Source organism: Pseudomonas tehranensis (genome assembly GCF_014268615.1).
GTDB classification, from domain to species: domain Bacteria; phylum Pseudomonadota; class Gammaproteobacteria; order Pseudomonadales; family Pseudomonadaceae; genus Aquipseudomonas; species Aquipseudomonas tehranensis.
In genome coordinates this window covers 1-105,233 of sequence record NZ_JABWQV010000003.1, presented here as the reverse complement: position 1 = coordinate 105,233, position 105,233 = coordinate 1, and the positions used below count along the sequence as shown (strand labels likewise).

Here is a 105,233-nt window from a genome sequence, read left to right as displayed (position 1 = left end):
ACGCCCTTACGAGCGGGGGATTTTAAGTCCTTAGTGGAAATCAATCAGGCCGTGGAGTGCAATAGATTTTCTGGTCCGCAATTAACCTAAAATCATTGCTATATCAGCCAATGTTTCCGCATCCCCTAAAATGATTGCGGACCGGAAATTACGTCAATTGCATCCCGAAACAGCCTGAATTTTATTAGCCATCTGGCCATTCCTTTATGCCGATCTTGCATAAATCACCACCCTCCTGCGGCGTTCTGCCGACCGAACACCCTTACCCCGAACTGCTACGCTTATTTCTCCGAAGTAGGAGTCGCCAATGCAGAATCTCGACCTGCTCCCATCATTGCTTTCGAAGATCAACGAAAACCAGCGTGCCCTGGAAGCAGCCATCATGGAGCTGACCAATTGGGCGGACAGGCAGGGATCGAATCAGGTGGCCGCCAATGTGCGCGGAGCCTTGGCGACCCTGGACCTAAACGAAGAATTCATCAAAATGAGCCTGGCAGTAATGATGTCATCTGACTGAAAGGCCGCAGCTCGTCGCCCAGCCCTCGCCCGAATCATCGCCCCTCGATTACTGTACATCCAAACAGTATTCAGCAAGCGAACCCCAACCATGAACTTCGAACAGGCGAAAGCGCTAAGGCTCAAGCATTGGCGAGACACCCTCGATGACCACGATTTTCGGATGCAGTCTCCAGAGAGACACAGGTCCACGCTACATGAGATATCAGCCCGACTGGCGGAAGAAGGCCTGATCGACCAGCTAGACCAGTTCGACATGGACGAGATGGCGAACGCTGCCTATTGGCTGGCCGTGGAGGAGTTGCAGGCATGTCCTGTCCTCTACCGTCCGTCCTACGGCTATGACGTGGTGCCGAAAGGCGGCGGCCCTAGGTTTGGGAAAGTCTTTCATTCCATTTTGACGCTCGACAACAATCGGGGAAACAAACTTCAACCCTACGACGGCAAGGTATGCCGGGACGGGACGGGCTTAGTGCTGAAGTTCAGCTACGCCAATACCACCGGTCGCATCGATGGGCTAACCCTTACCCTGGATGACGGTCGGCAATTCGATCTGGTTGCGACAGAGCGGATGGTCGAGGGCGTGGTGTACCCGGTCACAGAGGACCCAGATGTGTACCGCTGGATGCTAGATGTGGTCCAGGTGGCTATGGAGAACAAGCACTTTTCAATTATGGAAAAGGTCAGGCCGTTTTTTGAGATGGCAAAGTTCCTTCCGTGCTCGGCATGCCAGGACCACTTTGGTAAGCGGGACGACTGTGCGGCTTGCGGTGGACTCGGCTTCGCGCCGAAGCCTAAACCGCCCAGCTACACTCTAAAGCCGGAGGAATGAACATGTGCGGACGACTCTCCCAGTACACGGGCATTCACGACTTCGTGGCGGCGCTGAGCATGCCGAATGCCCTGGTCAATTCCGCCGGCGACCTGCCGCTGGAGAAGTACAACGGCGCGCCGTCGCAGCAGCTCGCCCTCTTCCACCAGGAAGGCGACATGCTGCATGCCGACCTGGTCCGCTGGGGCTGGCGACCACACTGGGCCAAGGACCGCGCCGCACCAATCAATGCCCGGGTCGAGAAAGTCGCCCATGGCCCATTCTACCGGGCGATCTGGCCGAACCGCGCTATCACGCCGATCAATAACTGGTTCGAGTGGGTCGATGAGGGTGGGCCAAAGAAACAGCCCTACCTGATCCGCAGGCGGGATCATGCCCCCATATTCTGCGCGGCCATCGGCCAGTACCCCACCGGTGACCATGAGCCAGATGAGCACGACGGCTTCGTGATCATCACCGTCGACAGCCAGGGCGGCATGGTCGACATCCACGACCGCCGCCCGGTGGTGCTGGATGCATACCTTGCCCGGGAGTGGCTGGACCCAGCCACGCCAAAGGAGCGCGCCGAGCAGATCGTTCTGCAGCAGGGGGAGCCGGCCGAGGCTTTCGAGTGGTTCAAGGTCGATCGAGCGGTAGGCAATGTGCGGAACCAAGGGCCTGAGCTGATCCGCCCTATCGCTGATTCACTTCTCTGACATATGCCTGACACGCTCTCAGCGCGATAAGCCCCCGGTCTCCGTCGTCGGTGATGGCGACAATTCGTTGAGCATGCGCCGGGTCAAGTTGGGCTCGACGGGCTCCATGAACCACGCCGACGGCGCCGGCGGCGGCAGACACTCCGTTGCAACTGGCTGGATCCTCGGCAAGGAGGACTGACAGCCGCAAATCAGAAGTGGCAAGGCGATCGCGCAGGCGAGCCTGATTGGTTTGAGCATCGCTCAGTTCCTTGTGGTGGGTTTGGTCGTTGGCGGTCAGCCGCTGTTCCAGGGCTAGACGCTTGCCCTGCTCCGCCTGAACCTGGGCTGAGGCCGCGCTGCCGATTTTGTCCAGGTCGGACTGGTGTAGGCCGGCCTGTTCCGCCAACTGCTTGCCGTAGCGCCAGCCCTGAACCTTCCATGTCGCGCTCATGGCCAGGATCAGCGCCACCGCCACACCGGCGATCAGCAGCTTCAGCGTGGCGGGATTCATGGGACGTCCTTGAAGAAGATGTGGTTGCCCAGGCGGAAGGTCTCGGTTGCGTCCTTCGCCCAGGCCGGCGGCTTCGGCATGGTAGTGGCGTAGTAGTGGGTCGCGCCTTTGGTGATGTCGGGCTCCTGGCCGGAGATCACTAGGTCCGCCGCCCGCTGGGTCTGGGCGAACTGCTTCGGCGGGATAGGCTTTGCGCCGCTGAGGTAGGGATAGTTCGGGTCATTCTTGTTCCAGCAACTGAACTGGTACGGCTTCAGGCAGACGCCGGCGTAGCCTTCACCCCACCAGGACTTGGCCTTGCCATCGTTCACACGGTTGCGGATCACGCAGGCCACGGCGACCTGGCCGGCGAAACTCTCACCACGAGCTTCCCCCCACAGCGTGCGCGCGAGGATGTCGCGATCCCTTTCGGCTACGTTCATAAACTTTTCTCCAGGCAAAAAAATCCCGCTCGATAGCGGGTTGCTGTGTTGGGTGAGCGCTAGATGGCTTCTGCCGCAAGGCTCTCTGGCATTGGCGGTTGCTCAACATCTGGCATATTGAGTCGAACATCGATCCAGCTGTTGAGCGGAACATCCATCGGTGCGCCTGGACCTGGGATCATTTCCCCGTCGTCAGAGAGCGTCCAGCGCTGCTTGAACAGCTTTATTGTGACCGTACCGTCTGCGGCCTCTTCACTGATGCTCATCCCCAAGGTACGACCCCCATCTGGCGAGCAAGGGTCCTGTGTACGCCATCCTTCCAACGCCAGGCCCAGGGCGCCGGTGATGCGATACTCACCGACGGAGATACGCTGCACGTTCACACCCCGCGCCTCGTCATTCGCCACACCCCACTCCCCAGCGGCCTCGAAAGTCTGCTCCAGCAAGTCGCCGCGCTGACTTCCCGAGACACTGGCAATACGGACGATGGGCGAAGCTGCGGACAGCGCCCCCCCCGATCCTCGAGTGGTATTCGCCGTGTGGTAAATCTCATTCCAGGAACTCCAGCCGGATGCGCCGGTGATGCGACGAAAACCGATTTTGTCCGCGGCATAGTCGACAGCGAGCTGCGTTCCGTAGTTGCCATTGGCATCGTTGACCATTGCCACATTGAATAGCGATCCGAAGTTACTGAATGTGGGGCGACCTACGGTGCTGCTGATGTATCGATAAATGCCAGTCTGAGAAATCAAAGCACCGCTGATGTCCGCAGTGGAGGGAATACCCGTGGTGAAACTGGCACCAAGACCAAACGCCCCCACTAACGTTACGTTGCCTGCGGCGGTACCGGTATTTGCCGTAGCGGCAGTTCCCAAGCCCAGCCCTGTACGCGCGGTCGCTTGTGTTGTTCCACCCGTCCCCCCTCTTGTCACCGGTACTACGCTGTCCAAGGCGACAGCTCCAAGGCCAAGCCCTGCTCGCGCATCAGCTTGCGTTGTGCCTCCGGTACCGCCCTTGCTGACCGGCAGAACGTCGTAGTTGCCCGTCGTCTTGAGAGCAGCGAGCTGGGCGCCATAGGTCGTGACAATAGATCGCAAGGCATCAGCCGAATCCTTCACGTAACCCTGCATCGGCGCCAGTGCGTAACTTCCACCAGACGCTGTCGAACCAAGGTATGGCGGGTCGATTGACAAAGCGGTATTGCTGGCCACGTTGGTGACCTCGTACCACCGACCATCTGGCCCGCGGAAAGCATCGCCAACCCGGCAGTTCACGATAAACGCAGTGCCTGAACCGGTGACTGTGTTGGAATTCAGGGTGACGGAGACCGTCCCCGATTTATACCAGGGCATAGAAAGTTATCCTTTAGAGTTTTGCGAATACTGCGGGAAGAAAGAATGCGAACGGGTTTCCGGGCCCAACTGTCAGTGCATACAGATTTCCCCCGGAAAAATCCCACCAGCAATATAAGACCCTATTAAATGGCGAGTCGTTAAGCATTGGCATGCTGAATGTGTTTATCAGCATGTACTCACCAGCAGGAAAGTTGAAATCCACTCGATAATAATTTCGTGGCGTTCCTTGGGATGTGGTATCGGTTTTTACATATGTCCAATTCTGGAAAGAGCGCGTGAACCTCGCGTAAGGCGTGCCGCTGTCGAATAGCATCTTTGAATTACCATCCCAAATGCGCATTCCGTAATCCGCCAACGCCGTGGCTGCGAATCCACACGCAAAATAAGCCCCATTGGGCTGCAGCGTGTTCTCGTCATAGGCGCGGACATAGAAGCCGGTCCACGCACCTGGCGATCCGATGACATGCATCAGACACAGCCCGGCAATACCGGTGCTCCCTGCCGGCCGGATAAAAACAAGCGGAGGCTCCTGACTAGTGATTGTTCGAGGAAAAGTCGTAACCGACCCAAGCCCAGACTCTTGTGTCGGCTGGTAGGTCCCTTTTGCCAGAACGACGAGCCGCGTAAACTCGGAATCAACTGTCACGACATTACTGTCGTTTGTGAACTCTAGTCCGAATGACATCAGGAGAACCTTATTACAATTAGTCGCATTGTCGAACTGGTCGTGCTGCTGTATTGCTCCCTGCCTCGAATGTAGCTATAGACTCGAACCGCGCCGTTGATAACTTCAGTCTCCAACTGCATATCGACGCTAACGTTATAGTTCCCAATCGGCACGACAAACGCCGCGCTATTGGCTGGCGTGATCCCGGGGACTGATATTGTTTGGAAGTTAGCTGAGTTAGTTCCAGTAACAACCCCGCTATAAACAACTCGCATCGTGAACGACGATGGATCGAGAGTTACGTTTCCATTTTCGTCTCGGATCTCCAGCCCATAAGTCATGCTGAGAGGTCTCCAAGCTGCACCCGCTTGACGCCGTTCTGGTCATAGACCTTGATGGCGCGGTTTGTCATGGTGAGTCGTCCGCCGCCCGGGGCTGGGCCATTGAATTCAAGGTTTCCGGCCTTATCCAGCCGCCAGCCCTGCACGCCGGCAACATAGTTGTCCGACTGCAAGGCTTGGCCGATCTTCAGCATCGTGATGCTGCCGTCCTGGATGAAGGCCGAGTTCATGAACACCTGGCCGCCCTGGACCGCAAACGGAACCGAGACGGCTCCGCCGGCGATGGTATTGACGATGGCGAACCGGTCAGCGCTCACCAGGAACTGGCTTTGCAGGCCGGCCGGGCCGTTCTCGATGCCCAAGGCAACGCCTGCAGTGATGTATTGCCCAGTTCCTGAGTTGTACTGCATCTTCACGGACCAGTTCGCGTTCACTTTCCCGTTCACGTCATTGATGATCGACGTGTTCTGTTGGATGGCGGTTTGTTGAGAGCCAACGGTGGTGCTGAGCTGGCTGATCTGTTGCGCGGTTGCTGACTGGTTTGTCGCTACCACCTCCTCCAGCGTGGTCAGATTCGCAGAGTTCTCGGCTATCTGTGCGTCGAAGGTCGTCAATTGACGCGCCGTAGCTTCGTTCTCGCTTGCCCGGACGCTGGTCTCCTGGGCAATAGCCGCCGTGCTGGTCCAGCCTTTAATGGCGTCGGCCAGCTCTCCTTCCCCGTTGTCGTCGCGATATGACGCCCGCAACGCTTCGAATGCCTTGGCCTGAGCGGTCACAACGCCGTCGATCTCGGAAATATCCGTGATGTTGGTCGCCACCTGCTGCGCCAGGCCGTTGGCCGTCTCTACCGACTGACCCACGTCGAGCCAGTAGGTGATGTTCGGCGGTGCAGTGTTGATAGGCACCGGCCCTTTGGCCTGGTACAGCCGCTGGCCCTGACGAACGATGTCGTTTTTGACATAGGTCTTGGCCGGGTCATAAAGCAGGATGTCGTCGAGCGCATCGATCTGGGCCTGGAGGCCTGGGATCTTCTCGATTTCAGTCAGAAGGTCCTCGCCGAGTTCCGTTTCGGTGATTTGCCCCTTGATCAGGTCCAGGATCGGACCGGCATTTGAACTGGCCTGGCCCAGCACGCCGTTGCCGACTGGATACCATGGGCCGATGTTCCCGGTTCGGTCCACCAGGCGCGCCCAGAAAAAGAACGTGGTCCCGGCCAGCAGGCTTTGCAGGCTGTAGTCGCTCTGGGGATAAGCCAGGTCGGCCAGCTTGGTGGCGTTCGCCAGCACGTTCGTCGGTCCATACCAGATCTCGGTGCGCTGGGTGTCCTCGGCGCCAGCAGGAAAGCCCCACTTGAGGCCAATGCCGAACAGCAGCGAGGCTGTCGTCAGGAACGACACCGCCGGTGGCAAGCCCTCCTTGCCCTTGAGATCCGTCAGCACGGAGTTACGCCAGATCGACGAGATGTCGAAGGCACTCACCGCGCGGACGCGGGCCACGTAGGCTCCCGCGTAAATGCCCACTACGTCTACGTTGGTCGAGCCGGTGCGCTGGACCTTGATCCAGTTCCCGCTGTCTTTGCGCCATTCAATGTCATAGGCCACAGCTCCTTCCACGGCGGGCCAACTGATTGTCATGGTGGCCACCGCCAGCCCCTGAACAACAGAAGAGGTCGACGCGACTGTGACACTCGCAGGCGCGGGCACAACGGTGATAGGGATCATGCTGATTGGCCGCTCTTCCAGGCGGGCGCCTGTGTCGATGTGGGCAAACTTGCTCGGTTCGTACTGCAGAGCGCTTATTTCGAAGTCGCCCTCGGTGGTGCGCCTGGTCCGCAGCACGCGATAGAGCGGAATCGCCAGGTCATCGGCATCAAGCGCCCACTGATGCTGTGCCCGCGGCGCCTCGCTGTAGGCGACGGTAACGGTCACGGCGCGGCCGGCAACGCTCTGCACGGTGCGCCCTTCGGCGCGTCCGCCTGGCAGGTTGATAATCAGCCGATCGCCCGCCTTTGCTAGGGTGTCGCGGTCCAGGGTTACAACGCGACCGGCCACAGCCGAAATGCGCCCACCAATCTCCCGTCCAGCCAGCAGCGAGTCAGCCACTGGGATGATGTGGCCCGGGAGCGGGATCACGCCTTCCATGCCGGTCTTGAAGGTGACAGTGCGGTCCAGGTTGTTGCTCAGGATCGCCCACTTGCCCCGGCGCTGGGCCTCGGATGCGCGAGTGCAACCAATGGCGCTCAGCTCGGTTGGCCGGTCCCCGTAGCGGCGCTGGAGGTCCAGGTCCGAAAACGGAATGACATCGGTGTCGTAGTTGTTCGCCGGGTTGTCATAGCTGACCAGCGCCCGGGTGTAGCGGGTCTTAGCCGAGGCGCTGCCGTAGGAGAATTTCCCGTCGATGACGTTCGCCCGGGTGAAGACATAGTCGAAGTCCTGGGCGCGCGGCATGTCGGCCTGCATGATGAGCTGGCCCTGGGCCCAATAGGTCATCCCGCGGTAGATGCCGGAGATATCCCGCAGCAGAGTCCAGGCGTCGGCCTTGCCCTGCAGGTTCATGTCACAGAGGAAGCGCGGCTCGGTACCGCCCAGGCCATCGGGCACCAACTGGTCGCAGTACTGGGCGATCCGGTACAGCTCCCACTTGTCGACCATGAACGTCTTGATGCGCTTGCCCAGGCCGAAACGATCCTCGATGCAGATGCCGTAGGTGATCCACGCAGGGTTGTTGGTCCAGGCCAGCTTCATGCTGCCGTCCCAGGTGCCGGTGTAGGTGCGGCTGATCGGGTCGTAGTTGCTCGGCACCTGCCATTTCCGGGCCTTGCACCTCACGGTGACGGCCGGAATGTTGGTGAACTGCTCGGCGTCGAACTCGATGTACAGCAGCGCGGTGTTCGGATACCGAAGCTTGGCGTCAATCACCTCAGTGAAGCCAGCGATCAGCATGGTGTCTGCGATCTTGTTGCTGTTCTGGTTGGCTGTCAGACGGCGCACGCGGATCTGCCAGCCGGTGGTTGCCTCGGGCAGGTCAACACGCTTCGAGCGCTCATACCGGGTGGTGGTCTTGCCATCCACGGCATCGGTCAGGACTTGCTGATAGGCACCGCCGTCAGTTGCCACATCAATGGCGTACTCGATCCGGTAGCCGCCAATGTTGCCCTGGTCGTCCTGGCGCTGGAGCGCGGGCCAGGCAAAGCGGACGCGCACGGCAGACAGTTGGATGTTCGTGACAGAGCGAACCCAGGCCGCATCGCTGCGAAGCTCGATGTTCAGCGAGGTCTCGTTCTCTACCGACGGAATCCCCGGGATGTAAGTCTGATCAACCGATCCGGAGCGCCAATCCCACTTCACGTTCGGGAAGTTGATGTTGCCGCTGGCGTCGTTGATGGGGGTATTGTCCAGGTAGATGTTCGCTGCGGTGGGCGTCTCTTCGAACTCACCCTCGCCGACAGCAATGAGGATTTTCGCCACGTTGGTCGAGCGTAGGCTGTCGCTGGCTTCCGTCGGGGATTTCGGCTTGCTGCTACCGCCCTTCTCCCCGCGGATTTCGATGTTCTGTGCTGCGCCCATGCTTTCCTCCAGGCAAAAAAAACCGCCTCATGGGCGGCCTGCGTACTGCGGTAGGGTTACGCTTTGTCTTCGGCGTTGATCGATGCGGAAATGATCATCCCGCCCCACCGGCGTTCGCCGATACAGATCGGCACGGGGTTGCCGCTCGCCGTGGTGTTCTTGGCGCTGCCGAAGGCGTAGGACGGAGCATTCTCGGGGCCGGCGCTTTGCTTGAGTCCAGAGGCCTGGGGGCTGAGCATTTGGATGACGCCGCCGGCGACGAGGCCCACGCCAAGTTGCACGGCCCACGTCTGCCCGAAGTAGGAGCCGGCAACGATCAGCACAGCACCGATAATCGTCTGGAGCAGACCGGCACGCTTGCTGCCTGACACAACCGGGACGATGCGAATCTCTTGCGCGCCGCCCAGGGCAAAATCCTTCTCGGCCACGTTCTTCCGGTTCCGGAAGATCGCGAAGCGCATTCCCTTTCGTTCAAGGTCCCTAATCGCCGCCTCAAAGCCCTCCAAGGTGCACTTGAGCGCCTTGAAGGCCTCGCCCACGGACTTGCTGCCAAGCTCACGATAGTGAACCCGGCCAAAGAGCTTGATAAGCGGGCCAGAAAGAAGAATAACGGTCATGGCTGGGTTGTTGCTGAGTGTGGCTGCCAAGGCTTTTCTCCGGACGTAAAAAAACCGCCCGGAGGCGGCTTCTTGTCATTGCATGGTGGGTGATAGGTCCATGCTCATCGATGAGTCTATGGATATCCTGAATTTCTTGGTGTTGCCGCCCTTGATGGTGGTTTCCCGTTCTTTCAGGCCGCTCCCGCAGGATGATGCCGAGACAATGTGTTCACCTGGAGTAACGCGGAATTTCGCAGTCTCGCCGGTACCGATTTCTGCCGCCCGGCGGCCGTCGATGCTCACCGTCGTGTTGCAGCCGCCTCCGACAAAGCCCTTGTCCCGAGTAACAACGAGTGTCGAATCACCCTGCGTCGGGGATTGGAACGCAAACAACCTGGACGATGGGACTGGGTCGGCTTCACTGGAAGGAACTGGAGAGGTTGCGCACGCCGCCAGCAGGGCCAGGCTTAGCGCCAACATAAAAGTCTTAATCATCACTATTCTCACTGAAACTGCTCAAAAACATATCGATTATTCGAAGGCTTTGGCTTCGAGTAGGCCTCCTGCCAGTCGCGAGCATAGGATGGGAATCGCTCTATTGAGGCGATTTTCCAGCCATCTGTCGATTTTCCTCTTTCCAGCGTGTACCGATAACGCTCGCCAGCCTCTTTGGCTTTTCTGTCAGATTCATCCATCTCAGAGCCGGGCTCTGGCGGCTCGATATTCCTGATAACAGCACTGACGACTGCTCGCGTATCGGACTCGACATCCACCTTGGCAATCTTCCTCTCATAGGAATGTGTCACCGAGCAGTCAGTGCGAAAATGGAGCGAGTCCGCAGCGAGATCCCTTAGCTTTTCGTCCTTTGGGCTGCTCATCTTCATGTATTCGGTGCAGATCTCACGATCTAGTTGGATTCCCGCATCCTTTACAGCCCACCACGATTTCACCGCTGCATCTGGTGAATTTGCCGCGATAACAATCCCCTCAACATCCTTTGTCGCTTTTGCTAAGCCGTCTGGCTTGCTTTCATCCAGACAGCCTGCCAGGGACATTGCCAAAATCGCGCCTACGAACAATCTCATGGGGTCACTCCTGTGGAAGATGGCCACAAGATATCAGAAATGAGAAAGCCCAGCGGGTGGGCTGGGCCGGCATTCAATCTCTGGAAACTACTTGAAGCTGGACGGAATCACAGGCACCTCTACGACCTTCCCGTCCACCATCCGGAAGGAAATCACGCGGCTAGCTCCGCTCATTCCGTTCGCATGGCTCCATATCCACATCTGACCGTCAGCCCGGGAAACCACAGAGTACGGAGGCCCCATGATTTGAGTAACCTCGTCCTCGGTCATTCCGACCTTGACCTTCCTGGCATCATCATACGAAAAGTTAGTCCCGGCGCAGCCTGCAAGCACAAGCGCCAGTATGGCAGTGACGACGAAGTTGATAATCCTCATGGCTATTCCTCATCCCTAAAGAGCCGACTGTACCACCGCTTTCCGCCTGTACGAATCCCCAGTAACGCCTAGTGCTGATGAATAGTAGCCTTGTGATCTCACAGCAAAAGGAAACGTGAGATGGCAAAAACTCCTGTAATGACACCAGAGGTATCTCAGCTACTGGAAACAGCAATCAGCGAGCGATATCCGGATCTAAAGCACTTGCATCGGAGCGTTGAGATCTCATCGAAAAATCCGTGGGCCGGAACCATCAGATTCCATAGCGAACAAAGCTCATCCCCCGCCGTCTTCGAATTCGAGCCAGTAGGCAAAGATGGAAAACCAAGCCTTTACATTGTGAGGGACTGGAACGACTAACTGGCGAGCCATTCAATGGATTTCCCAGTCCTTTGCCTGCAAGCCCAAGGACTGGGATTGCGCCAATTTCGGCGCGTTTATGACCTGGAGGTCAATGTGAAAGAAGGACAAACCATCTTCCCCTACATCATCGTCACCTCGAAAGAAGACTGCATCCCCGTAGCGATCAAATTCGCATACAAAGATGTTGAGGTGGGGTGCGGTGTCATTACGTTTCTTTCAGAGTCGAGCTTTCAAACCATTTCGGACGAGCTGAAGGCCGTAGGCCCAGGGTATGCCTTAATACTAGCCGACAACCTTAACTACTTTGGTGACGGTAACTTCTCCAGAACGTTCCACCACATCAACTGATCTTGTGGCGACTGCCGGTAAAAAGAAGCCTGCCGCCAACAACTTCGATTTTACCGCCTTCGGAAAGATTGTACGGGCCGCTGAGCAAATACTCGGCGCGCCCATCTTGAACATCAACCTCTACCGGCTCGCGGTTTGGCTTGCTCCCCAGCATTGATCGCCAAGCGATTACCGGGCTGAACTGATCATTCTTCTGCATACACTCTCCTGCGACCTTGCCGCGTCACGTTGGTTGTTTTGCGTCTTTGTGCCTGAGGATCAGGCGCGTCCTGTCATGCCAAGGGCCGCCGTAGACGATAATTTCGCTCGGGCGGCCGTACAAATGGTGAAGCAGGAACGGCCCAGGCCCGAAGGTTTCAGCGTCTTCACCGGGCAGCGCCGGATTAGCGGCGAGGAAAATCCCTGCGTGGTTCGGGTGAACCGTCCGGCCCACCTCCATCACGACCATGTCGCCGCGCTGCGGCTGGTCGACGCGGTAGAAGCCGGCATCCTCGTAGTTCGTCTCGTACAGGCTGGCGTTATCCTTGCTCTCCCACCAGCCGTCGGAACGCTTGAATGCTTCGAACTCAAGCCCCCACTCGCGCTTGTACCAATCGGCGCAGACCTGCCAGCAGTCCCAGGCGCCGTGGACGAATGGCCGCTTCAGCAGCGGCGTCTCGCCGGTGGGCACCACCGTTCTGAGGTCTCCCTCGGGCCAACTGAGTATGTGCCAGGGCATGGCCGTGGCTTCGCACATCGCCAGGTCGCGCGGCGATGGCCGGCTGGTGGCGTCCGGGTGCGAATGAATGATGCCGATGATCTCGCCCAGGTCTTCAGCCGCGGCGTATTCCTCCGGATCGATGCTGAACTCCTCGCTCGGCTCGGCCGCGATGTTCTTGCATGGGAAGTACTGCTGCTTTCGACCCAGGGCCAGAAGAAGCCCGCAGCACTCGGCCGGATAGGTCTCTGCCGCGTGCGCCTGGATCGCGGTCAAGATGTGTTTGCGCATGGTCAGCTCCGGGCGATCAGGGAAACGGCAGGGAATCCACCGAAGGGCAAGGCGTTCCCCTCGCCAAAGCGCGGGATGCAGCCCCGGCCCAGCGTGGCGTCACATTCGTCCAGCTCCGGGTTGTCGGTGACGACCCCGTCCTTCGTCACGTAGGGCCCGGTGTAGCCGCAGTTCGGCCCACGGTAGCCGCCGGTCAGGCACCAATGGCAAAGTGTCGTAGCCTGGCGGCCGATGGACTCCCCGCCCACGTCGCCCGGGCTGGCAAGCTCCCAGGTGACCGTCTCCCCGTCCTCGTTCGTCTTCTGGTCGATGTACCAGACTTCGATCGTCTCCTGGGTCGGGTCTGACTGGGGATTGCCGCCGGGGAAGTTCTCGGCGTCCAGGTACGTGCCCAGCGTGTGCCGCATGGTCAGCTTGAACTCGAGCAGGTCCTCGAAGGCTAGGCACAAGGCTGTGATGCGGCCATTGACGTTACCCACCGACAACGTTGGTCTGACCGCCGTGCCGTCGCCGTTGGATTCGATGCCGTCAAGCTGCATCGGCCAGGCGCCGTACTCGTTGCCCTGCCAGTAGATCGGCTTCGCCGGCAGTTCATCGGCTGCGGCGCCGGCGGCGATCAACTCGGCCTCGGTGTGCGGGATAGCGTGCCCATGGAAGCGCAGGATGTCCGCACCGTAGTCGGAGCCGTCCAATTCGAAGAGCAGCACTTCGCTGCCAGGTTCGAGAACCTGGATGTCACTGATCAGCGGCATGATTGCCCCTTATGGTTGGAAGGCCCGGTTGAATGTGGCCGTGAGCTTGAAGACTCCGCCCCCAACAGGGGTGGGAGTAGGATTCACGCAGGAAAAGAGGCCAAGCTGACCCAGCGGCGTGGTCCAGAGGAAAGCCTTGGCGCCGGCATGGCGGTCGAGAAAGTCCATGATCTCCTGCACCCTGGCGCGTGACCCGGTGTAGGTAATCGGATAGGAGTCTTCCTTGTTGTTCGGCCCGTCGCCGGCGACCTGCTTGTAGCCGTCGCCGAACTGCGCGGTGCGCACCCGATAGGTGATCTCGGGTGCGTCTCCATGCTGGGTGGGCCAGGTGAACGTTTCGATAGCCATCAGCCCCTCCCGTTGATAACGCGCCAGATGGCGCCGCCTGGCTGCAGGCCCCTGGAGATAGCCGTTTCAGCTTCGACCTTGGCTGCCTGTTGGATGCCCTTGCCCAGTTGCGTGGTGTCTTCCGTGGTGGTCGTGCCGCCGTCACCGGTGGTCTGCACGGAAACTGCCACTGGGAAGTTGTAAACGTTCTCACCGCCACTGCCGCCACCACTGATTGCCCGGACACCCAACTGACCTCCAGCCGTGCGGGTCAGCGGCATGATCGCCTCCTCCCCCGCCTCCCCCATCACGCCAATACCTCCGCCGGCCATGCCGAACGCTGTCGGCTTGCTGACGATGGAGTTGGTGAAGGCAGCACCATTGGCGAACATCTGTACGCCGCCCGACCAGGCGCCGCCCTTGGCCTGAATGCTGCCCGGGGTGAAGCCTGATAGGTCGCCGGAGTACCCGGCCTGGGTTGAGCCGGCCGATGACGTGCCGCCGAAGTAAGAGCCCGCGGCCGACGCAGCCAGACCGAACAAAGCACTGAGCCCTTCGGATGCCGCAGTCCTTGTCGCAATTCGCGCCATATCCGCGAGAATCGACTTGGTGAAATCCGCAAACGACAGCTTCCCGGTCATGGCGAAGTTGACGATCGCATCCTCCATTGAGCTGAAGGCGTTGGTGAACAGGCGTTTGGTCTGCCCGGCCACGTCCCGCGCAGATTCCAGGTAGTTCTGCCATGCCGACGATGCTCCGGCACTCCAGCTACCCTGGGCAGCAGTCATGTCGTCATAGTTGGCCTGGACGGTGTCGTGCAGATCCTGCTGCGTGGCTTTCAGTGCATTGAGCTTCTGCGTGTACTCGTCGAGGCTCATGCCTCGCGAGCCGTCGCCGTACTGATTTGCCAGTTCCAGGCGCTGCTGGTTGACGCGGTCGTCGATGCCGTTCTGCTGGTCCGTCAGCCCACGCTGGCGATCACCTTGGCCGAGACCAGATGCAGCACGAATACCCTGCTGGCGAAGCGTTTCCACTTGCCGCTGTAGCGCCCCGGTGTATGTGCTGACTGCCAGGGTCTGCTTGCGCAGCCGGCCTTCCTCATTGGTTGCAATGATCGAGAGCTGGCTGTCCGTTTCCTGCTGGGCCTTGACCATCGCGAAGCGTGCATCGCTGATCTTCTGGTCGATCTGGATGATCTGCGAGGCAGTCGTTCCCTTTTTGGTCTTCGCCGCCTCCAATGCTGAGATTTCCGCCTCGTAACCCTGGGCAACCTCAACCGCTTCCTGCTTCAGCAGACTGACCCGCTGTTCGGTGTAGCTCGCCTGACTTATGACCCCGGCGCGCTGCGAAGCCTCCAGCTCCTTGTCGGCGTTTTTGTAATAGGCCAGGGTTTCGGCCAGGATGTTTTTCGCGTTGTTGAATCCGGTCAGGTCGACGCTGCCCGCGGCTCCCTTCGGGTCCTTAAACTTGGCGTTGATGTTGGAAATATTCTTGTCGATTGCCGCCTGGTCGAGTCGGGCGTCCTTGGGGTCAACCTTGCGGATATCGTCGAGTTGCTTCTTGTAATCCTTGATCGCGTCCGCGCGCTTCTGCTCATTGGTCAGTGACGACTTCGTGAGCGCGTCGATTTTCGCCATGGCGGACACGGCGCTCATCTGTGCCTTGGCCTGTTCGCCCTGCCACTTTGCGATGTCAGCCTCGGCCGCCTGCTGATCCTCCAGCATGTTCAACCGATTCGTGTAGAGATCGATCATCTCCTGCTTGTTCTGGAACAGACCAACATTGCCGGACTGAGCGCCGGCCAGGTCTCGCCGGGCCTGCTCAATATCAGCACCGATGTCTTGGCGGCCCAGATTCTTCAGGCGATCAGCCGCCCGGGCAACTTCGTTGTATCCCTTCTCCCAGAAGCTCAGGTTTTCGAGGATCTTTGGCGTGCGCTCGTTGATGGCGTCGGCATATTGCTCGGTCGCGAGCTTCACAGCGCCAGCATGGTCACCCTGCTCTTCCAGAGCGGCGATCTGCGAGTAGACCGAAGCCGTCAGGTAGTGATACTGCTCGTTAAGCGCGGCGGAGGCCTTGACTGGGTCATCTGCCAGCTTTTTGAACTCTGCGACAGTGTCACCGACAGCCTTGCCCGTGGCTTCCTGCATCGAAATGGCGGCCTGGGCGATGCCTACGAAACTTTCGCCAGCGATCTTGCCGCTGCCAGCCAATGAGGCCAGAACATCGGCAGCCGCACCGGTTGTGCCAATGGTGGCGCTCACCTGCCGAGCCATGTCGCCAAGTTGCCCGGCACTCACGCCTGCATAGTTGCCGGTCAGGGTCAGTGATTTGTTGAAGTCGTCCTGCTCTTTACCACCCTTGTAAAAGGCAACTCCAAGCGCGCCGACGGCTGCCGTTGCCAGTGCGATAGGAGCAAGGATCGCGAGCAGTCCGGCAGCAGAAGCGCCCGCGCCTGCCCCCAACTGAGCTACGGCACGCACACCGCTACCCCAGTCTCCCGACGACAGAGCGTTGCCGAGCTGGACGACGTTCTCCTGAGCCTGGCGTGAACCGAGCCGCAGTTTGTCGAATCCGTTGGAGGTCTTTTCGAGCTTCGCGTAATCCTTATCGATTTTCCCGAGTGATGCGTTGTACTGGTCTTGGCTGATTCGGCCGGCGTCCAGGTGCTTACCCAGATCCTCAACTTGTTTATCCAGCTTCGCCACGGCGGCGCGGGCCGGGTCGATAGCGCCGAGCAAACTGTTGAGCGCCTTCTGCTCATCCATGGTGGATTTGGCAAGGGCGACCTGTTGCTTGTCGAGCTGGGCGGTGATCTTGGTGAACTCAGCCTCGCCATAGGCGCCGGTCTTGGTCAGCTTGGCGAGAGCGTCCCGCTGCTTCGCCAGGTCCTGGGTGGTTTTGGCGCCGGTGGACAGCGACTTCTCCAGGGCCTGCATTTCATTCATCAGCGAAACGGCGGACTGCTCGGCCCGACCGCCAGCCTTCGCCATTTCATCCAGACTAGTTTTCGCCTGAATCGCATCGGCCGAGTCGATCTTGACGCCGAGTTCTGCAATGTTCATCGACTCACCTTGAATAAGTGCCCGTTGTTACGGGCGGTTGTCACGCATGTCAGCCATAACCGCGATAGCTTCCGATTCCATCACGCGGAGATCCTGAAAAACTGTCTGCCGCTGGTTCGCCGGCACTCCAACCAGGCGCATCACACTGGGGAGCACGCCGTAATCAAGGCCGGTCGCGCCGCACGCGCCGGTGCGCCATTGAGTGCCCATGGCGTCCATGACGAGGAACGAATACCAGGCGTCCGGCCAGACCTCGAACGTCTCGTCATAGTCTTCAGGGGAGAATCCGAATACCGCTAGTTGTTCGGCGGTAGCGGCTGGCTCGTAGAGCGCCCGGGCGGCGGCCGTCAGTTTCCCAGGCGGGCCTTGCCGAAGGCATCGCTGTAGGCCTTTACCACCGCATCCGAAACACCGATGCAGCTCTTCACCAGGGCGGTGATGGATTCGTCGTTGAGCTTGTCGCTGAAACCCCAGGCAACAACCAAAGCCCGGATCTGATCAACACCTTGCTCGACTTCTGCTTCGGTGATCTGCGAAATGGTGGGCTCAGTGCCCTTGAAGCTCTCGTTGAGGGCTTCGGCTTTCGCGCTCCAGGCGTCGAACAGTTCTGCCAGGGCGGTTCGATCTCGGTACTGGAACGTGAACGGCACCATGACTGGCTTGCCGCCCACCTGGGGAATAGCTACATCAACCGTGAAGGTCGGCTTTGGCGCGATAGAGAACTTTGCCATAAGGCCTCCTTAGGCGTTGTAGCGCATTGGTCGGGACGCGAACGACAGAGTGATGGTCCGGGTCATGATGTTGTTCCGGCTCAGCGTAGGGGTCGCGGTGATCGACACATACGCGTAGTAGAGAATGGTCGAGCCGGACGGGAGATTTGCGCGAATCAGCCGCGGTTCCTTGTCTTCGTCCGCAGCCTCAACGACCGCTACGAATGCCTGGGTGGGGTCGTCTGCAACCGGCAGCGTCATGCTGCTGGCCGATTTGGTGGTCGGGAGTTGACGGTCGTCGTCATCCTCCAGGAAGCCGTAGGTCAGGAATTGCTGGTCGCCACCATTTGCCGCCGGCTCAGTGATCTGAGCGATCTGGGTCCAGCCAGAAGCGGAACGGACAGAGCCGGCGCCCGAACCTGCTGGGAAACTCTTGACGTTGGTAGTGTTGATCCCTTCCGCGGCGAAGTCGCCGACGTCGGAGTCAATGACCCGAGCCGGACGGCCGTTGAGTTTCGCCCAGCCCGAGTCAACGACGATGATGTCGCCATCGGCCAGACCGTGGGCCGCCGCCGTCAACACGGCCGGATTTGTGTTGGTGATCGCTGTGAAAGGCGTTGCGACACTCATCACGCTCGCGATTTCAAAAGTAGTGCCGTTGGGAATAGAAACGCTCATGGGTTTTCCTCTGTGCAGAAATGACAAAACCCGCTCGATGGCGGGTTTCGGGGTTGCCCAACGGGCGGATTAAGTCGTGTCGGCTCGGTACTGGAAGGACACCGGCAAAGTGAAGGCTGTGTCCTCGGTCTGCTCAGGGCCTGGCTCGACCGGAGTCATAATCAGGGCTGTGATCCCGTCGCGAACAAGCCGATCATTCAGCGGGTACAGCGCAGCGAGCTCATCAGCAATCGTCTCTGCGCCGGCGGGACCATTACCGGTCGGCGTCACGATGGTGATTTGAAACAGCCCGGTGTAGAGCCGATGCGCGCCGGCCAGGTCGTTGCTGTCGGTCCCGGCGGGAAGCAGGAACGCCCTCAGGTACGTTTCACCGTTGTTTGGGGTAAATGGCACGTTCTGGTAGGCGACGCGCAGCGTCGGCGTTCGAGCGGATGCCCAGGCCTTCAGGCGCGATTCCAGCAACGCGCGGATTATCTTGTGGCTCATACCTGATTGTTCCTGATGGCCTCCAGCACGATCTGCTGGAAGCGGGCCACGGTGATACGGACCATGCCGCCCGGGGCTTGGGTCGAATGCCCGAACTCAAGCGGGATCGCGTACGGCAGATTGTTCACAATGAAGGCTGTCTGCCCCGCCTTGAACTCAATCGCACCATTGACCAGTCGGGCCATGGTGGCCTCGCCTGTCGGGTCCGGTTGAATTCGAAAACTGTTATCCGGTGAGCCAATCGAGAAATTCCAGTTTCCGCGGAATCGCCCGCCCACATAGTCCTTGCCGGCGACCAGTCCGTTCACGTTGAAGTTCTGGTCGCGCTCGGCCTTTGTCAGGGGCTTGGCATATTTGACGCCGCGCTTCAGCTTTCCAGCCTTGGTGAAGTTGCTGTCGGTCAGATTGATGACGGTGTTTCGAACGGCAACCTTGAAATCATAGTCATCAGCCGCCTGAGTATTGGCCTGCCGATGAGCGACGTTCGCCGCCCAGATTTCCGGGTTGCCGACCGGTGACATACGGATAACGCTGCTACCGATCTCGATGATGATCTCTCGCAGACTGGCATCGATGGCTTCGGTTGCTTGCTGGGCGAATTCCGCCAGGCTCAGGGCGAAGCTGCCGGACTGGCCTGTTCCGCGATTTGCCATATCAAACCCTCAACTGAACGGTCCAGGTTGCACCCGCGGGATCCTGGCTAACGTTCAGGGCTCGCTTGCCACCGATGACATCGCCAATTTCAGGCGTCGCCACGGTGGCGGTCGGAACGCCAAGCAGCGTGATGAATAATTCGTTCTGCAGGATGGTGAGCTTCTGGTCGGTCGTCTGGATCAACGTCCCGTCGATTTCCTTGCTGAGGTAGCTGCCGAAAATGCCACGCCCTGCATAGTTTGTGATGACTTCAGGGATGGTTCCGGTTTCAGGGTCATATTCGCCCTGGACTTTCCGAACCCCGACTACAGGCTTCACGGCATCGGCCAGGCCATCCGGGTCGTCAAACGCCTCGGCCAGTTCCGACTGGATCTCTTCGCGCATCCCCATGGTTAGATCCTTTTCAGCATCATCACGCCTGAGCGCTTGATCCAAGGCGCCAGAAGCGCCAGGGCGAAGTTCACGCCCGCCGACTGATCGGTAGAGCCGGCCACGTAGGTTTTGCTGACCGAGGTGCCAGACTGAGCCGATACCGTCTTGCTTTGCACTTCCTTCTGCGTGGACGTGTACAACTTGCCCGCCGCCGCCTCTTTCGCGACCTGAGCGCCAGCAAGCTTGATGGCTTCGGGGGTCGGATCGGCAACAGGTCGATTAATCTTGGCCGTGAGCCAGGCATTGGCCATGGTCACAGCAAGGACCGGATCACCGGTGCCGGCCCAGCCAGGACCCAGCAGGGTGTCAACCTCGGCAACGGTGATGAAATCGGTCATGTGCTTGCCCTTATTCCTTAGGCACCAAGGCCTGCAGGTCTTCTTTCAGCGCGGTGGACTCGAAGGCGATGCCCTTGCTGGTGAGCCACTCTTTCAACTCCGGGACCTTCATTTTCAGAGGGTCAGTTTCAGGCGGAACCTGCTCAGCCCTCAACGCTTCCGCGATTTCCTCGGGAGTGCTGCGCGAGGCATAGCCTTCGGGAGGATAGGCGCTCGCCTTGTAGCCGGCGGCGATGAACTCGGCGACCGTTGGGCTGTCTTCACGCAAGAGGGGGGCCTTGCCGTCAGTTACGATGATCCCGGCGCGCTTGTAAGCCTCGATGATGTTCGGCTTGTCACCATCAACCACCACCTCCTTGGCCCCACCAATGACGCCGAAGAACTGGTCGAGCAGGCGATAACAGACCCCGGACTCGTTGCCCGGCTTGTCGGTGTAGATAATCTTCATGACTCTCTCCAGATCGGCCAGGGCGCAATCAAGCGCCCCGCCGAGGCTGAGTTACGGGGTAACGGTGCCGCTGATCACGGCGGCGAAAGGGACCTGCTTGCGGTCGAAGACGCGCTCCCAGTTGGCTGCGGCCGCGTACTGGGTCGCGGTCGGGCTGAGGTTGCGATTCTCGCTGCCTTTCCAGCTAAAGCCAGCAGGCTGCAAGATCATGGTCTTACGCTCCCACAGGACCTCGGCGCCACCACCGTTACCGCCGGAAGGCTTCCGCTCCAGTTCAACAGGGTTTGCCGGATTTCCCTCGCCGTAGCCGAAGGCGCCTTGACCGAAGAACACGGACAGGTACTGACCGGGACCGTAAACCAGGCTGTCATCCATGAACACCGGCTTGCCCAGATAGGTCGCCAGGATGATCTTGCCATCGGAATCACGCAGGTACTCGATGAGGTCCTGCTTGACCATCTGGTTCATCACTACCGAATGAACGCCGATGGCCGAGAACACGTCAGCAGCATCACCAGAAGTGAACGCAGCGTCCTGGAACGCACCGGCGCTGATGGTCGCACCGGCATCAACCACCATGTCACCTGCGTCGTTGGCGATGTTCGAGGCGATGATGCCGCGAGCCGCGCCCAGCAGGTAACGCTGCCAGCGGCGAGTCCAGTAGGTGCCGAAGCGATTGCGAATGTGCTGCATCGGCTCGGTACGCGCCAGCTCCGTGGTCAAGTCAGCAACGCCGTAGCCTTTGTTGAGGTACAGCGTGCGCGCACGCATGCTGCCCTGCTCGGCCTTGCCGACTTCGCCCAGGTCGTCTGGATCATCGTTCGAGATGTTCGGCTCTTCGTCTGCGTCGAGATCCTGCCAATAGGCAATCTCGGCAGTACCCTGGCCGTTCGATGCGATGGCATCCAGTTCGGGAGATTTAACAATGATGCCGGATTCGAAAACGGCGGTCTTTTCTGGCGAATTAACCGGCGCCAGATCGGCGTAATAGTCGCTGACGAAGATGTCAGCAAGTTGCGTGGTGGCCATGGATTAGGTTCCTTGAGTGGCTTTGAGTCGCTTGTATGCTTCGGGGTTGTCTCGGGCCAGCGCGGCGCGCTCTTGCTCGGTGTGCTCCCCCCACTTTTTGGTAGCCTTGCCACCGTTGTCACCGGTCTGCCCGGTACCCTGAGCCCTTGGCCAGAGGTGTGTTGCTGTTTCACGCAGCGACTCCGCCCATTCGAGCGGCGACAAAGGCGTTTTGCCGTCCTTGCCGTAGATGACCTCGCCATCACGGTCAGTGGCGATCGCCTCGCCGTCTTCACTGAGTTTGAAAGTGCCCCGGGCGCGCAGGATGATGTCCTCTGCGGCCTCGGGGAGCGCTCCGGCCTTGATGGCGGCTGCGCGGATGGAATCGGCCAAGACTTTGTCGCTGTACTTGGCGGCGAAGGCCTCGGCCTTATCGGCACGCTCTTTCTGAGCGGCCAACTGCTTGTCGTAGTCGGTGCGCAGGCGCTCGGTGCGACGGGTGATGACCTCGTCGAGCTTGCCTTCCGCGATCAGCTTGGTCTCTTCATCCTGGCCGACCTTGTTCAGCAAGCCCTTCACCGCATCGATGTCCAGGCCTTCGAACTGGGTTTTGAAGCCTTCCAGCTCCGTTTTGGTCGTTTTGAGCGAGCCAAGCAGCTCGGTGTTTTTGTTCTTGAGGCCTTGTGTCGCTGCTTCCACTGCGGCAGCAATGGCGGTTTTGACTGCTGGGTCTTCAAGATCAATCTGGTTTTCGTCTGCCACTTGGTGCACCCCTTGGGTTTGGTCGGCCCGCTTTGCGGGCATAAAAAAACCGCCCATTGGGCGGCTTGGTGTGAATTCTGTGTTTTATCGGACTATCGAAAGCCCGCGCATCACCAGGTAATCGGCAAACTGCGTCCTGCTCGGTGCATACGGTGGAGGTCGAAGCATGGCGCCAGGGTTGCCGCGCAGCAATGCCACGCGCTCCCCGTCTTTCTCGGTGCCGAAGGCAGGCTCAGGAATGCCGAACCCGTTATCCGCTGCGTACAGCTCTACTGCCAGCCGGAGTTGACCCCATTCAATTTCGAACGGGACAAACGTTTCAGACAGAATTTCCATTCCAACCCTGCACTGCCGCCGGGGCCAGGCCATCGCCTGCGCGTCTCGCGTCTTGGCGCCCTTCCATTCCATGGCGTTCATGTCGGCAGCAGCACGCAACAGCAAGGCCTTCTGCTCGTTTTCAGTAGCAGGAAGCGGGAAGCCATAGTAATTGCGGTAGAAGACCAGCTTCTCCAACGGCACAAAGCTGTTTGCGTCCGGTCTTCCTGTTCCATCTTCGACGATGACAAGCATAGGTAGGCTCAGCTTGATTAAGCGCCGAGTGTAACGCCTGCTCGGGTGAACATGTCAGGCTCGAGTTCCTTGAGTTGAGCCAGGGTCAGCGGCTTGAATGACTTGTCGAGCTGCAGTTTGGCGAACTTTTCCGGCGTCAGGCCGCCGTTGCGAAACAACTTGCCGCGTACCGGCCCCAAGGCATGATCCTGAAAGCTCGCTGGTTGCGTTGCCAGCCACTCGTAATAGTTCAGGCTTGCGTCGACCTGGGCCCCGCCGTGGTCGCCAACCGAGGCGCGCGTGGCATCCTTGGCGAACATCTCCGAAATCCGGGTTGTCGGTACCGTCGTCGACCGGCAGTTGATATGCGCCGGCGGCAGCGGTCCTTTGCCAAGATCGAAGCGCATGCCATCCAGGCCCTTGCATTGCTGCGAGGTCTTGCGGTCCAGCGTCGACACCCAGCGATAACCCAGCACCACGTCCCTATTCGCCTTAAGTGTCTCCATCCGTGCGGTGGTGGCCACGTGCTGGATCGCCGTTTGCACCACGGCGGCCGCATTGCGATTGCTCACTGCGAGAATGCCGTCGGTGAAGTTCTGCGCCGCGGTACCGCGAATCGCCTGGATGATTTGGGCGTTCGTCTGACCTTGGCCGAAGCCCAAGCGGATGGTGTTCGTCACCCGCATCGTTTCGGTTCTGGTCCAGCCACTCAAGAAGCTCTTCAGCAGCTTGCCGCCGTTTACCCCCTTCACCTGCAAAGGGTAAGAGAACACCGCAGCGCGGATCGCCGTATTTGTCGGGACCACGGCATCAATCGACAGCGCATTGCTCAGGCTATTGGCCTCGAAGGTCGCCTCATACAGCGCGATATCAACCAGATCTGCCTGCACCAGATTGCTGTAGGCCTTGTAGATCTCCAACAGCTTGCCATCCACCCGGGACAGGAACTGCTCAAGTCGGTCTCGGCTGTAGGTGGTCAGCTCCTTGCGGGTCAGTTGCTCGCGCACCAGCTTGTCGATCTGGCGCAGGTACTTCTCGAACTTCTTGACCTCGCCGGCCTTAAGCCGCTCGATCATCACCGAGTGACGTGTCGTCTGCTCCAGTAGCTGGCTGTCCGCCTGCATCAAGCTTGTCGTCGGCATCGTCTTTGTCCAAGTTGATGCCGGCCGATTCGCGCTCGTCGCTGATCAGTTCGGCCTCTTCGTCGTATGGGCGTTCCGGCAGCTTGCCGGTGGTGAGGTACTGCCAGTAGGTGTCGGCGCTGATTGTCCCCGCCATGACGCCCTTGTGCAGTTCGGCCAAGACCTGGGCATCAACTTCAGGCATCACGAATTCAGGCTTCACCTTGAACGTGATCTGATCCGGGTCGTAACCCGTCCACTCGGCGGCGTACCGCAATGCCTGCTCCACCGCTTCTGCCACCGTGATGACAATGCTGTGCAGCGTGGCGTGCTGGTCGTTCTGGCGAGTTTTACGAGCCTCCCCTGACTCAGTGCCGCCCACGTCCATGACCTTGGCGCCAGCTTCAAGAGCGGCGTTCTTCTGGTCGTCCATGGCCGTGCGAACAGCTTCAATGCCAGCCCCCTGGAACTCCAGATAGCCGCACTTGCCATTCGGGCCGAGATCCCACGCTGCCGATGGACCGGTCACGCTCAGCTCTACCGAGTCATCAAGCCCAGAAACCCAAGGTTGTGGGTGACTGGTCTGATGCAGCGCGGTGAAGTAGTCAGCGCTGAGTTGGTAGGACTTCAGGGCGGCCCGCGCCATCGTCAGCAGCGGCACCTCGTCCACTTCAGGCGAGTTGTCGGTCGAGCCGCAGTAGATCACCGGCAAGTAATACAGACCTTTGATCAGCCGGGCATCAGCACCAGTGGTGCCAAGCGGTCTCAGCTCCTCGATAACCGCGCCGTCTTCCCCCAGCACTTCGCTGTGGCAGACGTTGTCGATCATCTTGAAGACGCGGTAGACCATCTTGCTGTCGTGGTCGTACTCATCCTCCTTGTTGTCGCGGAACTCTCGAAACACGGAAAGGATCAGGTCCTGCCGGCCGCCCTGGCTGCCCACCTTCCAGTTGATGGCGTTGCGAGTGGCATAGGTCGAGAAATACGGCTCGCCACCCTCATCAATATTGACTACCAGCGGCACCCGGCCATGGGAAATAGCCTGGCGAACCATTCGAAAGAACAGTTGCTTGAGGCCGAAGCCGTCAGATGTGGCGTTTTCCTCCAGCCCCTGCATGCCAGATGGAAGCTTGATCTCGGGAATCAACCGCGATACCAGTCCCATCATCGAACGCAACGCATCGCGGACCCAGTGTTCGTACTGAGCCCTGGCCGTGTAGTTCTCGTAGAGATACTTGTTGCCCACGCCGTCGAGCTTTTCAGCTTCGGTCATGCCGCTGGGCTTAGGCAAGTTGCGCTCGTTACGCTTGACGGCGCACTCGCCCTCGAGCGCATCGTCCATCATTTTCCACTCGGCGATGTGCGCGTCGTAGTCGGGGTTTGTCGATTGCACTGGCATCAGGCCAAGCCTCCAATTCGGCGTGTTCCGCCTGTGCGTGTCTTGATCGGGTAGCGCTTGGCAATGAAGTAGCCGGGCGCATCCACCAGGTGGTCATATCCGGCCTTCTTGTCGGGCTCGCCCTTATCCGTGTAGATCTGGCGTTCCAGGCACTGCGTGTATTTCGGACACTGGTCGACGTTGACCAAGTAGCGATGCTCGCCGTATGTGTTGGCGAACATTGCGCACATGGCGTTGACCCGGTCCTTCACCGCGGGGTTTGTCGTGTCCACGATAACGGTGAAGCCGGCCTTCTTCAGTAGTGACAGGTCCGACTCGCTTGCGCTCTTGCTGCTGGTGTTCTGGCCGCTGGCGTCCGGGTAGATCGCAATGCTGTGATCAGGAAACCGAAGCTTGATCTTCTCGATCATCTCGGGCGTGTCGCGCACCTCCGAGAACTCGCTGAGCGCCAGGGGCAGATCGTCACGAATGACGTGCACCACGGCCGCCATCTTCATAACGTTGAAGTCCATGCCGATGTGTAGCGCCTCACCGCGCTTAATCGTCTCGCTGGTGCGGTTCGCCTCACGGTTGAACGTGTAGTAGACGACGCCCTGGTAGTTCTCAAAGCTGCCCTCATACTCTTGCCGGAACGTCCGGGGATCCATCTTGCGACGGGCAGCCTCGATTTCTTCCGGCGGAACGTTGCCACCATCGAGTGAGGTGTAAAGCCAGCTACGGTGGTCAGGCTCATGTCCTGGCTTACCGTCTTGAAACGTGTCGTAGCAGTGGTTGAATCCTTTTGGTGTGCCAATGCGCAGTGCATGACCGCCCTTTCGAACCTCGCCGTTCGGGAGCGTGTAGGTGCAGGTCGACAGCATCGGCCGGATGACTTCTTCCCAAGCGGCGTATTTGCAGTCGGCCCATTCGTCCACAAGGATGAAGAACAGACCTGAACCTCGCAGATCGTCGTAGTTCTCCAGACCGACACACCGGAGTAAGTGACCGCTCTTCAGCGTGATCAACATGTCCGTTTCGTTCGGCTTGGTCGCCAGCCAAGATTTCGGGATGGCCTGTTTCAGCCTGCGCCAGAAAACCCGACGGGCCTGCTTCTGCGTCGGCGCGGCGTACCAGATTTCATCCTCGACGCTGACGTTCCAGGCAGCAGCGAGCTTTGCGGCCCGGCGCATCTCAGCCTTGCCGAGGAAAGTCTTACCGAACCGGCGACCGCACACCGCATCGCGAAAGCGCGCCTCAGGCTGGAAGCCCCAGCAATAAATGTTCGCCTGCTTTGGCGTCAGTGCGACCAGCCCATCAGAGGTACGGGCTGGTAGGGACATCTTCGTCAGGCCTCAACACATATTCAGCGGCAGGTTCGGCACCCGCCTCTGATCCGGGGGGTTTGATTGGTTCAAGGCGGCGATTCACGAAGACGTCACCCACCTCCTTGGCGGCCTGCTCCAGCAGCTGGGCAGTCAGCGCCATGTTCTTCATGTTCTCGGCTTTCTCAGCCATGCGCCCAAGCGTGCGGAGGCGAAACGCACGGTTGGCAATCGGTATGTCCGCGGTCTCTTCGCGGAAACGCTTTCGGGCAGCATGGAATAGCTCTACCCACTTCGCGCCAAGCCCCTGCCCTGCATACTTAGTCGGGTCGTGCGATTCACACTGCTGACGACTGATCTCTATGCCGAATTCCGTCTTGACCGCTGCCACCACCTGAGATGGCGTATCAAAGCAGGCAAGTGCCTGAACAATGAAGGCTTTGACCTCGCTTCGTAGTACTGCCATATGGGGTTCATCCGTCAAAACCTGTCACAGAATCAGGCCAACTTGAGCAGACAGGTTCCGCAGGCCCTCGATATTTTCAGTTTCCCCACCTCAGCAGGTTTGTTTGCAGCGTCCACCAACGCTTGAACGTCAGGGCTTGCACCGTAGCGGCGGACGACACCGACGAACTCTTCAACGTCGTGTCCGCGCATCTCAAGCTTGGGCAAGCCTTCCTGGGTGAACTTGGGTGCGCCGTACTGATCCTTCGCCTGGGCGATGTGGTACAGCTCATGTTCAACCAGCGCACAGAAGTCGGCATCGCTGCATTGGGCACAGTAGTCAGCAGCCAGGGTGATGATGTAGGCCGGCACATCGCCGAACCAATCGCGCATTTGTTGCTCCATCCGGGCCTTCTGCCAACCTCCAGCGCGGAACGCTACCTGCTCGGCCTGGCCCAGGACTGTGCGGCCCTGCTTTTCGAATGCTGACGATGCCCACATGACCCGCACGTCGGCGTCGATCAGGTGAGCATGGTCTGGGTTGTGGATGCTACCGGTATTGGCAAGGATCTCGACTTGGAGCCATTCCCACACTTCGGGGGCGGGCGCCAAGCGGATGCCCATGTCGGTTAGCTCGGACAGTACAAGTAGTGACGCAGGAGGCATAGGCCTGTGCATTTGGAGTGCGTCCTGTGATCAAGCCACGCGAGCGCTAGAAACTACACGCAGTTGAGTGGCGGGCGTGATGCCAGAGTGCTTCAATCGAGCCGCACTTTAAAAAAGGAGATGTGCAATGGAGTTTCTTAAACCGCTCAGTATCTTTTCGCTGGGCTTTTACTCGGCAATCGGCGTAGCTGCGTTAATCGCCCTGTACTTTCTATTCTACGGAGCCCGCTGTGTAGATTCGTGGATGAAGCGCCAGCCAATGCCAACAGATCGTGTATGGGCCTATGTCGTCATTGCGGCACTTTTGGGGCTGTGCATCGGAAGCTTCGTACAGGGGTTTGCCGAAATTCATGCCGAATGTACAGCCTACGGTCAACCAGTGGGGCCGTGCATCTTAAAACGAATCAGTCCCTAGGATGTAACAGCCATCCGACTGGAAAGGCGCGTTCGATTGCCTCCCAGTCGGGTTGCTTCGTCATATCGAATCCCTAGCCTACTTCTTCATCGGCGACGTAATAGCCTTGGTCCGTAGCGATTGCATAAAGAGCGGACAGGGCCACCGTTACAACTCCATTGTCACGCTCGTTTGCCGAAATCGCTCGCATGCTGAAAATTGGATCAGCACCATCATCACTCACAACCTTGCCCTCACCCGATATTCGAACTGCCCACACCGGCTGGAATATGGCCTCCCCACCGGCTGCCGTGACAAGCTTCTCGAAGACATATCGAAGACCGATGTAACCGCCGCTCAAATAAACAACCGATACCGCCCGAGCCTCGCCAAACGGGGTGCTTACACGAAGCGTGATCCCGTCACTCCCTATTGCGGCAGATGTCCCCCACTGCTCTGTAGGAACCTCGCTATTGAGTAGTTCGTTGAGGCTTTTGCTCAAAGACGCTGCAAACGACTTCATCTGCCCGGCATGGAAAGCCGCATTCCTTGTCAAATCGAACTGAGTAGTTTGGATCGCTTCGAAACTCATACCAACCTCCTTTTAAATGAGGTTCGAGTATGCCCGGGCACCTGAGGCAGCGTCTCCCTACCAAGGTCTATGTAGGCGCCCAGGTAACCAAGATGTGCGTTCGTGGTAGGCAGCCAGAACTACGGGCTGCACTCATCTGCGGCACACCTACCTTCCCCCGGCATCCAGCAGCACATCAATCAACTGCTGCTCGGCCAGCTTCGCAACGCCATAGAGATTACTTGAGCCTGGTCAAGCCTTTTAGGAATAGGGTTGATATGGTTACGCTTTGGGCGTATGCAGTTACTCGCGGCGCCACATCCCTCCAACTTAACCGAGAGCCACCACATGCAAGAAAGCAACACGCAGATTGATCAGCAAAAGCTAACAAACTGTATTGCCAATTACTTTGCCGCCAGAATCGTGCTCAATGAACCGCGCCGCGCATCTAGCAATGAGCTTGACACCGCAAAGAAAACGCTCAAATTGACCCACGATAATCTTGTTTTCTTGGATTTTCTTCCGGATGAGTCCTTCTTCAAGGAGCTTTCGGAAGGAATGGATCGCCACCTAGAGATCATTAACGGCCAAGATGGCTGCATGCCTTTCAGCGACCGCGAGCGCTGCTTCACAGTACCAGGCTCAATCATCCAGTTTGTTCTCAGCAACTTTTACTCGACGTGGTTCCATAACTTGAACCGCGCCTGATGCCAACCCTGCAACAAATAACCGCGTTCGTGAGATTGGGCGAACGCTGAGCTACATTGTCTGGGAAGCGAATTAGACGAACGGGTCGGCTGGCTTGGCAATCGAGCGAACGAACCACATGAAGCCTTGTTGCAGGTTGGTCTTGGCCAGCGCCAGCAACCGAGGATCAACGCCTTCAATCTGTCCGATCTGCTTGAACAACTCTCCGGTGTCAGCCTCCAGAGCCTTGATCGAGTTCATGCCGTCGATTTCAGACTGAGTCAGGTCGCGGTAGCCGGTGATCTTCTTGTGCTGGTTATCCATGTTGCTCTCCTCGTCGCGTGTCGCGACACAATTTGCTGACTCGCGAAACGTGTCGCGAATTATTTGGTTCGGCGCTCGATCCCGCCCGGGGCCTTGTCACAGCCCATGCAGTGCTCGCAGTTCATATGCCGACAGAGCCAGCCCTTCACCCTCTGCCAGTACGTGACCATGAACAAGTGGCGGACACCGGCCAGAGCCAGGGCAATGTGCAGTGTCAAACCGGCAACGGTCGGCCCGAACAGAAAGCTGTTGTGCCCAGTGGTGACCACGTAGGCGCTGATGGCGATGGTCGAGTAGATCAGCTTACCAAGGATGCCGTCCCTTACTTTTCCACTCACCACGCACCAGAACGCCCACAAGGCAATGAAGCCGCAGGCGATGGAGTTGATCAGTTCGAGATTCATGGTGGATTGCCTCCCCCGAACCGCTGGCGGATGAATGCCCAGAGGTCAGCGGCTTTGATAGCCCGGGTGATTGCTGCAATGAGCGATCCGCCGAATGTTCCCAGGAGGAAACCGACACCGGCAACACTGCGCGGCTCGACCACACCGAAGTAAGAGCTGACCAGGCCTGTCAGGTAATGGGCACAGACCGCGCCGGAGAAAATGAAGATGGCCCAGGCCTTTCGGTCCACCAGGTCATCGCGGTGCCAGAAGCTGGCGGCAATCGCGCCAATCAGTCCGGCTAGTGCCCAGTCGAGCTTTTCGAACAGGCGATGAAGTAATTCCATGCGCTCGACTCCGACTGTGCATGATTGAATAAAAGGGCCGGTGTGAGCGGCCAAATGCTGGGGAGCAGCGGCGAATAGGTTAGCTCCAGCAGCACTCCCAGCTCAGAGCGAAGGGTGTGGCGGGGCTGAAAACAAAAAAGCCCCGCACAAGGCGAGGCTTTCATAAATCCTGTTGCCCTGCTTTGGCATCAGTAGTGCGGATCAATTTTATTGGAAACTATCCAACCAATGACCGCGCCAATTACTGTCCAGACTACATCGGCAAGGAAAAGCGCCTTTTGCGGAGGCACTTTCATAGCTTGCTCGAAAAGCAGTTTCGGCATCTCAGGATTGAAAATGGCATGGTAACCATGCGGAAAGAATGCCCAAAGCACCAGCAGAGCTAGCAGGGCCGCGATCCACTTACCGTCAGAGTAATTGCGCTTGTACCCTGCCAGGAGTGCAAAGGTTAAAACCCCGGCAATGATCCCGGTCATCGGAAACTGCGCGCCAAGCGCGCTGATCTGGTCAGCAATTCCACTAAGACTCATAAAGCCCCTCTATTTCAAACAACGGAAACAGAGGCTAATACTTTTCACCTGGCACAAAAAAGCCCGGCAGAACCCGGGCTTTCTTTAACGGTGTGCAGTTTCGCGTTACTTGTGCACTATGGGAAAAGTACGCGCAAAACCCCGTCATGTCAATATGATTATGCCGCCTCTTGATCTTTTTCCGAGTGAATCACCTGCCATAGTGGTTGCTGAGCCTGAATATCCACTTCCTTTATCACTTCTTTCAGGGATTCCCACAGGTCGAGCCAGTCACGCGTCCAGTTCTTCGGGTCGATGGTGACGCCGAAGAAGCTGTCCATCTCGGCAGCAACCCGCGCCGGTCCCCACTCGGCAGATCCGGCCACCTCCCCCTTGTACGATTGCAGGGCCAGGGTCACTAGGTACTGCGCTTTCACGCGCTTGGCCGATGTCAGGTCTGGCAGCGCGGCCTTGGCGGTGATCAGCAGTACCGCGTTCAGCAGGTGCTTCATGTTCATTGCCGGGTGATACAGGTAGTGCCCGAACTGCTGTACCTGGAACGGCAGTGTGTCGATGGCGCGCAACACCTTACCGATGGTGGCCAGGTGAGCGGCACGGGCAGTTGACCGGCCAGCAGGCGTGCGCCGCGTCTCGCTGATGCTGATCTTCTGGCGAACAACCTGGATGCGCTCCTCCTTGTCCTCCCCCAGCGCCGCGAACACCGCCTCGGCGCGGCGCATGCGCTGCCCCTTCTTGATCGGTGCCGACTGCGCCTTGTCGATAGCTACAGCGCTGATCGACGCGTTCGATTCGTGCTGAGCCTCTGTCCATACCTGACGTGCGTTGATCAGTTTCATGCTGCCTGCTCCTTCTTGAGTTCTCTGGTCTTGGCCCGGTATTCGGCCTTGATGGCCTTCAGATCGTCGGTGGTGTACTTGCGCACGCTCTGGTCAGATTCCAGGGCGTCGACCGCCTCCTGACCAATGCGCGCTATCAGGCCGATCCCGTAATCCACGGCATTGCCGGAGAGGAACCGGTTGTCCTGTTTGCTTTGGGCGTGGCAGTTGCGCTCGTCGAAGCGCAGGTGCGGCGCTGAGCCGACGCTGCGGTAGTGACCGGCATCTACCGCGTTACCGCTCCAGTCCAATGGCTTGCCGCTGGATATGCACAGGTAGCCGGCGGCCTGGTCCCTGGCGCGGATGTATGCGTTGAAGGCTTGCTGAGCCTCGCGCATGTGGTCACCGCGGGTCTTCAGCTTCTCCTTGCGGACCTTGATCTCCCAGCGCTCGACCTGGGCCAGGGACTTGCGGGCTTTCTCCTGGTTCGTTTTGTTGGTGGCGGCATCCAGAAGCGCGCACGCTGGGCTGCATACACGTTGTCCCAAACGCTGCGGGACGAATGAGGCCCTGCATGATTCAAGGCGGCATTTCTTCGGGCGGGGCTGCTTGGCTGGAAGGCTCACGCCGCCACCTCGCTCAGCAGGTCGGAGAACACCACGGCCTGGCCGATGAAGTAAGCCGCCATGCGGTCGGTGTACTGGATGCCCTGGGCGCGATTAAAAAGGCTGGTCACCGGGAATCCGTCAGGCCCGAACAGCTTGTGCTCGCCCATCAGGGCCAGCTTCTCCTCGTAGGGCAGATGGCGCATGACCCGGTACCAGGCCGCTTGGAAACCGGAATCCTCGTTGAGCAGGATCTGGACGCCGAAGTGGAGTTTGCAGTAACGGCGGGCGTCGGCCGGGTCGCCGATCTGGGTCATTTCGGAAATCCGCTTGTACATCGCGAACCACAGTGCGTTCTGGTCGAGCGTGCGGTCCTTGCCCGGGCGCAGGGAGACCACCACGAACTTCTTGTCGCGGTACATCGTGTTCAGTTTGGTGATGGCCTCGGATAGCTTGGCCTGACAGTTGACGGAGATTTTATCGGTCATGGTTGCACCCTCCGAAGGCCCGCAGCATTCACCCAGCGACGAACGTGCAGCTCGCAGCCACTTGTAAGGCAGACGCCATTTGCCATGCCAAGATGCGTTTTCGGCGTCCCGCAGCCACAATTGCATTTCGGCTTTCGGCCCGGACGCTTTGGCCGCAGCTCCATGTACCGGATGTGCTCGGCAAGTCCGCCAACCCGCCCCCAGCCAGATATTCCGCCGCGCATTGCAGCAGAACGAGCCGCTGGCGAAAGCTGATTCATGTCGGTCATGACTGCTCTCCCTGGCCCATGGCGGCGTCGATAGCTGAGTCCAGTCGATCACCAAACGGGCAGTCATATCCAAGCTTGATGGACTCCTTTGGATAGGTTGCGACAGCCATTTCAGAAATTGCCCAGTTCTGTTCGCGCAGCCACCGATAACGGTCGGCATCCTTGCGAAGCGTCTCGTTTTCGGCAAGCAGCTCTAGGGCCACCTCCTCCACGGTCTTCTCCCCGAGGAATTCACCCAGCGCCTCAGCGTTCAGCTTCCACTCCCCACAGTCGGCCTTCCAGGCGGCGACCTCAGCCCACAGCAGCTTCTGAAGTTTTTGTTTGTCGATGATCATTGCACCGGCCTCTTCTCTTCCAGTTCCTGGGCCTGCCGGATAAGCAGCGCCCGGCGATCCGCCAACTCGTTGGCCGCTTCGATCCGCATTTCTGTTTTCCTTTCGGCACTGGCCTTCCGCATTTCCAGCATCGAGCTCTTCACGTTCTCAAGTTTTTCGCGAAGCGCTGGAGCTGGACGAGCTACCGTTCCCGTGAGCAGCCCGGCAATGGCACGGCCGTCTTCACTGATCGGTTCCACGCTCAGGTCTGCCAAGTACTTCTGCCCGTGTTCGAGGGGGATGCGCTTCAACTCCATTGCCTTGGTGACAGCCTGGATGCGGCTGTTGGCGTCGAAACCCACGGAGACATGCCAGTTGACCGGTTTGGTTTCTTCCCGGGCCTGGGCGACGAAACGTTCGTAAGCGCTGATGAACGCCATCCGGGCACCGACTCTGTCGCCGGCGTCGAGGACAGGTTTCGCTGCAGCCAGGGCCAGCTGGATTTCGTCAGTCAGCACCACGGTTTCGAATTCATCGTTCGTGGTCATCGCGATGGCCCAGGCCTCGTCCTTGCCGGGCCGACTGTCGCTGGCCTGGACGCGCTGCAGGATGTCAGCCATAGCAAGCCTGCCTTTCACCTCGAAGCGGCACGCCTTCAGCGCGGCTTTGACGACAGGAACCGAGTAAGCGCAAAGGTCTTCGGCCATGATCGCCGCTGTACCAGGGTTCATCTCTTGGCCCATTGCCTCGGCCGTCGCGCAAATAGCGGCAGCCAGTCCGGCCACCTGCTGATCGTTCATTTCAGAGGTATTCATTGCGCTCCCCCGCTTGGCGCTTGGCCAAGACCATTTGCGCAGCCTGCTCGGCAGCGGAGACGTTCGCCTCGGTGCGCTCCATCTGGCGGGCTGTTGTTCCGTTGATGCGTTGACCGGTCACCCACTGGGTGTGGTAGCTCTCGGCGTTGGCCAGCAGCTCGTTGAGGCTGTGGCATTTGCGAAGGACTGCTGCATCGCTGGTTTTCAGGAAATTGGCGGCGACGTGATGGGCAACGTCGGCGCCGAGGCGGTCAACCAGCAGCGCCATCTGCTTCCCAGTCTTGGCGTTCCACACCGGCCAGGCGTTGTAGCGCTTGCGGTAGGCCATGGCGTAGTTGGCCCAGACTTTGAAGGTCTTGCAGGCCTGATCCTTCGGCCCCGGCATGTCGGCGGGAATCTCGACTCGTGGTTGCTGTTGAACGAATGGCACGACCTGTCCCGTCACGACCTTGGCGGTAGCCTGGGGCGTAATTGGTTCAATGACCGGTTCCATGACTGGTTCAAGAGAGTTACTGATTCTGGGTGCAACTGCTGCACCACCCCCTAGTGCAGGAGATTCACCAGGGGATGAACCTGCTGCACTACCCTGGTGAATCTGCTGCACTACCCCTGGTGCAGGAGGTGCACCACCATCGAGGGTGAGGAAGTAAACGTTTGACGAATTTCCTTTGGGGCCACCCTTCCGGATTTCCTTACGCAGCAGTCCCGCCTCACACAGGGCGGTGATGTGGTTCATGACAGAGCGCTTGCTGATCTCACACTGGTCGGCGATGTGCTGATAGGACGGCCAGCACTCGCCTACGTCGCTGGCGTTGTCGGCCAGCTTGATTAGCACCAACTTGCGCAATGGATTGCCGACGCGAAGTTTCATCGCGGCGACCATAAGGCCCATGCTCATATCAAGCCTTCCCGACCTTTGCGGCCAATTCAAGGAAACGATCGACGTACCAGTGAGGCTGCGTCTCGCGTGGGCATTGAGGGCTGGTGAGGTTCTTGCCGTACTGGAGTCCCTTTTCAGTCACGGACCAGAAGTCACGCATCTCACCTTTGGAGTCTTTGCGTTGGAGCTGCTTCAGCAACCCCTTAGCTTCGAGAGCGCGATTGAACGCCGAAGGTGATATGCGAATGTCGTTGTCTTTCAACAGGGCAGTAGCGGACTTCGTGGGCATCGACGAGCCGCCAGCAGCATCTGGGGCGGCATCGACCGCGTAGCCCGGGAGGAACTTTGCGTTGAGACCGTTATTGGAGGCGATCTGGGCGAGCATCATCACCTGGCTCGACGGGGCCGGCTTCAGTAGGCGCGTGAAGCACTCCAGGATGGCCAGCTCACCGACGACCTTGGTGCCATTCAGCAGAACCTGATTGCGGGCGCCCTGCTGCTGTTCCAGCTCCCGCCACCGGCGGATAACCTTCATCCGCATTGGCGCGCTGTATCCGGTGAGCAAGCAGTCGGTGTGTTCGCGGTCGAGCAGGTACTGGACCTGCTCACGGTTGCGGCCGTCCAAATAGATGTCCTCAAATTTGAGGGGATCGACTTTCAGCTCTTTCAGCATCGCCACGATGTCGCGCTTCACGTTGTCGTGGCGCTTACCGGTGACGTTGGCGATTTCACGGGAGGACATTGTGGTGCGCGACACGTTTTCAGAATCACGGAAACGTGTCGCGACATTGGTTGGGGTATTGATATGTGGCTGGGTTTGCATATAATCGGCCTCACAAAGTGTTATCGAATTAGCCACCCTCGACCGGTGGCTTTTTTGTGCCTCGGTTTCAGGTCCGCTTAACTGATAGTGCGAACCCACTGGGCACCGATCCGCGCATGCGCGGAAAAAATTAAGCGATAGATTTCAAATTTGGCCGGGGCGACGCGAGCAACTGCTCAGCCTTGCGCCCCAACTCCCCCGCCTTCGCTTCAACCTGGCGGCACTGCATGGCGAAAGCTGGCAAGTGCCGAAGGTCTTGTTCACACATCACCTGGTCATCAAACACTTCGCTGCCGGTATCGATGACGTCGCCCAGCGCGCGGATCAGCGCACCGAAGCTCTTGTTTGCGCACTGGTCGCTGTTCATCTGGCGGGCGCCGGTCAAGCCGTGGCGGCCGGCCAACTCATTCACGCAGTGGTCGCGGAATTCAGGCTCAAGAGCGTTGACCCATGACTCTTCCAGCCAGGACGGCATTTCCTGATCCCCGGACAACCAGCGCTGAACACGCTTGAGCCAGCGGCCGGTCGCCTTCACGAACTCAGCTACGTCGTTCTGGGTGGTCAGCGCCGCGAAGTCGGGAACTTCTTTAGCGAGGGCTTTTTCGGGACACGACAGGTAAAGCTCGCGGCTCAGTGCCTGAGCGAAGTCGTCTTGGCTGAGGCTGGTGCGCGCGATCTGGTTTGCTGCATGGGCGACCAGCACCTGATCACGGGTTTGTACGTTGTGTCTGGAACTGGACGTTTGCATGGGGACTGCCCTCTTTTAATCTGGCTTCAATGGAGCGGCGGACAGGGATGTCAGGCGGCGCCGCGTAGGACTTTGTGTGCAAGGTCGAGAAGATCCGGGCGCAGACCCGCGATGGTGATCTCGCCACCTGATGCGTCCTGAAGGCGGTCTGCCAGGTCAGCCGAAGCTTTTCGGTGCCCGCCTGCCAGCTGCCACAGGTGCCCTACCGTCGTCTTGGCAGCGGCAGCCACTGACTGGCGCCGTTCGTTTGAAGCGCTGGCGAGCCAGTCACGCAGATGGTCATTCATGGAATTCTCCTTACATATGGAGTGAATTTAGCTCAGGGCTAATTTCAGAGCAAGGAAATAATTTAGCTATGAGCACATTTAGCAATGAGCTAAACGCTGGCATTCTTGCGCGCATGGATATTTATGAAATTCGTAAACGCAACCTGGTGAAGCTGATAGGCAACCAGAGAAAGGGAGCTTGCGCGGAGCGCTGGGGGATGGCTCCTGCGCATCTCAGCCAGATCCTCTCCGACAAGACAGCCAAGAACCTTGGCGACGACGTAGCTCGCCGAATCGAAAGCGTCGAAGGATTGCCTAGGGGATGGTTTGATTCCGTACCTTTGAGCGATGCAATCGCTGTCACCGAATTGAACGGATTCGAGCCAGCAACGGAGGGGGTGAAGGGAAGTGCCGTTTTATCTGCTGCTGACCTCGTTAAGCAGATGCTTGCAAAGCAGGGTAGCGGCTTGTCGGATCAGGCTCGCCACCGATTGTTGGCAGCGGCTGAAGCAGACGATGGCGGCGGCACGATCGAATTAGACTACTACCGCCCAGGCGTGGTGGGTGATGAGGTATGGATCGCGCACTACGACGTCCGGGCGGCGATGGGTGGCGGACAGATCCCGCACGACTATCCTGAAATGCTCCAGGACATCCGGGTGAGCCCCCAGCACCTGCGCGAGATGGGCGTCGAGTTCAAAGAGCACTTCCACCTCAAGATGGTGACGGGCTGGGGCCAGTCCATGGCGCCGACAATCAAGCACCGCGACCCGTTGCTCGTTGACATCAGCATTCGGGAGTTCGTTGGGGATGGGATCTACATGTTCACCTGGGACGGACACCTGTACATCAAGCGGCTCCAGTGGATCGGTGATGATCAGATTAAGATGCTTTCCGATAACGAGAGGCATCCCCCGCAGACGATTAGGGCTGATGAGACCTTCATCCAGGCGCGTGTGCTGCTCGCTTGGAATGCGCATTTGGTTTGACCATCAGAGCTGAAGGTGTGCAAGTCACCCGGTTCAGTGCTTGCAGTGAGTGCCGGGTGAGCGAAGAACGCTACGCCAAATAATCAGAAACGAATGGATTCAAAAAATGGCGAAACCTGATTTCCCTCCGTTGCTACCACCAGGGATGCATCCTCTTTCTCTGCAGGAATTGCATGATCTCGCTGTTGGTCCATTTGGTGCTGATGTAAAGCGTGCTGAGCTTTTTCAAAAGCTTAAGGTATGGGCTGAAGCGGTTCGGGCTGCCGGGATCAGCGGCCAACTTTGGCTAGACGGCTCTTTCCTCACGGAAAAAGCTGAGCCAGGGGATATAGATTGCATACTGTGGAATCCCCGGTGGGTTGACGACGCTTACAACACTCCAGAAACACATGCCCTTCTGAATCGTCTGTTTGACCATGCCCACGCTGAAGCGATGTATGGCCTAGACTTCTACTTGGAAACGCCTACGCCTGATCAGATATTTCATCGCGAGGCTTACTGGCGGGGTATCCTTGGTTTTTGTCATGACCGGACAACGGCCAAAGGATTTGCGGAGATCACATTATGAGCAGCACCTTTCTGCGTGATCACGCCAAGACGTTGCAAAGTTTCGCTGATGAAACTCAAAGCCGTGCCCAAAACAATCCTGACGATTTTTTGTTGCAATTAGCCGCCAAAAACCAAGCGGCCGCCGCCCGTTCAATGACCCAACGCGTAGCGCTTTCAGAAGCGAACGAGATGGGCGAGTTGCTTGACGTGCGTTTGATTGGTCCGAAAGCGAATGGCAGCATCCCTCTCGATTCTTTCTTAGAAACCATAGGTCCGCTGGCTAAATCATGGAAGCTTGCCGCTCACCGTCTTCGCTATGGACGCGATGCTGTACGGGGCGCCGCGGCGGATGTCGTCAGCGCCTTGAATTTCAAGTTGGCCGGACTGGCCCCTGGATCTACACACGTCTTCATCACCGGAAATGCAGCCCCTGATTTAACGGGTGATAGCCTTCTTCAGGCGACACTAGATCAGACGTTTCGGCTGTTGAACTCAGAGCAAGGCGAGTTTTACGATGCGGTCGATGCTATTGGTGGGAAATCAGCGCATCAGTTGGGGGAGTTCATGCGTGGACTCGACAAGGCTGGACTGGCCGTTGAGTTTTCATGGAAATCTGCGCACGGGCTGCGGTGCTGGAAAGGTCGTCCGGATGAGATCACTCGTGTAAGAGCCCTGCTCGATACCGTAAACGAGCCTGAAAAATACACTGAGGTCATCGAGGGCAACGTCGCGGGCATCACTGATACGGGGAGACTAGCGCTCAGAACAGTTGAGGGGAAAATTCTAATCCGCTTCCCTCTGAAAATCACTGAGCAGGTGCAGAAACTCAAAATAGCCTCACACGCTAGGCTCACCGTAGAAACTTCCAAGTATTGGGATTCTGTGGAGAAAAAAGACGTTTATAAGAGGCACTTGATATCAGTTGAATGATTGAATATACGAAGCCCGGCTTGATACCGGGCTTTTTTTTGCCTGTCAGAAAGGCGCCGGCTCCTCCGCCCTTTCGATAACCTCTACCGGCCGATTTTCCTCGGGGCACGCCTCCCACCTCAGCGTCACCGATTCATCGTCGTTGAACGTTATGTCTATGCCATCCGTCTCGGATAGAACACCTATCACCTCCTCCCATTCTCGATCCCCGTCGCTGTCCAGGCGGTGGATCGTCACCCAGCGCTGAATCTGCGCGACCGGGTGATTGATCATATTGGAGACCCTCAATCCCAGCCTTTCGATTCCACTCACCCCCCGCCCTGCTGCGGTCTCGTACTGATTTGCTTCCTTCATCGCCACCTCCAATGCTGTATATTTATCCAGTATTACAAAGCATAGCGTAGTGCTAAACGACAGGTAAAGATCAGTGTTTGATAGACTTGGGGGTCTACAGACAGGGAGGCGGAAATGAAAATTGGGTTGGCTTGCACAGTAATGGTCTGTGCTATTGCTGGTTCCGCATTGGGCGGACAATTAACTGAAAAGGTGGACAGGTTCAAAGGGACGAAGACCCTGTCTTGGGAATCGTTCCGAGATCAGGATCGCGGCTATTCATTCAACGTTTACGCTCACTTCTCAACGGCGGCAGCCGACTCTGCCCCGTATGGCTACTACAGTCTTCTCGTTCCCCCACGAGGAACAGAATCCTTCGCCGCATGTCACCAGAATCACTGGTTGGTGGACGGTATCCCGGCTCCGGAATTAGAGGCTGCATACAGCACGCCAGGGCAAGCTCAAATATTCCGCTCCACCTTAACCAGGCAGACCCTAGAAAAGATATCCAGAGCAAAAACCGTCGAGTTCAAGATCTGCAATACGGAAGGCTCCGTAAGCGCCAGCGATCTTGACGGCCTACGACAGCTCCTTGATGCAACCAATTAAAGCCGTCCCGGAAAAGGAGCCCGCCCCACCGCGGGCTTTTTTACGTCCAGCTAAAAAAATTTAGCTGTCAGCTATTGACCAATGTTTAGCTTGAGGCTAAATTAATCTCAACGCCAAGCAACAAGGCGCCAGGGCCTCAACAGCCCGTCCGCTCTTTAACAGCTCAGGATCCTCGCCATCGACTACCCCGGGTTTCATCCGGTAAGTGCGAGCAACAAATAGTCGATGCCATGCCAGCTCTGGAACTGGCCGTGCTCACCAGATGTGAGTACGCGAAACCACGCAAGCCACCCGATGTGACGCCAGATGCGGCAGCGGGCAGCGAGAGGACTCCGGCGATGCGCGTGGTGGAGAACGGAATTTTTCACTGATGCACCTGGGCGACCGGGTGCATTGGGAAAACAACCGGAGATACAACATGCCGAAATTCATTCTCGACTACATCCGGCTCTGCCGGGAATGCAGTCACGACATCAGCACGATCGGCAACATGCGCAGCATTGTGATCCCAACACTGCAGCGTGAAGCGACAGCAATTCGCGGTGCGGTGAGAGAGTTCGCCGGCGCCTTCCCTGAGCTTGAGCAAGACGCCGAGCTTCTAGAGTCAGCCATTCGTGCCGGGCTCCAGCGCTGCACCCTACAGCCAGCACAGCAAGAGCTTTTCGCAGCATGAAGATTTCGCTGGCTGGCCTTGGCAACAGGGCCAGACGGGAAATCAACCGCCCAGTAGGGCACAACAGCAGGTGACAGGAATGGATATCAAGACCCTTGAGGCGCTGGGCGTGAGCGCAACTGACCTTACCGATCGTATCGTGGATCAAGCAGTGCATGCCCTCCTCTATTCCACCAGTTACGGGGACGACGACGAGGAAAGCACGCAAGCGTCCCGTTTCAAGCAGCAGATCGAAAAGCGCGTGAAGGATGCGGTCGACCAGAAGATCGACGCGATGTTCGCTGAGCACGTTCTACCGCGCGTTGGCGAGATCATCGAATCCGCCGACATGCGCAAAACCAGTAACTACGGCGAGCCGAAGGGCGAACCGATGACCTTCAAAGAGTACATCGCCAGTCGCGCTGAGGTGTACATGAGCGAGAAGGTCGACTACCACGGCCAGTCGAAGGATGAGTCGAAAGACACCTACAACTGGCGCGAAACCGGTCCACGCCTCACCGTTCTGATGAAGCTCTACATCAAGGACACCCTTGAGAAAAGCGCGAAGTCGGCAATCAGCGACGTGAACAAGGTCATCGCCAAAAACATTGAGCAGGCCGCCAAGGACGCGATTACGTCCTGCGCAGCTTCACTCAAGGTTACGGCGACCATCTAGCAGCCAGAACCGAGCAACAAACAGATGGCCCCCTGCTGTTTCAGGTCGGCCATCTGGCTTTACAAATGCCTCTCAAACCCCGGGAGGTATTTGAAAGCCAACGAAACGGAGTAACACCATGACTCGCGCAGAATTTGAAGACAAAGAAGGTATCGCCATCGCCGCGATGCTCGGGCTTCTTGCTCGCTCAACCCCTGCTTCACCCGAAGAAATCGCCACTGCCGCTTTCGACTATTCCGCGGCGATGGTGGCTGAGCGACAAAAACGTCTCGGTGATAAGCCAGGGTTCAACGACTGATTTCACTGGCTGGCCTTGGCGACAGGGCCAGACGGGAAAAGAATCCAGAGCGGGGATCAAGCCGCCTCCGCCACGACCGTCGGACAATACGGTCTTTGTGGGCACTCCAAAGCAGTGTTCGGACAGCCGGGAAAGACTGGCCCGATCCTCTCTATGAGAGCGCATCGGAAGTCACACGGTACCGCGAAAGCGCCAGCCGGCATCCGGGAGAAAGGGGCCGATCAGCTAACAGGGTGATCCGCCGCGCGAGCAAGGCATTGACCCCGGCTATGTGTGACTTCCGATGCGGACGAAACTGCGGCCTATAACCGCCCACCTGCATCACCGCAACACGCAGATGAATGCCCGGGCTGGCGGGCAAGTGTAAGACCTGAGGGATCGCGGGAATCGTGGCCGGCAGAGTGAGTAAGCGCCCAGATGGCCACGGCGAGTCCAAGAATAAGCGGCTGAAACCTTCGCCCCGGTGAAACTCCGGTGTCACTAAGGCTGCTAATAGTCATGCCGGGATCAGCTCCGGCCATCTGCATCAACGCGGGGTAGCTTGCGCGCAATCAAGCCAGCCAAAAGCGCCACGGCGGTTAAAGCCCGCGCCGGAAACGTAACCGGCACCTATAGAGAACGGCGAGCGCCCGCCAAGATGCCAACGGCGCGCACAGGAGGAGATACCGCCATGAAGCGTTAACCAGCCGTTGCCGAGCAACAGCCTACCCGGCCGCTACAGTGTCGGGCGCTTGGGACGACGAGAGAATATCGGCCCCGGAGAGCGCGCCTTGTCAGCGCCCCGAAGCGGGCATAGCCCACTGGATCTGCTGGTGACATCAGCGCCGGACAAGTAACCGGCATCCCCTCCCCCGACCAATCCCGCATGCACATGACACCGCGCCCAACGGCAACCAGCGGAAGGATCGTGTGCAGCCGGAATTTGTTGGATCAACCAGATGGAGAGAGTCATGAGCGAGCAACGAGCTCCTTATCCACGGTCGGCAGACAACGCTGATCAGATGAACCTGCCAGAGGGCAAGACCTGCGGCGACTGCGTTCATTGCAAGCGCTGCACCGCGATGTTCGGCCACATCCCTGCGGATGAGTCTTGCGACTGGAGCCCTTCGCGCTTTCGTGAGGCTGTTCCGGCCACCGCCTAACCCCAAACACTGGAGGCGACCATGGCAACCAGCTATGCAGACAGTGCCCAGGCCAGGGCATGGGATCGACACTTCGACGAAATGGGCCGTCCGCGCCCAACCCACAAAGACCTCTTTCACGATTACGACGCCTTGCAGGCCCAGGCCAAACTGACGGCCGAGCAGCGCGCTTTTGAAGCCGCTCACAGAAAGGAAATGGCGATTCGCATAAACGCGGCCGTGGATCAGATCGCTGAATTTTGGGGCCTGGAGGTAAAGAAATCGTGAACGCTCACTCTATTGCGACGCATCGGATTGAGGTTGAGCTGTCTGCAATCCCTACCTCATTACTTCCTTCACTAACCGCAGACAGAGCGCGTATGGCGGCAATTCTGGCGGAAGAGCTTTCTGCGATCACCACCAGCGAGCGTGACTCCTATCTCAAGCAAATTCGCGCCGCTGAGTTGTCCAGGTACGTCGAGCTTTTACCAAGGGCTGCGGCATGAGCCCTCACATCCTGATCGACGAGGCGCTGGAAAGCCTGGAGCACCCCGACAGCCCACCAGGTGCCGGAAAGGTTGTGCTGCACATGATCACCAAAATGATGGAAGGCAGCGCCATCACAGTTGAAGAGTTCAACCACTACTGCAAGCGCCTCCTGAAACTTACCAGGCAGCGCACGGAGGCGTTATGAGTACTGCACCGGTTAAAACGCTGCTGGATGAGCAGCTCGAAGAGATTGAGCGCAGCCTTGCGATAGTAGGCGCTGGCGTTCCGCGTGATCTGCCTGTTGCCGTGCTCCCGCCCAAGCTGGTAGCGGCCATCAAGTCGGGGCGTATCGCAGTGAGGGCCAGACAATGAAGTGCCTCTACTGGATCCTCGGCGCCTCCATCCTCATGACCATGCTCGCCTACACCCTGGTCAGCGAAAGGTCGGCATCCTGCAGCGTACCGCAACTGTCCCAGGTGCTGAGGTGACTGCCCGTCAGCGGGCCCGGCGCTGGCTGATCTGGCGCGGGTCGTTCTCAGCCATCACCTTCTGCACTCTCATGATGCTGCTCAGCGCCCTCGCCGATCGCATCACCCAATAAACAACACCACCACAAGCTGCGCTCGGCGCAGCAAGGAATCGTCATGTCCGCAAAAACCAAACAAGCCGCCGTATTGACCGACCTGGAAGCGAGTGAAACCGGCGACACAAAGAATGCTGTTGCTCCTGCAGTTGCCGTCACCGATATCGCCGAGTATCGGCCACATGAAGAACAGATTGTCCGTCTGGAAACGACCTACGCGAACCTGGTTGTCGACTGCTCTACCAGTGAAGGCCTGGCGAATGCGAAGGAGGTTCGCGTTGATATTCGCGATGTCCGCTATGCCCTGGCCAATACCACGAAAACGGCGCTGATTCCCTATCAGCAGGCGGTTAAGGACGCCCAGGCTCGCGTCAACCAAGTGAAGGAATTCGGTGAAGCGCTGAAGGATCGCGTGCTGGCGATCGAGGCGCCTGTTGACGAAGCAATCAAGGCCGAAGAAAAGCGCGCCGCTGACGCCAAGGCCGAACGCGAGCGTGTCGAGGCTGAGCGTGTCGAAGCCATCCGGGCAAAGATTACCCGATTCGGTTCAGTCGCTGCTGCATATGCAAGCCGAAGCGCTGCCGACGTCGAAAACGTCCTGAAAAATGTCAAGGAGTCGGTGATCCTGCCCGAGGAGTATGCCGAGTTCGAGGCCGAGGCCACCATCGCTCGCGACAACGCTATTGAGCAGCTTGAGACCCTCCACAAGGCTGCAGTTGATCGAGAAGATGCCGCCGCCAAGCTCGCCGCCCAGCAAAAAGAACTGGATGAACTGCGCGAGAAGCAACGTATTGCTGACGCCGAAGCCGAGGAATTGCGCAAGCAGCGCGCCGAGGAAGACCGCCTGCGCTTAAAAAAACAGCAGGATGAACTCGACCAGCAGCGCCGCGATATGGAAGCGCAGCAACGTCAACAGCGCGAGCGCGACGCACAGTATCAGCGTGACCAAGAAGAACTGGCTCGCCTGCGCGCACAGGCTGCTGCACCTGCAACAGTCGCAGAAGTCGTCGCGACTCCAGTAGCAGTCCAAACAGCACCAGCGGCTGTGACAGAAGCTGACCCCGCTCCCCTGGAAGACGTGCCTGCTGACTCGAACATGCCGAGTGCCAGCGAAGTGGTCGAGGTCGTGGCCATGGCCTTCTGCGTCACCAATGACGAGGCTTCGGCCTGGCTGCGCACCCTGTCGTTCTAAAGAACCTGAAATCACCCCGGAGGCCGACCACAGTCGTCGGCTATGGAGTAGCAATGAACGCATCTACCCAGCTGTCCGCAATTTCAACGGATTTTGCCAGCCCGACTGCGCTGATCCTCAACCGCGAAAGCATGCAGTCGATGACAGACCTTGCCGTGATGATGGCCAGCGGGAAAACCGCTGTTCCTCAGCACTTCCGAGGAAACCAAGCAGATTGTATGGCCATCGTCATGCAGTCGATGCAGTGGGGCATCAGCCCCTTCGCCGTAGCTCAGAAAACCCACGTTACACAGGGAGGCGCCCTCGGATATGAGGCGCAACTCATCAACGCTGTCGTGATTTCCCGGGCCCCTATCCAAGGCCGCCCCGAATACGAGTACCTGGGCGACTGGGACAAAATCCTGGGCCGCGTGAACGAAAACAAGTCCGAAAAGGGCGGAAAATACTACACAGCAGCCTGGAAGAAAGAGGATGAACAGGGCCTCGGCATCATCGTTCGCTTGACCATGATCGGCGAGACCGTGCCGCGCGAGGTCAAGGTGATGATGACCCAGGCCTACCCGCGTTTCTCTACCCAATGGGCCACTGACCCTAAGCAGCAGATTGCCTACCTGGCGATTCGGAAATGGGCTCGACTCCATGCCCCTGACGTAATCCTCGGGGTCTACACCAGCGACGAGATGCCGTCCGCCGAGGAAATTGACATTACGCCACAAGCTGGAAATCCATCAGCCGCATCGAACAAGCCTGCCGACGTAGGTGCAGCAGCGGTACCGCAGGGTGACACTACCGACGCAACCACAGACCTGTTCGAGCAATTGAAAAAGGTAGCTCAAGAGCAAGGTATTGAGGGTTACGAAAAGGCCTGGAAGGCGCTCAAGCCGCAGCAGCGCGGCGCTATTGGCGTCACCCGTCATGGTGAGCTGAAGTCGATTGCACAGACCATCGAGGCGGAGTTCACAACCCTCAACGAAGGGACTGATGACAATGCCGGAAGCGACATGCAGGGCGGTGATGAATGAACGCCTCGGTAGATCTCCAGCGCACTGAGCAGTGGCATCAGGATCGTAGCGGGCGACTAACAGCTAGCAGATTCAAGGATGTGATTGCTTGGGGTGATCGTGACAAGCATGGCAAACGCAAGCCGCTTGCAGCCCGCACCACCTACATGCGTGAGCTGGCCTTTGAGCGCCTGGCTAACAGGTCGAAGCATTCAGTCAGCAGCAAGTCGATGGCCTGGGGCACGGAAGTCGAGCAGTCGAGTCACGACTTTTACGAAATCCTGACCGGCAATACCGTTATCAAGTCCGGCTTTGTGGTTCACCCAAAATACGACTGGCTGGGCTGTTCGCCGGACGGTTTGATTGGCGATGACGGGGGCATTGAGTCGAAGTGCCCATTCAATGAGGCTGTCCACGTTCGCACCTGGCTCGAAGGAATGCCCGATGAACACAAGCCGCAGGTTCAGGGCTGCATGTTCGTCACGGGCCGGGAGTGGTGGGATTTCCTGTCATTCGATCCGCGCCAAGATGAAGACTGCCGCTTGTATATCGAGACCATCAAACGCGATGACGAGTACATCGCGATGCTTCATCAAGAACTGGTCCAGTTCAATCTGGAGCTTGGCCGGATGGTTGATGAAGTCGCAGACAAAGCAAGGGCGCAGGCCCATAGATTGGGAGCTTGAGCATGATCAGCAACCACCTAAGCCTGGTCGAGCACCATCGGCCACAGGCGGACTCACTTTCCGAGAAGGTCGCGCAATTCCTGGCGGCCGGCGGCCAGATCGACGAGCTGCAAAGCCCGCCGCGCAACCCGATACCGCCGCCCCGCTCCACCAGGATAGACCCTGAAACGGTCCTCAAGCGCAAACCACCCAAGCTGACCCTGGCCGAGCGCCGTGCCTTACGCAATATGGCGGAGGCACTATGAGCAAGCGCAAACCATGTAATCGGCGGGTCCAAATCGAGCGCAGCATGCGCGCCCTGGTCAACACCAACCATGCAGCAGTGATCAATATCGACCCGAGCGGTTTGCAGGTGATGATCAACTGGAAGACCGGCAAGCAGATCCTTTCAAAGCCGGTGTCTGACGCGCTCTGCGATGTCGCGCATCGCTGGACGATCTACATCGCCGGCATCTGCGTTCGCCAGGACGGAGCCCAGTACATCAAGTCAATCGACATCAGGCCGGACGGCGTCCACCTGGTGGAACGGCTTTCGGATGTCCTTGAGCACTTCTACGAAGAGGTGAAGGCCGACTGCAACCCGAATCACCGGATCGGCATGGGCTGGCTGGCCGTGCCCGGCGACACGCCAGTACCAGAGGCGCGATTGTCTGCGCTACTGGATGCCGTCGGCGCCTGGGGCCAAGTCAAGGAAGCAGCGTGAGACGTTTCCGCACCCAACAACGGAAACGACAGGCCTGGCTGGCACTGCCGGCCAGTGGAATCGAAGGAGCAGGCCATGGCCGAGGAAGAGAAGCAGCCGACGGCGGAAGCGCTAAAGCAGCGGCGAAAGCGCGAGAAGGCAGCGGCGAAGGCTGCCGCACTGGGCATCGAGAAGTTCACGGTTGAAGTGGCCGGCGTGTTCAAGGCGGACCTCAAGCGGGTAATGAAAGCCCACGGCATCGACAACCAACAGGACGTTCACCAGCGGTTGCTGATGAACCTGATCGCGGTGGATTTCGAGACACAGGCCTATATGCTGCGGAATGTCACGACACCTTATGTTCCAAGCGAAAAGGTGTCGCGAGACTTTTACGATAAGAGCATGGCTGAATTGGCGAATGATCCAGGCGACGAGATCATTGAGCCTATCAATCCCTGAGCGTCACGTGTCCAGATCCCGCTCTGGCAATGTCGATCAACTGGTTTTGCATCAGAATCCCAAGGTCATTGAGCGTGAGTTGACCGCCTCCCCGCTTCGCGCACTTAGCCAAATCAACCAGCTGATGCGGGAGCCTCCCTTTTGCAGATAGCTCAAGGCTCGCACCTGCCGAGAGAAGCTCTTCGAGTTCGTGCTGCATTTTTACGGCGATACCCATTTGCAACTCCTTTTGATCCGGCCCCATGCCGGGCCATCAACCAATAGCCCACAAACTCGAATCACGCCAACCTGAGCCTACTTATATTGTTTGTTGGCAGACATCAGCCAGTAAAGGTCCCAAACGCTCTGAAAGAACTGCTCGTACTCATTGAGCGCAATTCCTGAGCGGTTTACGTCGAACGAAGTAATTTTCTCGAAAAGAGATCGAGCATCTTCGCTGGGGAATTCAGAAGCCAGCAGTGCGAATAACTCACCAAGCACAGCATTGGCTCGATCAGAAGCGCTACCACCGGTAGCCATTGCCTCTAGCGCCTTTGTCAATCGCTCAACCGTATTGTGCGGATCTTTCACAACATCACCTCACTTCCAGAAACCATCGAACATCCGACTATACCCGGCGAGGATCCCCCATGTCCGCTCACCAGAAGAAACACCCCTTCGATTTCAAAACCCAATACGGACTCGGCTTCAACCCTCAGGATGACGAGATCGTTGTCGACTTCTTCTGCGGTGGTGGCGGCGCTGGCACTGGCCTGGAAATGGGCCTGGGCCGCACGGCGAACATCGAGGGCTGGAGCAAATGATCGGCGAGCCAATGCCAAATCCGCGGGACGCAATCATCCAGGACCTGAACCAGAAGTTGGAACAGTTCTTCGGAAGCGGGAAAACCGTCCAGGAAATCGAAAGTGGAGTGAGTGCAGAGGCGCCTTTCTTCAGCACCACCGCGCACCACGCGAAACTGCGGGCAGGCCGCGACAAGTTGGCACCAGCGGTACGGGCACATGCGGAGGCCGGTAAAACCGTCAGCGAAACCGCAGCCGCTTTGAAGATGCACATAACGGCTTGCGTTTTTTTGAGTCTCATTGATGCAGATATTTCTTCGCCAAAGCTCAATCGGGCTTGGGTTCCTGATCAAAAGGCCCTGCTTGGGTCACGGTCCATTGGTTTTCATAGGCAAGGCTTTTGTGAAAGCTTAATCGAAAACTTTTGGTGTCGCTTTCACCCATTCCAACCGAATAACTAACAAAAAGGGAAATTCCGAAATTTTTCTGTGGGTCGGGGACCCTTAGCATGAACTCTTTCGTCTCACCGTGTGGAAAAATAGGAAAGTTTTCTACCTCCCCTTTCTCCCATGCAAGTTTAACTTGCGATGTCAGATGCCCAACGTTAGAAAGATTGAAGCTAAACAGCACACCGCCAGCCTCTGTTAGATAGCTTGAATATTGCAGAACGAATTTCGGCTCCAAAGAGCTTTTCGACATCATTAGTTGATCTGTCGCTATCCGCACAATCGATTGTTGCTGCTCAACGGAGTTCTTGAGCTCCTTGGCCTGAAGATGCAATGCATCAGAGCTGAGCTTCAATTCGCGACCTTGCTGCAAAAAACCCAATACCAGCCAGAGGAAAGCGACTGGTCCGAACGCTCCAGCAAGAAAATCCCCTAATGCATTCAACTCAAGCTTAAGAAAGTCATCAAGTTTAAATAGAACAGTCGTCGCAATTAATAGCAGATATATGACAGTACACAAAACACCCCAGAATTCTAACTTTTTTGACATGTGCCGCTCCTTGATCCGGCTCCATGCCGGTCACCCGTAATACCCCAACCCAAACCAAATTGCCACCACCGGTCACGGAGGGAGGCGCCTGACTGGAGATAATCCATGAGCAAGCCAAAAGTCGATCCGGCATCGCGTAAGGTGCTGGCCTACTCCGTAGAGACAAATGACCCGGAAGAATCCAACATTCAGTTCGCCACCTCGGGCGCCGCAGCTCGGCGCCAGGGTGCGGACGAGATCGGCACCGACTTCGGTGCAGTGTCCTGCCGTCGCGCTCATTGGGCTGACCAGTATGCGGGCAAACGCTTTATCCCGGCGAAGGCCTACATCGATGCCGGCTGGTGGTTCGGCTGTAACCATTGCGGCGCCAGGTGCGACAGTGATGCGAGCTATTGGGATGAAGAGACCGAAGCCGATATTACACTGGACCTGATATTCGATGGTCGCGTGGTCTACTGCTCTGCGGACTGCAAGTCCGGACACGAAGCCGAGGTTGCGGCACGCAATACAAGATTCGAAGAGTTCAAGGTTCGGGTGGTGGCTGCCAGGCCTGGAGTCACCTTCACCGAGTTCACCGGCGGATACCCGTGGTGCGGCAACAAAGGGCTGTTCACTTTCCCTGGCGCCCAGTACGGCGGATCAGTGACCGACTCAGAAGAAAGCACAGAGCTGAAATGGTATGTGGCTCAGGGCGACAAGGCAGCCTGGGACTACTTCATCGCCGAGCAGTCAGCCGCGTGAACCGCCCCTCATCTATTGCGCCGTTATACTTCTGCTTCACCTTCTTCTGAAACCGATTCAGCTTCAAAAATTTTATGCATCTCAATTCGATAATGTTCGCGCATCTCAGCCATTGTACCAAAGTCATTTAACGACAAATCAACAGACAATAAAGCCAAGCTCTCGAGAGTTTTATTATGTCTAATGTTTTTATTGCGCAATATAATAAAATGTTCATCACTCACCGGCCTCCCCTCAAACTTCCAATTAGCCAGAGTCTCTAACCCCTGCGACACCCTATTGACGATATTTCCATATGAAGCTGAATGCCTATCCACCATGCCAAGCAAATGCTCAAGTACTCGGTGATATTGATCCTGACTTGTTGCCTCCGCAGCTTGCTTAAGTTGCTTCTGCTGGGAGTGAAACGTGTCACGCTGCAAGGCCTGCATGGCGCTGAACTCATCACGCTGGGTGTCTAATAACTCGCGCTGTAAATATACGGTTTTTAACACCGCAAGCAATGTCACAAACGAAACTAGCGGACCGAATACGCCACCTATATAACTTCCAAAATTAGACCAGTCACTTGAGTTACTTGACAACCCACCACCAAACCTCAACCTATAGAAATAAATAGCAAAAACAAATGCTATTAGAATCGATAACATCGAAATAAACCAAAAACTCCCTATTGCCCTAAAAGCTTTGCTCACATTGCCACTCATAACATTCCCTCTATCGCATTTCCATGATGATCGCACGAAGCCATTAGGCGAGGTATCTCTATGTCTATTCACCAGAAGAATCATCCCTTCGATTTCAAAACCCAGTATGGACTTGGCTTCAACCCCCAGGATGATGAGATCGTCGTCGACTTCTTCTGCGGTGGTGGCGGTGCCGGTACCGGGCTGGAGATGGGCTTGGGCCGCGCGGTGAACGTTGCGAAGAATCACAGCCCGCAAGCGATCAGCATGCACAGCATGAACCACCCAGGCGCCCAGCACTTCACCACCGACGTTTTCGAGGGTGATCCCGATACTGAATGCGGCGGCCGTCCGGTGGGCTGGTTTCACATGTCGCCAGACTGCACCCACCACAGCCAGGCGGCCGGCGGCCAGCCGCGCAAGCGCGAGATCCGCAACCTGTCGTGGATTGGGTTGAAGTGGGCAGGCATGAAGCGGCCCAGGGTGATTAGCCTGGAGAACGTGAAGCAGATCCTTCAATGGGGCCGGCTGATCGCCAAGCGCTGCAAGGCCACCGGCCGCGTGGTGAAACTCAGCGGTGAGATTGCTGCACCTGGTGAGGTCGTTCCGGTGGGCCAGCAGTTCCTGATCCCCGACCCGAAGCAGCGCGGCAGAACCTGGCGCCGCTTTGTAGCGCTGCTGGAAGGCATGGGCTACGTCGTCGAATGGAAGGTGATCAAAGCCTGTGACTTCGGCGCACCGACCAGTCGAGAACGCCTGTTCATGATCGCTCGGTGCGACGGCCAGCCAATCGTGTGGCCGGCGCCGACCCACGCTAAAAACCCCGCCAAAGGCCAGCAGAAGTGGAAGACGGCAGCCGACTGCATCGACTTCAGCGACTTGGGTAAAAGCATCTTCGGTCGAAAGAAGGACCTGGCCCCGGCCACTCTTCGCCGTGTCGCCAAGGGCATGAAGAAATTTGTCATCGACAACCCGGCGCCGTTCATTGTGCCCATCGCGAACTGGTCTGGGGAGGCAGTGCAATCGTCCGACGAACCTCTGCGAACCATTACCAGTTGGCCTCGCGGCGGCTCGTTCGCCATGGCAAGCCCCGTCATCGCACCCGCCACACACCAGGGAAGCGTTAGGGTTAACGATCCCGTGGAGCCGCTACCCACCGTGACGTGCGCCAACCGCGGCGAGCTGACGCTGATCAGCCCAACGTTGATTCAATCGGGATATGGCGAACGACCAGGGCAAGAGCCGCGGGTGCCGGGCCTGGATCAACCGCTGGGCACGGTTGTAGCCGGCGGTGTGAAACATGCTCTCGCCGCGGCGCACCTGGTGAAGTTCAGGTTCAACGACGCTGGCAAAGCACTCGATGAGACATTGCCGACCATCACCAGCGGCGGCAACTACCAGCGGCCTGCCGGCGCGGCTCACGCTATGGGAATATCCACGGTTTTCATGGCGCAGATGAACGGAGGCTTCAACACCACCGACGCCAAAAGCATCGAAGAACCGATGACGACGGTGACCAACACCGGTAGCCAGCAGCAGCTGGTGGCGGCGAACCTTGTGCACCTGCGCGGAAACTGCGATGCCCGCGACGTAGACGACCCGCTACGCACCATCAGCGCCGGCGGCGAACACCACGGTCTGGTCACTGCATTCATGGAGCGGGCTTTCGGCGCCAGCGTAGGCCAGGGCCTGAATGAGCCAGCGCCAACCATCACGGCCGGTGGCGGCGGGAAAAGCTCGCTGGTCTCCCTCACCCTCTCCCCCGAGCATGAAGCCGGTGCGCTGCGGGTTGCTGCGTTCCTGATCAGCTACTACGGCACCGAGAACATCAGCGCCTGTGATGCGCCAGCGCCAACGATCACCACCAAGGATCGCTTGGCGATGGTGACGGTGATGGTCAAGGGCACTCCGTATGTGATCGTCGATATCTGCTTGCGGATGCTGAAGCCGTCGGAGCTCTACAAGGCCCAGGGCTTCCCCGCCGACTACATCATCAGTCACGGCGCCGACGGCAAGCCATTCACCAAGACTCAGCAGGTTCACATGTGCGGCAACAGCGTCAGCCCACCGCCCATGGCTGCCCTGGCTCGCGCCAATGACCCCTGGCGGAAGGTCGCTGAAAGTAAAATAGCCGCTTGAGCAAATATTTTTTAGAAAAGGGCAATTTTTGGGGCACCTGCTTTCCACTATTAGAGAGAGAGGAATTCCCCTCTTAATTTAGATAGGAGCAAGCGATGCCAATCGGTCTCGTTGTTGCGCTGGTAATGATGATTGTGATCAGCCTCTTTGGCGGCTGCGTCTCTTAACGCAAAAAGCGGGCATTCCTGCCGGTCTGCCCGCCCCTTTCTCTCTCCCAATCCACTCCACCGCCCGGGCATGCCCCGGCAAGGACATCGCCATGCCCTCAGAAAACAAACAGGCCGAGCCGCTGACGGTTGAGCGGTCAACGGTAACGAAGCTGGTCATCACCGGCGCGCCGCGTCTTGACCCGATCACCGTGTTCCTCGAGGACTTCGGCCTGCGCGACTGTCCGACCGAATCGAACCCGAATTACCAGACAGCCCAGGGCAAGATCACCATCAACTGCTGGGACAGCAGCTGGAACGCATATTGGGGCGGCATGGGGCCGCGCACCGTCGCTGAGTTCGTCGCCCAATGCGATTGGCACTACATCCTGAATTGCTTGGATCGCGGCATCAGCCCCACCGTGTTCAGCGGTGAAGCTCTCCATAACTTCGCCAAAAAGTGCATCGTCCAGCGGCGCCGGCAACAGACTGGCCGCCACAACTGGGAGCTGGGCGAATTGAGCAAGGAGGATGCTCGCTCGCTTTGGTGTGACATCGATGTTCTGCGCAACATCGAGAGCTCCGGCGAATGCTGGCATCAAAGCGAGCTACTGACCGAGCTCTTCGGGGATGAATGGCATTACCCCCTGGACGGCAATGCTGTCGAGGAAAACCACGAATTCAATTACCTGCGGCGGGTTGTCGAAGCGGTGCAACAGGCCCTGCGCCAGGAACAGCAGCAGGAGGCCGCATGAAGCGCATCTACCTCAGTGGTCCCATGACCAACATGCTGGACCTGAACTTCCCCCTCTTCCACACCACTGCCGCCAGCCTGCGCGAGTCCGGCCACACCGTCATAAACCCCGCCGAACTCAACCCAGAACCGGGCACCTGGAGCGAATGCATGCGCCGGGACATCAAGGCGCTGATGGACTGCGACACCGTGGCCACCCTGCCCGGCTGGCAGGATTCCCGCGGCGCCAGCCTTGAGGTGCACATCGGCAAGGCGCTCGGGATGCGGGTTGTGAATGCCCATGATCTGGTAAAAACCACTAGTGAATCGGCAGCGCCGGTTCATCCAAAAGGCTTTCAGGGGAGTTAAGAAAAGCGCTCCAAGCCTCGAAGGCGTCGTGGTGGCGCACGGTGGCAGCGTCCCAGCCAGCCCCAACCACTTCCTTAGATGAAACAAGTTGCATCATCATGCTTGTCGCTGCATCTAGCTCGATCAAAAGGTGGTGGGACTTAAATCTGAAGTCATCTATCCCGCTCATAAATTCGCCTTGCGGCGGGTATTGCCGGAGGTCCCGGAATATTCCCACCAAAGCAGTGACATCCAATTACATGTGCGCATTCAAATAGAGCGATGAGCGGTCACGTGGACTGATCAGATATTGATTGAGGGAGCTTTGAAAACTTACGGGTATTCGAGGCTTTTTCCTTGGAGATACACCACAGTTCTTTCGCTCTGGAAATTCCCCACTCCATCGCTTGCGTCATGGTTTGGCCAGGCCGCGAGTCAAATGACTCCTCAAAAATCATAATTCCTTTCGGAGCGTATAACCCAAGAAACAGCTGCACAACGCCTGTGCTTGAAGTCCGCACCTGTACGTTTACCTGAGAGCCGTCAGCAAGACGCTCATCTTTGGTTCGGCAATGAAGGTGCGGATTTGCCCACACCCAAAAAGTTCTACCGCGAGTGAACATTTCCGAGCCCCCCCAAATCGCTGGAGTATGGGCCTATTTCGCAACCTTTAGTGTGACGTAACCATAAATACCTGCTAATCCCCCCCTTCAAAGTCAGCCGCTATAGCGGCAAGGACGAAGTCATGCCTGAAGAAATTGCGAAAGCCTGGCCGGACCACTACCGCTACATCGACACCATCGGCCCTGAAGGGCTCGAGGTGCACTGCATCACCTACCAGGTGATCGGAGAAACCGAGCAGTGCTACTACATCGGCGACACCCACACTTGCGACTTGGTCAAAGGCCCGCAATACAGCTGGACTGCTGAGGCGATCAAGAAACGTCGTAAGCGCGTACTGAAAGAAGGCGGTAGCTGGGGCCGGCGATTCGCCTACACCGACAAGGCACTCGCACTTCGATCCTACAAAGCCCGTAAGTCCTGGCAGTTACGGCATGCCCGGCTGTCAATGGAGCGCGCCCAGGCGGCTATCGGTTATTTCGGTGACGGCCAAGTGGAGAGCCCAATACCGGACGCGGCCGTGACCATCCCGAACAAATACATCCAGAGCATGAACTGGGAGGACTATTGATGACCACCTCATCACAACCGAAGGAACGTCCCATCCTGTTCTCGGCGCCGATGGTGCGCGCCATCCTGGAGGACCGGAAGACGGTCACGCGGCGGGCAGTGAAGGTTCAGCCGCGCTCGAAAGCCGACATCGGCAGCTACGGTATCGGCCAGCCATTCATTCGCAACCCAGATGTGTCAAAGGCAAACCCTGCATGCCCCTACGGTCAGCCAGGCGACCGGCTGTGGGTGCGCGAGACCTGGGCAGAAATCAGAGTTGCGCAAGCACCTGATCAGGAATGGATCGTATACCGAGAGTGTGACAATCGCACCGACTACGGCGGCCCATGGAAGCCGAGCATTTTCATGCCGCGGCGAGCCTGCCGCATCCTGCTGGAAATCACCGCCGTTCGCGTCGAGCGGTTGCAGGACATCAGCCGAAGCGATATCCGCGCCGAAGGCCTGCAATGCCCGCCTGAACTGGCAAGCGACGACGTATCGCCCAACTACCGCGATTGGTATCCCGCGGCGTGGCGGGAACTTTGGGAATCTATCAACGGCGCCGAGTCGTGGAGCGCCAACCCCTGGGTCGGGGTCGTCGAGTTCAAGTGGGTGACGCCATGATCCTCCCCCTGCTCTACAGGGCCTGGCACATCTAAAGGAGCCATGGCAAAAAAAGAGCCCACCCTGACCAGCTGCGGCCACTCAGCATTTCTCTGAAACACCTGGCAGGGCGAACTACAGAACCTTATTCGAGTGAGGCTTCCTCGTATATCAGCTATTCCCTGATACAAGCCCCCACCAAAGCCATCTGACTACAAACCAAACCCTTACAACTCAAAGCCTGCCGATGAACGGCGGGTGAGGAATTCCTATGCCTGATCAAAAGAACATGCTGCGAGAAGTGGCGATTGAGGCCATCTCCGATATCGCCCAGCACCTGCCGCTCGACTGCCAGATGTTCCTCATCGTTTGCCGGCCAGGCAAAGCCGACTTCGACCTGGTCCTGCCGTCGCCCGAGGCGAACCTGAACAACGCCCTCGACGCTCTGCGCCGCCAGGGCCTGAGCATCGACGGCGACAACGCCTACAAGCGCGACCTGTGCGACATCATTGTCGGCGCTCTGGCTATGGGCGCGCAGAACTCCAACCCGCCGCCAGCCGGGCACTGGGGCCAGCGCTTCTGGGATATCGGCCGGGAGGAGCGCGGGATGCACGAAGAAATGGTCGCGACGCTCCGTGAGTCTCGGCAAGTAATCGCCATGGCACTCAAGACTGGGGCGCCCGACTGGTTCGATACTGATGAAAAGGTTGCGCTGCACGTCACCGTGCAAAGGATCGACGCCGCCATCGCCAAAGCCACCCAATAACCACCTTCTGCCGCCACGCGCGGCATGGAGCACACCTATGTCTGCAAAAAAACTGTTCGAAGTCATGATTGGCGCCCTGCTGTACCTGCTGGTGACCCTACTCTGGTTCGCCTATGCCTTCCCGGAAATGCTCGATCACGGCACCGACGCTGCGCTGATAACCGCCGGCTTCGGCACGATGGTCTGGCTCGCTGCCACCGGCTGCATCGTAATTTACATCATCCAGAAGGCGCGCCCGTAACCGCGCGCCACCAATGCCGCCACGCGCGGCTCGGAGCAGCTCATGAGCATCCAGTTTCTATCCCACGAGGAGGTTTGCGAGCTGACCGGCGCGCGAACCAAGGCAGGGCAGATCCAAAATCTGAAAAAGAACGGCGTTCGGCACACGATCAAAGTGAACGGGTGGCCGAGTGTTACGGCCATGGCCGTAACCGCAGTCGGCATTTTTGAAGCAGAAAAACCCGTGTGGACACCACGTAAGGCTGGCTGAAATGGGACGACGACCAAGCAAACCCGGCTCTATTGCCCGGCTGCGTGAGCGCAAGAAGCGCAGCGGACGGGTGTATTACTACTACGACACTGGAGGAAAAGATCGCAAAGAAATTCCGCTGGGCAGTGACTACGGGCTGGCAATCATGGAGTACGCCAAGCTTGAGCGCGATCGCGCCGCGACTGACCTGGTGTCCAAGGTGATCACCTTCCGCTACGTCGCCGAGAAATACATGGTCGACGTCGTCCCGACGAAAGGCAAGCTGACGCAGCTCGACAATAAACGGGAACTGAAAAACCTGATTGCGTTTTTCGATGATCCGCCAGCGCCTCTGGAAACTATCGAACCCCTTCACGTCAGACAATACCTAACCTGGCGCAAGGCCGCACCGGTAAGGGCAAACCGTGAGAAGGCTTTGCTCAGCGCGATATGGAACTTCGCCAGGGATAAAGGCTACACAGCCCTCGCCAACCCGTGCGCAGGCATCAAGGGCAATAAGGAAACCGGCCGGAACACTTACGTCGAGGATGAGCTGTTCAAGCGCGTCTACGAGAAAGCCGACGTCGGCTTGCAGGATGCGATGGACCTTGCCTACCTAACGAGCCAACGGGTGACCGACACCAGATTGATGGACGAGCGAGACCTTCGCGGCGGACAGCTGTGGGTGCTGCAGGGCAAGACGAAAGCGAAGCTCCGGATTGAGGTAACGGGCGAACTGAAGGTTTTGATTGATCGAATCATGTCCCGGAAGTCAGAACACAAGGTCCGCTCGACGCGGCTGATCGTTACAGAGGATGGCACACCGATGACGGTGGCAATGTTGCGCAGGAGGTTTGACTTGGCCAGGGAAGCGGCCGGAGTGCCTAAGGCTGAGTTTCAGATGCGCGACTTGCGCGCCAAGGCAGGTACAGATAAAGCAGAGTCCAGCGGTGATATCTTGCAAGCCAGAGATCAACTTGGGCATACGACCGTGGTGATGACCGAGCAATACATCAGGAATCGCAAGGGCAAAAAAGTAATGCCTACCAAGTGAATTGCGGACCAGCATCAAAATTGCGGACCGGAAACAAACAAGGGTTTGCTTCAGCTTTCGCTCGCAAACCCTTGATTTTAGATGGTGCCCGAAGCCGGAATCGAACCGGCACGCCCTTACGAGCGGGGGATTTTAAGTCCCATGCGTCTACCAGTTTCGCCATTCGGGCGGTAGCGCGTTCAAGCCTATGGACATCAGCGGGGAGCAGATGTCCAGTCGAGGCTGGTGCAGCAAGAGGGGGAATATATACATCCCTTCCCGGCGAAGCAAGGTTGCTTCTGTCCTTTTCAAGACAAAAGCTGTCATTGCTCCAAAAATAAAAAAGCTCCGTAAATCATGGATCTACGGAGCTGTTTTAAAGTGGAGGCCGAAGTCGGAATCGAACCGGCGTAGGTGGATTTGCAATCCACTGCATAACCATTTTGCTATTCGGCCTCAAGACGTTTGATGCTAGAAAGCTACATCAACCGCGTACAAACCTGATCAGGAAACAAGACGCTTACGAAGCTCTATCTCCTTGAAAACATTGAGATTTTTTACGTCCCAGTGCGTTCGATGGGCGCAATTATGTACTCATTTGCCTAGGCTGACAACCCCTTGATTTCAAAAAAAATTCGTCTAAAGGCCAGCTTCCGCCCGACGAGCACATGGGTGTGCAAAGGCTTCTGGGCGGCTGCTTCGCACCCCAGCGGGAGCAAGCTCCCTCGCCACGGAGGATTTCAGGGACCCTGGAGGAGTCGCAGCCCTGCCCCATTTATGGGTAACATACCGGCCTTCCCTGCAGCCACCTGCACCCTGCCAAATAAGCCCATTTCATGCCCTTCGAACTCAGCGTTGACCTTACCACCCTCGCTATCCTTATCCTCGTCGCCTTCATTGCCGGTTTCATCGATGCCATTGCCGGTGGAGGTGGCCTGTTGACCACCCCGGCCCTGCTGACCGCCGGCTTGCCACCCCATCTGGTCCTGGGTACCAACAAGCTCAGCTCGACCTTCGGTTCGGCCACAGCCAGTTTCACGTTTTACAAGCGCAAGCTGTTCCATCCAAGGCAGTGGACCCATGCCCTCGTTGGCACGTTGATCGGTGCCCTGGTTGGCGCGATCGTCGCCCATTACCTGCCCGCCGAGTGGCTGAACAAGATGCTGCCGGTGATTGTTTTCGCCTGCGGCCTGTACCTGTTGTTCGGTGGCACGCCCAAGGCGCCGCTAGACAGCAATGCACCGATCAAGAAAACCTGGCAAGCGCCCCAGGGTTTCAGCCTGGGCTTCTACGACGGCGTGGCCGGTCCTGGCACGGGTGCGTTCTGGACGGTCAGCAGCCTGCTGCTCTATCCCATCGATCTGGTCAAGGCCAGTGGTGTGGCCCGCAGCATGAATTTCGTCAGCAACATCGCGGCGCTGTCGGTGTTCATTTTTTCGGGGCAAGTGGACTGGATCATCGGCCTGAGCATGGGCCTGTCGGTGATGGTGGGGGCGTTCTTCGGCGCTCGCACCGCCATCAGCGGCGGCGCGAAGTTCATCCGACCAGTATTCATCACCGTGGTACTGGGCTTGACCGTGCGTCTAGCCTGGCAGCACTGGTTCAGCGTGGCCTAAGCGCCGCGCCACATAGAGGTCGATCAGGTAGCGGGCGATGGAACGCGAGGCCGGCAGCGGCGGCAGGTTGTGCACGTTGAACCACTGCGCATCTTCGATCTCATCTTCCTGCCTGACGATGTCGCCACCGGCATATTCAGCGTGGAAGCCCAGCATCATCGAATGGGGAAACGGCCAGCACTGACTGCCTACGTACTGAATGTTCTTCACCTCGATGCTGACTTCTTCGCGCACCTCACGAATCAGGCAATCCTCGGCCGACTCACCTGGCTCGGCGAACCCGGCCAGCGTGCTGTAGACCCCCGTGACGAAGCGAGGCGAACGGGCCAGCAGGACTTCATCGCCACGGGTGATCAGCACGATCATGCTCGGCGAAATCCGCGGGTAATGCCGCAAGTCACAGGCATCGCAATACATCGCCCGTTCCCGGGCAATCTGGCTCATGCGTTTGCCACAGCTGCCACAGAAACGGCACTCCCGGGCCCAGGTGCCGATCTGCGCGGCATAGCCCAGGACCTTGTACAGCGTGTGGTCATCCTCGAGCATGAAGGCCCGCAGACCCTTCCAGTTGCAACCGGGGACGTCCTGTGAGCTGTGCAGTTCCAGCAGATAGACCGGCTCGCCATCCAGGTGGCCAATGCCATGCTCGGCGAGGATCGACAGGTCCTGGCGCTTGAGCCAGTCGCGGGGAAACAGCGCGCCGTTGTCATCGAACAGAAAGCCTTCCGGGCTGCGGGCCACGGCCCAGCCCCCGGGGAGATCGGTATCGAGTACTGCGGTGGTCCAGCGTGAAATCATGATCAATCAATCCAGAAATTCAGGTTTCTGTTTGCTCATATGGGCGGCCATGGCCACGCGCAGGTCGGTCGATTGCAGCATGGCGGCGTTCCAGGTGGCGACGTATTCCAGCCCGTCGTCGATGCGGTGGTCGCGCATGTAGCTGATCATTTCCTTGGTACCGGTTACGGCAATCGGCGACTTGGCGGCGATTTCCCGCGCAATGCCCATGACACCGTCAAGCAGGCTGGCGGTATCACTGTAGACACGATTGACCAGGCCGATGCTGCGCGCCTCGTCGGCACCAAAAGTGCGCCCCGTATAAGCGAGTTCACGCAGCATGCCGTCCCCGATGATCCGGGGCAAGCGTTGCAATGTGCCAACATCGGCCGCCATGCCGATATCGATTTCCTTGATGGAGAACTGCGCGTCCTCGGCGGCATAACGCATGTCGCACGCGGCGATCAGGTCAATGGCACCGCCCAGGCAATAGCCTTGAATGGCCGCAAGCACCGGTTTGCGGCAGCTGTCCACGGCATTGAACGAGGCTTGCAGCTGCAGGATCTTGCGGCGCAACAGGCGTGCATTGCGTCCCACGTCCTTGCCCAGGTCGTTGGCCACGGCGGCCAGCATCATCAGGTCGATGCCCGAGGAGAAGTGTTTGCCGGCCCCGCTCAATACCACCACCCGCGCTTCGTCGGTGTCGTCGATCCATTGGAAGATTTCGACGATCTCGCTCCAGAACGCGGCGTTCATTGCATTGATCTTGTCCGGTCGATTGATCTGCACATGGGCGATATTGTCTGCAAGTTCGACGGTGAACGCTTGGTATTGCGACATGGCAGTGATCCTTTACCGGCTGAAAAAGAGGCCTGAACTATAACAAGTCCACGCACCGGGTCGTAGCCAGTGCATCGGCCAAAAGCGGGACCTGGCTGCTTGCCATGAAAATCAACCCTGTGGCGAGGGGATTTATCCCCGCTGGGGCGCGAAGCGGCCCCTGCATCGTGCCTGGCACACAGCAGCGACAGAAGTATTTAGGGGCTGCTGCGCAGCCCAGCGGGGATAAATCCCCTCGCCACAGGGGTCACCTTCGATCAGGGTTTCTCACTCGCCTGCATCTGCCCATCCCACCCACCGCCCAACGCGGCGATCAGTTGCACACTTGCGATCAACCGGCTCTGTTGTAAGGTCAGCACACTGCGTTCGTTACTCAGCGCGGTGGCCTGGACCGTGACGACATCCAGATAGGCAATCAGCCCCGCCCGGTACTGGTTCTGGGTCAGGCGCAAGGATTCGCGGGCGGCGTCCAGGGCCTCTTGGCGCACGCGGGCTTCGTCCTCGAGGACTTTGAGCTGGATCATGTAGTTTTCCACTTCGCGAAAACCGTCGAGCACCGTCTGGCGATAGGTGGCGACGGTCTGGTCGTAGGCCGCGACGGTGCGGTCGACTTCCGCCGAACGCTGACCGCCATCGAACAGCGTCATCGCCAGTTGCGGTCCCACCGACCAGAAGCGATTCGGCACACTCACCCAGTTATCATAGGTACTGCTGCTGTAACCGCCGCTCAAGCTCAGGGTCAGGTCCGGGTAATAGGCGGCCTTGGCCACGCCGATGTTGGCATTGGCGGCCATCACCGAGCGCTCCGCCGAGGCAATGTCCGGCCGGCGCTCAAGCAACTGCGAGGGCAGCGCCACGGGGATTTGTGGAAGCGCCGGGATGTTCTGGGTTTCTGCCAGGTTGAATTCGGCCGGCGGCAGACCGATCAGAACGGCGATGGCGTTTTCGAACTGGGCCCGCTGCCAGATCAGGTCGATCAAGTCGGCCTGGGTGGTCTTGAGCTGGTTCTGCGCTTGAGCCACCGCATCCCTGCCAGAGACGCCCGCGCGGTATTGGTTTTCGGTCATCTTCAGCGAACGCTGATAGTTGTCCACGGTGGTCTGCAACAAGCGTTTCTGCTCATCGATCACCCGTAATTGCAGGTAGTTTTGCACCAGTTCCGATTGCTGGCTCAGGCGCATGGCGGCCAGATCGGCGAAGCTGGCCTCGGCGCTGGCTTCATTGGCTTGCAGGGTGCGACGCAACTTGCCCCAGACGTCCGCCTCCCAACTGACACCCGCCTGGGCGCTGTAGGTATCGCGGATGCCACTGGCCGAACTGCTCAGGCTCGAATTGCTGCTGCCGGTGCCCTGGCTGGAGCGATTCTTACCGACGGTCAGGTCCACGGTGGGAAAAAACGCGCCCCGGGCACTGCGAGCCAAGGCCTGGGCCTGACGGTACTGGGCTTCGGCCTGGGCCACGGTCTGGTTGGAGGCGTTGAGTTGCTCCACCAGGCCATTGAGCCGGGCATCGCCGTACAACTCCCACCAGGCACCCCGGGCCAATGCGTCGCTGGGGTTGGCCTGGCGCCACCCCTCAGCCTCCTTGTACTGCACGGGCGCCACGGCTGCTGGGCGCTGGTAATCCGGGCCGATGGCGCAGGCGCTGAGCATCGCCACGCACAGCGTCAGGCTCAGCAGCCGCGAGCCACGGGCGGTCGCCAGCGGTGCGACAAGATTGAAAAGCGAGCGGTCGGTCATAGCGGAGTTTCCAGGGCAGCATCAGTGCGCACGCCGCGCCAGCGGTTGAAGCGATGGCGCAGTTTGTCGAGATAAAGGTAAACCACAGGCGTGGTGTAGAGGGTCAGGATCTGGCTGAACACCAGCCCGCCGATGATGGTCAGGCCCAGCGGCTGGCGCATCTCCGAGCCTTCGGCACCGCCAAGCAACAGTGGCAAGGCACCGAGGATCGCCGCCAGCGTAGTCATCAGAATCGGCCGCAAGCGCAGCAGGCAGGCGTTGCGGATCGAGTCCTGCGGCGACTGCCCGCCGCGCTCCAGTTGCAACGCCAGGTCGATCATCAGGATCGCATTTTTCTTCACCACGCCAATCAGCAGGAACAAGCCCAACAACGAGATCAGGCTGAACTCGCCGCCCAACAAGTAAATCGACAGCAGTGCGCCGACACCGGCCGACGGCAATGTAGACAGGATGGTCAGCGGATGAATGTAGCTCTCGTACAACACACCCAGCACCAGATACACCGCCAGCAATGCACCCAGAATCATGAACGGCTGGCTTTTCTGGGTTGCCGCGAACGCATCGGCGGTGCCGGCCATTTTTGCGATGATGTCTTCGGGCATCCCTAGCCTGGCAATCGCCCTCTCGATGGCAGCCGTGCCCTGCTCCACCGTCACACCCTCGGCCAAATCGAACGATATGTCCTCGGAGGCGAACTGACCCTCATGGCTGACCCGATCATCCTCCAGGCTGCTCTCATAATGCGCGAAGGTCGACAGGGGCACCCGCGCGCCGTCAGCGGTAATGACCTGGACCTGCTCGAGGGTGCTCGGGTCCTGGGCGTACTTGGGGTTGACCTCCATCACCACCTGATACTGGTTGAGGCTGTCATAGATGGTGGATATCTGCCGCTGGCTGTAGGCGTTGTTCAACACCGAGGTGACCATGTCCATGTCGATGCCCAGGCGCTTGGCCTGATCGCGGTCCACCACCAGCGTGATCTGCTGGGCGCCGCCGCCGTCACGAGCGTCGATGGCGGTCAGTTCCGGCAAGGCCCTGAAGGCCGCCGCGACTTTGGGGTACCACTGGCGTAGCGACGCCAGGTCACCGCTCTGCAGGATGTAGGAATACTGCGAGGTGGTCTGCTCACGACCGCCCCCAAACTGCAGGTCCTGGTCGGCCATCAGCATCAAGCGGCCACCCGGCACCAGGGGCATCTCCTTGCGCAAGCGCTCGATGACTTTCTGCGCGGAGATCCCGCGCTCGTTGATCGGTTTGAGGCGCACCAGCATGAAGGCATTGTTGGTGCCGTTGTTGCCGCCGATGAAGCCCGCCACGCTTTCGACCGCTTCGTCCTTGAGCACGGCGCGGCGAAAGATTTCCATCTTCGGCTGCATGACATTGAACGATAGGCCGTCGTCGCCGCGCACGAAACCGATCAACTGGCCGGTGTCCTGTTGAGGCATGAAGGTTTTAGGCACCACCACGTAGAGTGCGATGTTCACCCCTATGGTCACCAGCAGGCTCAGCAAGGTCAGGCGCCGGTGGCGCAGCACCCAGTCCAGGCTGCGCGCGTAACCACGGACCATCCGCTCGTTGAGGCGTCGGCTCCAGCGCTGCAAGCGATTCTCCTGCCCCGGCACGTGGGGCTTGAGCCAACGAGCGCAGAGCATCGGCGTGAGGGTCAGCGACACCACCAGCGAAACCACGATGGCCGCCGCCAGGGTGATGGAAAACTCGCGAAACAGACTCTCGATAATCCCGCCCATGAACAGGATCGACAGAAACACCGCCACCAGTGAGACGTTCATCGACAGCAGCGTAAAGCCCACCTCTTCGGCGCCCAGATAGGCCGCCTTCATCGGTGGCACGCCTTCGTCGATGTGCCGGGAAATGTTCTCCAGCACCACGATGGCGTCGTCCACCACCAGGCCGGTGGCGAGAATCAACGCCATCAACGACAGGTTGTTCAAGGAGAAGCCGTAGAGGTACATCACCGCAAACGTACCCACCAGGGACACCGGCACCGCCAGGGTCGGGATCAGTGAGGCACGAAAGTTACCCAGAAACAGGAACACCACCAGCACCACCAGGGCCACGGCAATCAGCAGCGTCATTTCCGCCTCGTGCAGCGTGGCCTTGATCACTGGCGAGCGATCCATGGCCAGGTTCAGCTTGACGCTGGCTGGCAGTACGGCCTGCAACGCCGGCAGCTGGTTCTTGATCTCGTTGACCGTCTCGATGATGTTGGCGCCGGCCTGGCGGTTGATCACCAGCAGCACGGCAGCGTCATCGTTGAAGAAACCGCTGTTGTAGCGGTCTTCGACGCCGTCGGTGACTTTGGCCACGTCCTTGAGCCGCAGCACCGAGCCGTCCTGGTAACGGATGATCAGCGTTTCGTAATCCTTGGCCTTCTCCAACTGATCGTTGGCCTGGATTTGCCACATGCGTTGTGCGTCCTCGACCGAACCCTTGGGCCGGCGCACGTTGCTGTCGGCAATGGCGCTGCGCACATCATCCAGGGCCACGCCGTACTGGTTGAGCAGTTGCGGCTCCAGTTCGATGCGCACCGCTGGCAAGGAACTGCCGCCAATCTGCACCTCGCCCACGCCCGAGACTTGGGACAGACTCTGGGACAGGATGGTTGAAGCCAGGTCGTAGAGCTGGCCCTTCTCCAGTACATCCGAGGTCAGCGACAGCACCATGATCGGCGCCTGGGACGGGTTGACCTTCTTGTACGTGGGCATGCTGCGCATGCCACTGGGCAACAGGTTGCGCGAGGCATTGATGGCCGCCTGCACTTCCCGCGCCGCGCCGTTGATGTCGCGGTCCAGGTCAAATTGCAGGATCACCCGGGTAGAGCCCTGGCTGGACCGGCTGCTCATGGTATTGACCCCGGCGATGGCGCCGAAGGAACGCTCAAGCGGCGTGGCCACCGTCGACGCCATTACCTCGGGGCTGGCCCCCGGCAAGTTGGCCTGGACCACGATCACCGGAAAATCCATCTGCGGCAGCGGCGCAACCGGCAACAGACCAAAGCTCACACCGCCCAAGAGCATGATTGCAAAGCTCAGGAGCATGGTCGCTACGGGACGACGAATGAAGGGGCCGGAGAGGTTCATCAGCAACCGCTCCAGGCTTCAGACGATATGCCGTGAGGGATGGTCGGGCTCTTGTGGCGAGGGGATTTATCCCCGCTTGAGTGCGCAGCGCTCACCAAAGGGGCCGCTGCGCAGCCCAACGGGGATAAATCCCCTCGCCACAAAAAGCCCCCCGGCTTCAAGCCCTCGGGCGTTGATTCTTGCCTGTAATCCGTCGCTGTCATACCCGCACCTCTTTCCCATCAGGCTTGGCAAAGCGGCGTCCCAGGCGGTCGAAATACAGGTAAATCACCGGTGTGGTGAAGAGCGTCAGCACCTGGCTCACCAACAACCCACCCACCATCACCAGCCCCAAAGGCTGGCGCAGTTCGGCGCCGGAGCCAGTGGCGAGCATCAGTGGCACCGCACCGAACAGGGCCGCCAGGGTGGTCATCAGGATCGGCCTGAAACGCAGCAGCGCAGCCTGGTAGATAGCCGTCTGCGGGTCCATGCCCTGGTTGCGTTCGGCGTCGAGGGCGAAGTCGATCATCATGATCGCGTTTTTCTTGACGATGCCGATCAGCAGGATGATGCCGATGATTGCGATCATGCCCAGGTCATTGCCACTGATGATCAGCGCCAGCAAGGCGCCGATGGCCGCCGATGGCAACGTGGAGAGAATCGTGATCGGGTGGATGTAGCTCTCGTACAAAACACCGAGGACGATGTACATGGTCACCACCGCCGCCAGGATCAGCAGCAAGGTGCTCGACAGCGAGGCCTGGAACGCCTGGGCAGCGCCCTGGAACTGGGTCTGCACCCCGACCGGCATGCCAATGTCTTGCTGGACCTTCTCGATCACGTCCACCGCGTGCCCGAGGGCTACATCGGGCGCCAGGTTGAACGACATCATCACCGCCGGAAACTGGCCGATGTGAGCAATGGCCAACTGGGCCTGACGCTCCTCGACGCGAGCCAGACTCGACAGCCGCACCTGGCCGCCATCGGTGGTCTTGACGTGAATCTGATCCAGCGCCTGCGGCCCGATGCGCTCCCCGGCCTGGGCCTGCAACACCACCCGATACTGGCTGGCTTGGGTGTAGATGGTGGAAATCTGCCGCTGGCCAAAGGCGTCGTACAGGGCATCGGTAATGTCGGACACCGATACGCCCAGGCGAGACGCGGCGTCGCGGTCGATCACCAGGTAGACCTGCAGACCTTTGTCCTGCAAGTCGCTGGCGACGTCGGTCAACTCTGGCTGCTGGGCCAACGCTTCGACCAGACGATCGCTCCAGAGACTGAGCAACTCGGCATCCGGCGAAGACAGGCTGAACTGGTACTGGGTGCGGCTGACCCGGTCTTCGATGGTCAGGTCCTGCACCGGTTGCATGAACAGACGGATGCCCACCAGCCGATCCAGTTGTGGCTGCAAGCGGGCAATGATTTCGGCGGCGCTGTCATCCCGTTCGCTGTGGGGCTTGAGATTGATCAGCAAGCGACCACTGTTGAGCGTGGCGTTGTCACCGTCCACGCCGATGTAGGAAGACAGGCTCTGCACCGCCGGATCGGCCAGGATCACCTTGGCCAGTTGCTGTTGACGCTCGCTCATGGCAGCGAAGGAAATCGACTGCGGTGCCTCGGAAATGCCCTGGATCACGCCGGTATCCTGCACCGGGAAAAAACCCTTGGGCACGGCCAGGTACAACAACACCGTCAGCACCAGGCTGCCGACGGCGACCAGCAGGGTCAGCGGCTGATGCTTGAGCACCCACTGCAACTTGCGCCCGTAGGCGGCGATCATCCAGTCGATCCAGGCGCCGCTGGCGCGGTAGAAACGCCCCTGCTCTTGCTCCTTGGGCTCACGCTTGAGCAACCGGGCACACATCATCGGCGTCAGGGTCAGGGACACCAGCAGGGAAATCAGGATCGCCACCGCCAGGGTGATGGCGAACTCGCGAAACAAGCGTCCAACCACGTCGGCCATGAACAGCAACGGGATCAGCACCGCGATCAGTGACAGCGTCAGTGAGATCAGTGTGAAGCCAATCTGCTTCGCGCCCTTGAGCGCGGCCTGCATGGGGCTTTCGCCCTCCTCGATGTAGCGGGCAATGTTTTCCAGCATGACGATGGCATCGTCCACCACGAAACCGGTGGCAATGGTCAGGGCCATCAGCGTCAGGTTGTTGATGGAAAAACCGGCCAGGTACATCACGCCGAACGTGCCGATCAGCGACAACGGTACAGCCACCGACGGAATGATCGTGGCACTGACCCGACGCAGGAACAAGAACGTCACCATGACCACCAGGGCGATGGCGATCAGCAGTTCATGCTGGACGTCGGTGACCGAAGCGCGAATGGTCTGGGTGCGGTCAGTCAGCACTGTCACGTCCAGGCCGGCCGGCAGGTTGTCGGTGATGCTTGGCAGCAGGGCCTTGATCCGGTCCACCACCTCGATGACGTTGGCCCCCGGCTGGCGCTGGATGTTCAACAGCACGGCCTGGTTTTCGTTGGCCCAGGCGGCAAGGCGTTCATTCTCGGCGCCATCGACGATCTGCGCGACATCCTTGAGGCGCAACGGAGCGCCGTTGGCATAGGCGAGGATCAGCTCGGCGTAGTCCTTGGGCGAGGTCAACTGATCGTTGGCATCGAGCATCGAGACCCGGGTCGGTCCGTCGAAGTTGCCCTTGGGCTGGTTGACGTTGGAGGCGCCGACCAGGGTGCGCACATCCGCCAGGTTCAGACCTGCGGCTGCCAGGGCCTCGGGATTGACCTTGATCCGCACGGCCTGGCGCTGGCCGCCGGCGATAGAAACCATGCCGACCCCGCTGATCTGGGCGATTTTCTGCGCCATGCGGGTGTCTACCAAATCATTGAGCTTGGGCAGCAGCATGGTCTTGGAGGTGATCGCCAGGGTCAGCACCGGGGTGTCGGCCGGGTTGACCTTGTTGTACACCGGCGGGGCCGGCAGGTCATTGGGCAGCAGGTTGGTGGCCGCGTTGATCGCCGCCTGCACCTGTTGCTCGGCGACATCCATGTTGATGTCGAGGCTGAAACGCAGGGTAATCACCGACGCGCCGCCGGAGCTGGTGGACGCCATTTGCGTCAGGCCCGGCATCTGCCCGAACTGTCGTTCCAAGGGGGCGGTCACGGCGCTGGTCATCACGTCGGGACTGGCGCCCGGGTACAGGGTCATCACGCGGATGGTCGGGTAATCGACCTGAGGCAATGCCGACACCGGCAGCAACCGATAGGCGATCAGACCCGCCAACACAATGGCCAGCATGCTCAGGGTGGTGGCGACCGGGCGAAGGATGAACAGACGCGAGAGGTTCATGCGCCGCCCTTTTTCGCCTTGTCGGCCTCGGCCGGTTCAGCCGGGGCCGCCGCCGTTTTGCCCTGCAGGTGTTCGGTCGGCGTGGTGGGCACGTCCTGGCTGTCGTTGACTACATCGACCTCACTGCCTTCCTTCAGGCGATCGGTGCCCTCAAGCACCACCCGATCCCCCGCTGCCAGGCCTTCGGTGACTACGGTGTTTTCGCCGTCGCTGGCGCCGATCTTCAGCTTTCTGATGGTGACTTTTTTATCGCCATCCAGGGCGTAGACGAAGGTGCCGTTGGTGCCGAACTGAATCGCAGCGGTCGGCGCCAGGACTACATTTTTGAGGGTGTCGGCCAACAGATGCACATTGACGAACTGGTTGGGGAACAGCGACTGGTCGCGGTTATCGTAGCGAGCCTTGAACTTCAGGGTGCCGGTGGTGATGTCGATCTGGTTGTCCAGGCTTTGCAGCACACCGCTGGCCTGCAGCTTCAGGTCACTACGGTCCCAGGCTTCCACTGGCAGCTTCGCCCCGCTGCGATAGCGGTCAAGCACGGTATCAAGGTTGGTTTCCGGTAGCGTAAACACGACGCTGATGGGTTGCGTCTGGGTGATGACCGCCAGCGCGGTAGTGTCGTTGGCGGCCACCAGATTGCCAACATCCAGTTGCCGCAACCCGACCCGGCCGGAGATCGGCGCCCGGATCCTGGTGAACTCCAGATTGAGCTTGGCGTCATTGACCGCCGCCTGATTGGTCTTGACCGTACCCTGGTATTGGCCCACCAAGGCGGCGGCGGTATCGAGGGTCTGTTTGGCGATGCTGTCCTCGGCATACAGGCCACGATAACGCTCAAGGTCCACCTGGGCATTTTTCAGCTGAGCCTGATTCTGCAGCAGCGTGCCTTCGGCCTGGAGCAAGGCGTTCTGGTATGGACGCGGGTCGATCTCAGCCAGCAGGTCTCCGGCCTTGACCATTTGCCCTTCTTCAAAGGCGATCTTGACCAGTTCGCCACCCACCCGGCTGCGCACGTTGATGGTATTGAGGGCCGTGACGGTGCCCAGCGCCTTGTAGTAAAGCGGAAAATCACCGGTGACTGCCGGCGCTACCCGAACCGGTACCGGCCCTGTCGCCCCCCCAAACCCTGGTCGCATCCCGCCCGACCGCCCCGTCTGCTCAGCAGGCGCTTTTTGCCCTGCTCCGGGCTTTTGGTCCGTACCGGCGGGCCAGAACTTCCAGGCCAGCGCCGCGACGATCAATACGACGACCAGGCCAAACAGCCAGCGACGGGATTTGTGGGAAACAGAGGATTGCATGGAATGATCAACCATTGGGCGCGTGGGCTTCTTTTACGGGAGGCTGAACGATAAGCACTGGCGGGTATTTAGCAAAGCGCCTTTACCGGCAATTTACCTTGGGCTTACCTATCGCGTAGTTGGCTAAGGTCTTGAAGCACAAATGAAAACGGCCTGGTCGTGGCCAGGCCGTTAACAATTGTAATAAAAACGTTATTACAGCAGCGTTATTTAAGAGCAGCGAGCGCAGCGTCGTAGTTCGGCTCTTCAGCGATTTCCTTGACCAGTTCGCTGTGCAGCACGTTGTCGTTTTCGTCCAGCACCACCACGGCACGGGCGGTCAAGCCTTTGAGCGGGCCATCAGCAATCGCCACGCCATAATTTTCGATGAACTCAGCGCCGCGCAGCGTGGACAGGTTCTGGACGTTTTCCAGGCCTTCGGCACCGCAGAAACGCGCCTGGGCGAACGGCAGGTCAGCCGAGATGCACAGCACCACAGTGTTGCTCAGATCGTTGGCCTGGGCGTTGAACTTGCGCACGGAGGTGGCGCAGGTCGGGGTGTCGACGCTTGGGAAAATGTTCAGCACTTTGCGCTTGCCGGCGAAATCCTTCAAAGAAACGTCGGACAGATTGCCGGCTACCAGGGAAAAGGCTGGCGCCTTGGAACCGGCTTGTGGCAACTGGCCGTTGACTTGAACCGGGTTGCCTTTGAGGGTGACTTGAGCCATGAACGGATTCCTTCTGACAGGTTTGAAAATGGTGAGGCCGGAGTTAACCATGAAATGGTTCTGCGACCTATGGTTGGACATAAAAAGTCATGGCTTGGCGGCGTAGGCACTATCGAGCGCAACGAGGCTGCGATCTTTCCCCTGCCAATTGAGTCTAGAGCGAAAGATCGCCGGCTTCGCCAGCGCCTACAGCGACGCCTGTGCGCTATTTGGCCTTGAGTTTTAGAAACGACTGATGCAAGTCCGCTGCCCAACCATCGATCACACCTTTGACATCATCGGGCTTCATCACCTGGGCCTCGTTGGACAACGGCTTACCCGTGCCCTTACGCACCACCTGGGCGACCACTGCATTGTTGCCGCCGTCGAGGAATACCGCTTCAGTGCCCAAGGTGGTTTCCTGGTCGCGAATGCCACTGGCGGTACTGACCGCGGCCGCCACCAGCGCGATCGGAATCACTTCATAAGGCTTCAGGCCTTCGGTCTTGCTGCTGACGGCGGTGATGGCCGCACGCATCACCAACACCCCCGGTCCTGGCCCGGTCGCCAGGGGCAGGGATTTACCCGCTTCCCGCTTGAGCGCCTGATCGTAATAACCGGTAATGCCGGACAAGGTGGCCTGGGGGATCTTCACGGTCGGCTGCGGCTTGGGGTAAAGCTGTGTCGGCTCGACGTAAAGGCTGGTGTATTTGCTCAGGTCTGCCGTGGGATCGACCCAGCGCATCACTTCGGCCCCCGACGGCGATTTCTCCTCCTTGAGCCGGCTGTAATCACCCAGAAAACCGGAGTACTCATCCGGTTGGGTGATCTTGCTGGAGCAACCCGCCAGGGCAAGCGAGGCCATGCACACGGTGCCAATCATTGACGCAAACTTCATGCTGTCACTCCTGTAAGCCACACGAAACGGGGCCGGGAATTACAGGTATAGCCAATGGGCGCGGTTTTGCCTGCTCCGACAGGAAGAAGTCATTGGGCAAGCCCTTTACTCGCCACCGCCTTCAGCCGCGCTCGCGGGGTATCAGGCTCTGTAATTGCTGCGCGAGGAAGTCCGCGTCGAAGGTAAAAGTATCCGGATCTTTCAACCCGTTGGTGCGGCGCCATTGCCACTGCAATGAAGGCGGCAGGCAAACCAGCGAGATACTGCCGTAACGTGTTGCAGTCAGCCCCATGATCGCCAGGGAAATCTGTCCGCCGGATCCCATTACATCCGGTATGAACTCCACCGGTTTGCCGGTGATGGACACGGTCAGTTTTTCTGTCTTGAAGTCGGAGGTTTCGGCCGGAACGCTCGGCCCGTGGGCCACATACGCCTCACGGGTGAGTGTCAGAAGACCGGGGGCCATGACGGGCGCCAGCCATTGCTCGATCTGTCCGTACAACGCCTCGATCTGTGCGGCCCACACCGCGGATTGCGCCTCGTGCTGGTGCTTCTTGTGCGCTTCGCTGTCTGCGTAGTGACGAAGCATCTCGCCTAGCTGCTGTACATCGTCCATGCGCTGTTCCTCTGTATAAGGGGTACTGCAAAGCACGATGATGACAGGTTCAGGACGTCGGCGTACGTAAATGCCCATCTGCCTGAGCAGAGCGATCCTTCAGCGCAGCCGCGCCATGGCCAGGGCATCCAGGGCGACACCTGTGGGAGCAAAGCTTGCTCGCGATTGCGGTGAGTCCGTGTGCATCAATGTTGACTGTACTGCCGTCATCGCGAGCAGGCTCGCTCCCACAGGGGATTTCGGGTTGTGGTGAGGCCTATGACCGCCGCCAATCCAGTGTGGGAGCGAGCCTGCTCGCGATGGGGCTTCAGGGTTCAGTACTTTGCTCGCCTACTGATGCTGCACCTGAACCATTGAGTTCACCTGCACCCGCGCGTGCATCTGCTCTGCCCCGCCACCGCGGCGCATGCCGCGTACCGGACAAGCGTCGAGGTAGTCCAGGCCGACCGCCAGTTTCAAATGTCGATCCGGACAGGTCAGGCGATTGGTCACGTCGAAGCTGTACCAGCCGTCTTCCAGCCAGGCTTCAGCCCAGGCGTGGCTCGCCAGATGACTTTCATCTTCGGTGCACAGGTAACCGGAGACATAGCGCGCCGGAACCCCCAGGCTGCGCGCGCAGGCCACAAATGCGTGGGTATGATCCTGACAAACCCCCGCGCCCCCGGCGAAGGCTTCGGCGGCGGTACTGCTGACCTCGGTCGTGCCCGGGCTATAGGGCATGCGCGCAGCCAGGCCGTTCATCAAATCGGTCAGCGCCGAGCGATCACGTCGGGCTGCGCATTGCTCCACAGCAAAGGCCGCGAGAGCATCATCGACCTGGGTGAGGCGGCTGGTGCGCAGAAATGGCAGCGGTGACTGGCTGTCCGGCTCCATCTGCACCGCCTGACGGATTTCCACCTCGCCATAAGCCGTGAGCACCAGCGCGCCATGGGGCTCGTCCATGGTCATCACATGCAGGATATTGCCGTAGGGATCGAGCTGGCTGCGCACCAAACGCGGCAACTCCAGGTGCCATTGCAGGATGCGCTGACGCTGAGTGTCCTTGGGCGTCAAACGCAGGAACTGGATGCTGGTGCACACTTCATCGGCATAGCTGTAGGTCGTGTCATGGCGTATGGAAAGTTTCATACCACCTCCAGATAAGACTCGTGAACGGTCTGGCCCAGGTGGCGAATCTGGCCAATGAGGTCGGTCAGCCATTGGTGCAGGCCCGACTCCAGGATCTCGTCGATGCCGGAGTAGCGCAGCCGTGCATTCAATTCAGCGGCCAGGCGCTGGGCTGGGCGGCCGTTGTTGCCCGGCAGACTGGAGAGGATCTGGTCCAGCTCCTCGATACAGGCATGCAACGAGCGCGGGACATCGGCGCGCAGCAGCAACATTTCCGAGACCTGCTCGGCGTTGGGCGCGTTGCGGTAGATCTCGTTGAACGCTTCAAACGAAGACAACGCCCGCAGCAAGGCGCTCCATTGGTAATAACCACGTGCCGAGTTGTCGCTGACCTCTTCCGACTCCTCACCAAACATTTCGTAGCGGGCGTCCAGCAGGCGCAGGGTGTTGTCCGCTCGCTCGATAAAGGTTCCCAGACGAATGAATCTATAGGCATCGTTGCGCATGATGGTGCCCGACGTCGCGCCACGGAACAGGTGCGAGCGCTCCTTGACCCATTCACAGAAGTGGCTGATGCCGTAGCGGCCCAGACCATTGCTGGCAATGTTGCGCATCTCCAGCCAGGTGGCGTTGATGTTCTCCCACATGTCGGCGGTGATGCGTCCACGCACCGCATGGGCATTGGTCCGCGCCGCGCGCAGACAGCTGTAGATGCTTCCGGGGTTGGTTTCGTCCAGTGCGAAAAAATGCAACATGCGTTCAGTGTTGAGCGCGTCATAACGGGCGTTGTAATCGTCCAGCGTGCCGGCCGCCAACAACGACATCGCCAGCTCGGCATGCCCATCGCTGCGCCCGGCCTGGGGCATGAGCGACAGCGAGTAACTGACTTCGAGCATGCGCGCCAGGTTCTCGGCGCGCTCCAGATAGCGGGACATCCAGTAGAGGTCCGAAGCGGTTCTTGAAAGCATGTCTTAGTCCTCCACTACCCAAGTGTCTTTAGTGCCGCCACCCTGGGACGAATTGACCACCAGCGAGCCGTCGCGAAGTGCCACGCGGGTCAGCCCGCCGGGCACCAGACGGGTTTCCTTGCCCGACAACACGAACGGACGCAGATCGATGTGGCGCGGGGCGATACCGCTCTCGACGAAAGTCGGACAGGTGGAAAGGCTCAACGTTGGCTGGGCGATATAGGCTTCAGGACGGGCCTTGAGGCGTGCGCGGAAATCTTCGATCTGCGCCGCTGTGGCTGCCGGCCCTACCAGCATGCCGTAACCGCCGGAACCCTGGGTTTCCTTGACCACCAGGTCAGGCAGGTTGGCCAGCACGTGGGACAGATCCTGGGGCTTGCGGCACTGCCAGGTCGGCACGTTCTTCAGGATCGGTTCTTCGGTGAGGTAGAAGCGGATCATCTCGTCGACGTAAGGGTAGATCGACTTGTCATCGGCCACGCCCGTGCCAACCGCATTCGCCAGCACCACGTTGCCTGACCGGTAAACGGCGATCAGCCCGGGCACGCCCAACATGGAGTCGGGGTTGAACGACAGCGGATCGAGGTAATCATCGTCAAGGCGGCGATAGATCACATCCACCTGCTGGGGGCCTGCAGTGGTGCGCATGTAGACATGGTCGTCGCGCACGAACAGATCGGCGCCCTCTACCAGTTCCACCCCCATTTCACGGGCCAGGAACGCATGTTCGAAATAGGCACTGTTGAAACGACCGGGGGTCAGCACCACGGCGGTCGGGTTGTCCAGGGGGCTTGAACTCTTGAGGGTATCGAGCAACAGATTCGGATAGTGATCGATGGGCGCCACGCGCTGGGCGGCGAAGAGCTCGGGGAACAGGCGCATCATCATCTTGCGGTCTTCGAGCATATAGCTCACGCCGCTGGGCGTACGCAGATTGTCCTCAAGTACGTAATAACTGCCGTCACCGTCGCGAACCAGGTCGACACCGGCGATGTGAGCATAAATGCCTCGGTGCAAGTCCAGGCCTTGCATCGCGATTTGATAACCCTCATTGGCAAGCACCTGCTCGGCCGGAATGATTTTTTCCTTGAGGATCCGCTGCCCATGGTAAATGTCGGCCAGAAACATGTTCAGGGCCTGGACCCGCTGAATGCAGCCACGCTCGACCATCTTCCATTCACTGGCCTTGATGCTGCGAGGAATGATGTCGAACGGAATCAATCGTTCGGTGCCCTGCTCGTCACCGTAGAGGGTGAAGGTGATACCGGCTCGATGAAACAGCAGATCGGCTTCGCGACGACGCTGTTCCAGCAACTCCAGCGGCGTGTCCGCCAGCCAGCGTGAGAAAGCTTGATAGTGCGGGCGGCAGTCACCCTTTGCATCATACATTTCATTAAAAAAAGCTTGGGGCATAGCCAACTCCCAGCCGCGTTCTACACGGCATTTTTTATCACTTCGTCATTCCAATGGTCCGGCCTTGCTTTGTTTTAATGAGCCCTGTTTCTCTGAGTACCTCGATTGCACCGGTCTCTGATCTGGCCTTTGCGTCTGGATGACGTGCGCCCCCTTGATGACATCTGTGCGGCGAAATGACTCCTAGGATTGAATTCAACGATTGTGGTGGCTTCGCTGTTGAGCCGTAGCAAAGGCTGTGCCTAAGCGCAATGCCTCAAGACTGCGCTAGAAAAAACGCCGTGAAATTATTTGGAAGCGAAATTTATTTTCATTTTAGCGACAAAACACCCAAAAAAAGCTGAAACGTTTATTTCAGCTTTCTCCAGCGAGCCCTGGAACGGGTCGAATAGGTGCAAAAAAGCGGGCAACCGGGATTGAGCGCCCTGAAAGGGGGAAATTTTTACTCACTGCTTGCTGCGAAGCCTTGGCGGCTACAGGGATTGCCGCTTAGATGACGCCTGGATCAAGCTCACCGGTCCAGGCCAGCAATGCCGCCAGCAGGAAAAAACTGCCACAGGCCGACTCCACTTTCTGCTCTTCAGTGGCCGAAACCCGGTAGCAATGGCCGACAAAACGTCCCTCATGAAAATCGCCACTGCGAATAATCGCCGCCAGTTGCGCACCGGCCTGCTGGAGCAGCATCTCACCGTCCGGTATCTGTGGCGCCAATCCTTGCAGGGCCAGCGACACCATTGCCGCCGAGCAGGGATCGTCCGGCCCCTGGTTCTCGGACAGACGATTGCGCGGTACATCCCAGCCCCGGCTGCGCTGCCAATACTGGCAGGCCAGCACGGCGTCCTGACGGTAAGGTGCGCCGTACAACCGGGCTCCGACACTCAGGCCAAGCAGCGCCCAAGCCTGGCCCCGGGACCAGTCGCCCGGCCTTTCTTCGGCACGCCACTCGCCATTTTCATGGTGGGCTTGACTGCTCCAGGCTCCGTCGCCAGCGGCACACGCGCGAAACGAGGCCTGTAATTGCTGACGTCCGAGACTCAACCACCGCGGCTCCGCCCGGCGCGCGAACAAGTGCAGCGTGGCAGCCAGCGGGTCAATGCTCAGACGCTGATCCCCCTGCTCGCCGCCGCCCATGTCCCGCCCCAGCGTAATGCAGCCCAGCAGCGGGTCGAAAGCCCGAGCCAGGTGCCCCACCGCCTGTTCCGCCAGTTCCTTGGCCATGGCGTCATCCAGCAAGCCACCGCCCAGCCCTGCGCCGTAATGAAAGATCAGGCTGCGATGGTGCGTGGCGCTGTCGAGCTTATCCCGCAGCCGTTCGGTAACCTGGCGGGCCTGCCGACGATCACCCCGCACTGCGCTGCGATGGGCGCGCAACCACCACAGTCCGGACCAGAAACCGCCCAGCCAGGAACCACCAGCCGAGACTTTCCATTGGTTGTCAGCCCCCGTGCAATACAACGGAAAACCCTCGCCGCAGGAGGCTTGGATCTGATCCATGCGTCTGAGGATCGCCGCGATGGCGCGATAGGCCTCGTCGAGCCGCAACGGCTCTTGCCACGCCTGGGCGACGTTCATTTGACCGCCCTCAGCCCGGTGGCGGTAGGCGCTTTATGGCGTTGCCGCAGGCGGATCAGCAGCAGGCTCGATAGACCGCCCACCACGAGTACCCCGATCAACAGCAGCCACGCATCGGCGAACCCCCAAGGTCCGCGTTGCAATAGACCGAACAACGGAGGCCCCACGGCGAACCCGCCAAAAAAGCCCACCGACAGCAGCCCGGCTGCCGCCGCCGGGCTACCAAACCCTGGATCGCGCAGCACCATGCTCATGGCGATGGCGTTGGTCGCCACGGCCGTCAGGCCCATGCCCAAAGCGCCCGCCCACAGCGGCCAATGGCGCACGGGCAAGGCCAGCGAGGTCAGCCACAACGCCACGCCCGACAACAGCAATAGCAACAGCAGCAACCAGGACTCATCGGCCATCCGCGCGCCCAACGGGGTCAGCCCGACCCGGGCGGCGATGCCCATCACGCCGAAACCGGCGATCAATGCGCCGATCCAATGCGCGGTCATGCCTTGCTGTGCGGCAAAGATGCCAAGAAACGTTACGAACGACGACAGCACGATGCCTACGCACAGTTGCACGCTCATCAGCAGCGCCAGACGAGCATTGGGTCGAGTCAAAGCCAATCCCTGGGGTTTAGCCGAATGCTCACGGGCAGCCACCCGTGGCCCCCACAGCGCCAGGAGCAACGCCGGTAATAGCAACGTGGCCAAGGCACCCCGCCAGCCCAGGCTCAGGGCCAGACTGGGCAACAATAGGCCGGCGAACAAAGCCGAGACCTGCACCCCGGACTGTTTCAAGCCGACTACCGCCGCCTTTTGCCGGGGCTCAACGCGCTCGGCGATCAACAGATTGGTCGCCGGATTGGCCAGCGCCTGGGCAATGCCGCAGGCCGCCAGTGCCAGTATCACACCGCCGAACCCCGGCAAACTCGCCAGTAACCCGTACGCCACCAGCGTGCTCCAGAACAGCAGCGCCAGGGCACGCCGGGTGCCGAGGCGATTGACCAACGGCCCGGCCCACAGCGACAACACGGCGGCAAAACCGAACGCACTGGTGATCAGCCAGCCCAACCAATGGCTCGGCACACCGAGGTCCGCGACCATCAGCGGCCCAAGGGTGCCGACCGCGTAGAAAATCAGCATCGGCAAGGCCATCGCTGCGGTGAGCCCCAGCCGCAGCCATACGCCCCGTGAAGCAGCGTGCTCGCTCATCGGCCTGCTCCCCCCATTACGGAGGGCCAATCGAAGTCCAGCCCCGCGTCGCCGCAGCTGTCGAGCAATTGCCGGCCTACCGCGCTCACCAGCGCATCGTCGGTGCCGTCGAGGATATGGGTGGTGCGCGCGGTGCGATAAATACCCGACAACGGTGACAGTTCGCTCAGGCCTTCGGCGCCCATGATCTGGATCGCCGAGTCCGCCGCCTCGCTCAAGGCTTGGGAAGCGGCGACCTTGGCGATATTCACCTCGATGCTGTTGGCGACGCCTGCGTCGTATTTGTCGGCGGCGTCGTGAAGCAGTGCGCGGGCGCTGGCAATGCCTTGGTAAACCCGGAACACCCGCTGGCGAACCAATTGTTTGTCCGCCAGCCGCGCCTGCACGCCGCGGGACGAATGGACCCGTGCGCACATCAGGTCGAAGCAGCGCTGGGCCAGTCCCAGCCAATGCACCGAGCGCAGGACGCGCCCCAACGCCAGACGCTCTTGCATCAACGCCAGGCCCTGCCCCACCTCGCCCAGCACATGGCTGGCCGGGACGTGAACCTGATCGAACGAAAGTTCTCCCTGCCCGGAAAAACGCCCGAGAATCGACAAGGGTCGCTCCACGCGAAAGCCTGGCAAGTCGGTGGGAACCAACAGCATCGATAACCCACTCTCCAATGGCCCTGGCGCGGTGCGGGCAATCACCGTGACCAATGCCGCCCGCTCGGCACGACAGATAAACCACTTGCGCCCGCTCAACCGCCAGTGGCCGTCAACGAACTCGGCGTGGCTGTTGAGGGTCGCCGGAATCGAACCGATGCTGTCCGGCTCGGACATGCCATAGCTGGAGACCAGCGTCCCCGCCGCCAGCGGAGCGAGAAAGCGCTGGCGGACCTCCTCGCCGGCATGCCGGCTCAACATGTGCAGATCCAACGTGGCGTCGTCACCGAAGATCGTCGGCGCGTACTCCGACCGGCCCTCCTGCTCGGCTACCAGCAGATAGGCACGCAGGCTGGCAATCCGACCGCCCAGGGCCTGGGGGTAGAAGTTGCCCCACAACCCGGCTGCCCGGGCCTGGGCACTCAGCTCGGCGATGCGCCGGGCGGCTTGTCGGGGTTCGGCCGCCAGCTCAGCCTCCACCGGGATAATGCGCTCATCGACAAAACGCCGAACCTGGCACGCCAGCTCAGCAACGTCCTGAGCGCTACCGACTCTTATTGCACTCAACATGCGATGCCCGCCCCGCTCTCCAGGAACGCCACTTCAGCGGCCAGGGACTTCTTGTCGATCTTGCCCGCCGGCGTCAGCGGCAGCTGTTTATAGAAACGCAGGTACTCGGGCAGTTTATTGACTTCCAATCCTTGCTCGCGCAGGTAGTCGGTCAACTCACTCAAGCTGAAGCGCGACGCGCCCTCGCGCAGGGTCACGCAAATGCACACGCGCTGGCCCAGGTCCGGGTCCGGCACGGCCACGCAGGCGACACTGACCACATCGGGATGACCGGTCGCCAGCGTTTCGATCTGCACCGGGCTGATGTTGGCGCCGCCACGGATAATGATGTCCTTCTTGCGTCCGGCCAGAATCAGATAACCGTCTGCGTCGATGTAGCCAAGATCGCCCGTCTTGACCCAGCCCTCGGCGTCTCGATACTGCGCATCGAGTTCCGGCGCGTTGACGTATTGCATCGGGCTCAAGGGCCCCCGCGCACGGATTTCGCCGACGCTGCCCTGGGGCAGTTCCTGGTCCTGCTCGTCGAAAATCTTGATGGCGCACACCGCCGGGTTCGGTCGACCGACACTGTAGAACACCACCTCCAACGCGTCGTCCAGGGTGTTGTGACAGTTCACCCCATCCGCCGAGCCGTACAGGCTGATGAAACCACAGCCAAAAGCCTCGACACAGCGGCGCACCGTGACTTCGTCGATCAGCGAGCCGCCGCAGATCAACCCCACCAGGCTGGATTTGTCGACCTCGGCCAGACGTGCATCGGCAGCGATGCGCTGAAGCATCGTGGGCACCCCAAGGATGTGCGTCGGGCGCAGCTGTTCAATCGCCTCGATGGCCGCCGCTACATCGAACTGCGGCAAGACGGCAATCGACCCGCCGAGCCACGACAGGCTGCCAAAGGTGGCGGTGGAACCGAACGATGAGCCCAGCGGCACCAGGTACAGACCGCGGAACGTGGCGCCCTCGGGATGAATGCGTTGCAGGAAACGCCCGCGCCCACCCACCAGCGCATTGTGCGAGTAAGCCACCAGCTTGGGTTCTGACTCGGTGCCGGAAGACACCAGCAGGCGCACCGGTGAGTTGGGGCAAACCTGGGGCAGTTGCGCCTCTACAAGCGGCTCGGCCTCGAGCAGGTCCTGCAGGCTCAACCAGCCTTCCCGAGAACTGCCTTCGACGATCAACACCCGGAGCGACAATAACGTCGGGCGCAGGGCCTCGACGACCTGGCATAGATCGATGCCGGCATACTCGGCCGGAACGATGACCGCCCGGGCATCGCAGCGCCGCACCAGGGCCTGGATGTCCAGGCTGCCACGCCCCGGCGGGAAAGGCGCAACCACGGCGCCCAGTGCCGCAGCGGCCAGATCGATGGCGCAGCAACGCCAACTGTTGGTGAGCTGATAGGCCACCACATCGCCGGGCATGATCCCGGCAGCGCGCAGGCCAGCGGCCATGCGTAGGGCATAGCCGTGTAACTGGCCATAACTGAGGGTGCCCTCAGGCGAGAGCACTGCGGATTTTTCCGGTTCACGCTGGGCGTGCTCGCGGAACAGTTGGTAGACCGAACGGTTGGGGTAAGTCCCGTCACGTTCCCAGACACTGCGAACCTCAACGGGAACCAGATCAATGATGCCTGCGTTGTTCATCGAAAACTCCAGTGAGCGTTGACCGAGGTATAGGCATTCAGGCTTAAGCACGGCTTCAATCGCCTGTCTTGGTCCAGCTGCGATAGGTCTTCTACGACCACGCAAGCCGGTATGGCGGCGGCGTCCAGCAGCTGTTGCCAGGTCTGGGCCGCTTGTGACAACAGGGCGCTGCCCAGCACTGCGTCCAGCCTCTGCGCAGTGGTTTGCGAATCCAGGGCGAGGATTCGGCGCAGTTGTTCAAACTGGGCCGGAGTCTGGCAATCGATCGCCAGCAAGCCGGACTGGGTCGGGTACACGCCCTTGAGCAGACTGGCCTGGGGCTGATCTGCGTCCTGTAGTGATTGGGCGCACAACAAATTGGCTGCACCGAGCAACGAGCTGTCGACCCGCACCGCCTGACCGCTGAGGGCGCGATGGACCAGGGCGGCAGTCACCCCTTGGGCGGCAACCACACCGCCCAGCACATCCAGCACGGTGAACAGCGAACCGCCCGGCGTGCCCGAGGCCTGGCCGATCTGTTCGCCAACACCGGACCATGCCTGCACAACAAAGTCGGTGCCCGGCAACGATTCACCCGGGCGGTCGTGGCCCCAGCCACCGGCATAGGCGTACACCAGGCCCGGGTTGATCCGTGCCAGGTCGGCGCGGTCCAGCGCCAGTTGCGCGGCCTTGCCCGGTGCCCAGTTATGCAGGAACACGTCGGCATGGCGCACACGCTCGTAGAGTTCTTCACGACCGGCGACTGACTTGATATCGAGTTCGCGCACCTGTTTGAGCCGATTGAGGGCATCGAAGCGCACCGATACGCCTTCAACGCAGGGCGGCATGGCCCGCAATGGATCGCCACCGGGCAACTCGATGCGCAGTACCTCGGCGCCCAGCATTGCCAATAGATGCCCGGCCAATGGCCCCTGGATCCGGCGACAGGATTCAATCACCGTCAGACCGTTCAACGGCAATTCGCCCGACGTCAACGCGGACAATGTCCGGCCATCGGTAACGCCTCCGTCGAACGCCCAGGGGCCTTGTTTCAATTGCCCGGGCAAATCCTCGTCGGCACGCCGCTCGGCGAGGCTGCGCAGCGGGCAAACAGCCATGCCGCTCAACGCGCACAAGGCATTGATACGGGCCATGGACAGTCGCGCCAAGGCCTGGCGCAACACCATCGGCATCGGCGCCACCGCCTTGGCGTAACGCAACAGGAAGGCCTTCCAGCCCTGGCCGGCCTGCTCGGCGTCGATGCCCACCGCGGCCCAGAAACGCCGCCAAGGCTCGGCATCGAGGGTTTCCAGTTCGAAATGCACACCGTCGGCGGAAACGAACGGTGGACGATTCTTCGAACAGGTCGCGCCGGGGAGCAGGCGCTCGGCCTCGTCGGCAGCGGTGGCACCGGCCAGGTATTGACCGATGCCCAGCACCCCGGCGGCGCCCAGGGAACTGCTGACGTGATTGAAACGACCGCCACGCAACTGGCCCAGGGCGGCAGCCAGCGCACCCTGCAGGGCCAGACTGGCGCTCAGGGTCGAGACATAGTCGAGCCCCAAGCCCTGGGCCTTGCCACTGGCCCGGCCATGCACCGACATCAATCCGCAGGCAGCCTGCACGGTATGTTCGGTGACGCCGTGGGCGCTGCCATCGGGCCAGCCGTGAATCATCCCTTCGATCGGCGAAAGGTCCGGATGATGAAAGGAGAATCCCAGCCCGCAGGCCAATGGATCGCCGTAGGACGGACGATGTTCCAGGCCCAGCGTCGTCGCCTGGTAGCGCAGTGACGCGGCCAGCGCAGCGAAGCCGACGGGCACTTGTTCAAAACAGCCGGAGAGACTGCAACCCTGTAGAAGACGGGACATAAGACATATACCAGCAGGTTTCCATACCGCCGCGCGCGGGCCTTTGGTGAGGTGCCGCGCGCAGCCCCGGGTCAGCGTCCTGCCTCAACCGCCGGCCACGGCCGGGAGAATGGTGAGGCTATCGCCGGCCTTGAGTACCGTGGCGAGGTTGTCGACAAAGCGGATGTCGTCATCGTTGACGTAGATGTTCACGAAACGATGCACCTGGCCATCGCCGATCAGCCGTTCCTTGACCCCCGGATACTGTTTTTCCATGTATTCGATAACGTCAAGAACGGTCTGACCCTGAACTTCAATACGCTTTTGATCCTGGGTGAAAGTGCGCAATAAAGTTGGCACCGTGACAAAAATCGACATGCAGAACTCCCTGAGCTTTAAACAGCCCTTTGACCATTGATTATTGAGTGGAGCGGTATCGCTTATAACTTTCAGTGCACCACGCAAATACGCTCTTCGGTCACTTTGTTATTGATGATTCGAAAACTTCGCACGCACTCGGCAACCGCCGCCAGTGTTGAAACAATGACGTAATGCACCGAAGCATCACCGGCATAACGCACATCCTCGGCGCTCGGATAAGCGACACTGGCGGTATGAGAGTGATAGATCACCCGACACTCCTCGTCTCGCTCGTCCAGCGCTCGCCAGACCGCCAGTTGTTGCCTGGGATCGAAACTGAAGAACGTGGGCGAACGGGCGGCGTTGTCCATGGGCACCAGGCGTTCGGCGGTACGAACGCCTATGGGTGCGGCGACGATCCCGCAGGTTTCCAGCGGATGATCCCGCCGCGCCTGCTCCAGCATGGCTTCCAGCAGGCCGGCACGAATACTCAGCATTATCGCTCCTCATCTTCAGGCTCAATAGGCCGGCAACGCTGGCTCGACATCCCGAACCCAGGCCAGCACGCCGCCATCGAGGTTGCGTACGTTGCTGAAGCCTCGCCGTTGAAGCTCAAGCAATACCGCTTTCGAGCGCGCGCCGGTCTTGCAGTGCAGGACCAGGTTGGCGTGCTTGCCGAACCGGGTTTCGATCAGCTCTGCTGTCTTCGGCCCCTTGGGCATGTGCTGGGCGCCATGGATCCGCACGATGTCCCATTCGGTGCGGTCACGCACATCGATCAACAACACGTCCTGACCGCTTTCGCGCAATACCTGCAATTGCCTGGCGCTGATCGAAGGGATGTCTGAATCCTGCACGCCGTGGGGCGCGCTCAGGCCGCAAAAGGCCTGGTAATCGCTCAGGCCCGTGATGGGCTGACGACCCGGAGAGCGCCGCAGCGGCATCTGTCGGTAGGACATGTCCAACGCGTCGTACACCATCAGGCGCCCCAGCAGGCTATCGCCGATGCCGGTGATCAGCTTGATCGCCTCAGTGGCCATGATTGCGCCGATGGACGCACACAAAATGCCCAGCACCCCACCTTCGGAACAGGATGGTGCCAGCTCGGGCGGAGGCGGCTCGGGATACAGGTCGCGGTAGTTGAGACCGACGCCGCCAGGGGCGCTTTCCCAGAACACCGAGGCCTGGCCTTCGAAGCGGAAGATCGACCCCCAGACGTAGGGTTTGCCGGCCAGCACACAGGCATCGTTGACCAGGTAGCGGGTGGCGAAATTGTCAGTGCCATCGAGGATAAGGTCATATTGGCTGAACAGTTGCACCGCGCTTTGCGGTTCCAGTCGCTCTGTGTGACGTTCGACTTTTACATAGGGGTTCAGTGCGTTGATCGCCTCGGCGGCACTGTCGACCTTCAACTGGCCCACCGTGGCAACCCGATGGATCACCTGGCGCTGCAGGTTGGACTCGTCCACCCGGTCGAAATCGATGATACCCAGGGTACCGACACCGGCCGCCGCCAGGTAAAGCAACGCCGGCGAACCCAGGCCTCCGGCACCGATGACCAGTACTTTGCTGCTCTTTAAACGACACTGCCCTTCCACGCCCACATCAGGAATCAACAAGTGTCGACTATAACGGGTTATTTCTTCGTTACTTAGGCTCGAAACAGCAGCGACAAGCGGAGGAAGTTTCATGTTTAATACCTGTTACTGAATGTAAGTAATTCTCATGCAGGCTCTTTGATTAATCAATTCAAAGGCCTTTGAATTTCATATGCGCAAGGTCCGTTTTCGTATGCATTTAGAACGGCCACTCTGCGATAAGCAGTTCATCGACAGCAGGAATCGACGGGGTGTATCGCAACAGATAAACAAAAGCCCTCTTTCAAGGGCTCGTGCGGGCGTCAGGCGAGGAAGGTCGACATGTCCTCGCACACGGCACTGAAGGCTTCGACAAAATGCTGTGCTTCGGCGTCATTGAGCACCAGTGGAGGCTGGATGCGCATGACCCGGTTGTTGTTGGCGGTGACAAAGGTCAACACACCGTGCTCCCGGGACAATTTGCTGACGAAACGCAAAACGAACATCTCCTCGAAGTTTTTCTCCACCTCACAGATGGCCTCCTCGATATGCCGTTTGGCTTTACCGGAGAGCATGCGATAGGTGCCCGCCGCATTGCCCGGAATGCGGCTGGCGAACTCACGCACGAAGGCCTCGACGCCGCCTTTGAAGCTGTATTCGAACTCAATGGCGATCATCAACCCGACGCCGCGCACTTCACGAATGAACGGGTACGGACTGACCGCCTCTTGCAGGGCCTGCTTGAGCTGCCCACCGACCCGGGCGGCGTTGCCGGCCAAGTCTTCTGCGGCAATCACCTCAAGCGTCGCCAGAGCCGAAGCCGACGCAAAGTTGCCGCCGCCGAAGGTCGATGTGTGCAACGCAAAGGTGTCGATGCTGCCATAGGCACGGTCCCACAACGCCGCGCTGGACAGCGTCGCGCCGATGGGCACCGCACCGCCAGACAACGATTTGGACAGCACCAGGATATCTGGCACCACCGCCTCCCACTCACAGGCGAACAGCTTGCCTGTGCGGCCCAGGCCCGTCTGGATCTCATCGACAATCAACAGGCAGTCGTAGGCGTTGCAAAGTGCGCGAACCTGCTTCAGGTAGCCCTGCGGAGGCACGATCACCCCGCCCTCGCCCTGGATCGGTTCGAGAATAAAGGCGCCGACATCCCCTTGGCGCAAGGCACTTTCCAGCGCCGCCAGATCGCCAAAAGGGATCGAATCGCAGCGCGCCAGCAGCGGCTTGAAAGGGTCGCGGTGCTTGTCTCGCCCGGTGACCGACAGCGCTCCCAGGGTCTTGCCGTGATAGCCGTTGTCGCAATACAGGATTCGAGGTCGCTGCATGGCCGCCATCGCCAGCTTCAACGCCGCCTCTATCGCCTCGGTGCCCGAGTTGCTGAAAAACACCCGATCCAGGTTTCCCGGCGCCAGCTCACTCAGGCGCTGGGCCAGCAGGCTGGTCTGCAAGGGCACCGATACGTACTGGACGAACGTGGGGTATTGCTGTTGCAGATAGGCCTGTAACGCCTGGCTGATGCGCGGATGATTGTGCCCGGTATTGAGGCAGCCGTAGCCGGCGACGAAATCCAGGTAACGGCCACCGTCCAGGTCTGTCAGCCAGCAACCACTGCCGTGGGTGAACACCCGTTCGATGTGGTTGAACTGGTAGAACTCCCTCAGCACCGGGTTGATGTGCTGGTCGAAACAACGCAAGGCTTCGGCCCGCAGGGCAGCCGGTTGATCGGCGGGTTGTTCGACGGTGGTGGGGACTTTCGTGGTCCGATGGAAGCGTCGCAGGGCCTGGAAATCCGCGTCTGTCAGGCGCTCGCCATAAGAGGCCATGGGCGACGGCGAGAAACCATGCAGTTCAGCGATGCGGCCAATTTCCAGTACCCGCTCCTCGGGTAATTCGCGACCGATGGAAAACGCTTCGGCTCGCCCCTCCAACGCCAGCACCAAGGTTTCCGCCAGGCAGCCATTGAGGAATTTTTTCGGCGCCACCCCCAGGGTTTCAGTGCCGAAACGCAAGTCGGCGCTGGCCGACACCAGACCGCCGTCGATGATCAGGATGTCCTGGCGGTCTTGATGAAACGGCAGTACATCCCGGGGCAACGCAGCGTCCACCACCACGGCCCCAGGCGCGAGCCGATAGGGGTCGATCACGCCGCCGCTGGACGTCGCCGCGACGTAAAAACGTACGTGTTTGTAGCAACTGTCGATATCGGTCGTGAGCTGCACCTGGCCGTGGAACTGCGCCGGCAGCCAAGCCAGGCTGTCACGGCCCTGCTGCGCGCTACCGCGATGCACCAGGCGCAGGCGGCAACCGTCGCCGGCCAGTAGCTTGGCGATGACCAGAGCAATCGAACCGGGGTAACCGACCACCGCCACTTCACTGTCTTGCGGCGCCACCTCCAGTCGGGCCATGGCCTCCAGCACGTTCTTGTAGGCGGCGTAGGCGGTCAACGAGTTCCCGGTGGTGACCGGTACGCCGCTGCGGTCGAGGGTCTGCAACCCGCGGTTGCCGACAATCGCCGTGAAGCCACCGAGGCCGACCAGTTGCGCGCCCTGCTCCTGCAGGCTGTGCACGCCTTCGAGCACCCGTGCGGCGATGGTTCGCGGCTGGCTGAGCATTTGCTCCGCGGTCAGCGGCAGGTAATGCAAGATGCCCTCGCACACCGCGCCGCTGGCGCTGACGATGCGCCCGAAGTCAGCGAACGGCACCAGATTGCGTGACTTCCAGAGCTGAGCCTGATACCCGCGGTCTTGCTCAGCGAGCGTGCGGTCCAGCAGGTCGATGATCTTCACCTGGCGTTGCAGGGCAATGGAGGTCGGATGGGCGATGAAGCCGAATTTCATGGGGGTATGTCCTTGGCGAAGGTTCATTGACGGTTCCAGGCGGTTTCGGAGACCAGGCTCAAACCGTCGCCCTCCGAGTTATGGGCCAGCAACACGTCGAAGATGTTCAGTTGTCCGGGTTGCGACAGGGCTTGGCGCAGGGCGGCTTCATCAAAGTTGACCAAGCGTTCGCGGTGCACGCTGATGGCGCCGATCCGTTCCATTGGCGCAGCCACTGCCCCGGCGCTGGTCACCGCAACTTGCTGGGCGCCGTTGTGGGCATAGCGTTTGTCGAGGTACGTCTGGATCAGCGACAACACGCCATTGGTGAGGTAGAAAAGACTGACGTTGCGCTGGTTCGCGCACGGGTCCTCGGCCAGCGCTTGCGCCAGGCGTGCCTCGATATCCGGCACCAGGGCCCGAGCGCCATCGCCCACGAACGCCAGGACATTGCCCTCGGCGGTCATGGCGATATAGGGCAAGGCCATCAGCGCATCCCCCATCAACGCCCGTCCATACCACCCGGAAAATCCCGGGTCAGTGCGTGGCACGTTACGCACCGCCGAAATACCGCAACGGCCGACATCGTAGACGCCGATGTAGCGATACCCCTGATGCTCGATCAGCTCGCGTACCAGATGGCCGAGCCGATGGAAAAAGTAGTTGGCGGTCATGGGCAGGGTCTCGATGTGATCCGCCGCCACGGCTTCGCTACGTTGCGCAATCTCGCGGAGCTTGTCGCGCCGCAACGCGAGCACTTGGGGTTCGACCTGTAGCCCGCGCTCGATATGGTCCAGGAACGCATCCAGCGGCACATCCAGCGCCAAATCGGTGAACGGTGAAAGATGCCGCGGTTCATGATTGACCTGCACCACCCGCAATTGGCGCTTGAGCTTGCCTTCGGAGAATGGCGTGGCAGCCTGGTCGACCTTGCCCTTGAGAAAGAACACGCAGTGGTCCTGGGCCCCGTTCAACTCATGCTCGCAATGCATGAACTGGTACACCCGCCGGCTGAATCCATACAGAGACAATGGCCCAAGGTATTCGGGCACCGCCCGTCCCTCGTGGTAAGGACCGACACTGCCGGGTTGGGTGATGCTGTCCGCCAGGCCGATGGCACCACGCTCGGCCAGGGCATACACGCGCCGACGCTGCTCGGCGCTGAGCTTGCCGCACTGCCATAGCAGGTGCACCGGCTCGCGATTGATCAGCTCCAGGGCCTGGTCCAGCGCGCCGGCCTGCCGCGTGTCGGGGCGCCAGGCCGGTGTCGACATGAGCTCGGGCAGGCGTACGTCCAGCGGCACCTGAGGGCGGGATTCCAGCACCCCCTGGGTGGCCAGGATAAACACCGGCTCGGCTCGTTCGGCGAGCATGGCGAAGGCCTCTTCCAGGCGTGGACCGATTTCCTCGACCTTGCGGATGAAGACTTGGCGCAGCCCCCGGGCCTCGATGACCCGACAGCCGTCGTTGTCCAGATCGTGGGTGCCCTGGAAGGCATACCAGACGTTCTCCGGGCTGTCGGCACAGACGATCAGCCCCGGAGCCCCCAGCCGCTTGAGATTGGCCAGGGTGCCGCGAAACTCATCGATCATGCCCGACGTCACGGCAATCACGTAGGCCCGGCCAAACAACTGCCAGCCGGCCATGGCACTGACCGCCAGGCTGTGTTCGTTGCAGCCGCCCAGGCAACGCACGCCGGTGCCGGCGACGTTCTGCTGCATCGACTGGATCAACCCCGCCACCATCGACCCGGTGTAGGCATGAAAGTCCCAACGCTGCTGCCAGCGACTGCACATGAACCGGGTGATTTCCGTCGCCAGGCTCACCGACAGCAACGGCCCGCTGATCGAGCGCGCCAGCAAACGGTTGAAGTGTGCGTGCTCCAAATGATCGAGGAGGATGCGCAGCAGGTCCGCCCGACGCGCAGCGCGGTCCTGCCCCGCCACACGCAAATGGCGGTTGCCGCCGACCCGGTTCATCCAGCCCGGCAGGGCCGGCAAGGCGCAATACAGCAGCGCCGAATGAGGCGACAGGCGTGACACGGGCGCAGCGGCGATCAATTCATCAAAGGGATCCTCGTCCCCCGCCTCGCTTTGCTGACAAAGATCGAGAATGAACAGTTCGTTGGACAACGGCGGAGCTTGTCGGCGCAAGCTTTGCCGGGCGGCTTGGGGCGAATCGAAGGTCAGCACCCACAAGTCGGGCAGCGCCGCCGCCACGCACGGGTTGCCCTGCAAATACTGCTGGGCCTGGACCATCAAAGTCTCCAGGACAGCTTCGCCGTGGGGCCTGGGGCCCAAGGCACGATGCATCGGCTCGTTGCCTCTGATCGAAAGCGGCCAGTCGGGATTATTTGCCGGAGGCTGCAAACAGGCCTGCAAATAATCGACGACAAATGCCACATCCTCGATCAGAGGCTGCGTCTGGGTAATCAAGCAGATACCTAAGGTTGCCTTCATGGACTCCATTCCTATTGGGTCTAACTTACTTGGGGGGCGGATTCGCCTTTAGCTCGGTCAGCTCGGTTGTCGGGGATACCGGCATCCACCGTGGCCTGGGCTATCGAACGTCGCGCAGCGATCGCCAGTGCACACACGCCGAGCATTGCCAGGCACAGACCGGCAAGCATTCCCGCCGGACCACTGCGATCGAGCAACACGCCGGCACCGATCGGTACCAACAGGCGCGTGAGTACAAAGAGGCTGGCCTGGAGGCCGTAGTCATCAGCCTGGTGGTGACGACGGGAGAAAAACATCATCAGGCCGAACATCAGGCTCGATACCGCGCCCATCGCCATGGCCAGGAGATAAGCCGCCGCCACCAACCACGAGCTCGAGGCCTGGAGCCATACCGCGCCCGTCAAGGCCAGTAACGCCAACCAGGCACCGACCATGAACCACGGGGTCACCCGGGCCGGGCTCAGGCGTTGCACCAGCCTGGCGCCCAGAATGCTCGCCAGGGCGCCGACCACCCCGCCGCCGACGCCGGCAACCCAGGCCACCTGCTGCGCAGGCATCCCCTGGTCCAGCAACAGCGGTTTGAGGTAAAGCCACGCCGCACCAAGAAAGGGGAAACCGCTGAGCAGCAGCCAGATCCAGAGACGTGCGCCGGGCTGCCGGAAAAAACCGGACCAATCCACCAAGGCCGGCCTGCATGCCTGGGGCTCGACAGCATTGCCATCCGCCTCGTGCAAGCGCCCGAGAAACGGCAGGGCCAGTAGCAACCCGGCCGCCATCAACAGAAACGGCGCCTGCCAACCCCAGCGCTGCTGCACCACCAGCATGACCCCAGCGCCCACAATGGCGGCGAGGAACAGCGCCGCCGAACGGATCCCCCCTGCGCGCAATCGCTGCGCTTGCGGCAATAACTTGATGGCCAGGGCGTTGACCGGAATGTCGGCCCAGGTCGCCAGCACGCCAGCAGCGAAGGCCAGACCGAAAAGGACCAGCCGATTGGCGGTGATCGCCTGCTGACTGGCCAACACCAGCAACAGCGCCAGCAGCAGGCACAGCCCCAGTGCCCAAAGGCGATAGTGCCCTTGGGGGGTCCGATAGCGCTGCACGGGCACGGCCAAGAGGAACTTGAACACCGCCGGCAGCCCCGTCAGTTGGAACAACCCGATATCGGTGCCGGACCAACCGTGTTCACGCATGACCAGCGGAAGCCCGAGCAGCAGGTAAATGCTGGGTACTGCGAGGACAAAATGGAGCCAGCCGAACAGCAACTGCAGGCGCCACATGCGCGCGTTTTCCTGACCTTTCATGGGCCACTCCGACGCGCCACTTGCACCGCGACCGGGGCGACGGCAAGGGCCACTTCAGGGTAATGGTCGATATCGACGAAACCGGCCTGAGTCAACGCATCGGCCAGGCCGCCAGCCTGGGTGACCTGACGACCGAGCATTTGCATCGACAGGTAGTAAGGCATGACCCGCCGGGCCAGGTCCGGGTCCAGGGGGACTTCGGCATGGGCACTGACCAGCACGCCACCAGGACGCAATGCGGCATGGATTTTCTCCAGGCTCACGGCCAGGTCCGGGACAAAGTGCAACACTGAAGAACACCAGATCAGGTCATACCCCTCGCCGATGTCATCGTTTGCCAGGTCCCCGCCGCGGACGCTGAGGCGCTGCTGGAGGCCGGCCCTATGGATATTTTCCTCCGCCACGCTGACGGTCTGGGGGAAATCGAACACCTCGCCACTCAACAGCGGGTTATCCCGGACCAAGGCAATCGCTACCAGACCCGGGCCACCCCCCAAGTCCAGGAATCGGCGGGCGTGGGCGAACTCGGGAATCCCTGCCATCAGGCGCAACGCCACCTCTACCGTGACGGCCCGTTGCTCCTGGGCCAATTGCAGACGTGCAGCGGCCGTCCAGTTCTCGATGGTGGTCGCCACGTTCGGCGCCTGCCCGCTGGGCTGACCGGCCCGTACCTGGTCGCCCAACTGCCCGCCGAAATGCCGAAGCCCGCGCAGGCGGAACGTCCACGCATCGCCGCAGTAGTCCGGGGCCTCGGCGCGCAGGTAGTCGTGGGCCACAGCAGAGTTTTGGTAGCGCGGCGGTTGCTGTTGGTCACGGACCAGCAAGGCCATGCTCCATAGCGCTTCCAGCCAATAACCGGTGTTGACCGGGTCGAGTTGCAACTGGCGGGCAATGGTCTGCGCCGTGACAGGCTCTTGCAGCAGGTTGAACAGCTTCCATTCCAGCGCGATGCGCAAGGCGTCGGCGCGCACGCCGGCCAGAGTCAGGTCCCAGTAGGGTTGCAGGGGATGTGGTGTTGCCAGGTCGCTTCCATTCATCATTCGCAGCTCACAGTTCATAGCTCACGCGCAGGCCGATTTCCCTTGGCGGGCTGTAGACCCGCGCGGTGCCGTTCAAATAGCCGACGGCGTCGTAGCGCTTGTCGGCGGCGTTCTTCACGTAGGCACTGAAGCCGTACCGGCCGATGTCATAACCGGCATTGAGGTTGATCAAGCCGTAGCCGCCACGGCTGTACTGGTTGGCCGAGTCCAGGTAGGTCTTGCCGACGACATCCACGCCACCCTGGACCCACCAACCGGCGGGGGCGTCGTAGCGCAGGCTCAGATGGCCGGTGAAGTCGGGGGCGTAGGGATTGCGATTGCCCTGGTAGTCACTGTTGCCGTCGCTGAAACGCTGGAAACGGGTGCGGTTCAGGCCCACGGAGCTGACCAGCGTCCAGTTGTCAGCGAGAAGGTATTGGGCTTCGAGTTCCAACCCCGTGGAGTGCGCCGACGCCGCGTTGGTGATGTACACCACGCCCGGTTGGAGCAGTTGCTGCACTTGCATGTCGCGCACGTCCATCCAGTACAGCGCCGCCGAGTAACGCAGGCGTCTGTCATCCAGCCAACCCTTGGCGCCGACCTCATACGTCTTGACCTTTTCCGGGTCATAACCGGGGTAATTGGCGGCTCTGGAGAAGGCATTGAAACCTCCGGCGCGAAAACCTTCGGCATAGCTGGCGTACAGGTAGGCATCCGTTTGCCATTCGTATTGCAGTGATACCTTGGGGGTAAAGCGTTGCCACGCCTGGCTCTGGCCACTACCGCCCTGGGGATCTATGCGCACCTTGTCCTGTTCGACGCGGGCGCCGAGAGTCAGGGTCCAACGTTCGGCCAGGGGCATCAGCCACTGGCCGAACAGCGCCGCGGTATTGCCACCCAGTTGCACATCCGTGCGGGACAGGCTGACGGGCAGTTGCTGTTGGTAGGACAGGTCGTGGTCATCGTGGTCCGCATAAACGCCGAGCAACCACGAGTTCTCGTCCCACTGGCCTTCCAGGCGAAATTCCTGGGACAAGGTATTGAAGTGGTAATCACGGGCGACGTGGAAGCGGTCGGCAGGCTGGAAATCGGTGTCTTGGCGAACCCGGTCGTAGAAGTCATTGCGTGCAGTGATCGAGCGCAGCTTCAGGCCCGACTCGAACTCATGCTGCACGTCCAAAGACAGGCTGCGGCCACTGGAATGGTTCCAGCTCGAGGTGCCGGAGCGCACCTGGCGCCGAGATGAATCCGCCGCTCCCCACTGGGCACCGCCGTCGCGATAGTCCTGGCGGCTGTAGCGCAGGTTGACGTCTGTGGCCAACGTGGGCGTCCAGCGCAGCACCATACGGGCACTGTGGCGTTCACGATCATCGGCCTGCCCGCCGCGCCAGTCGTTGTCAACGTAGCCATCGCGCTCCAGCCATTGCCCGGAAACCCCGGCGTACAGCGTGTCCGGGAGCAGCGCGGTACTGGCATCCACGCCCAGGGTGCGCTCGTCGCGACTGCCAGCACCGGCTTCGATCCGGGCATAGGGCAGCGCTTCGGGCTGGCGAGTATGGAGGCTCAATACGCCGGCTTCTGCGTTGCGGCCATACAGAGTCGACTGCGGTCCACGCAGGATTTCGATGCGTTCCACCCCCAACAGGTTGTGGTCAAAGCCCTGCCCCATCAAGGTCGGCACGCCGTCGACCAACATCAGCATCGAGGAGGAAAACGCCGTGGGGCTGGCAGTCAGGCCGCGCACCACCGGCAGGTTCGTGCCCGACTGGCCAAAGGGCTGGAAGGTAAAGCCGGGAGTGGCTCGCGCCAGGTCTTCCAGGTCATGGATGCCGCCCTTGCGCAGGTCTTCACCCGTCAGCACCGACAGACTGGCTGGAACCGTTTCCTGGAGCTGTTCGATTTTGTTCGCCGTCACCGTGACCGGAGCCAGCTCGGTTTGCGCCGCGACGTTCACGGCTGCGCCCAGGCAGCAACCGACGCACAACGTGTAACCGCAGGCTTTCAATACAGGCTTGCCCATCGCACTCCCCATCAATGAATCAGCGACTGCCGCGTTCTTGCGATGGCAGTTGAGATGCAAACATGGTATTGATTAATGCGAATAGTTATCATCTAGTTCATATGGAATCTGGATCAATCCATATGCAAGCCAGAGACAACCAAGGAGGACAATAAAAGTGGCGGCCCTACAGAAGATTTCCCAGTCGTATCGAGTTGCGCCAACGCACTCGCGACTGATCAGCAACGACACCTGTGGCTGGACGCGCCAGCAACTGCCGGGAGAACTGGGTGAGTGCTATTCCGAGCGCTATTTCGTCGATAACGACCTGATGGTGGTGCGCTCGCGCTACCGCCCCACGCGTAATCTGATCGAAGAAACCGTCAGCCCGCACAATCGCCATATGCTGGTCATCACGTTCGGCATGCAAGGCGACTCCGGGTACAAGGGCGCCGACGGTTCGGCGGTGTCGTTCCGAGCCGGCTACACCACCATCACGTCGTTTCAACTGAGCCTCGGCGAGCGCTGCTACGAAGCCGGCACGACCGTCTCCCAGCTCAGGCTGCTGATCGGTGAAGGCATGCTCAACCGATACATCGGTGAGCAGCGCACCCGCCAGTTACTGGGCAACGGCAATGTGCGCCAACTGGCCTTTCAGAAAACCTCAGCCACCAGTGCCAGCCACGCCACCGCCTTGGCACGCTATCTCAACCAGGGTGCGACCGGCGCGCTGGACATGCACATCCACACCCTCTGCCTGCTGTCCGAGCAGTTGAAACTGCTGAGCCCGCCCACCTGCATTCAGAACCCGCAATTCAGTGCCAGCGACATCGAAAAACTCGACCAGGCACGGGACATCATGATCGAGCAAATGGACCAGCCGCTGACCATTCCCTACCTGTGCGCCGCAGTCGGGCTCAACGAATTCAAGCTCAAGGAAGGCCTGCACTACCGCTTCAACTCCACGCCACACCGGATGCTTCACGAGATCCGCATGCGCAAGGCCTACACGCTGCTTGAAAGCGGTTGCCAAGTCGCGCAGGCGGCTTACAAGGTTGGCTACAAATTCCCGAATAATTTCAGCGCCGCATTCACCCGGTTCTTTGGCAAGTCGCCGAAAACGGTATTTGGCAAGCGTCGTTGAGTTTGCCCTGGCGCCTGGATGATTCAAGGCGCCAAACCGCTGCCTCCCCGTTTCGATGATACAAGTCCTTGGATTCCTGTGGTTAGTTCCACCGTCATTGCGAGCAGTTCGCTTCCAAAGGGGGAGCAAGCCTGCTCGCGATGGCGGTCTGGCTGAGACAACGATGTCATATCTGCCAATTTCCCCCACTCCCCCGTCGCCACCGCGCAATCCTCTGTTCACCGGCCATAAAGCCACATAAGTTACCGCGCAAAGAATCAACTCTGACTAAGGATGAGAGGCTTGGGGGGTTATCGGTTGCTGCTGGCCATGCTCGTGGCGATTTCGCACATGGGCGTGATGTTCATGGGGTTCAACCCCGGCGTTGTTGCCGTGGTGTCGTTTCTGATTATCAGCGGTTTTGTGATGACGCCCTTGATCGACAGGAGCTACAACGTCCCAGGGAAAATCGGTCTGTTCTATCTTGACCGCCTGTTGAGACTTTACCCGCAGTTCCTTCTGTATTTCGTTCTCTCCTGCATGGTGATTCATTTTCTGCTGCCGGGCTCCCCACAGGCGGCGGCGCTGACAATCGAAAACATCGCCACCAGCCTGCCCATCGTGCCGCTGGGTTTCTACATGTTCGGCGTCACTGTGCCCGAGATCCTGCCACCGGGCTGGTCTCTGGGGCTGGAGATGTGCTTTTACCTGCTGATCCCGTTCCTGATCCTTTATAAGGCCCGAGGCATTGCGTTCGCGGTGTCCGTAACGGTTTTCCTGGTCGCCTCGCTGGGCTACGTCAACACCGACATCTATGGCTACCGTCTACTGCCGGGCGTGTTGTTCATCTTTCTGTGCGGCAGCTACCTGTACCACGCCCAGGCCAAAGGACGATGGCTCGCGTCCATCACCACGGTCGTGGCAGCACTCATGTTCCTGGCCATTGTTGTCGGGTTTATTCCCCGCCGCCCCTTCAACGCAGAAGTGACCCTGGGCATTGCATTGGGTTTGCCGGCGGTGCATTTGCTCAGCAAGCTCAAGCATCACTGGATGGATGAGCTTCTGGGGAATATCAGCTATGGCGTGTTCCTCAACCATTTTGTGGTGATGTACGTGCTGCGGGCATTCTGGCCGGTTGAGTACAGCGTCTTGATGATTACGCTGGTGCTGGTGTTGTCGCTGGCATTGAGTGGCTTGTCGTATTACTGCGTTGAGCGTCCGGCGCTGAAGCTGCGCCACGCGTTGAGGGCGGGAGCTAAACGTGACATCGCGCAGGTGCCCGTTGGCCGCACGCTGGCGTAGCCGCTGGCCGCCAATAAAAATGCCCGAGACTCAGGTTCCGGGCATTTTTGATTTCAGGACAGCGTACTCAAAACGTCACGCTGGCACTCAGGCGGGCGGTGCGCGGTTCGCCGACATTGACCTGCAGTTGGCTGCCGGTGGAGGACGGGTAGTACTGCTTATCGAACAGGTTGTCCACGTTCAGTTGCAACGAGGTCTTGTGCCCGAACACCGGCGACTCCCAGCGCAGGAACGCGTCGGCCACGGTGTAGCTGCTGAGCCAGAAATCGTTGGCGTTGTTGGCGGCGCGCTCGCCGACGTAACGTGCACCGGCGCCGGCGTGCCAGGCGCCGAATTCGGCAGGCACGTTCAGGTGGTGGGTCAGGTATAGGCTTGCGGTGTGTTTGGGGGCGTTGGCCAGGCGGTGACCTTCGTCATCCGGATCGTCGAGGATTTCCGTGTGGGTGTAGGCGTAGGTGCCGATCAGATCCCAACGCTCGGCCAGGCGCCCAGTGATGTCGAGTTCCAGGCCTTGGGAGGCGACTTTGCCGGCGGCTTCGGAGACTTCGTCAACAGTGGTCACCACGTTCTTTTTAACAATGTCGAACAGGGCGAGGTTGATGTTCAAGCCTGGCAATGGATCGTACTTGGCGCCGATTTCATAGCTGCGGCCCTCTTCCGGTTTGAAGGTGGCAAGGTTTTTATCGACGGTATCGTTAGGCTTGAAGGACCGGCTGTAGTTGCCATAAAGCGACAATTCCTCGGTGGCTTTATAGACGAGGCCCAGAAATGGGACAAAAGCATCGCCGTTATCGTCGCGAACGTGGACGCGCTTGAGCATGCCTTGGTCGGCGTATTGATCGTAATGCTGGTAACGGCCCCCAAAGACCAGGATCCAGCGGTCATCCAGGTGCCAGTTATCCTTGAGATACATCGAACTGGAAGTCAGTTTGTTGCTCAAGTTGCTTTGCGGCGCATTTACCGTGCTTGGCTCCCCCAGACCACCGTACACCGGTGCCGCAGGGTCAAAGCCTGATTGATATGCTCCGCGGTAGGTTTTGCCACGGAATTGATCGGACACTTGATTGTCGACGCCGATCAACAGGTCATGACGCTGACCGAATAGCTCCTGCCTGCCCATGAAATCCCAACTGGCGTAGCGGGTTTCATCGTCATAGTGCGCGCCGTTGGCGGCACGCTGGAAAACTCCGTTCGACAGCCGCGGCTGCGCAATCGAGAGACTGTACCGGTCGTTGTTCCACCCGTAGGTCACACGAGTTTTCCACGCTTCACTCAATTCATACTCGAACCGGGCTGTGGCCGTTTCGCGAATTCCCACGCTTTTGGCCCAAGGCTCATCAAGGCGCTTGTTGTAATCAATGTCGGCCGGATGCCCATTGGTGAACACCGTGCCGCGGTCAAACGGATTGGAATATTCGTTGTACTCATAACTGAGGTTCAACGAGGCTCGCTCGCCCGTCCAGGCCAGGGACGGCGCCACCAGCGTGCTCTCATTGACGCCATAGTTGCGCCAATAATCCTCATGCCCACGCTCGGCAACCAACCGATACGCCAGGCCGGTATCGCCCAGTGGCCCGGTGGTGTCCAGGGCCATGGTGCCGCCGCCTTCGCTGTAGGCCGAGCCGCTCAGCGTTGTGCTCTGGGTGTATTCGGGTTTCTTGCTGATGACGTTGACCAGGCCGCCAGGCTCCAGCGCGCCGTACAACATCGAGGCTGGGCCCTTGAGCACTTCGACCCGCTCGGTGGTGGCGCTGAAATTGCGCCCCAGGTTCGAACGCACGCCATCGCGCAGGATCGAGCCGTCATCGTTGGTGCCGAAGCCGCGCTTGACCAGCGAATCCCGCGAACCGCCCAGGGTGTTGCCCTGGCTGACGCCGCTGACAAACTTCATCGCATCACCCAGCGAGCGCACCTGATAGTCCGCCAGGGTTTGCTGGGTCACCACATTGATCGACTGCGCCTCTTCCTTGATCGGTACATCGCTTTTGCTCGCCGTGCTGGCTTGCGACGCCGTATAGCCTTCGTCCTGAGTGATGCGACTGCCCTGGATGTCCGTGGTCGGCAGTTCGAGGGTGCCCTGCGCCCACAAAGGGCTTGCGATGAAACAGCAGGACAGCGTTGGCAACACGCGTTTGAAAAAGGCGTTGCGGGTAGCGAGAGGGGTGGAACGATTCAAGACGCAGCACTCACAGAGGGATGTTAATGAGAGAGAATATACTTTGAGAATGATTCCCAGTAAATATTTCTAACGCTTTCCCGCTTGACTCGCCCCCAAAAAAAAGACGCCGGATCACTCCGGCGCCTTTGTTCGTTTCCCACCCTTTTTTCAGGGCTTAGCGCACATCAATGATCGATGGCCGCACCCGCCCCCCTTGGAACCCGGATATCTTCCACCAGGTGCTGAATGTGCTCCGGCGGCGGCGCGGTAAAGCGTGACACCACCACTGCGGCCGCAAAGTTGAAGAGCATCCCCAGGGTGCCGATGCCTTCCGGCGATACGCCCAGCCACCAGTGATCGGCGGTGTTCATCGCCGGATTGATGAATTTGAAGTAGACGATGTAGGTGAATGTAAACGTCAGCCCCACAATCATCCCGGCGATCGCGCCCTCACGATTCATGCGCTTGGAGAAAATCCCCATGACGATGACCGGGAAGAATGAGGACGCTGCCAGGCCGAAGGCAAAGGCCACCACCTGGGCCACGAATGCCGGCGGGTAGATGCCGAACAATCCGGCGATCAGCACCGCCACGCCAGCGGCGATCCGGGCGGCCAGCAACTCTTGCTTTTCAGTGATCCTGGGCATGATGTTGCTTTTGAGCAGGTCATGGGAGACCGATGTGGAAATCACCAGTAGCAACCCCGCTGCCGTCGACAGCGCCGCCGCCAGACCACCAGCGGCAATCAGAGCGATAACCCAGCCTGGCAACCCGGCAATCTCCGGGTTGGCCAGAACCATGATGTCGTTATCGACATATAGCTCGTTAGCCACCGGTGAAACCTGGTTGCTCAGCAGCCGCTGCTCGTTCGCCCCGCGTTCCCCCGTGAAGCTCGGCGCGCCGACCAGGGCTGCCCCCGGGCCATACTGGATGATGCCGTCGTTGTTCTTGTCCGCCCAGGCGATCAGCCCCGAATTTTCCCAGGTCTTGAACCAGGCTGGCGCTGTGGCATAGCTGACATTGGGAATCGAGGTCAGCAGGTTGGTACGGGCGAAAGCCGCTACAGCCGGTGCGGTGGTGTAGAGGATGGCGATGAACAGCAACGCGTAACCTGCCGATTTACGCGCATCCCGCACGGTCGGCGTGGTGAAGAACCGCACGATCACATGAGGCAGGCCCGCGGTGCCGACCATCAACGCCATGGTGATGAAAAACACGTCGGTGGTCGATTTGGTGCCATCGGTATAAGCCGTAAAGCCCAGCTCCGCCCCCAGCCCGTTGAGCCGTTCGATCACGCTCTGGCCGCTGCCTGTGACTTCGCTGATGAAGCCCAGTTGCGGGATCGGGTTGCCGGTGATCATCATCGAGATGTAAATCGCCGGCACCATGTAGGCAAAAATCATCACGCAGTACTGCGCCACCTGGGTGTAGGTGATGCCCTTCATGCCGCCGAGTACGGAGTAGAAGAACACGATGGCCATACCGATCATCACGCCGGTGTTGATATCCACTTCCAGGTAACGGGAGAACACGATGCCCACGCCGCGCATCTGCCCCGCCACATACGTGAAGGAAATGAAGATCACGCAGATCACCGCCACCACTCGCGCTGTCTGCGAGTAGTAACGCGCGCCGACGAACTCCGGCACGGTGAATTTGCCGAACTTGCGCAGATACGGCGCCAGACACATCGCCAGCAGCACGTAGCCGCCGGTCCAGCCCATCAGGTAAACCGAGCCGTCATAGCCGGCAAAGGCAATGATCCCGGCCATGGAGATGAACGAGGCCGCCGACATCCAGTCGGCCCCGGTGGCCATGCCATTGAGTACCGGGTGCACGCCTTTACTGGCGACGTAGTATTCACTGGTGGAGCCGGCGCGCGTCCAGATGGCGATACCGATATAGAGTGCAAAGGACGCGCCGACGAACAGGTAGATCAGGGTTTGGGTATCCATGCTCGTCGGCCTCAGTCTTCGTGGACGTCATATTTGCGATCGAGCTGATTCATCTTCCAGACATAGAAGAAAATCTCGAGCACAAACACGTAGATGGACCCCTGCTGGGCGAACCAGAATCCCAGGGGCGTACCGAAGAAGCTGATGGTGTTGAGCTGGTCAACCAGCAATATGCCAAAGCCGAACGACACCAAGAACCAGATTGCCAGCAATGCCAGCATCCAGCGCAGGTTTTCCGTCCAGTAGGCACGCGCAGCCTGTTGTTTTTGAGTGGACATGAAAATCAACTCCCGTTGTTTTTATTGTTTTCCACTCAAACCGTAGCAGTCGCTGGGCAGAGCGCTAGTACGACTTTCGTCTACCTTTACCGCCCTGGATATTGACTTCTCCATTCCGCCATCAGCAGGACGGATTAAAAACCGTTGAAAGCCCCGACGTGATATCAAATCGCCCTATCGCGCTAAAGCTTTGGCGCTCGCGGTCGAATGTATGCCATCGAAGTAATTTTTTACCCCGGGAGCAACGGATGCAGACGTTAAAGGCCTTGTACGAGTCTATCGAGATGCGGTTTTTCGATACGCTCACCAAAAAGCTCTCGAGCCTTTTCCTGCTGGTCGTGGTCAGTGGCTTGCTTTACTGGGTGGCCCTCAGTGCCCGCGCCGACATTGTGCTGCAGTTGCACACCGCGCAACTGGACCCCGCACTACTGGGGCAAGTCGAGGGCCGGCTCGACAGTCTCACCCATGCCCTGCTCTTCGGCGCGCTGCTGACGCTGTGCATGATCAGCTTCATGGTCTGGTACTTTCGCCACCTGATCGTGCGTCCTGTCACGGCCATGACCAAGGCTCTCGAGGAGATCGCCAGCGGCGAAGGCGACCTGTCCAAAGACCTGCCCTTGGTGACCCACGACGAAATCCGCGTGCTGGCCGACACCTGCAACCGCTTCCTGGCCAAGCAGCGAGAGATCATCAGTAACGTCCAGGCGCTGACTGTGCACATTGCGGTCGAATCGGCCCGCTCGTTGAAAAACATCAGCGACTCCAGCGACAGCGCTACCCACCAGGCCCGCTTCGCCAAGGAAGTGATGGATCAGAGCAACACCGCGGTGGGCCGCATCGAAGAAGTCTCGCGCCAGACCCAAGGCATTTCCAGCACCACCGCCCAGAACCTGAGCATGGCCCGCGACTCCTATGCCGAACTGCTGGAAGTGACAGGCAACATCAGTGAAATCTCCAGCAGCCTTAGTGAATTCGCCACGTTGGTAGGCGCCCTGAATCAACGATCATCGAGCATCAAGTCCATCGTTGGGCTGATCCAGCAGATCTCTGCCCAAACCAACCTGCTGGCCCTCAACGCGGCCATCGAAGCCGCACGGGCTGGTGAAAGCGGCCGGGGTTTTGCCGTGGTGGCCGATGAGGTGCGCACCCTGGCGCAGAATGTCAGCCGGGCCACCGACGATATCTCGCGCAACATCGACGCCATGCTCGAAGAAGTCAGTTCCACCCATGAGCAGACCAACCAGATCAGCCATAGCGCCCGGGAAACCCAGAAAGTCGTGGAGCGTGCCTCGGGCCATTTCGAAAGCATGATCGGCGATTTCGAATCCACCAATGGCAAGTTGGCCGATATCGCGTCCCATATCCAGCTTTTCGCCGAATCCAACACGGGCATCAACGAACGGGTCACGCAGATCCATGCCGACAGCCAGTCGATTGACCAGCGCATGCAGCATTCGGCAACAGCGACCCGTGACCTGTCCGGGGTCGCTGAAAAGGTCCAGGCATTGTTGGGCCGGTTTGTGCTCGGCCATGGCAAGCTGGATGCCGCCATCACCCGGGCCAGCCAGTGCCGCGACAGCCTGCAGGCCCAGCTGGAGGCGCTGCAGCAGAATGGCCTCAACCTGTTCGACCAGAACTACCAACTGATTCCCGGCACCGATCCCAAGCAATACATGACCAGCTACACCGAGCGTTTTGCCCAAGTCTGCCAGGAAGAATGCGACAAACTCACCCGTAGCACCCCGGGCGGTAAGGTCTCATTCATCGTCGACACCAAGGGTTATTGCCCGGTGAACAACAGCTGGGTATCCAAACCACCGACCGGTGACCGCGCCGTCGATCTGCCGGTATGCCGCAACAAGCGAATCTTCAACGACCCCATCGGCCTGCGCGCAGCGGGCAACACCCAGCGCTTCCTGCTCCAGACCTACCTGCGCGATACCGGGGAAATCATGACCGAGATCGACGTCCCGTTCTTCTTCAACGGCCGCCATTGGGGCAACTTGCGGGTCGGGTTCGATGCGGCGGTGTTGTTGGCGGAGTAATGCATTGCACCGGGTTCCCGCGGGATGCAAATCCCGAGACCGCCTCAAAACACCTGTGAAATTTTGAGACCACACCAAAAACAACTGTGGGAGCGGGCTTGCTCGCG

At 59.6% G+C, this 105,233-nt stretch carries 117 protein-coding genes and 2 tRNA genes; 39 read left to right on the top strand and 80 right to left on the bottom strand.

Going from position 1 to position 105,233, the window contains the following annotated elements:
* Positions 1 to 307 precede the first annotated feature (307 nt).
* From HU811_RS02285 to HU811_RS02275, 3 genes are all read left to right on the top strand, one after another.
* On the top strand, positions 308 to 517 hold the full coding sequence (locus HU811_RS02285; RefSeq protein WP_186653690.1) for a hypothetical protein: 210 nt from the start codon (positions 308 to 310) through the stop codon (positions 515 to 517).
* A 90-nt stretch (positions 518 to 607) separates the two neighbouring features.
* Positions 608 to 1,348 carry a hypothetical protein gene (locus HU811_RS02280; RefSeq protein ID WP_186653687.1) on the top strand — a complete coding sequence of 247 codons (741 nt, stop codon included), beginning with the start codon at positions 608 to 610 and terminating at the stop codon, positions 1,346 to 1,348.
* Positions 1,349 to 1,350: 2 nt separating this feature from the next.
* Positions 1,351 to 2,043 carry an SOS response-associated peptidase gene (locus HU811_RS02275; RefSeq protein ID WP_186653684.1) on the top strand — a complete coding sequence of 231 codons (693 nt, stop codon included), beginning with the start codon at positions 1,351 to 1,353 and terminating at the stop codon, positions 2,041 to 2,043.
* Here the strand turns inward: HU811_RS02275 and HU811_RS02270 are convergent.
* The 9 genes from HU811_RS02270 to HU811_RS02225 form a co-directional block, all read right to left on the bottom strand.
* Positions 2,021 to 2,536 (bottom strand): lysis system spanin subunit, encoded by a 516-nt coding sequence (locus HU811_RS02270; RefSeq protein ID WP_186653682.1) that lies wholly within the window; start codon positions 2,534 to 2,536, stop codon positions 2,021 to 2,023. The two genes, HU811_RS02275 and HU811_RS02270, sit on opposite strands and share 23 nt — an antisense overlap.
* Entirely contained in the window at positions 2,533 to 2,958 is a 426-nt protein-coding gene (locus tag HU811_RS02265; protein ID WP_186653679.1) for a cell wall hydrolase, read from the bottom strand. Before HU811_RS02265 ends, HU811_RS02270 begins: the two co-directional genes overlap by 4 nt.
* 59 nt (positions 2,959 to 3,017) lie before the next feature.
* Positions 3,018 to 4,310 (bottom strand): phage tail fiber protein, encoded by a 1,293-nt coding sequence (locus HU811_RS27325; RefSeq protein WP_225248364.1) that lies wholly within the window; start codon positions 4,308 to 4,310, stop codon positions 3,018 to 3,020.
* Positions 4,311 to 4,323: 13 nt separating this feature from the next.
* Entirely contained in the window at positions 4,324 to 4,998 is a 675-nt protein-coding gene (locus HU811_RS02250) for a hypothetical protein (RefSeq protein ID WP_186653676.1), read from the bottom strand.
* Positions 4,999 to 5,317: 319 nt separating this feature from the next.
* Complete coding sequence (locus HU811_RS02245; protein WP_186653675.1) at positions 5,318 to 8,887, bottom strand: TipJ family phage tail tip protein; 3,570 nt, start codon at positions 8,885 to 8,887, stop codon at positions 5,318 to 5,320.
* Positions 8,888 to 8,943: 56 nt separating this feature from the next.
* Positions 8,944 to 9,504, bottom strand: coding sequence for a tail assembly protein (locus HU811_RS02240; RefSeq protein WP_186653701.1), 561 nt, complete (start codon positions 9,502 to 9,504; stop codon positions 8,944 to 8,946).
* A 75-nt stretch (positions 9,505 to 9,579) separates the two neighbouring features.
* Positions 9,580 to 9,981, bottom strand: a complete 402-nt coding sequence (locus HU811_RS02235; RefSeq protein ID WP_186653674.1) for a hypothetical protein — start codon at positions 9,979 to 9,981, stop codon at positions 9,580 to 9,582.
* 8 nt (positions 9,982 to 9,989) lie between these two features.
* Positions 9,990 to 10,571 (bottom strand): hypothetical protein, encoded by a 582-nt coding sequence (locus HU811_RS02230; RefSeq protein WP_186653673.1) that lies wholly within the window; start codon positions 10,569 to 10,571, stop codon positions 9,990 to 9,992.
* Between the two features lie 87 nt (positions 10,572 to 10,658).
* Positions 10,659 to 10,946, bottom strand: coding sequence for an outer membrane protein assembly factor BamE (locus HU811_RS02225; RefSeq protein ID WP_186653672.1), 288 nt, complete (start codon positions 10,944 to 10,946; stop codon positions 10,659 to 10,661).
* A 375-nt stretch (positions 10,947 to 11,321) separates the two neighbouring features.
* Between HU811_RS02225 and HU811_RS02220 the strand changes: the two genes are divergently transcribed.
* Positions 11,322 to 11,657 (top strand): hypothetical protein, encoded by a 336-nt coding sequence (locus HU811_RS02220; protein WP_186653671.1) that lies wholly within the window; start codon positions 11,322 to 11,324, stop codon positions 11,655 to 11,657.
* On the opposite strand, the gene HU811_RS02215 is transcribed toward HU811_RS02220, so the two are convergent.
* The 21 genes from HU811_RS02215 to HU811_RS02115 all read right to left on the bottom strand — a co-directional run bounded on the left by HU811_RS02215 (position 11,650) and on the right by HU811_RS02115 (position 27,797).
* The gene (locus HU811_RS02215; protein WP_186653670.1) at positions 11,650 to 11,856 is read right to left on the bottom strand and encodes a hypothetical protein; all 207 of its coding nucleotides are present in this window, start codon (positions 11,854 to 11,856) and stop codon (positions 11,650 to 11,652) included. The genes HU811_RS02220 and HU811_RS02215 overlap by 8 nt on opposite strands.
* A gap of 24 nt (positions 11,857 to 11,880) precedes the next feature.
* Positions 11,881 to 12,645: a C40 family peptidase gene (locus tag HU811_RS02210; RefSeq protein WP_186653669.1), complete on the bottom strand. Its 765-nt coding sequence runs from the start codon at positions 12,643 to 12,645 to the stop codon at positions 11,881 to 11,883.
* A 2-nt stretch (positions 12,646 to 12,647) separates the two neighbouring features.
* Positions 12,648 to 13,397 carry a phage minor tail protein L gene (locus HU811_RS02205; RefSeq protein WP_186653666.1) on the bottom strand — a complete coding sequence of 250 codons (750 nt, stop codon included), beginning with the start codon at positions 13,395 to 13,397 and terminating at the stop codon, positions 12,648 to 12,650.
* A 9-nt stretch (positions 13,398 to 13,406) separates the two neighbouring features.
* On the bottom strand, positions 13,407 to 13,745 hold the full coding sequence (locus HU811_RS02200; protein ID WP_186653663.1) for a phage tail protein: 339 nt from the start codon (positions 13,743 to 13,745) through the stop codon (positions 13,407 to 13,409).
* Entirely contained in the window at positions 13,745 to 16,789 is a 3,045-nt protein-coding gene (locus HU811_RS02195; RefSeq protein WP_186653660.1) for a phage tail tape measure protein, read from the bottom strand. Before HU811_RS02195 ends, HU811_RS02200 begins: the two co-directional genes overlap by 1 nt.
* Positions 16,790 to 16,816: 27 nt before the next feature.
* Entirely contained in the window at positions 16,817 to 17,140 is a 324-nt protein-coding gene (locus HU811_RS02190) for a DUF1799 domain-containing protein (protein ID WP_186653700.1), read from the bottom strand.
* Positions 17,137 to 17,520 (bottom strand): phage tail assembly chaperone, encoded by a 384-nt coding sequence (locus tag HU811_RS02185; RefSeq protein WP_186653657.1) that lies wholly within the window; start codon positions 17,518 to 17,520, stop codon positions 17,137 to 17,139. The genes HU811_RS02190 and HU811_RS02185 overlap by 4 nt, the downstream gene beginning before the upstream one ends.
* A 9-nt stretch (positions 17,521 to 17,529) precedes the next feature.
* Positions 17,530 to 18,177: a phage tail protein gene (locus HU811_RS02180; RefSeq protein ID WP_186653655.1), complete on the bottom strand. Its 648-nt coding sequence runs from the start codon at positions 18,175 to 18,177 to the stop codon at positions 17,530 to 17,532.
* Between the two features lie 69 nt (positions 18,178 to 18,246).
* Complete coding sequence (locus tag HU811_RS02175) at positions 18,247 to 18,663, bottom strand: phage tail terminator-like protein (RefSeq protein ID WP_186653652.1); 417 nt, start codon at positions 18,661 to 18,663, stop codon at positions 18,247 to 18,249.
* The gene (locus HU811_RS02170) at positions 18,660 to 19,316 is read right to left on the bottom strand and encodes a hypothetical protein (protein WP_186653649.1); all 657 of its coding nucleotides are present in this window, start codon (positions 19,314 to 19,316) and stop codon (positions 18,660 to 18,662) included. The genes HU811_RS02175 and HU811_RS02170 overlap by 4 nt, the downstream gene beginning before the upstream one ends.
* Before the next feature lies 1 nt (position 19,317).
* The gene (locus HU811_RS02165) at positions 19,318 to 19,707 is read right to left on the bottom strand and encodes a hypothetical protein (RefSeq protein WP_186653646.1); all 390 of its coding nucleotides are present in this window, start codon (positions 19,705 to 19,707) and stop codon (positions 19,318 to 19,320) included.
* A gap of 2 nt (positions 19,708 to 19,709) precedes the next feature.
* Positions 19,710 to 20,087: a hypothetical protein gene (locus HU811_RS02160; protein WP_186653644.1), complete on the bottom strand. Its 378-nt coding sequence runs from the start codon at positions 20,085 to 20,087 to the stop codon at positions 19,710 to 19,712.
* 10 nt (positions 20,088 to 20,097) lie between these two features.
* Positions 20,098 to 20,535, bottom strand: coding sequence for a HeH/LEM domain-containing protein (locus tag HU811_RS02155; RefSeq protein WP_186653642.1), 438 nt, complete (start codon positions 20,533 to 20,535; stop codon positions 20,098 to 20,100).
* A 51-nt stretch (positions 20,536 to 20,586) separates the two neighbouring features.
* Complete coding sequence (locus tag HU811_RS02150; RefSeq protein ID WP_186653640.1) at positions 20,587 to 21,564, bottom strand: phage coat protein; 978 nt, start codon at positions 21,562 to 21,564, stop codon at positions 20,587 to 20,589.
* A gap of 3 nt (positions 21,565 to 21,567) precedes the next feature.
* Positions 21,568 to 22,305, bottom strand: a complete 738-nt coding sequence (locus HU811_RS02145; RefSeq protein ID WP_186653639.1) for a hypothetical protein — start codon at positions 22,303 to 22,305, stop codon at positions 21,568 to 21,570.
* A gap of 84 nt (positions 22,306 to 22,389) precedes the next feature.
* Positions 22,390 to 22,875, bottom strand: a complete 486-nt coding sequence (locus HU811_RS02140) for a DnaT-like ssDNA-binding protein (protein ID WP_186653638.1) — start codon at positions 22,873 to 22,875, stop codon at positions 22,390 to 22,392.
* A 17-nt stretch (positions 22,876 to 22,892) separates the two neighbouring features.
* Positions 22,893 to 23,978, bottom strand: coding sequence for a minor capsid protein (locus tag HU811_RS02135; RefSeq protein WP_186653699.1), 1,086 nt, complete (start codon positions 23,976 to 23,978; stop codon positions 22,893 to 22,895).
* The gene (locus HU811_RS02130; protein WP_186653636.1) at positions 23,914 to 25,374 is read right to left on the bottom strand and encodes a DUF4055 domain-containing protein; all 1,461 of its coding nucleotides are present in this window, start codon (positions 25,372 to 25,374) and stop codon (positions 23,914 to 23,916) included. The genes HU811_RS02135 and HU811_RS02130 overlap by 65 nt, the downstream gene beginning before the upstream one ends.
* Positions 25,374 to 26,693, bottom strand: a complete 1,320-nt coding sequence (locus HU811_RS02125) for a phage terminase large subunit family protein (protein WP_186653633.1) — start codon at positions 26,691 to 26,693, stop codon at positions 25,374 to 25,376. The genes HU811_RS02130 and HU811_RS02125 overlap by 1 nt, the downstream gene beginning before the upstream one ends.
* On the bottom strand, positions 26,668 to 27,141 hold the full coding sequence (locus tag HU811_RS02120; protein WP_186653631.1) for a DUF2280 domain-containing protein: 474 nt from the start codon (positions 27,139 to 27,141) through the stop codon (positions 26,668 to 26,670). Before HU811_RS02120 ends, HU811_RS02125 begins: the two co-directional genes overlap by 26 nt.
* 32 nt (positions 27,142 to 27,173) lie before the next feature.
* Complete coding sequence (locus HU811_RS02115; protein WP_186653629.1) at positions 27,174 to 27,797, bottom strand: putative metallopeptidase; 624 nt, start codon at positions 27,795 to 27,797, stop codon at positions 27,174 to 27,176.
* Positions 27,798 to 27,912: 115 nt separating this feature from the next.
* Here HU811_RS02115 and HU811_RS02110 point away from each other — a divergent pair, with 115 nt between their 5' ends.
* On the top strand, positions 27,913 to 28,200 hold the full coding sequence (locus HU811_RS02110) for a hypothetical protein (RefSeq protein ID WP_186653627.1): 288 nt from the start codon (positions 27,913 to 27,915) through the stop codon (positions 28,198 to 28,200).
* Positions 28,201 to 28,273: 73 nt separating this feature from the next.
* Here the strand turns inward: HU811_RS02110 and HU811_RS02105 are convergent, their stop codons facing one another.
* On the bottom strand, positions 28,274 to 28,771 hold the full coding sequence (locus HU811_RS02105; protein ID WP_186653625.1) for a hypothetical protein: 498 nt from the start codon (positions 28,769 to 28,771) through the stop codon (positions 28,274 to 28,276).
* A gap of 327 nt (positions 28,772 to 29,098) precedes the next feature.
* On the opposite strand from HU811_RS02105, the gene HU811_RS02100 reads away from it, so the two are divergent.
* Complete coding sequence (locus HU811_RS02100; RefSeq protein ID WP_186653623.1) at positions 29,099 to 29,458, top strand: hypothetical protein; 360 nt, start codon at positions 29,099 to 29,101, stop codon at positions 29,456 to 29,458.
* Positions 29,459 to 29,530: 72 nt separating this feature from the next.
* Here the strand turns inward: HU811_RS02100 and HU811_RS02095 are convergent, their stop codons facing one another.
* The 13 genes from HU811_RS02095 to HU811_RS02035 all read right to left on the bottom strand — a co-directional run bounded on the left by HU811_RS02095 (position 29,531) and on the right by HU811_RS02035 (position 37,065).
* Positions 29,531 to 29,761: an Acb2/Tad1 domain-containing protein gene (locus HU811_RS02095; protein ID WP_186653620.1), complete on the bottom strand. Its 231-nt coding sequence runs from the start codon at positions 29,759 to 29,761 to the stop codon at positions 29,531 to 29,533.
* Between the two features lie 59 nt (positions 29,762 to 29,820).
* Entirely contained in the window at positions 29,821 to 30,165 is a 345-nt protein-coding gene (locus HU811_RS02090; RefSeq protein ID WP_186653618.1) for a hypothetical protein, read from the bottom strand.
* Positions 30,162 to 30,491 (bottom strand): MFS transporter, encoded by a 330-nt coding sequence (locus HU811_RS02085; protein ID WP_186653615.1) that lies wholly within the window; start codon positions 30,489 to 30,491, stop codon positions 30,162 to 30,164. The genes HU811_RS02090 and HU811_RS02085 overlap by 4 nt, the downstream gene beginning before the upstream one ends.
* A gap of 188 nt (positions 30,492 to 30,679) precedes the next feature.
* On the bottom strand, positions 30,680 to 31,021 hold the full coding sequence (locus HU811_RS02080) for a hypothetical protein (RefSeq protein WP_186653612.1): 342 nt from the start codon (positions 31,019 to 31,021) through the stop codon (positions 30,680 to 30,682).
* A 158-nt stretch (positions 31,022 to 31,179) separates the two neighbouring features.
* Complete coding sequence (locus HU811_RS02075) at positions 31,180 to 31,857, bottom strand: bacteriophage antitermination protein Q (RefSeq protein ID WP_186653609.1); 678 nt, start codon at positions 31,855 to 31,857, stop codon at positions 31,180 to 31,182.
* Entirely contained in the window at positions 31,854 to 32,462 is a 609-nt protein-coding gene (locus HU811_RS02070) for a recombination protein NinG (RefSeq protein ID WP_186653607.1), read from the bottom strand. Before HU811_RS02070 ends, HU811_RS02075 begins: the two co-directional genes overlap by 4 nt.
* Complete coding sequence (locus tag HU811_RS02065; RefSeq protein WP_186653604.1) at positions 32,459 to 32,929, bottom strand: NinB/YbcN family protein; 471 nt, start codon at positions 32,927 to 32,929, stop codon at positions 32,459 to 32,461. Before HU811_RS02065 ends, HU811_RS02070 begins: the two co-directional genes overlap by 4 nt.
* 265 nt (positions 32,930 to 33,194) lie before the next feature.
* Positions 33,195 to 33,533 (bottom strand): hypothetical protein, encoded by a 339-nt coding sequence (locus HU811_RS02060; protein ID WP_186653602.1) that lies wholly within the window; start codon positions 33,531 to 33,533, stop codon positions 33,195 to 33,197.
* Entirely contained in the window at positions 33,530 to 34,327 is a 798-nt protein-coding gene (locus HU811_RS02055) for a hypothetical protein (protein WP_186653600.1), read from the bottom strand. The genes HU811_RS02060 and HU811_RS02055 overlap by 4 nt, the downstream gene beginning before the upstream one ends.
* Positions 34,314 to 35,225 (bottom strand): helix-turn-helix domain-containing protein, encoded by a 912-nt coding sequence (locus HU811_RS02050; RefSeq protein ID WP_186653597.1) that lies wholly within the window; start codon positions 35,223 to 35,225, stop codon positions 34,314 to 34,316. Before HU811_RS02050 ends, HU811_RS02055 begins: the two co-directional genes overlap by 14 nt.
* A gap of 1 nt (position 35,226) precedes the next feature.
* Positions 35,227 to 36,030: a Rha family transcriptional regulator gene (locus HU811_RS02045; RefSeq protein WP_437179481.1), complete on the bottom strand. Its 804-nt coding sequence runs from the start codon at positions 36,028 to 36,030 to the stop codon at positions 35,227 to 35,229.
* A 130-nt stretch (positions 36,031 to 36,160) separates the two neighbouring features.
* Entirely contained in the window at positions 36,161 to 36,778 is a 618-nt protein-coding gene (locus HU811_RS02040) for a DUF8585 domain-containing protein (protein ID WP_186653595.1), read from the bottom strand.
* A gap of 50 nt (positions 36,779 to 36,828) precedes the next feature.
* Entirely contained in the window at positions 36,829 to 37,065 is a 237-nt protein-coding gene (locus tag HU811_RS02035; protein WP_186653593.1) for a helix-turn-helix domain-containing protein, read from the bottom strand.
* Positions 37,066 to 37,178: 113 nt separating this feature from the next.
* On the opposite strand from HU811_RS02035, the gene HU811_RS02030 reads away from it, so the two are divergent.
* The 3 genes from HU811_RS02030 to HU811_RS02020 all read left to right on the top strand — a co-directional run bounded on the left by HU811_RS02030 (position 37,179) and on the right by HU811_RS02020 (position 39,512).
* On the top strand, positions 37,179 to 38,033 hold the full coding sequence (locus tag HU811_RS02030; protein WP_186653697.1) for a S24 family peptidase: 855 nt from the start codon (positions 37,179 to 37,181) through the stop codon (positions 38,031 to 38,033).
* A 106-nt stretch (positions 38,034 to 38,139) separates the two neighbouring features.
* Entirely contained in the window at positions 38,140 to 38,601 is a 462-nt protein-coding gene (locus HU811_RS02025; protein ID WP_186653591.1) for a DUF6932 family protein, read from the top strand.
* Complete coding sequence (locus HU811_RS02020) at positions 38,598 to 39,512, top strand: hypothetical protein (RefSeq protein ID WP_186653589.1); 915 nt, start codon at positions 38,598 to 38,600, stop codon at positions 39,510 to 39,512. Before HU811_RS02025 ends, HU811_RS02020 begins: the two co-directional genes overlap by 4 nt.
* A gap of 45 nt (positions 39,513 to 39,557) precedes the next feature.
* Here HU811_RS02020 and HU811_RS02015 read toward each other — a convergent pair whose 3' ends face one another.
* Positions 39,558 to 39,866 carry a DUF1654 domain-containing protein gene (locus tag HU811_RS02015; RefSeq protein WP_186653587.1) on the bottom strand — a complete coding sequence of 103 codons (309 nt, stop codon included), beginning with the start codon at positions 39,864 to 39,866 and terminating at the stop codon, positions 39,558 to 39,560.
* 114 nt (positions 39,867 to 39,980) lie between these two features.
* Between HU811_RS02015 and HU811_RS02010 the strand changes: the two genes are divergently transcribed.
* The 15 genes from HU811_RS02010 (at position 39,981) to HU811_RS01945 (ending at position 48,293) form a co-directional block, all read left to right on the top strand.
* Positions 39,981 to 40,454: a hypothetical protein gene (locus HU811_RS02010; protein WP_186653585.1), complete on the top strand. Its 474-nt coding sequence runs from the start codon at positions 39,981 to 39,983 to the stop codon at positions 40,452 to 40,454.
* A 418-nt stretch (positions 40,455 to 40,872) separates the two neighbouring features.
* Complete coding sequence (locus tag HU811_RS02005) at positions 40,873 to 41,127, top strand: hypothetical protein (protein WP_186653583.1); 255 nt, start codon at positions 40,873 to 40,875, stop codon at positions 41,125 to 41,127.
* 79 nt (positions 41,128 to 41,206) lie between these two features.
* Positions 41,207 to 41,782, top strand: a complete 576-nt coding sequence (locus HU811_RS02000; protein WP_186653581.1) for a hypothetical protein — start codon at positions 41,207 to 41,209, stop codon at positions 41,780 to 41,782.
* Between the two features lie 118 nt (positions 41,783 to 41,900).
* Positions 41,901 to 42,080, top strand: a complete 180-nt coding sequence (locus HU811_RS01995) for a hypothetical protein (protein ID WP_186653580.1) — start codon at positions 41,901 to 41,903, stop codon at positions 42,078 to 42,080.
* A 950-nt stretch (positions 42,081 to 43,030) separates the two neighbouring features.
* Positions 43,031 to 43,222 (top strand): hypothetical protein, encoded by a 192-nt coding sequence (locus HU811_RS01990; protein ID WP_186653578.1) that lies wholly within the window; start codon positions 43,031 to 43,033, stop codon positions 43,220 to 43,222.
* A gap of 21 nt (positions 43,223 to 43,243) precedes the next feature.
* Positions 43,244 to 43,489, top strand: a complete 246-nt coding sequence (locus HU811_RS01985) for a hypothetical protein (RefSeq protein ID WP_186653576.1) — start codon at positions 43,244 to 43,246, stop codon at positions 43,487 to 43,489.
* A gap of 92 nt (positions 43,490 to 43,581) precedes the next feature.
* On the top strand, positions 43,582 to 43,707 hold the full coding sequence (locus tag HU811_RS27565) for a hypothetical protein (protein WP_263641996.1): 126 nt from the start codon (positions 43,582 to 43,584) through the stop codon (positions 43,705 to 43,707).
* Entirely contained in the window at positions 43,704 to 43,895 is a 192-nt protein-coding gene (locus tag HU811_RS01980) for a hypothetical protein (RefSeq protein WP_186653574.1), read from the top strand. Before HU811_RS27565 ends, HU811_RS01980 begins: the two co-directional genes overlap by 4 nt.
* Complete coding sequence (locus HU811_RS01975; RefSeq protein ID WP_186653572.1) at positions 43,892 to 44,062, top strand: hypothetical protein; 171 nt, start codon at positions 43,892 to 43,894, stop codon at positions 44,060 to 44,062. Before HU811_RS01980 ends, HU811_RS01975 begins: the two co-directional genes overlap by 4 nt.
* Positions 44,063 to 44,334: 272 nt before the next feature.
* The gene (locus HU811_RS01970) at positions 44,335 to 45,465 is read left to right on the top strand and encodes a coiled-coil domain-containing protein (protein WP_186653570.1); all 1,131 of its coding nucleotides are present in this window, start codon (positions 44,335 to 44,337) and stop codon (positions 45,463 to 45,465) included.
* 53 nt (positions 45,466 to 45,518) lie between these two features.
* Positions 45,519 to 46,487, top strand: a complete 969-nt coding sequence (locus HU811_RS01965) for a RecT family recombinase (protein WP_186653569.1) — start codon at positions 45,519 to 45,521, stop codon at positions 46,485 to 46,487.
* Complete coding sequence (locus tag HU811_RS01960; protein ID WP_186653566.1) at positions 46,484 to 47,152, top strand: lambda exonuclease family protein; 669 nt, start codon at positions 46,484 to 46,486, stop codon at positions 47,150 to 47,152. Before HU811_RS01965 ends, HU811_RS01960 begins: the two co-directional genes overlap by 4 nt.
* 2 nt (positions 47,153 to 47,154) lie before the next feature.
* Complete coding sequence (locus HU811_RS01955) at positions 47,155 to 47,397, top strand: hypothetical protein (protein ID WP_186653563.1); 243 nt, start codon at positions 47,155 to 47,157, stop codon at positions 47,395 to 47,397.
* A complete protein-coding gene (locus tag HU811_RS01950) occupies positions 47,394 to 47,855 on the top strand; it encodes a hypothetical protein (RefSeq protein WP_186653560.1) in 462 nt (153 codons plus the stop codon). The genes HU811_RS01955 and HU811_RS01950 overlap by 4 nt, the downstream gene beginning before the upstream one ends.
* 75 nt (positions 47,856 to 47,930) lie before the next feature.
* The gene (locus HU811_RS01945; protein WP_186653557.1) at positions 47,931 to 48,293 is read left to right on the top strand and encodes a hypothetical protein; all 363 of its coding nucleotides are present in this window, start codon (positions 47,931 to 47,933) and stop codon (positions 48,291 to 48,293) included.
* Here HU811_RS01945 and HU811_RS01940 read toward each other — a convergent pair.
* Together HU811_RS01940 and HU811_RS01935 are read right to left on the bottom strand one after the other, a co-directional pair.
* On the bottom strand, positions 48,283 to 48,510 hold the full coding sequence (locus tag HU811_RS01940; protein ID WP_186653556.1) for a hypothetical protein: 228 nt from the start codon (positions 48,508 to 48,510) through the stop codon (positions 48,283 to 48,285). The two genes, HU811_RS01945 and HU811_RS01940, sit on opposite strands and share 11 nt — an antisense overlap.
* A gap of 77 nt (positions 48,511 to 48,587) precedes the next feature.
* A complete protein-coding gene (locus HU811_RS01935; RefSeq protein WP_186653553.1) occupies positions 48,588 to 48,863 on the bottom strand; it encodes a hypothetical protein in 276 nt (91 codons plus the stop codon).
* Between the two features lie 59 nt (positions 48,864 to 48,922).
* On the opposite strand from HU811_RS01935, the gene HU811_RS01930 reads away from it, so the two are divergent.
* A complete protein-coding gene (locus tag HU811_RS01930) occupies positions 48,923 to 49,096 on the top strand; it encodes a hypothetical protein (protein WP_186653704.1) in 174 nt (57 codons plus the stop codon).
* A gap of 306 nt (positions 49,097 to 49,402) precedes the next feature.
* Here HU811_RS01930 and HU811_RS01925 read toward each other — a convergent pair whose 3' ends face one another.
* Positions 49,403 to 50,071 (bottom strand): hypothetical protein, encoded by a 669-nt coding sequence (locus tag HU811_RS01925; protein WP_186653550.1) that lies wholly within the window; start codon positions 50,069 to 50,071, stop codon positions 49,403 to 49,405.
* A gap of 105 nt (positions 50,072 to 50,176) precedes the next feature.
* Here HU811_RS01925 and HU811_RS01920 point away from each other — a divergent pair, with 105 nt between their 5' ends.
* A complete protein-coding gene (locus HU811_RS01920; RefSeq protein ID WP_186653547.1) occupies positions 50,177 to 50,812 on the top strand; it encodes a hypothetical protein in 636 nt (211 codons plus the stop codon).
* Between the two features lie 23 nt (positions 50,813 to 50,835).
* On the opposite strand, the gene HU811_RS01915 is transcribed toward HU811_RS01920, so the two are convergent.
* Positions 50,836 to 51,519 carry a hypothetical protein gene (locus HU811_RS01915; RefSeq protein WP_186653544.1) on the bottom strand — a complete coding sequence of 228 codons (684 nt, stop codon included), beginning with the start codon at positions 51,517 to 51,519 and terminating at the stop codon, positions 50,836 to 50,838.
* Between the two features lie 60 nt (positions 51,520 to 51,579).
* Between HU811_RS01915 and HU811_RS01910 the strand changes: the two genes are divergently transcribed.
* The 3 genes from HU811_RS01910 (at position 51,580) to HU811_RS01900 (ending at position 54,885) form a co-directional block, all read left to right on the top strand.
* The gene (locus HU811_RS01910; RefSeq protein WP_186653542.1) at positions 51,580 to 53,637 is read left to right on the top strand and encodes a DNA cytosine methyltransferase; all 2,058 of its coding nucleotides are present in this window, start codon (positions 51,580 to 51,582) and stop codon (positions 53,635 to 53,637) included.
* A gap of 259 nt (positions 53,638 to 53,896) precedes the next feature.
* Positions 53,897 to 54,538, top strand: coding sequence for a phiTE_072 family protein (locus HU811_RS01905; protein WP_186653540.1), 642 nt, complete (start codon positions 53,897 to 53,899; stop codon positions 54,536 to 54,538).
* A complete protein-coding gene (locus HU811_RS01900; RefSeq protein WP_186653537.1) occupies positions 54,535 to 54,885 on the top strand; it encodes a DUF4406 domain-containing protein in 351 nt (116 codons plus the stop codon). The genes HU811_RS01905 and HU811_RS01900 overlap by 4 nt, the downstream gene beginning before the upstream one ends.
* 269 nt (positions 54,886 to 55,154) lie before the next feature.
* On the opposite strand, the gene HU811_RS27315 is transcribed toward HU811_RS01900, so the two are convergent.
* A complete protein-coding gene (locus HU811_RS27315; RefSeq protein ID WP_107322599.1) occupies positions 55,155 to 55,487 on the bottom strand; it encodes a hypothetical protein in 333 nt (110 codons plus the stop codon).
* 122 nt (positions 55,488 to 55,609) lie between these two features.
* Between HU811_RS27315 and HU811_RS01895 the strand changes: the two genes are divergently transcribed.
* From HU811_RS01895 to HU811_RS01870, 6 genes are all read left to right on the top strand, one after another.
* Entirely contained in the window at positions 55,610 to 56,056 is a 447-nt protein-coding gene (locus HU811_RS01895; RefSeq protein WP_186653535.1) for a hypothetical protein, read from the top strand.
* Positions 56,056 to 56,658, top strand: a complete 603-nt coding sequence (locus tag HU811_RS01890; protein ID WP_186653533.1) for a hypothetical protein — start codon at positions 56,056 to 56,058, stop codon at positions 56,656 to 56,658. Before HU811_RS01895 ends, HU811_RS01890 begins: the two co-directional genes overlap by 1 nt.
* Before the next feature lie 250 nt (positions 56,659 to 56,908).
* On the top strand, positions 56,909 to 57,403 hold the full coding sequence (locus HU811_RS01885) for a hypothetical protein (RefSeq protein WP_225248362.1): 495 nt from the start codon (positions 56,909 to 56,911) through the stop codon (positions 57,401 to 57,403).
* A 37-nt stretch (positions 57,404 to 57,440) separates the two neighbouring features.
* Entirely contained in the window at positions 57,441 to 57,644 is a 204-nt protein-coding gene (locus HU811_RS01880) for a hypothetical protein (protein ID WP_186653530.1), read from the top strand.
* A gap of 42 nt (positions 57,645 to 57,686) precedes the next feature.
* Positions 57,687 to 57,893, top strand: coding sequence for a DUF4224 domain-containing protein (locus HU811_RS01875; RefSeq protein ID WP_107322604.1), 207 nt, complete (start codon positions 57,687 to 57,689; stop codon positions 57,891 to 57,893).
* Position 57,894: 1 nt separating this feature from the next.
* Complete coding sequence (locus HU811_RS01870; RefSeq protein WP_186653527.1) at positions 57,895 to 58,926, top strand: tyrosine-type recombinase/integrase; 1,032 nt, start codon at positions 57,895 to 57,897, stop codon at positions 58,924 to 58,926.
* 82 nt (positions 58,927 to 59,008) lie between these two features.
* Here the strand turns inward: HU811_RS01870 and HU811_RS01865 are convergent.
* Positions 59,009 to 59,095, bottom strand: a tRNA-Leu gene (locus HU811_RS01865).
* A 192-nt stretch (positions 59,096 to 59,287) separates the two neighbouring features.
* A tRNA-Cys gene (locus HU811_RS01860) sits at positions 59,288 to 59,361 on the bottom strand.
* A 380-nt stretch (positions 59,362 to 59,741) separates the two neighbouring features.
* Between HU811_RS01860 and HU811_RS01855 the strand changes: the two genes are divergently transcribed.
* Positions 59,742 to 60,521: a TSUP family transporter gene (locus HU811_RS01855; protein ID WP_092397830.1), complete on the top strand. Its 780-nt coding sequence runs from the start codon at positions 59,742 to 59,744 to the stop codon at positions 60,519 to 60,521.
* Here HU811_RS01855 and nudC read toward each other — a convergent pair.
* The 25 genes from nudC to HU811_RS01730 form a co-directional block, all read right to left on the bottom strand.
* Positions 60,489 to 61,319: an NAD(+) diphosphatase gene (nudC, locus tag HU811_RS01850; protein ID WP_092397828.1), complete on the bottom strand. Its 831-nt coding sequence runs from the start codon at positions 61,317 to 61,319 to the stop codon at positions 60,489 to 60,491. The genes HU811_RS01855 and nudC overlap by 33 nt on opposite strands.
* Before the next feature lie 6 nt (positions 61,320 to 61,325).
* On the bottom strand, positions 61,326 to 62,138 hold the full coding sequence (locus HU811_RS01845) for a crotonase/enoyl-CoA hydratase family protein (RefSeq protein WP_186653525.1): 813 nt from the start codon (positions 62,136 to 62,138) through the stop codon (positions 61,326 to 61,328).
* Between the two features lie 257 nt (positions 62,139 to 62,395).
* On the bottom strand, positions 62,396 to 63,877 hold the full coding sequence (locus HU811_RS01840) for an efflux transporter outer membrane subunit (RefSeq protein ID WP_186653523.1): 1,482 nt from the start codon (positions 63,875 to 63,877) through the stop codon (positions 62,396 to 62,398).
* Positions 63,874 to 66,978 carry an efflux RND transporter permease subunit gene (locus HU811_RS01835; RefSeq protein ID WP_186653521.1) on the bottom strand — a complete coding sequence of 1,035 codons (3,105 nt, stop codon included), beginning with the start codon at positions 66,976 to 66,978 and terminating at the stop codon, positions 63,874 to 63,876. The genes HU811_RS01840 and HU811_RS01835 overlap by 4 nt, the downstream gene beginning before the upstream one ends.
* A 199-nt stretch (positions 66,979 to 67,177) precedes the next feature.
* Entirely contained in the window at positions 67,178 to 70,273 is a 3,096-nt protein-coding gene (locus tag HU811_RS01830; RefSeq protein ID WP_186653519.1) for an MdtB/MuxB family multidrug efflux RND transporter permease subunit, read from the bottom strand.
* A complete protein-coding gene (locus HU811_RS01825) occupies positions 70,270 to 71,586 on the bottom strand; it encodes an MdtA/MuxA family multidrug efflux RND transporter periplasmic adaptor subunit (protein ID WP_092397818.1) in 1,317 nt (438 codons plus the stop codon). The genes HU811_RS01830 and HU811_RS01825 overlap by 4 nt, the downstream gene beginning before the upstream one ends.
* 191 nt (positions 71,587 to 71,777) lie before the next feature.
* Positions 71,778 to 72,278 (bottom strand): thiol peroxidase, encoded by a 501-nt coding sequence (gene tpx, locus HU811_RS01820; protein ID WP_092397816.1) that lies wholly within the window; start codon positions 72,276 to 72,278, stop codon positions 71,778 to 71,780.
* A gap of 205 nt (positions 72,279 to 72,483) precedes the next feature.
* Positions 72,484 to 73,155, bottom strand: a complete 672-nt coding sequence (locus HU811_RS01815; RefSeq protein ID WP_047226606.1) for a DUF3313 domain-containing protein — start codon at positions 73,153 to 73,155, stop codon at positions 72,484 to 72,486.
* A 121-nt stretch (positions 73,156 to 73,276) separates the two neighbouring features.
* Positions 73,277 to 73,771 carry a hypothetical protein gene (locus tag HU811_RS01810; protein WP_186653517.1) on the bottom strand — a complete coding sequence of 165 codons (495 nt, stop codon included), beginning with the start codon at positions 73,769 to 73,771 and terminating at the stop codon, positions 73,277 to 73,279.
* A gap of 330 nt (positions 73,772 to 74,101) precedes the next feature.
* Positions 74,102 to 74,899 (bottom strand): transglutaminase family protein, encoded by a 798-nt coding sequence (locus tag HU811_RS01805; RefSeq protein ID WP_186653515.1) that lies wholly within the window; start codon positions 74,897 to 74,899, stop codon positions 74,102 to 74,104.
* Complete coding sequence (locus tag HU811_RS01800) at positions 74,896 to 75,846, bottom strand: alpha-E domain-containing protein (protein WP_092397810.1); 951 nt, start codon at positions 75,844 to 75,846, stop codon at positions 74,896 to 74,898. The genes HU811_RS01805 and HU811_RS01800 overlap by 4 nt, the downstream gene beginning before the upstream one ends.
* Before the next feature lie 3 nt (positions 75,847 to 75,849).
* Positions 75,850 to 77,259: a circularly permuted type 2 ATP-grasp protein gene (locus HU811_RS01795; protein WP_076385079.1), complete on the bottom strand. Its 1,410-nt coding sequence runs from the start codon at positions 77,257 to 77,259 to the stop codon at positions 75,850 to 75,852.
* 489 nt (positions 77,260 to 77,748) lie between these two features.
* Positions 77,749 to 78,831 (bottom strand): glucuronyl hydrolase, encoded by a 1,083-nt coding sequence (locus HU811_RS01790; RefSeq protein ID WP_186653514.1) that lies wholly within the window; start codon positions 78,829 to 78,831, stop codon positions 77,749 to 77,751.
* Positions 78,828 to 80,033: an MFS transporter gene (locus HU811_RS01785; protein WP_186653512.1), complete on the bottom strand. Its 1,206-nt coding sequence runs from the start codon at positions 80,031 to 80,033 to the stop codon at positions 78,828 to 78,830. The genes HU811_RS01790 and HU811_RS01785 overlap by 4 nt, the downstream gene beginning before the upstream one ends.
* Positions 80,030 to 81,250, bottom strand: coding sequence for an acyl-CoA dehydrogenase family protein (locus tag HU811_RS01780; RefSeq protein ID WP_186653511.1), 1,221 nt, complete (start codon positions 81,248 to 81,250; stop codon positions 80,030 to 80,032). The genes HU811_RS01785 and HU811_RS01780 overlap by 4 nt, the downstream gene beginning before the upstream one ends.
* The gene (locus HU811_RS01775) at positions 81,244 to 82,893 is read right to left on the bottom strand and encodes a class I adenylate-forming enzyme family protein (protein ID WP_092453135.1); all 1,650 of its coding nucleotides are present in this window, start codon (positions 82,891 to 82,893) and stop codon (positions 81,244 to 81,246) included. Before HU811_RS01775 ends, HU811_RS01780 begins: the two co-directional genes overlap by 7 nt.
* A complete protein-coding gene (locus tag HU811_RS01770; protein ID WP_186653508.1) occupies positions 82,890 to 84,743 on the bottom strand; it encodes a CoA transferase in 1,854 nt (617 codons plus the stop codon). Before HU811_RS01770 ends, HU811_RS01775 begins: the two co-directional genes overlap by 4 nt.
* 84 nt (positions 84,744 to 84,827) lie before the next feature.
* Positions 84,828 to 85,100, bottom strand: a complete 273-nt coding sequence (locus HU811_RS01765) for a MoaD family protein (RefSeq protein ID WP_092397796.1) — start codon at positions 85,098 to 85,100, stop codon at positions 84,828 to 84,830.
* Between the two features lie 71 nt (positions 85,101 to 85,171).
* Positions 85,172 to 85,579 (bottom strand): M67 family metallopeptidase, encoded by a 408-nt coding sequence (locus tag HU811_RS01760; protein WP_092397794.1) that lies wholly within the window; start codon positions 85,577 to 85,579, stop codon positions 85,172 to 85,174.
* A 21-nt stretch (positions 85,580 to 85,600) separates the two neighbouring features.
* Positions 85,601 to 86,773, bottom strand: a complete 1,173-nt coding sequence (gene moeB, locus HU811_RS01755; RefSeq protein WP_186653506.1) for a molybdopterin-synthase adenylyltransferase MoeB — start codon at positions 86,771 to 86,773, stop codon at positions 85,601 to 85,603.
* A 209-nt stretch (positions 86,774 to 86,982) separates the two neighbouring features.
* Complete coding sequence (pigE, locus tag HU811_RS01750; protein ID WP_186653695.1) at positions 86,983 to 89,505, bottom strand: prodigiosin MAP biosynthesis aminotransferase PigE; 2,523 nt, start codon at positions 89,503 to 89,505, stop codon at positions 86,983 to 86,985.
* A gap of 23 nt (positions 89,506 to 89,528) precedes the next feature.
* Positions 89,529 to 91,943, bottom strand: coding sequence for a decarboxylase (locus HU811_RS01745; protein ID WP_186653504.1), 2,415 nt, complete (start codon positions 91,941 to 91,943; stop codon positions 89,529 to 89,531).
* 20 nt (positions 91,944 to 91,963) lie between these two features.
* Positions 91,964 to 93,247 (bottom strand): MFS transporter, encoded by a 1,284-nt coding sequence (locus HU811_RS01740; protein ID WP_186653502.1) that lies wholly within the window; start codon positions 93,245 to 93,247, stop codon positions 91,964 to 91,966.
* A complete protein-coding gene (locus HU811_RS01735) occupies positions 93,244 to 94,284 on the bottom strand; it encodes a methyltransferase (RefSeq protein WP_186653693.1) in 1,041 nt (346 codons plus the stop codon). Before HU811_RS01735 ends, HU811_RS01740 begins: the two co-directional genes overlap by 4 nt.
* 10 nt (positions 94,285 to 94,294) lie before the next feature.
* Positions 94,295 to 96,286, bottom strand: a complete 1,992-nt coding sequence (locus tag HU811_RS01730; RefSeq protein WP_186653500.1) for a TonB-dependent receptor — start codon at positions 96,284 to 96,286, stop codon at positions 94,295 to 94,297.
* Positions 96,287 to 96,443: 157 nt separating this feature from the next.
* On the opposite strand from HU811_RS01730, the gene HU811_RS01725 reads away from it, so the two are divergent.
* Together HU811_RS01725 and HU811_RS01720 are read left to right on the top strand one after the other, a co-directional pair.
* Positions 96,444 to 97,409 (top strand): helix-turn-helix domain-containing protein, encoded by a 966-nt coding sequence (locus tag HU811_RS01725; RefSeq protein ID WP_092397782.1) that lies wholly within the window; start codon positions 96,444 to 96,446, stop codon positions 97,407 to 97,409.
* A gap of 282 nt (positions 97,410 to 97,691) precedes the next feature.
* Positions 97,692 to 98,690 (top strand): acyltransferase family protein, encoded by a 999-nt coding sequence (locus tag HU811_RS01720; protein ID WP_437179480.1) that lies wholly within the window; start codon positions 97,692 to 97,694, stop codon positions 98,688 to 98,690.
* 67 nt (positions 98,691 to 98,757) lie between these two features.
* On the opposite strand, the gene HU811_RS01715 is transcribed toward HU811_RS01720, so the two are convergent.
* The 3 genes from HU811_RS01715 to HU811_RS01705 all read right to left on the bottom strand — a co-directional run bounded on the left by HU811_RS01715 (position 98,758) and on the right by HU811_RS01705 (position 103,081).
* Positions 98,758 to 100,866 carry a TonB-dependent siderophore receptor gene (locus tag HU811_RS01715; protein ID WP_186653495.1) on the bottom strand — a complete coding sequence of 703 codons (2,109 nt, stop codon included), beginning with the start codon at positions 100,864 to 100,866 and terminating at the stop codon, positions 98,758 to 98,760.
* 167 nt (positions 100,867 to 101,033) lie between these two features.
* The gene (locus HU811_RS01710) at positions 101,034 to 102,803 is read right to left on the bottom strand and encodes a sodium:solute symporter family protein (RefSeq protein WP_186653492.1); all 1,770 of its coding nucleotides are present in this window, start codon (positions 102,801 to 102,803) and stop codon (positions 101,034 to 101,036) included.
* A gap of 11 nt (positions 102,804 to 102,814) precedes the next feature.
* A complete protein-coding gene (locus tag HU811_RS01705; RefSeq protein ID WP_092397776.1) occupies positions 102,815 to 103,081 on the bottom strand; it encodes a DUF4212 domain-containing protein in 267 nt (88 codons plus the stop codon).
* Between the two features lie 248 nt (positions 103,082 to 103,329).
* Between HU811_RS01705 and HU811_RS01700 the strand changes: the two genes are divergently transcribed.
* Positions 103,330 to 105,126 (top strand): methyl-accepting chemotaxis protein, encoded by a 1,797-nt coding sequence (locus HU811_RS01700; RefSeq protein ID WP_186653489.1) that lies wholly within the window; start codon positions 103,330 to 103,332, stop codon positions 105,124 to 105,126.
* Positions 105,127 to 105,233 lie beyond the last annotated feature (107 nt).

Excerpts from the sequence above, each read along its gene's own strand:
- HU811_RS02090 (WP_186653618.1), bottom strand. The coding sequence starts at position 30,165 with ATGAATCTCGAACTGATCAACTCCATCGCCTGCGGCTTCATTGCCTTG.
- HU811_RS02135 (WP_186653699.1), bottom strand. The coding sequence starts at position 23,978 with ATGCAGGCGGACAGCCAGCTACTGGAGCAGACGACACGTCACTCGGTG.
- HU811_RS01955 (WP_186653563.1), top strand. The coding sequence starts at position 47,155 with ATGATCAGCAACCACCTAAGCCTGGTCGAGCACCATCGGCCACAGGCG.
- HU811_RS01745 (WP_186653504.1), bottom strand. The coding sequence starts at position 91,943 with ATGAAGGCAACCTTAGGTATCTGCTTGATTACCCAGACGCAGCCTCTG.
- HU811_RS01785 (WP_186653512.1), bottom strand. The coding sequence starts at position 80,033 with ATGAGCGAGCACGCTGCTTCACGGGGCGTATGGCTGCGGCTGGGGCTC.
- HU811_RS01950 (WP_186653560.1), top strand. The coding sequence starts at position 47,394 with ATGAGCAAGCGCAAACCATGTAATCGGCGGGTCCAAATCGAGCGCAGC.
- HU811_RS01945 (WP_186653557.1), top strand. The coding sequence starts at position 47,931 with ATGGCCGAGGAAGAGAAGCAGCCGACGGCGGAAGCGCTAAAGCAGCGG.
- HU811_RS01810 (WP_186653517.1), bottom strand. The coding sequence starts at position 73,771 with ATGGACGATGTACAGCAGCTAGGCGAGATGCTTCGTCACTACGCAGAC.
- HU811_RS01845 (WP_186653525.1), bottom strand. The coding sequence starts at position 62,138 with ATGTCGCAATACCAAGCGTTCACCGTCGAACTTGCAGACAATATCGCC.
- HU811_RS01815 (WP_047226606.1), bottom strand. The coding sequence starts at position 73,155 with ATGAAGTTTGCGTCAATGATTGGCACCGTGTGCATGGCCTCGCTTGCC.
- HU811_RS02025 (WP_186653591.1), top strand. The coding sequence starts at position 38,140 with ATGGCGAAACCTGATTTCCCTCCGTTGCTACCACCAGGGATGCATCCT.
- HU811_RS02045 (WP_437179481.1), bottom strand. The coding sequence starts at position 36,030 with ATGCAAACCCAGCCACATATCAATACCCCAACCAATGTCGCGACACGT.
- HU811_RS02050 (WP_186653597.1), bottom strand. The coding sequence starts at position 35,225 with ATGAGCATGGGCCTTATGGTCGCCGCGATGAAACTTCGCGTCGGCAAT.
- HU811_RS02060 (WP_186653602.1), bottom strand. The coding sequence starts at position 33,533 with ATGATCATCGACAAACAAAAACTTCAGAAGCTGCTGTGGGCTGAGGTC.
- HU811_RS02230 (WP_186653673.1), bottom strand. The coding sequence starts at position 10,571 with ATGAGATTGTTCGTAGGCGCGATTTTGGCAATGTCCCTGGCAGGCTGT.
- HU811_RS02095 (WP_186653620.1), bottom strand. The coding sequence starts at position 29,761 with ATGGATAACCAGCACAAGAAGATCACCGGCTACCGCGACCTGACTCAG.
- HU811_RS02055 (WP_186653600.1), bottom strand. The coding sequence starts at position 34,327 with ATGAATACCTCTGAAATGAACGATCAGCAGGTGGCCGGACTGGCTGCC.
- HU811_RS02200 (WP_186653663.1), bottom strand. The coding sequence starts at position 13,745 with ATGGCTATCGAAACGTTCACCTGGCCCACCCAGCATGGAGACGCACCC.
- nudC (WP_092397828.1), bottom strand. The coding sequence starts at position 61,319 with ATGATTTCACGCTGGACCACCGCAGTACTCGATACCGATCTCCCCGGG.
- HU811_RS01780 (WP_186653511.1), bottom strand. The coding sequence starts at position 81,250 with ATGTTGAGTGCAATAAGAGTCGGTAGCGCTCAGGACGTTGCTGAGCTG.
- HU811_RS02155 (WP_186653642.1), bottom strand. The coding sequence starts at position 20,535 with ATGAAGATTATCTACACCGACAAGCCGGGCAACGAGTCCGGGGTCTGT.
- HU811_RS01870 (WP_186653527.1), top strand. The coding sequence starts at position 57,895 with ATGGGACGACGACCAAGCAAACCCGGCTCTATTGCCCGGCTGCGTGAG.
- HU811_RS01930 (WP_186653704.1), top strand. The coding sequence starts at position 48,923 with ATGTCCGCTCACCAGAAGAAACACCCCTTCGATTTCAAAACCCAATAC.
- moeB (WP_186653506.1), bottom strand. The coding sequence starts at position 86,773 with ATGAAACTTCCTCCGCTTGTCGCTGCTGTTTCGAGCCTAAGTAACGAA.
- HU811_RS02140 (WP_186653638.1), bottom strand. The coding sequence starts at position 22,875 with ATGCTTGTCATCGTCGAAGATGGAACAGGAAGACCGGACGCAAACAGC.
- HU811_RS02240 (WP_186653701.1), bottom strand. The coding sequence starts at position 9,504 with ATGACCGTTATTCTTCTTTCTGGCCCGCTTATCAAGCTCTTTGGCCGG.
- HU811_RS01760 (WP_092397794.1), bottom strand. The coding sequence starts at position 85,579 with ATGCTGAGTATTCGTGCCGGCCTGCTGGAAGCCATGCTGGAGCAGGCG.
- HU811_RS02080 (WP_186653612.1), bottom strand. The coding sequence starts at position 31,021 with ATGAGTCTTAGTGGAATTGCTGACCAGATCAGCGCGCTTGGCGCGCAG.
- HU811_RS01905 (WP_186653540.1), top strand. The coding sequence starts at position 53,897 with ATGCCCTCAGAAAACAAACAGGCCGAGCCGCTGACGGTTGAGCGGTCA.
- HU811_RS01855 (WP_092397830.1), top strand. The coding sequence starts at position 59,742 with ATGCCCTTCGAACTCAGCGTTGACCTTACCACCCTCGCTATCCTTATC.
- HU811_RS02235 (WP_186653674.1), bottom strand. The coding sequence starts at position 9,981 with ATGATTAAGACTTTTATGTTGGCGCTAAGCCTGGCCCTGCTGGCGGCG.
- HU811_RS02075 (WP_186653609.1), bottom strand. The coding sequence starts at position 31,857 with ATGAAACTGATCAACGCACGTCAGGTATGGACAGAGGCTCAGCACGAA.
- HU811_RS02280 (WP_186653687.1), top strand. The coding sequence starts at position 608 with ATGAACTTCGAACAGGCGAAAGCGCTAAGGCTCAAGCATTGGCGAGAC.
- HU811_RS01875 (WP_107322604.1), top strand. The coding sequence starts at position 57,687 with ATGAGCATCCAGTTTCTATCCCACGAGGAGGTTTGCGAGCTGACCGGC.
- HU811_RS01830 (WP_186653519.1), bottom strand. The coding sequence starts at position 70,273 with ATGAACCTCTCGCGTCTGTTCATCCTTCGCCCGGTCGCCACCACCCTG.
- HU811_RS02005 (WP_186653583.1), top strand. The coding sequence starts at position 40,873 with ATGCCGAAATTCATTCTCGACTACATCCGGCTCTGCCGGGAATGCAGT.
- HU811_RS02150 (WP_186653640.1), bottom strand. The coding sequence starts at position 21,564 with ATGGCCACCACGCAACTTGCTGACATCTTCGTCAGCGACTATTACGCC.
- HU811_RS02115 (WP_186653629.1), bottom strand. The coding sequence starts at position 27,797 with ATGCACAGGCCTATGCCTCCTGCGTCACTACTTGTACTGTCCGAGCTA.
- HU811_RS27325 (WP_225248364.1), bottom strand. The coding sequence starts at position 4,310 with ATGCCCTGGTATAAATCGGGGACGGTCTCCGTCACCCTGAATTCCAAC.
- HU811_RS02020 (WP_186653589.1), top strand. The coding sequence starts at position 38,598 with ATGAGCAGCACCTTTCTGCGTGATCACGCCAAGACGTTGCAAAGTTTC.
- HU811_RS02065 (WP_186653604.1), bottom strand. The coding sequence starts at position 32,929 with ATGACCGATAAAATCTCCGTCAACTGTCAGGCCAAGCTATCCGAGGCC.
- HU811_RS02040 (WP_186653595.1), bottom strand. The coding sequence starts at position 36,778 with ATGCAAACGTCCAGTTCCAGACACAACGTACAAACCCGTGATCAGGTG.
- HU811_RS02175 (WP_186653652.1), bottom strand. The coding sequence starts at position 18,663 with ATGAGCCACAAGATAATCCGCGCGTTGCTGGAATCGCGCCTGAAGGCC.
- HU811_RS01970 (WP_186653570.1), top strand. The coding sequence starts at position 44,335 with ATGTCCGCAAAAACCAAACAAGCCGCCGTATTGACCGACCTGGAAGCG.
- HU811_RS02215 (WP_186653670.1), bottom strand. The coding sequence starts at position 11,856 with ATGCAGAAGAATGATCAGTTCAGCCCGGTAATCGCTTGGCGATCAATG.
- HU811_RS02210 (WP_186653669.1), bottom strand. The coding sequence starts at position 12,645 with ATGCGCAAACACATCTTGACCGCGATCCAGGCGCACGCGGCAGAGACC.
- HU811_RS02030 (WP_186653697.1), top strand. The coding sequence starts at position 37,179 with ATGGATATTTATGAAATTCGTAAACGCAACCTGGTGAAGCTGATAGGC.
- HU811_RS02160 (WP_186653644.1), bottom strand. The coding sequence starts at position 20,087 with ATGACCGATTTCATCACCGTTGCCGAGGTTGACACCCTGCTGGGTCCT.
- HU811_RS01825 (WP_092397818.1), bottom strand. The coding sequence starts at position 71,586 with ATGGTTGATCATTCCATGCAATCCTCTGTTTCCCACAAATCCCGTCGC.
- HU811_RS02275 (WP_186653684.1), top strand. The coding sequence starts at position 1,351 with ATGTGCGGACGACTCTCCCAGTACACGGGCATTCACGACTTCGTGGCG.
- HU811_RS01990 (WP_186653578.1), top strand. The coding sequence starts at position 43,031 with ATGAGCGAGCAACGAGCTCCTTATCCACGGTCGGCAGACAACGCTGAT.
- HU811_RS01925 (WP_186653550.1), bottom strand. The coding sequence starts at position 50,071 with ATGTCAAAAAAGTTAGAATTCTGGGGTGTTTTGTGTACTGTCATATAT.
- HU811_RS01805 (WP_186653515.1), bottom strand. The coding sequence starts at position 74,899 with ATGAAACTTTCCATACGCCATGACACGACCTACAGCTATGCCGATGAA.
- HU811_RS01900 (WP_186653537.1), top strand. The coding sequence starts at position 54,535 with ATGAAGCGCATCTACCTCAGTGGTCCCATGACCAACATGCTGGACCTG.
- HU811_RS01730 (WP_186653500.1), bottom strand. The coding sequence starts at position 96,286 with ATGGGCAAGCCTGTATTGAAAGCCTGCGGTTACACGTTGTGCGTCGGT.
- HU811_RS01890 (WP_186653533.1), top strand. The coding sequence starts at position 56,056 with ATGACCACCTCATCACAACCGAAGGAACGTCCCATCCTGTTCTCGGCG.
- HU811_RS02100 (WP_186653623.1), top strand. The coding sequence starts at position 29,099 with ATGCAAGAAAGCAACACGCAGATTGATCAGCAAAAGCTAACAAACTGT.
- HU811_RS02010 (WP_186653585.1), top strand. The coding sequence starts at position 39,981 with ATGAAAATTGGGTTGGCTTGCACAGTAATGGTCTGTGCTATTGCTGGT.
- HU811_RS01840 (WP_186653523.1), bottom strand. The coding sequence starts at position 63,877 with ATGACCGACCGCTCGCTTTTCAATCTTGTCGCACCGCTGGCGACCGCC.
- HU811_RS01790 (WP_186653514.1), bottom strand. The coding sequence starts at position 78,831 with ATGAACGTCGCCCAGGCGTGGCAAGAGCCGTTGCGGCTCGACGAGGCC.
- HU811_RS02180 (WP_186653655.1), bottom strand. The coding sequence starts at position 18,177 with ATGAGCGTTTCTATTCCCAACGGCACTACTTTTGAAATCGCGAGCGTG.
- HU811_RS02130 (WP_186653636.1), bottom strand. The coding sequence starts at position 25,374 with ATGCCAGTGCAATCGACAAACCCCGACTACGACGCGCACATCGCCGAG.
- HU811_RS01735 (WP_186653693.1), bottom strand. The coding sequence starts at position 94,284 with ATGAATGGAAGCGACCTGGCAACACCACATCCCCTGCAACCCTACTGG.
- HU811_RS02165 (WP_186653646.1), bottom strand. The coding sequence starts at position 19,707 with ATGGGGATGCGCGAAGAGATCCAGTCGGAACTGGCCGAGGCGTTTGAC.
- HU811_RS02205 (WP_186653666.1), bottom strand. The coding sequence starts at position 13,397 with ATGCCGCTGATCAGTGACATCCAGGTTCTCGAACCTGGCAGCGAAGTG.
- HU811_RS02120 (WP_186653631.1), bottom strand. The coding sequence starts at position 27,141 with ATGGCAGTACTACGAAGCGAGGTCAAAGCCTTCATTGTTCAGGCACTT.
- HU811_RS01710 (WP_186653492.1), bottom strand. The coding sequence starts at position 102,803 with ATGGATACCCAAACCCTGATCTACCTGTTCGTCGGCGCGTCCTTTGCA.
- HU811_RS02225 (WP_186653672.1), bottom strand. The coding sequence starts at position 10,946 with ATGAGGATTATCAACTTCGTCGTCACTGCCATACTGGCGCTTGTGCTT.
- HU811_RS02220 (WP_186653671.1), top strand. The coding sequence starts at position 11,322 with ATGGATTTCCCAGTCCTTTGCCTGCAAGCCCAAGGACTGGGATTGCGC.
- HU811_RS02265 (WP_186653679.1), bottom strand. The coding sequence starts at position 2,958 with ATGAACGTAGCCGAAAGGGATCGCGACATCCTCGCGCGCACGCTGTGG.
- HU811_RS01835 (WP_186653521.1), bottom strand. The coding sequence starts at position 66,978 with ATGAACCTCTCCGGCCCCTTCATTCGTCGTCCCGTAGCGACCATGCTC.
- HU811_RS01800 (WP_092397810.1), bottom strand. The coding sequence starts at position 75,846 with ATGCTTTCAAGAACCGCTTCGGACCTCTACTGGATGTCCCGCTATCTG.
- HU811_RS01885 (WP_225248362.1), top strand. The coding sequence starts at position 56,909 with ATGCCTGATCAAAAGAACATGCTGCGAGAAGTGGCGATTGAGGCCATC.
- HU811_RS02035 (WP_186653593.1), bottom strand. The coding sequence starts at position 37,065 with ATGAATGACCATCTGCGTGACTGGCTCGCCAGCGCTTCAAACGAACGG.
- HU811_RS01880 (WP_186653530.1), top strand. The coding sequence starts at position 57,441 with ATGTCTGCAAAAAAACTGTTCGAAGTCATGATTGGCGCCCTGCTGTAC.
- HU811_RS01740 (WP_186653502.1), bottom strand. The coding sequence starts at position 93,247 with ATGAAAGGTCAGGAAAACGCGCGCATGTGGCGCCTGCAGTTGCTGTTC.
- HU811_RS01910 (WP_186653542.1), top strand. The coding sequence starts at position 51,580 with ATGTCTATTCACCAGAAGAATCATCCCTTCGATTTCAAAACCCAGTAT.
- HU811_RS01920 (WP_186653547.1), top strand. The coding sequence starts at position 50,177 with ATGAGCAAGCCAAAAGTCGATCCGGCATCGCGTAAGGTGCTGGCCTAC.
- HU811_RS02195 (WP_186653660.1), bottom strand. The coding sequence starts at position 16,789 with ATGAACATTGCAGAACTCGGCGTCAAGATCGACTCGGCCGATGCGATT.
- HU811_RS02170 (WP_186653649.1), bottom strand. The coding sequence starts at position 19,316 with ATGGCAAATCGCGGAACAGGCCAGTCCGGCAGCTTCGCCCTGAGCCTG.
- tpx (WP_092397816.1), bottom strand. The coding sequence starts at position 72,278 with ATGGCTCAAGTCACCCTCAAAGGCAACCCGGTTCAAGTCAACGGCCAG.
- HU811_RS02110 (WP_186653627.1), top strand. The coding sequence starts at position 27,913 with ATGGAGTTTCTTAAACCGCTCAGTATCTTTTCGCTGGGCTTTTACTCG.
- HU811_RS01975 (WP_186653572.1), top strand. The coding sequence starts at position 43,892 with ATGAGTACTGCACCGGTTAAAACGCTGCTGGATGAGCAGCTCGAAGAG.
- HU811_RS01915 (WP_186653544.1), bottom strand. The coding sequence starts at position 51,519 with ATGAGTGGCAATGTGAGCAAAGCTTTTAGGGCAATAGGGAGTTTTTGG.
- HU811_RS02125 (WP_186653633.1), bottom strand. The coding sequence starts at position 26,693 with ATGTCCCTACCAGCCCGTACCTCTGATGGGCTGGTCGCACTGACGCCA.
- HU811_RS27315 (WP_107322599.1), bottom strand. The coding sequence starts at position 55,487 with ATGTTCACTCGCGGTAGAACTTTTTGGGTGTGGGCAAATCCGCACCTT.
- HU811_RS02105 (WP_186653625.1), bottom strand. The coding sequence starts at position 28,771 with ATGAGTTTCGAAGCGATCCAAACTACTCAGTTCGATTTGACAAGGAAT.
- pigE (WP_186653695.1), bottom strand. The coding sequence starts at position 89,505 with ATGAAATTCGGCTTCATCGCCCATCCGACCTCCATTGCCCTGCAACGC.
- HU811_RS01995 (WP_186653580.1), top strand. The coding sequence starts at position 41,901 with ATGACTCGCGCAGAATTTGAAGACAAAGAAGGTATCGCCATCGCCGCG.
- HU811_RS02270 (WP_186653682.1), bottom strand. The coding sequence starts at position 2,536 with ATGAATCCCGCCACGCTGAAGCTGCTGATCGCCGGTGTGGCGGTGGCG.
- HU811_RS01960 (WP_186653566.1), top strand. The coding sequence starts at position 46,484 with ATGAACGCCTCGGTAGATCTCCAGCGCACTGAGCAGTGGCATCAGGAT.
- HU811_RS27565 (WP_263641996.1), top strand. The coding sequence starts at position 43,582 with ATGGCGGCAATTCTGGCGGAAGAGCTTTCTGCGATCACCACCAGCGAG.
- HU811_RS01700 (WP_186653489.1), top strand. The coding sequence starts at position 103,330 with ATGCAGACGTTAAAGGCCTTGTACGAGTCTATCGAGATGCGGTTTTTC.
- HU811_RS02250 (WP_186653676.1), bottom strand. The coding sequence starts at position 4,998 with ATGTCATTCGGACTAGAGTTCACAAACGACAGTAATGTCGTGACAGTT.
- HU811_RS01705 (WP_092397776.1), bottom strand. The coding sequence starts at position 103,081 with ATGTCCACTCAAAAACAACAGGCTGCGCGTGCCTACTGGACGGAAAAC.
- HU811_RS02245 (WP_186653675.1), bottom strand. The coding sequence starts at position 8,887 with ATGGGCGCAGCACAGAACATCGAAATCCGCGGGGAGAAGGGCGGTAGC.
- HU811_RS02000 (WP_186653581.1), top strand. The coding sequence starts at position 41,207 with ATGGATATCAAGACCCTTGAGGCGCTGGGCGTGAGCGCAACTGACCTT.
- HU811_RS01895 (WP_186653535.1), top strand. The coding sequence starts at position 55,610 with ATGCCTGAAGAAATTGCGAAAGCCTGGCCGGACCACTACCGCTACATC.
- HU811_RS02015 (WP_186653587.1), bottom strand. The coding sequence starts at position 39,866 with ATGAAGGAAGCAAATCAGTACGAGACCGCAGCAGGGCGGGGGGTGAGT.
- HU811_RS01980 (WP_186653574.1), top strand. The coding sequence starts at position 43,704 with ATGAGCCCTCACATCCTGATCGACGAGGCGCTGGAAAGCCTGGAGCAC.
- HU811_RS01770 (WP_186653508.1), bottom strand. The coding sequence starts at position 84,743 with ATGTCCCGTCTTCTACAGGGTTGCAGTCTCTCCGGCTGTTTTGAACAA.
- HU811_RS01940 (WP_186653556.1), bottom strand. The coding sequence starts at position 48,510 with ATGGGTATCGCCGTAAAAATGCAGCACGAACTCGAAGAGCTTCTCTCG.
- HU811_RS02285 (WP_186653690.1), top strand. The coding sequence starts at position 308 with ATGCAGAATCTCGACCTGCTCCCATCATTGCTTTCGAAGATCAACGAA.
- HU811_RS02085 (WP_186653615.1), bottom strand. The coding sequence starts at position 30,491 with ATGGAATTACTTCATCGCCTGTTCGAAAAGCTCGACTGGGCACTAGCC.
- HU811_RS01985 (WP_186653576.1), top strand. The coding sequence starts at position 43,244 with ATGGCAACCAGCTATGCAGACAGTGCCCAGGCCAGGGCATGGGATCGA.
- HU811_RS01775 (WP_092453135.1), bottom strand. The coding sequence starts at position 82,893 with ATGAACAACGCAGGCATCATTGATCTGGTTCCCGTTGAGGTTCGCAGT.
- HU811_RS01795 (WP_076385079.1), bottom strand. The coding sequence starts at position 77,259 with ATGCCCCAAGCTTTTTTTAATGAAATGTATGATGCAAAGGGTGACTGC.
- HU811_RS02185 (WP_186653657.1), bottom strand. The coding sequence starts at position 17,520 with ATGGCAAAGTTCTCTATCGCGCCAAAGCCGACCTTCACGGTTGATGTA.
- HU811_RS01765 (WP_092397796.1), bottom strand. The coding sequence starts at position 85,100 with ATGTCGATTTTTGTCACGGTGCCAACTTTATTGCGCACTTTCACCCAG.
- HU811_RS01965 (WP_186653569.1), top strand. The coding sequence starts at position 45,519 with ATGAACGCATCTACCCAGCTGTCCGCAATTTCAACGGATTTTGCCAGC.